The organism is Roseburia sp. (genome assembly GCF_041325975.1).
Classification (GTDB): domain Bacteria; phylum Bacillota; class Clostridia; order Lachnospirales; family Lachnospiraceae; genus Roseburia; species Roseburia rectibacter.
Window position 1 is genome coordinate 57672 of record NZ_JBGLEJ010000003.1, and the last position, 115343, is coordinate 173014.

Consider the following 115343-nt stretch of genomic DNA (forward strand, 5'->3'; position numbering starts at 1 on the left):
GTATCTGCGTGCTTACGATCATTACAAAAATAAGATCGGTTCAAAAGAATGTGAGGACGGCAAGATCTTTATCGAGCCTCAGGGATTCTGCGTTATAGCAGAGATCGGCTTAGAAGAAGGCTACTGCTTAAAAGCAATGGAATCCGTTGAAAAATACTTAGACACCAAATACGGTATTGTGCTGTTACAGCCGCCTTATCACAGATATCATGTAGAACTTGGTGAGATTTCCTCTTATCCACCAGGATATAAAGAGAACGCCGGTATCTTCTGCCACAATAATCCATGGATCTCCATCGCAGAGACCGTAGTCGGCAGAGGCAACCGCGCATGGCAGGTATATACCAGAACCTGTCCTGCATATATTGAAGACATCAGTGAGATCCACCGCACAGAACCGTATGTATACTCACAGATGATCGCCGGAAAAGATGCACCGAACTTCGGTGAGGCAAAGAACAGCTGGCTGACAGGAACCGCCGCATGGACATTCCTTGATGTTTCCCAGTTTATCCTCGGTATCCGTCCGGATTATGACGGTCTGACTGTAGATCCTTGTATCCCATCTAAGTTAGATGGATTTACTGCAAAACGTGATTTCAGGGGTGTCAGCTACCATATCACAGTAAAGAATCCGGATCATGTTGAAAAAGGTGTTGTTTCCATGATCGTGGATGGACAGCCGGTAGAAGGAAATACCATTCCATTCTCCGCTGATAAAAAAGATGTAAATGTTGAAGTAACGATGGGTTAACCTCCCATACCTGTCTTTACCTATAGAAAAGGAGCCTTTAATAAATGAAGGCTTCTTTTTTATCCTATACCGTTAAAATATTTCATTTTGTCTGTATTTACGCGGCGAAACACCTTTTATCCTACGAAAAGAATCCCCAAAATAATTACTGTCATTAAATCCACATTCGAATGCTATATCCGTGATTGATTTATCTGTTTCCAATAACAGTCTGCTGGCATTTTGTATACGTAGGTTAATGATATATTCCTTAAAACCAAAACCTGTCGCTGTTTTAAATCTTTTGGACAAAAATGACTTGCTCATATGAAATTTCTCCGCCACATCTTCCAGTAAGATATTTTCCGTATAATGCTCAAATATATAAGTTGCAACCTCCTGAATCTTCCGGTTGTCTATATCCAGCTCTTTTATCACTGTTTCCTCATACTCCCTGCATCTTATGATAAACAGTAAGAGTTCCACAAGTCCTGCCCTGATAAACGCTGGTGACAATTCATCCGGCGTTTCATTTTCAAATATCAGCTTATCCAGAAGGGAAATCACATAATCCCTGCGTTTTTCCGGTACATTTATTACTCCCGGAACCATGCAGTTCTTAAGGTGTTCGTCTCCGATCTGTTCTCTGATTGAGTCTACAGCCTCATTTCGAAAACTGATCACAATCCTTTCATGAAGTCCTTTTCCGGTATATATGGTCTTATGCAGGCAGCCACCCGGAACGATTACAAGATCCCCTTTTCCAAACTTGTATATATTATGATCGATAAAACTGGTACATTCTCCGTTTGACAGATAAAAGATCTCATGAAACGGATGTACATGTGGTTCACAGTTACTTTTACTTATCGTATTACTTTTTTTGATTTTTTTAATATCAAAATCTCTTGGCATATCCTGAAACATAAACTTCTCCATTTTTGTACTTTTTTTCTGTATTTTTCTTTATTTTTTCTATTTTTTCATGGAATATACTGTTTTATTGTCATATTATGAACTACATAAATACATTTTGTCAACATGCTTTATTATTTTATAAAGCTCCAGGGAGGTTCTATGTCAAAACCAATATCTGAAAATAAAAGAAATATGATTTTAAACGGCAGTCTGTCACAGGCAATTCTTATGCTTGCCGTTCCGGTTATGATCAACAGTTTTATACAGTCAATGTACAATCTTACCGATACCTTCTGGTTAGGCAGGATCGGAACTGAAAATCAATCTGCCATAACGCTTGTATCACCATTCCAAAATATCCTTACCAGCTTTGGAAATGGTATCACAACCGCGGGTGCTATTCTAATATCACAATATCTTGGTGCCAGAAAAGATGAGCAGGCAGCCAAAATGGCAAATCATATATGCCTCATTTCTCTTGGTTTCTCGATTATCTGTGCACTACTGTGTTTTCTGATATCTCCATCACTGGTTACCTGGCTTGGTGCTGTTGGAAATGTGTATGTGTATGGTCTTACCTATTTAAGAATTGTTGTTCTCGATCTTCCATTTTTATTTATGATTAATTTATTTACGGCAGTGAAACAGGCACAGGGCGACACTGTAAAACCTATGCTTCTAAACCTGCTTGGTATCGTGATCAATCTCATATTAGATCCACTTTTCCTCATCGTATTTCACTGGGGGATCGGAGGCGCGGCATTTGCAACACTTACCGCAAAAATTCCATGTGCCCTGATTGGTTTTATCATACTTAAAAAACCAGGGCAGTTGATAAGAATTTCTTTTAAGAATTTTGTATTTGACAAAAAAATGATAAGTTCCATTATAAAAATCGGTCTGCCAACTGCTATTGGCGGAAGTACCATGCAATTAGGAACTTTGCTCATGACAAGAAATGTAAATGTTTATGGCTATATTGCAACAAGTGCCTACGGTATTGGCAATAAGATCAATAGCCTTATTACAATGCCCGCAAGCGGTATTGGCTCTGCCGTATCCACTATCGTAGGACAGAATATTGGCGCCGGTAACAGGAAACGGGCGGATAAAGCATTTCATTATTCTCTTAGAATATGCGCCGTATTCCTTCTTATTTTGGGATTCATATTATCAAGACACCCTGTTTCCCAGGCTATGGTATCATTTTTTTCATCCGATGCCAAAGTCATTCCTCTTGCAGCCGACTATCTGTCCATTATTGCTTTCTGGTGCTGGACAAATGCTTTTTATAATGTATCACAGGGATTATTTCAGGGATGTGGACATACATTCATAACAATGCTTGTAGACGCTTCAAGGATATGGATATTCCGTCTGCTGACTCTCTTTATATGCGCAAATATATTCCATCTGGGAGTAGCATCCATCTGGTACTCCGTTGTGATCAGTAACGGAACCTCTGCCCTGATCCTGTATATACTATACTGGACCGGTATATGGAAAAAAGGATATGCAGACCTTCGCTAGAGCCTTTCATATCCTTTTCTCATTCATTTTAATCTTCTATTTCCAGTTATCAAAATTTGTTGCAAATTAATTTGCTGTCACAAGTCCGTTCTCACAATCCAATTCTACATATGCACTGGATTTTAAGACATCAAGCGCATGTTTTGCACCGATCAGGACAGGAATATCAAGGCTTAATCCTGCAATCGCCGCATGGCAGTTTTCGCCGGATGCTTCCACGATCAGTCCGGATGCCTCACGCATCTGTGTCATCATGGCATTGCTGGTATCTTTTGCAACAATGATGTCCCCGACTTTAAAGTTTTTAAGATCTTCTTCATTGTGACAAACGCAGAGATTTGCAGAAATCTTCTGTGTTCCGATTCCTTGTCCCTCCACTAAGATATGTCCTGCCACCTGCACCTTGATCAGGTTGGTCGTACCGGATACACCAAGAGGAACTCCTGCGGTTAAGACAACAACATCTCCTTTGGAAATGATTCCTGCTGCTTCTGCTGCATCGACTGCATAGTCAAACAGTTCTTCTGCTTGTGTCTTTTCCTCGATCATAAGCGGGATCACACCCCAGGATAATGCAAGCTGGCGGTAAATCTTCTCTGTCAGACAGCCTCCGATGATCGGACAGTTCGGGCGGTATTTGGAAACCATACGGGCAGTGCGTCCGGATTTTGTTACCGTGATGATCGCTGCTGCATTTAAATCACCCGCCATCGTACAGGTTGCATGGGAGATAGCATTGGTCACATCCGGGTTGCTCATAGTCTTACGCATTTTGAAACGCTGTAAGTAATTGATATCCTGCTCGGTACGGACTGCAATACGCACCATGGTCTTTAAAGCCTCGATCGGGTACATACCTGCAGCCGTCTCACCGGAAAGCATGATCGCACTGGTACCGTCATAGATCGCATTTGCAACGTCAGTTGCCTCTGCTCTGGTCGGACGCGGATGTTTCATCATAGAATCAAGCATCTGCGTTGCTGTGATAACTTTCTTACCTGCATCGTATACTTTTTTGATGATCATTTTCTGAATGACCGGCACATCCTCTAATGGTATCTCAACACCCATATCACCGCGGGCTACCATGATACCATCGGAAACGCGGATAATATCATCAATATTCTGTACACCCTGCATATTCTCAATCTTGGCAATGATATTGATATCTTCACCGCCTTTTTCTGCAAGGATCTTACGGATTGCAAGCACATCATCTGCTGTACGGACAAAAGATGCTGCAATAAAATCATAATCATGCTCTACTGCAAATACGATATCACCGTAATCTTTCTCACTGATATATGGCATGGACAGCTCTACATTCGGAACGTTCACACCTTTTCTGTTTGAGATCATACCGCCATTTAATACCTGACAGATGATATCCTTTGGCTTTTTGCCATCTTTATCTGCTTTTGCACCAGATGTCACTTTGATTTCTTTGACTTCCATTCCGATCAGACCATCATCGATCAGAATACAGTCTCCCGGCTTTACATCCTCCGGCAGATTTTTATAGGTAATGGAAACGCGTGTCGCATCTCCCATAATCTCATCGGTTGTCAGAGTAAACGTCTGTCCATCCTTAAGTTCAACTTTTCCATCTGTAAAATCTTTCAGACGGATCTCCGGTCCTTTGGTGTCAAGCAATGCTGCGACTGGACGTTTTAATTCCTTACGAAGCTTCTGTAACATCTGAAGACGTCCTAACTGCTCCTCATGGTCACCATGAGAAAAATTAAAACGGGCAACATTCATTCCCTCTTCGATCAGGCGTTTTAATACACCCTCTTTATCTGTTGCAGGTCCTAAAGTACAAACAATTTTTGTTTTTCTAAACATCTTTTTTCCTCGTAAAAAAATATATTTTCGGCAATCGATTCTTTCTTATTATTTTGTGATCATCGTACCCGGTCCACCACTCACATAGGTGCCGTCTTTGTTCAGCTTTGTAATAAGTACGGAACGGATTGCGGAATCTCCAATAAAATCGATGGCAGCCTGAATCTTAGGCAGCATATCATCTTCTCCGAACTGGCCTTCTTCCATGTACCGTTTTGCTTCTGCAACCGTCATGGTGGAAAGTGCTTTTTCATTCTCTGTGCCATAATTCAGACATACGTTATCCACACTTGTTAAAATGACTAACATGTCAGCATCTAAAAGTTCTGCTAATTTTCCTGCTGCAAGGTCTTTCTCGATCACTGCGCTGGCACCTTTTAAATTATTATCCTGTGAAAGCACCGGAATACCGCCGCCGCCACATGCAACAACAACCTGATCTGCATCGGATAATGCACGGATCGCATCGATCTCAACGATGTCCATTGGCTTCGGAGCTGCAACAATACGGCGGAAACCGCCTTCTACTGCAGTGACATGATTTCCTTTTTTCTCCTCTGCCTCAGCCTCTTCCTCTGTCATCACACGTCCGATCACCTTGCTTGGCTTATAAAAAGCCTCATCATACGGATCTACGACAACCTGCGTTAAAACTGTTGAAACCGTTTTATAAATTCCTTTATTGAGCAGTTCAGCACGGATAGCATTCTGTAAATCGTAACCGATGTATCCCTGACTCATTGCAGAACATACAGACATTGGCGTAGCGGTATACTCCGGATATAATCTGCAGAACTCATTCATTGCTGTATGGATCATACCAACCTGTGGTCCGTTACTGTGTGTAATGACTACCTGATAATCATCGCGGATAAAATCAGCAACCGCTTTTGCAGTGCGTTTTGTTGCCTCTTTCTGCTCCGGTAATGTGGTACCAAGTGCTTCATGACCAAGTGCTATTACGATTTTTTTCTTTTTCATGGCTATCCTCCGATACTGACTCTTCGTCATAGTGATTATTTTAGCATGAACCTTTTTCAGGCGCAATGTAAAAGGAGTTTGCTTCCTGTTAAGATTTTCTGCTTTTTGTAAAATTTATAGTTTCAGCATACCATATTCTTACATATTTTTAAATAAAAGAATATGCTCTTTGCGTACATTCTTTTATCCTGAACAATAGAATGCACGCTCTGCAAACATTCTATTGGCATGAATAAATGTATAACTCCGCGAACATTTTATTTTTCTTCCTGCGCTGCATTTTCATCCTGTAATGCATCTTCCTGCGGCAGCACGAATGAATCGATCAGCTCCCAGATCTCATCGCGTCCCTGCTTCGTCTCAGCGGAAAACGGAATGATCGTGGTGCCCGGCTGCACATTTAAGCCTTCGCGGATTGCTTTGACATTTTTCTGGATCTGGCTTCGTTTGATCTTATCGAGTTTGGTCGCAATGATGATCGGTGCAAATCCCTGATATACCATCCACTCATACATCATCCTGTCGTTTGCGGAGGGATCGTGGCGGATATCGATCAGGAGAAATACTGCTTTTAACTGTTTGGACGTGTGCAGGTAATTCTCAATCATTTTTCCCCATTTAGCCTTTACTTCCTCGGATGCTTTTGCGTAACCATATCCCGGTAGATCCACAAGATACATGGCATCGTTGATATTGTAAAAGTTAATGGTCTGTGTTTTTCCCGGCTGGGCAGAAGTACGTGCTAACGCTTTACGGTTCATCAGCGCATTGATCAGGGATGATTTTCCAACGTTTGACTTTCCTGCAAAAGCCACTTCCGCATACGCGGTATCCGGCACTTTGCTGGTCACACCGCAGACAATTTCCAGATTTACATTTTTTATTACCATGTTATTCTCCTCATTGTTATCTTCATTCACTTGCTATGATTTCTAAAACTTTCTTTTCATTTGCCGGCAGAAAATCTTATTTTTGTTTTTTCACAAACGCCACTTCCAGTACATCCTGCATTTTTTCCACAAATACAAGTTCTAAGCCTTTTTTGATCTCCGCAGAAATTTCCTCTACGTCCTTCTCATTTTTCTTCGGAATGCAGATCGTTTTGATCCCGGCATTTTTTGCAGCAAGGATTTTTTCTTTTAATCCACCGATCGGGAGCACTCTTCCACGCAGTGTGATCTCACCTGTCATCGCAACATCCGCACGTACCGGAGTCTGTGTGATTGCGGAAAGCATTGCCGTTGCCATCGTGATACCTGCAGACGGCCCATCTTTTGGCACCGCGCCTTCCGGAATGTGGATATGGATATCATTTTCCTGGAAAAACTTTTTCGGGATGTGATATTCTTCCCCTACTGAACGGATATAGCTTAACCCCGCCTGCGCTGACTCTTTCATGACGTCTCCAAGCTGTCCGGTAAGCTGTACCTCACCTTTGCCCGGCATTACATTGACCTCGATCTCAAGTGTATCACCGCCAACGCTCGTCCAAGCCAGTCCGCGCACGATTCCAACCTCGTCCGTCTCGTTTTTCATATCAAATGTATATTTTTCTTTTCCAAGATATTTTTCCACATTCTGACCTGTAACTTTTACGCATTTTGCTTCAGATTCATATACTTCCCTTGCAGCTTTTCTTGCAATTTCAGACAGTCTGCGCTCTAAATTACGCACTCCTGCTTCCCTTGTATAACCGGAAATGATCTTTTGCAGCGCACGGTCACTGATCTTTAACTGTTCCGGCTTTAAACCGTTTTTCTCTTTTACTTTCGGCAGCAAATGCTCTTTTGCAATATGGAACTTCTCATTTTCCGTATAACTGCTCACCTCGATCAGTTCCATACGGTCAAGCAGCGGACGCGGGATATCCTGTACAGAGTTCGCTGTTGCGATAAAAAGCACCTCAGACAGATCAATCGGAACTTCGATATAATGATCGCGGAACTTACAGTTCTGCTCTGCATCGAGCACCTCAAGCATAGCGGATGCGGTATCCCCCTTATAATCACTGCTCATCTTATCGATCTCATCAAGCAGCATCAGAGGATTTTTCACGCCCGCACTGCGCAGTCCGTTTACGATACGTCCCGGCATCGCACCAACATAAGTTTTTCTGTGTCCGCGGATCTCAGCCTCATCACGCACACCGCCCAAACTGATGCGCACATATTTTTTATCAAGTGCGCGTGCCACTGACCTTGCAATACTTGTCTTACCGGTACCAGGCGGCCCGACTAAACATACGATTGGGCTCTCTCCTTTTTTTGTCAGATTACGGACGGCAAGGAACTCTAACATACGCTCTTTTACTTTTTCAAGACCATAATGATCTTCATTTAAAATGCGCTCTGCATTTTTCAGATCCTTGTTATCATGTGATGCCTTATTCCATGGGAGTTCTAACATGGTCTCGATATAGCCGCGGCTGACCGCACTCTCCGAAGAACTTCCACTGATATTTTTAAAACGGAGGATCTCTTTTTTGATCTTCTCCTTGACCTCTTTATCTGCCTTTAATTTTTTTAACTGCTCTAAATAGGCATCCGCGTCAGACTCCGTGTTATCCTCACCAAGTTCTTCCCTTATCAGTTTCATCTGCTCACGCAGAATGTATTCCTTCTGATTCTTGTCAACACGCTTTTTTACTTTTGCCTGAAATTCATTTTTAATGGCAATGATCTCAATTTCTTTTAAAAGAAGCGCCATCAAAACTTCATAGCGCTCTGTCAGAGAAACTGCTTCTAATATTTCCTGCTTCTGTTCATAATAAAAAGGAAGATTATTGGCGATCAGATCCATAATCTTTGGCAGATTCTCTTCTTCTCTGACCTGTCTGCGCAATTCACCGCTGACACGCTGGTTGACAGACACATATTTTTCAAATGTGTCCTGCACACTGCGCACCATAGCCGTTTTTGCCTCATCTGACAACCCTTCATCGACTTCCTCACACCGCACGAGTTCAACCTCTAAAAAGTCCGTTTGAGAAACAAAAGCGGACAATTGTGCCCGCTCTGTTCCTTCGACTAAAACTCTTACGATGTTATTTTGTAATTTTATAACCTGCTTGACCTCTGCTATGATACCGATCTGATACAGATCTTCGATGCCAGGCTCTTCCTGCTCCACATCACGCTGTGCAACCAGGAAAATCTTCTGCTCATCCATCATGCTTTGCTCTACCGCATGGATCGACTTATCACGGCTCACATCAAAATGGGCGATCATCCCCGGAAGGATGACCATTCCGCGAAGCGCCACCGCAGGCATTTTCATCGTTTTATTATCCAACCTGTTTTTCCTCTATCTTTTCAAGTTCACGTTCTTCGATCGCAAGCTGCTCTTCTACCATATCTTTCGTGATCTGGCACTGTGTAATGGATTCATCCGATGGGATATGATACATCAGATCTAACGTAACAGCCTCCATGATCGCACGAAGTCCTCGTGCTCCTGTTTTACGTTCTAACGCTTTGTCTGCAATCGCCTCAAGCGCTTCTTTATCAAAGTTAAGAGCCACACCATCTAACTCAAACAGCTTCTGATACTGCTTGGTAAGTGCATTTTTCGGCTCCTGTAAAATACGGATGAGTGCATCTCTGTCAAGCATATCTAAAGATACGGTTACCGGCACACGTCCGATAAACTCAGGGATCAGTCCGAATTTTACAAAATCCTGTGGCAATGCATGTTTTAACACATCACCAATGTTATATTCTCTCCTGTCACGGATATCCGCATTAAATCCGATCGTCTTCTGATCCATTCTGGTCTCAATGATCTTTTCAAGTCCGTCAAATGCACCACCACAGATAAATAAGATATTCGTTGTATCGATCTGGATCAGTTCCTGCTGCGGATGCTTTCTTCCACCCTGCGGCGGAACAGATGCAACTGTTCCCTCTAAGATCTTTAACAGTGCCTGCTGTACACCCTCACCGGATACATCTCTGGTGATGGAAACATTTTCTGATTTTTTGGAGATCTTATCGATCTCATCGATATAGATAATTCCGCGTTGTGCACGCTCGATGTTATAGTCTGCTGCCTGAATGATCTTTAAAAGGATATTTTCAACATCCTCTCCGACATATCCGGCTTCCGTCAGTGTGGTCGCATCTGCGATCGCAAACGGAACGTTTAAGACTCTCGCTAATGTCTGGGCAAGTAATGTTTTTCCGGAACCGGTCGGTCCTAACATCAGAATGTTGCTCTTCTGAAGTTCGACACCGAGGTCATCCCCTGCCATGATTCTTTTATAATGATTATAAACAGCCACAGACAGCACTTTTTTTGCCTGATCCTGTCCAATGACATAATCATCCAAAAATGCCTTTAACTCTTCCGGCTTTAACAGATTAATCTCATCTTCCGGCTCTGCCACTTCACCTGCTGCCTCATCATTTTCTAATTCTTCATCGATAATTTCAGCACAGATATCCACACACTCGTCACAGATATATGCACCGTTTGGTCCTGCAATCAGCTTGCGAACCTGATCCTGCGTTTTCCCGCAAAAGGAACAACGGAACTTATCGTCATTTCTTCCTGCCATAATTGCTGTTTCTCCGTATTCTATCGATTTGTGATGACATCATCAATCAGACCATATGCCTTTGCTTCTTCCGCTGACATATAGTAATCACGCTCTGTATCTGCTGCGATCACATCATATGGTTTTCCGGTATTTGCAGCAAGAATCTCATTCAAACGTTTTTTCGTCTTTAAGATATTCTCTGCTGCGATCTGGATCTCTGTAGCCTGACCTTTTGCTCCGCCGGATGGCTGATGGATCATGATCTCCGCATTCGGAAGTGCAAGTCTCTTTCCTTTGGTACCTCCGGAAAGTAAGAATGCTCCCATACTTGCAGCAAGTCCGATACAGATCGTGGATACGTCACATTTGATATACTGCATTGTATCATAAATTGCAAGTCCTGCTGTTACCATTCCACCTGGGGAATTGATATATAACTGGATATCTTTTCCAGGATCTTCTGACTCTAAGAAAAGCAACTGTGCCACAGTTAAACTTGCTGTTGTCTCATTCACTTCTTCTCCGAGGAAAATGATTCTGTCTTTTAATAAACGGGAGTAAATGTCATAATTACGCTCTCCTCTGCTGGTCTGCTCAATGACGTAAGGTACTAAACTCATTTTGTTTTCCTCCAATCCTCTTTGTTTATAAAAATTTAATTATTGCTTATATGCTTAAACAGACCGGCCCGAATGAGCCAGTCTGTTGTATGTTGTCCGCTTTCGACGAAGCTTCTCTTATTCTTCTGCGTTCTCTTCAGCGTCCGCTTCTTTATCTTTCTTTGTCTTAGCCTTTGCTCTCTCTTTTACGTTTTCCATAACAAGGTCAACTGCTTTTGTTACGGAAATATCTCTCTTCATGGATTCTTTCTCAGCGTCGCCCATGTACTCTTTGAGCTTGTCTGCTTCCATGCCGTAAGCCTTTGCCATCTTCTCGATCTCAGCGTCGATCTCTTCTTCGCTTACTTCGATGTTCTCGTCTTTTGCGATCTGCTCTAATACAAGGCTGCTCTTAATACGTGTCTCAGCTTCCGGACGAACCTGCTCTTCTAATTTGTCTAATGTGAGACCGGAGAACTGCATGTACTGCTCCATGGAAAGTCCGCTCTGGGCAAGTCTCTGGGCAAATTCGTTTACCATGTTCTCGCACTGGGTTTTGATCATTGCTTCCGGAATCTCCATTGTAGATTTGTCAATGATCTTCTGGATTGCTTCATCCTCTTTTGTGCGTTTTGCTTCGTCCTCTTTCTGAACCTCTAAGTGTTTCTTTAAGTCTTCTTTGTACTCTTCTAATGTATTGAACTCAGAAACATCCTGTGCAAACTCATCGTTTAACTCCGGAAGTTCTTTTGTTTTTACTTCGTGGATCTTAACTTTGAATAATGCAGGTTTTCCTGCTAAATCTGCTGCCTGATATTTCTCCGGGAATGTAACGTTTACGTCTACTTCATCTCCGGCATTCTTTCCTACTAACTGATCTTCGAATGTATCGATGAAAGAGTGGGAACCGATCTCAAGCGGATGATTCTCGCCTTTACCGCCCTCAAATGCAACGCCATCAACGAATCCTTCGAAATCGATCACAGCGGTATCACCTTCAGCGATCGGTCTGTCTGTTACAGTAACAGTTCTGGAATTCTTCTGTCTTTCTTTCTCAAGCTCAGCTGCAAGCTCTTCATCAGATACTGTTGTATCGATTTTTGTTACCTGTACGCCTTTGTATTTACCAAGTTTTACTTCCGGTCTTACAGCAACCTCTGCTGTGAAGATGAAAGGTTTGCCAGCTTCGATCTGTACCACTTCGATAGAAGGTCTTGAAACAACATCTGCGCCGCTCTCTTCTACTGCCTGTGCGTAATTCTCCTGAATCAGAGTATTAGCAGCCTCCTCATAGAATACACCTGCTCCGTACATTTTCTCGATCATCTTTCTCGGCACTTTACCTTTACGGAAACCAGGAATGCTGATCTTTCCTTTCTCTTTCATATATGCAGCCTGGATCGCATCCTCTACCTTCTCTGCTGCAACTTCAATTGTGAGTTTTGCCATGTTCTTTTCTAAATTTTCCACCTGTACACTCATTATTACTCATTTCCTCCTTCAAACTTTATATGAATACTTGATGTACTTTTTTCCGTTCATTTCAATCTATGTTCCTGTCGAGCACCCCCGTTTTTCAAGGGTTTCGCCTGTCTTTCGGAAAAAAGGGCGTACTACGACTATCACAGTCATTTTAGGATTATAACACACTGTGTGGGAAAATTCCAGTTATTTTTGAATTTTTCCGGCAATGATGAGTTTTTTATCGACCAGTGTATCGCCTTCATACACCAATTTCAGTGAAAAATATTCCTCACACTCATCCAAAAGCCGCAGGAATATTTTGTCACCTTCCCACAGTTTCAGGTCTTTGATCTTCTTTTTCGAAACCCAGACAAGTTCTCCCTCGTCGCAGTCAGTCATCTCCCCGGTAAACTGGTCTGCCGTAAATAAGTGCATATATTCGGTACCCCACTCGTTGGAAATAAAGGTAATGACGCCACGCGGGCGGTAAGATGTCAGGGTAAGACCTGTCTCTTCCTTTACCTCCCGCAGCATACATTCCTCCGGCATTTCCCCCGCTTCAAACTTGCCGCCGACACCGATCCACTTGTCATGATTTAGGTCGTTTTCCTTTTTTACCCGGTGCAGCATCAGATAACAGTCATCTTTTTCGATATAACAAAGTGTGGTTAAAAACATCGCATCCTCCTGTAGAAATTTTCTGTTTCGTTTTTGCTGCCGTTCACACCTACTGTGTGAGCAGCAAATATTTTTTTACTCCTGCAGACCCGCAAACTGCGCCATATAAAGTTTATAATAAGCGCCCTTTTTCTCCATCAGCTCTGCCGGACTTCCCTGTTCTAAAATACCTCCCTGGTCGATCACAAAAATGCGGTCTGCGTTCTGGATCGTGGAAAGTCTGTGTGCGATCACAAAACTGGTTCTGCCGGAGAGCAATGCCTCGATTCCCTGCTGCACTAAAAGCTCCGTATGTGTATCAATGCTGGACGTTGCCTCATCTAAGATCAGGATTTTCGGCATGGAGATCATGGTTCTCGCAAACGCAATAAGCTGCCTTTGTCCGATAGAAAGTCCTGCCCCATGTTCTTTTAATTCCGTGTCATAACCTTTTTCCATTTTCATAATGAAATCATGCGCATTGACTGCCTTTGCAGCCGCAATCATTTCTTCATCTGTCGCATCTAATTTCCCATATAAAATGTTGTCACGGACTGTTCCGTGAAAGATAAAATTATCCTGCGTCATAACACCCATCTGACGCCTTAAGCTCTCAATGGAAACCTTTGTCAGATCGTAACCATCCACTAAAATTTTGCCGTCTTCAATGTCATAAAAACGGCTGATCAGATTAACGATCGTTGTTTTTCCTGCTCCGGTCGGTCCTACCAGTGCGATCGTCTCACCCGGTTTTACAGAAAAACTGACATCAGAGAGTACCTTTGTCTCCGCCGGTGTTCCCTTATCATAAGTAAAACTTACATGTGAAAATTCAACACTTCCCTCTATATCCGGCAGCTCTGTCACATCCTTTGCGTCCACAATGTCAGCGTCGGTATCTAAGATATCAAAAATACGCTCTGCCGCTGTAAGATTTGTGACAAGATTGTTATAAAAATTGCTCAAGTTCATGATCGGGTTCCAGAACATATTGATATAAGTTCCGAATGCAACCAGAAGTCCGACCGATACTTTTTCAAATCCCAGAAAACGGATGCCGACCAGATAAAGCATCATCGCACCAAATCCCCAGCAGAAATCAATGACCGGGCCAAACATGTCAGCGTAAGTTACCGCATCCACAAATGATCTCTGATGTTCGTCCGTCAGTCCTTCAAAAATCTCCTGTGTCTCATCTTCTGCCGCAAAACTCTGAACCACATTCATTCCGGCAATATCCTCATGCACATAAGCATTTAAGTTTGATGCCTTTTTCCGGAATATCTGCCAGCGTTTGTGGGATGCCGTCTGTACAAACCAGATCCCCGCGATCATAAGCGGGATCGTAGAGAGTGATGCAAGCGCAAGCCGCCAGTCTTTTACCAGCATGATCACGACAACCCCGACTACCGTCACAAATTCCGGCACCATCGTCGTGACCACATTGACCAGCACATCTTTTAAAGAATTGACATCCCCGATGATACGCGCAAGGATTTTTCCGGTCGGTCTGCTGTCAAAAAATGAAAATGACAGCGTCTGAATGTGCTCATACAGATCCTGACGGATTTTTAGTAAAATCTTGTTGGAAATCACCGCCATCGCATACATCCGGAGTTTTACCATCACAATAAAAATCAGGTTTAACACCAGCGCAAAGATTCCTAGTCTGATCAATCCATGCAGATCGGACTGCGCAATATAGTAATCGATCGCTTCCTCGATCAAAAGCGGGTTTACCAGTGAAATCGCCACCGTAACCCCCATACAGAATAACACGGCAATAATCGTGCCTTTATATGCAAGCAGATAGGAAAACAGCCGCCGCATGATCTTTTTCTTGTCGGTATTTTCCATAAATTCATCTTCGCGATATGAATTGACTGCCATTACATCGCCTCCCCTCCTAAGAACGTGCCGTACTGTGCCATGTAAGTCTCATAATAAAGGCCACGCTTTTTTAGCAGTTCCTGATGTGTTCCACGCTCCGCGATCCTGCCGTCTTTCAGATAGATGATCTCATCTGCATGACAAACCGCAGAGATACGGTGCGCAATGATCATTTTCGTTGTATCTTTTAATTCATTTAATGTTTTCTGGATCTCATGTTCCGTCTCCATATCCAGCGCAGACGTGGAATCGTCTAAGATCAGGATCGGCGCCTGTTTCGCGATCGCACGCGCAATACTGATACGCTGCTTTTGTCCGCCGGAAAGCCCGACACCGCGCTCACCGATGACGGTCGCATACTGTTCATCCATTTTTTCAATGAAATCCTTTGCCTGTGCACAGTCTGCCGCTCTGCGGATCTCATCGAACGGCATTACCTTTCGCTTCCCCATCTTGATATTTTCCTCGATCGTGTCGGAAAACAGAAATACATCCTGCAATACAACAGAAATACTGCTGCGAAGCTGTTTTAAAGAAAGTTTCCGCACATCCGTGCCATCCACTTTTACAGCGCCGTCCGACACATCATAAAAACGCTGCAGCAGATTGACGATTGAGGATTTTCCTGAACCGGTCGCACCCATGATTCCGATGGTTTTTCCTGCCGGAACCGTAAAGTTAATATCAGAAAGGATATTTTTTCCCTCAATGGAAAATGAAACATGTTCGAAAGAAATGTCCCCTTTTACCTGTTCTAACACGACAGGCTGTTCCTCATCTTTGATCATCGCCGTCTCCCCGTAAATCTTCTTGATCTTCTTATAAGAAGCAACGGCAGAGGACAAATCATTCGTCAGCCAGCCGAGCATCTCCATCGGCCAGGTGCAGTTTCTGCTGTACTCTACAAATGCAACAAGTGCTCCAAGTGTCATATTTCCATGCATCACGGAAATACCACCCAGGATCGTCATTGCAACCGGCAGTGCTTTTCCCACAAACTGGAAATACGGATAGTATTTCACTAATACTTTAGACTGACTGATATTCAAGTCATAATAGCGTTTATTGTGTGACAGGAACTTCTCAATTTCAAATTTCTCCCTGGCAAATGCCTTTACGGTACGCACACCTGCAAGATTCTCCTCTGCAACCGTGGTCAGCACCGCATTTTCCTCACTGATATCCTCGTAAATTTTATCCAGTTTCCGCTCCATGATGATCGCGATCGCACCGCAGGAAATCATCGTCACAAGCGGTATCAGCGCCAGTTTCCAGTTCAGATGAAACATACAGTAGAGCACCATGCTCACATGGATGACGACCTCGATCGTCAGCATGCCGACATATCCCATCGCATTCCAGATCTTGTCAACATCATCCTTGACTCTCGCCATCAGTTCTCCGGTGTTCGTATTGTCAAAATAATTCATCGACAATGTCTGAATGTGCCGGAACAGATCCTTACGGATCTGTGCGCCGATCTTAGAACTTAAGACGTCAAACGAAAACTCTTTGCAGTATCCAAAGATGCAGCGTCCGATCCCAACCGCAACGATTCCCACCAGAAGCCCGGTGAGCAGTTCCATTTTCCCGCCGATGATGACCTCATCCACGATCCGCTGTGTGATCTGTGGATAAACCATATCCAGTCCGGTCGCTATAATCATGGAACATATTGCGAACAAATACCCATACCAGTAATGTCCGATATATGTATGTAACTTTTTCATAAATTCTTTTTATACCTCCTACTTTTCCCCTATTACAATCCCCGGTCTCTGACATATTTTTGTACCGTGACGCACCACTCTGACAGCCGCCTGCACGCTTCACAAGCAGCCCCCTTAGCACAAAAAAATCCCGCGGTGTCATATCTCACCACGGGAAGTATGTCAAAAAACATTCTATTTACTTTTGCATGAATTTATGCCAGCGTAACAGAATTAACCGAGGTAATTGTATGATGATTATGCAGTTCATTCATTGTAACATTCGTTAATCTAATCATTACTTTTACCTCTCTTTCTTTTGGATTTTAGATTACTTTGCTAAGTATACGCTTGAGGCGGGTGGGTTGTCAAGAGGTGGTGAAGAAAAGGCTGCAGAATTGCCACAGTTTAATGCAAATATTCTATCAGATCAGGATATTTTTCTTGATTCTCTCTTATGTAATTTCTTTTAAATGCAGCAAATCTCGATTCTCTTCGCAATAATGATTTTATTTTTCGTAATGCAAATTTCTGCTGTTTTGGATCCTGCATTTCTTCCAATGAATCATACAGTTTATTCATTTCCCGGTTTAATTCCTGAAACCGGAAATCACTTTTGTACACTCTCATACCTGTATTTTTCAGATTAAATACTTCTGTGATTAATTTTGCCGTCAACGCCGCCTGCCTGTTTTCGTTGTTTACTGCATGTACATCAATCTCATTGCCCTGCAAACGAAAAATGATCGACTCTTCCGGGGCATCCTTACAACAATCAATGATTCCCTCATCATAAATACGCTGGTTTTTCACATTATTGCAATGCCCACACGACCAGAAAAGATTATTCCAGTCAAATTTTCGCTCTGGATATTTTCCGTCAAAATGTGGCAGTAAATGTTCCACCTGGGCATCCTGCAGTTCACTCAATTCACGTATATAACATTTATTATGAAAATCTTCCTTCAACTGCTTTACGACATCCGGCATCGAATAACTTCCTTTTACTTTCTGTGCCTCTACTGCCAGTGATGCTGGAGCGGGAAAACTGCGTTCTACTTTTACCATTAGATATCCTCCCTGCTCCTTAGTCCCTCTTTTAATCTTTGGTACTCAGTCGTAAGATTAAGCGCCAGATAATCCGGGACTTCATTTAAATACATTTCCAGTTCTGCAATTTCATCAAAATCTTCTTCTGTCAGTTTTTCTTTATTTGCCAGTTCTTTATAACGGTCAAACTTCTTCTGCAACAGCACTGACATCTCATTTGCATTAAAATATCCTTCTACAATTCCTGTATATGGCACATCTGACAGTCCATCTTTAACCAGAAGTTTCTTTTCCAGATCATAAATAACTGCGTTATCCACACTGTTGATAATAAACGGCGAATGTGTCGACATAATGAACTGGATATTGGGGAAAATCGATGTCAACAGATCCAGAATTTTGCGTTGCAATTCCAAATGCAGGTGTGTCTCTATTTCATCGATCAGAACAATTCCGGCTACTGAAAAATCAAATCTTCTTTCAGTCTGGCTTTCCATACGAATGATCAGGTCAACTACAATATCCAAAACTGCTGCATAGCCGCTGGAAAGCTCATTAAAATCAAACGGATCTCTGCCTTCCATATGAATCGTAAACTGAAACGTTTCCTCGTCAAATACAAGTTCTACCGAGTCATCATCAAAGATTCTTTTTAACAGATTATCAAAATTTTGAAACCACGCTGCTATCTGATCTGCTTTCTCCTTTTTTCCACCTGTGACAGCTAAAGCCTGCGTCATTTTCAGATCGAGGAGATATTTTACAAAGTCCTGGCGTGGCGTTTCTTTAATAGAATAATCCTTTTTTAGAGCTACTTTTTCTACATGCTGTGGAATCTGGGCTTTGAAAATGCGGTCTGCTTTGTAGTAGGCGGTTACGAATTTGCCCTGGGAGAACAACGGCAAAATATCATACAATGAAACATTCATATCCAATATCACTCCACCGCTTGTGGTTTCAATCCGATATTCACACCTCTTTACCCTCTCTCTTTTTAAATCAATTTCATATTTCTCTCTCCCTTGCTCTATATAAGATTGCAAGTTTTTTATTCTTATTTTCAAAGTTTCTATACTTTCCATAGGCTCTCTTGAGCTAGTAACAGAATTCAAAAATACTGCCAACGCATCCAACAGACTCGTCTTTCCACTTCCATTTTTGCCAGTAATAATCAGATGTTTCATCCGATCCTTTGATAAAGGAATTTCAATATTTTTCAAATGACGCACTTGATTTATTTTAATATCGGTAATAAAAATCTGGTCCACTTTTCCCTCATTTCTGATTCTGCCAAATCCGGTCTTTCTTAAACAGTTACATTATTTAACTTTATTATACACATTGATGGGCAATTTTCCATTTAATTTTTTGGCAATCCCATTTTACACTCACAAACTTCAAATCCCATTTTACTGAATGTATCAATGAATTGTTGTTCATAACTTTCCACTTTCCTAGCAGATACAAAAACCGTCAACTCCTTTTTCGCTCTGGAACACCCCACATAAAATAATTTATACGCCAGCAAAATATTTTTTATTTTATTAATGTTTGCATAATTTTTTACATATTTATGGGTCTTTGACCCCTTTATACCATTCTGATAATAATCTTGATAACAATATTTATAATACACATTATCACCAAATTTTGAATCTATTTCTTCTACACATTTTTTTATACTTCCATAAACATCCTTATAATCATCTGCACCCTTTAAAAAATCCTTTTCAATCCCCTGTTTCATATTTTCAATAGCATCTTTATATTCATAATAAAATTTTTGTAGTGACTGAAATTCCACAGAAACCTTTACATTCATTTTAAAGAACTCATACATTGTCACACCAAGGCTCGGACAATCTTCTGCTATAAAGAAAACTTTTTCATGCCCTTCCCCTTTTACTCCGTGTTGTGTTGAAACTTCCTGCCGCTCCAATCCTCTGCACAAATTTACAAACTCTTTTACCGGAACATTTAATAGATCCTGATATTGCTCACTAAAAAATTGCTCTGCCACATCTTTTTTTATGAGATTATTTTCTGAAAAAAATTGGATAAACTGTAATATGGTTTTATCTGACATTTCCGCATACATTTCATTTATCTCTTCCAATGTCTTTTTCAGTCGCTGCTTATCACTATGCATTTTTACATCAAGATTATTTATCAGAAAAAATTTATCTTTTCCGGTTTCCTTATTACGCAATATCTGTATCACCATGCCATATTCTTTACGTTTAAAATACTGTAATATTCGATCGACAGTAAACAAGAACCGGAATAATACGTCCGGATTCTCATCTTCATTTTTCGTCAAAACATCCGGTACTGAATATCTCCTCCCCCATCCGTATAACTTATTATCGTTTTCGTCCTTTAAGTTTTCTACCAGGCTATATAATTCCCCCGCTCCAATTTGAAGGAAACGTTCCTTATTTGTAACATACAGTTTCAGAACATCTCCCTCTATTTCTTTTTCCTCTTTTTTTACCAGTTCATTCACATCATCCGTAATCATCAACCTCGGCTTGCTGCCTAAAATATCACGCCTGTTATCCGGCGGCATCTGGGCATATTCGTCATTGCCATAAATATTATTCAGTAAATTTATGATTGCAGGCGTAGACCGGTAATTTGTTCTTAATTTCTCACTAGTGTCAAACTCTTCAAATTTCCGTTGGAAAGATCCGTCATATTTGTCATAAATCTGCTGCATCTGATCCCCAAACAAATATAACTTTGACTTGCTGTCTTTTACACAGTCATAAAAAAACTCCAACACATTTGCTGACGTATCCTGATACTCATCCAAAAATATATACTTGAAACATTCTGTCAGTTTTGTGCGGACAACCGGATATTTTTTCTCTATCTCTACCGAAAATGAAAGTAGATCATCATGCCCAACCCCTCCATCATATAAACTATTAAATTCCCTCTCATTATAATAAATTTTAGTAATATTCTTTGTTATAGTTTCATATTCCAATTCTCCATATTTTTCCCTGTAATACTTTCCGCTCTCACTTTGTTCTCCTTTTTCCTTATCTCTTTCTATCTTTTCTTTTATCTTATCCTTATATAAATCCAGATACAGCTTCACTATCTTTGAATTTGTAAAATAAGACTTCATAAATTCCGAAAGAAACGCATGAATCGTCATTATTTTTACTGAATACCCTTCTAACCTGCGCTGTAACTCTTCAACGGCTCTGTTTGTATAGGTAATACACAAGATAGATGTAATGTGTTCCTCTCTGATAAGTTTTTCTATCCGCTGATAAATTGTCGTCGTTTTTCCACTTCCGGCAGGCGCATTTACCAGGAACAAATTATCTCTTACTCTGTCAGCCACTTTAATCCCTCCTCTATATATGACGGAAGCACATCTTTTTCCTTTTTATTTAAAAGGACAGAATACATAAAATCCGTTTTATAGCTACTTGTTGCATTTACTATTTCACGCACACTCAACATCTCTTCCGCTTCTTCCAATATCTCAGCTTCTTCTATTTCCTGTTTCACATTCTTATCATTTTTCTGTGGAATTTTAAATTCCAGCTTACTATCTTCCTTCTTTTTCTCCCAGTCCCCTCTTGATCGTGTATCTTCTATGCTCAGATCATAAAGTTTAGCCAGCATCGCCTCTTCCAACGTTCTGGTACAGCCATCTTTTTCTCCCTGAAAGCTGACCATAATATAATCTCCAATTTTATTTTCTCCCAGCTTCTGCCATTCATATAAATCTTTAATTTTAAGCTTAAATCTGCTCGTAGCCTTCTTTTTCCCCTTTTGATGCAAATAATAATCCTTCAATCCGCCATTTGTTGTATAACTTCCTTTTATTTTATCAATCGTCTTTTCCTGTTTTTCATAATCTATATCTGTTAAAATAAGAGTTTTTATTTTAAGGAATTCTATCAACTCCCTGTACCGATGAGTGTATGCACCTCCCACTTGCACAAATGCAATATATTGTTGCTCTAATGCCCGATATTCGGTTCTCTGCAGCAGCCGTTTCAGATACATACGTTCTGTATCCCCTTCAAACATGATAACCTTATCCGCAAAAATTATATCTGCAAAATTTATCTGATATAAAATGTTATACTCGTTTTCAATATCCTTTTTATTTAATTTCAAATCATTTAAAAACATACACATATCACATATTCTTTTTTCAAAAATTTTTGATGTCTTGCGAACTACCCGTATTGCAGATATTCCTGCAATCCTTACCACTTCGCTTGCATGTGTCGTCACAATTCCCTGCATTTTTTTATCTTTATACATTTTAAGCAGATAACGCACAAATTCTTTTTGCATTTGTGGATGCATATGCGCTTCCGGTTCTTCTATTACAAAAAAATTTACCTTTTTCTTCTGCTCGTCATCTTCAAGTTCTTTCAGGTATTTCTGAAGCTGCAGATGCATATAAATCATGTTGGAATATCCCAACCCCTGTGTTTCTTCTCCAAAATAATACTGATACCCCTCAATTTTATATTTTGCTTTTGATACATTCTGCAACAGTTCCTTTATATCTGAATCTGTAACATCCGGTTCGATTACAATTGCTTCTTTTCTTCCCCCATTTGTCTGGCTGATATTAGTCATTACTGTATTTAATTCATATAATAAATTATCTGTAAGATTTCCCTGAATATCAACTTTAGATATCAAATCCATAATCGAATCCGGCCATTCTTCAAACACTTTTTTCCACTTTTCTTTGCCAATAAATTCAATCATCGCCGAACTGATCGTCTTTTTCTTTTTGTCTCCCTTTTCATCCGGCATATCCCGGTTTGCCCAAATATGTCTGTAATGAAACAATTTGTAAAAATCCTTTGGTTCTTCAATTTTTTGCAAATTTTCATAATTTTTGTCAGTATAAAAAAACTGTTCCCGATAGCATTGTTCTACTATATGTATGATAAACTGCTCTAGCCTGTCCTTTCCTTTTTCCGATCCATCCTTTCCCAAAACACTTTCTAAAATTTTCTTACATTTATCAAATTGTTTGTCTAATAAATTGATAAACAAATTTGGCATGAACTCATATTGATATAAAAAATAAAACCGATATGTTTTCTCGTCTAAGTCCATCAAGTACGGAGAAAACAATTCTATGGTATCCTCCTTATCATAACCTATTTCCAACTTTACTTTCATGCTTTCCCGTTCTATCTGATCAGCAAATTGAGCCGGATTCTCCACAGAACCAATTAATTTATCCTGAAGCGCCTTAATAAATTCTTCTTTTTCTTTAGCGGTTCCATAACTATCCTTTATTAAGTTTTCACAGTCTCCGACCCATTTGTGATACATTTCAACCGGCAGGTCATTTGTGGAAATTTTTACAGATGTTTCCCCAAACAGACGATTCATCAACTCTATGACCGATGTTTTACCACTATTATTGGCACCAGCTAAAAATGTGATACCATCTTCCATATAAATAGATTCATGTATAAACTGTCTGTAATTATAGATATCCAGTAATTTAAGTTTCATTTTCTTCCTCCCATTTTCCTATCATATTGCTCACCTTTTCCAGATTGTATAATATTATCATACTATTATTTTCATATGTAGTCCAGACTATTCCAATCGTTTTGTTGACTTATACATATTTCCCATAAATGCAGAACACACGACTTTCACCCGTTAGAGCGCGCCCATGGGGCGCAAACCAAAAATAAGGAGACGAAAATCGTCTCCTCACAATTAGCTTCTATTTCATTTATACTGTCTTCTTCCCAAACATCCTAAGATACTCCTGAGCCGACTGCAGCGAAATATTCAACTTTACCTGCAACCTTTTTAAAATATCCTCATCCGGCAAGCCAAGGTCACTGCAGGTATCTACAATTCCACGTGCTTCTCCCCGTGCCTCTCCCTCTTTTGCCGTCTCCTCAAACACACTCCACATACTGTTTCCTCCCTCCTGCTTCAACGCATCAAAATCAATCTTACAGTTGGCTGCTCCAGCCACTGTTTTAAGTATCGTATCGCTGACTTCATGCTCCTTTGTGTATTCGATTGCTTTTTCTTTTTTATCTCTTATCGAATTATTTTGATCCATTTTATCATGTAATCTGATCAGTGTTCTTAATGTATCTATGGCACCTTTTTCTATCTTAACAGTATTTATATACAGCCTCCTCGTTACTGTTTGTTTAAAATACTGCTAATTTTTCCACACGCATTCTCTCTGCTGTCGAAATTCAATTGTCTTACTTCTTCCCCCCGTTCTTCGTATCAGCTCATCCTGCCCTATAATTTTAACAAGATTTGCGATCTGCTGTCCCATCACATCCCGATTGAGATAAAATATTGTAGTATATACATTCTCATTCAGGATCAATTCTCTTAAAATATCTTTATCTGTTATATCAAGGGAATGTCCAAAAATATACACGTTATGCATTTTACATTTCCGCTCCCGGATTTCCGACGCCTGTAAACGGTGTATCATGCGTTCAATATCATTCCCCACATATTCATTCGCCCGGTTGATGATTCTTTCCTTTTCCTGTAAAAAATCATCATATTCTTCCTGAATTGTCTCCACCCAATCCTTATATTTACATCCGGTTCCTTTATATATTCTCTGATAAAATTTTTTAAAAGCAATAAACTCGGTTTCCTTGTTTTTTCTTTCATCTGTAAGATACTCATCAATTCCCAGGACCATATTATTGTTTTCCATCGTATTGAGGAGTTTCACCCTGCCATGAATATAATCAATATCAGCCTGCATTTGTTGTCCATTCAGATAAAGCCGCTCATATGTATTTGTGTAGTTAAAGCATAACACTTTACAATATCTTATCTGCTCCTCTCCGTCTGAACATTGAACATTTTCTTTTACAATTTCATCTATATCCGGCAAAACATAATTACATTCTATTTTTTCCACATAATCTGTCAGATAGATTTCTAATGCCCGGATCAGTTTATTCAGATCATTATATAACCGGTCTCTGATTTCTTTATAGGTAATGCTTTCACATTTTTCATGCGTCAATGCACTAACAGCTCTGATGGACGTCGTATATTTAGCATACTTTTTATACAAAAAAGTATTTGACAAATTGCCCATTGTTTCTGACAATTCACTTTTTTCTAATTTTTTACCATCCTTAGGAAACATATCCTGATCCAGCGACTGAATCACTTTGCTTATCTCACTCTCAAAATCAATCCAATTTTCCTTCTGGTACATTGGATTCTGAAGGAAATATTCTATCCATATATTATCTTTTACAAGCTGTTCCAATTCTTTACAAAGCTTTTGTTCACTAAAAATCAGATGATTGATATATTCATATACCGATTTCTCAGCATTATTTAATCCTCCCTGCTGCAGTATCTGGGGTGTATTGATAATATTCAGGAAACGTTCAACAAATCCAAGAAAATCCTGATATCTTGTAGGCAGATCATGAGCCAGATCAAATCCATTTCCAATCACAAGTATATTCATCGAATTATCCCCCAAAATATCTTAAAAGTTCCTGCTTTGTTCCGTAAAAAAATTCAGCTGTCATAGAATCTCTTTTCCTCTTCCAACCGTTGCACAGATCCTCTTTTCCAGCCTTTCTTGTAAATCTATTTCATCTTCCCAGAAAATCGTATTAATCTGTGCCACATCAAAATGTACCTCTTTCCGTTCATTTTTTCTGCAGGATAGTATTATCGGTTTTCCTTTTGCTGCTGCATAACCTGCTTCATAATAAACTCCACCACGCTGTTTACTCAAATCTGCGATCACAAATACAGCATCCTCAATTTCTTTATAGATTTCCGGCACGATTTGATGATTATGTTCTTTTTCATCAATAAAGACCGGTTCATAACCACAATTTTTCACTGCCATTTCAATTTTTCTTCTGGCCTTGTTTAACTCATCCGCAAAACACATTGCAACAAATACTTTTTGTTTTTTACTATCCAGCCATAACAGACATTCTTCAAGCTGATACTCGCTCAACCCAGAAATTACTTTCATTCCAAATTCTTTATAAAGTCTGCATGTTTCCGGAACATTTACAACAGATTCCAATACCGCGTATGCAAATTCAACCGGATCCTCAATTTTCTCAATCCGCTTGTAAACTTCGTCATAATCAGCTTCATAGTACAAACATGCATTTTCATCACAATAATTTAAAGTCCTGTTCTTTATTGCAGTATCCAGCTCCCACCCCATACAATTATATAAATGAATAAGCATATCATAACTGATACCTTTCCAGTCTTCCTGCATCTCCAGATACATATGCGATCCCAAAAACCTTTTTCACTTATAGCATTCATCATTGTTTCCTGCTCTTCTAATTCCCAGCTTTTCTGATAACCAACGTATGTATTTTCTACCCATACACGAAAAAGTTCGAAACGTTCTGTAATGTTTTCTGTTCCGTCAATATCATTTATTTTTTGCTTAAACATCCATAAATTCATTTGTGTTCATCCCCCATGCTTTTCTTTTACACTGTCTTCTTCCCAAATATCCTAAGATACTCCTGTGCCGCCTGCAGCGAAATATCCAGTTTCATCTGCAGCCTTTTTAAAATATCTTCATCCGGCAAGCCAAGGTCACTACAAGTATCTATAATTCCTTCCGCTTTTCCACGCACTTCTCCCTCTTTCGCCGTCTCCTCAAACACACTCCACATATTGTTTCCTCCCTCCTGCTTCAACACATCAAAAACAATCTTACAGTTGGCTGCTCCAGCCACCGTTTTAAGTATCGTATCGCTGACTTTATGTTCCTTCGTGTATTCAATTGCTTTTTCTTTTTTATCTCTTATCGAATTATCTTGATCCAACAGGATTTTAAACAAATTAAATAAGTCCCGTCCGCCGTTATCCAGCCTAAACAATTAAGTTCAACTGTGAAAACGGGAAAGATACTTTTCCGTCAGCAATATGCAGTTTTATCTTCTTACCCACATTATTTTCTATCAACGTGTTAATCATTTGATTTGAAACTCTCTTACGGTTGTTCAGTTCCAGGACTGTATCCTTAATATTGACCGTAATACACCTGTCTAAAGTATACACAAAAACTTTCAGCCAGATAAATGAGCTGTAATCGCCACCCACTACATAGGTTCCGTTACCTCCTGGATATCTACGGTCATACCGATATTGATCCTTTCCTTTCACTCCCTGTTTGAGATAAATCGTATTCGTTGTGTCAAATCTAATATCTACAATTCTGCCCTTCATAAAATGGCACCTCCTTTTTTTGATGATACCATTTTGCCATAATTTACCTAATTAAATAATGAGAAAACTACCGAAATTTTATAATATAATCAAATCTTTCATTCCATACGACTCATACTGAAATGCTTTTTCCCCTGATACAATTCCAATGAAAAAAATAAATACAAGTGTATTACTGTGAAAGGCAATTTTTGTTATAAACCGACTTTCCGTTCCATTGCTATAATATATAGGAAACTCAAAAATGAACTCTTTATATAAATATCCACCATCCCACATATCTATGGCGCAATCTTTGGCTCTCATTTTTATCTCATCCGTCATTCGGGTTATTGCTGTTTCATCATACGCCAACTCTCTTCCTAAATCCCATTGCTGTTTCATACCGGCGTAATCAACAAAGCTGATATTTGTTGCCCGTTCTATAGAGCCTGCTAATTCAGCCAGCATTACTTGTGCAAGACTTCTCGGTAAAATAATCCTCTCTACAGTATGTACCAAGGCATCGTCAATAAATTCCAGATCTTTCCAGTTATGTAGTTGAAAGTCTAATGTTTTACGCCTTATTTTAACAAATAATTTTTCTATTTCTCGTACGGCCTGAAGGTGATGCGACCCTATATCAGCACAATATCTGTTTTCCAGTCTGATTAACCATGCCTGTATTTCTTTTGCCTGTGCAGATTCCGGCGATTTAAGAGCTGCCGTTAATGTTCTTCTCCCTTCTTTTATTCCAAAAGCACTATTCTTTATTCTTACCTGATTTCTTTTACAATATAGTATTTCCTGAATCATAGCCACAAACCAACTGACTATCATTTCTCCTTCAGCAAGTCTAAGCGGCTTATGCTCTCCAATCCATTTACGAAAGTCATCTTTGGTTTTTTTTGCAAGTCGTAATCCAGAATAGTCTTCCTGATCCAACTCTCTGTCTGAGTCAAAAATCAGATAGCGAAATTCACTTATTTGTTCTGATTGATCATTTCTGATAAGTCCATCAAGTATATTCTCCTGATCAATATCTCTCAAAACAAAATTGTCATATTCTGTAAACCTATCTGCATAATCCCGTTCAGCTATCGGATAGAATTCAATACTATCATATGAATCCACCCTGTCCTCTTCCTCACAAACCATTTCATGTGCAATCAGCATCGTATAAAATGATATAAAAATGTCATCGACAGGATCTTTTTCCTCTGGCTCCTTTAGTTTTACTAATATTTCGTCTGTCAGAAACCTCTTTATATTATTTAGTTCAAACTCTGTTTGCTCTTTATTTTCTGGTGCAATCTTTTTTTCATCGTAAGCATATTCAAATACATGTGCGAGAGCATTGTTCCAACGCTGATTTTTCTGGTATAATAGTTTTTTTCTCTGTTCTGCAGCTTCTTTTCCTATCTTGCTTTCCAATTCTTCCATTAGCGCACTTAATGAACCACCGTACAGTGTTTCTGTATCATAAACCGATCTTATATTTGATAAGCAAGGTTTTTGTAAAATCTCTGTCAAACGGTACTTTTTCCTTCCTTGTACGTCTGCGTTCTCATACTCATATTTAAATATAAGTTTTAGAAACTGGCATTTCGAAAAATCGTCGTACTTATTTACATCAAAATGTAAATCATTTTTTAAATGATCTATAATTCCAGACCCGCTTTTATCATGGAATTTTTTCAACAACGCATTATAACTATATCCTTTACTTTCCTGATTTTCACTCTCTAATTCTTTGCAAAGCCTATAAACCGTGCACGGTACACCATCTGGTTTTTCTGTTTTATCTAAGTTAAAATATCCCATAAACACTTATCCATTTTCTATTTGTATTCTGAATATCCTGTTTCCCAGTTAAGTTTAATATAATAATCCGCATCCTCTGTTTTATACAAATTTCCGTGTTTTCCAAAGCTATTTAAAACCTTCTGACTAAAAATTCCATTAAATGCCTTATCTCTTCCCATTAAAATCTGCGCTTTACTATTTTGTGCACATGTCCAGACATCATGTGGATTATAAATAAAACCCCCATGCCTACATATATTACGGCAATGTCCATTAACACTTCCATGATGTGAAATGCAATAATAATCAGATTGTTTCATGTGTGGATAGCATGTATCTACATTATCCCATCCATCCGTTTCAATATCGCCTGGAAATAGCATTGATCTTCCTGCAAGTATTATCTGATATAAAACAGAGGAATTATTTATCTCGTTTTTCGGAGCCGGATTCTTTGCACTAAAACTACTTTTAGGATATAAAATGCAAATTTCTCTCGTGGAATTACCAGCTACAGGATCTATAAACTTTACGCCCAACGCCCGTAATTTTGCTAATGTTCTGGTATAAGTAGCCTGTGTCCACGGATAATACAAATTCATCCAGACTTCTGTATTACAATCTATATTTCCTTTTCTTATCAGATACTCTATTCCACTAATATGATCATAGTGAATATGCGTAATGAACAGTTTTGATATTTTATCTGTTCCATACTCATCTAAAATATCTGTCAGACATTTATCTAAATTAGATGCGTAATTTCTGCTGGAATACGTTGTTTCTCTTACCGAGCAATCTACAAGCCATAGAATGCTCCTGCCTTCTTTTCTAAATGCTATTATTGAACAGTTTCCATGACCCACATTCACATGATAAGAACAAATATCAGAGACATTATCATAATTATCAACATCTGGCTCATTGTTTTCATTTTCATATCTGAGAGACCGGGTAATTACATTATTTAATTCTTTATATACAGCCACCACAGGATCGTTTTCAGCTGATACTATACTCTTTTCGTTATAATACACATAAGTTCCCTGTGTTATACCGTCATCAATTTCAATATTTCTTATATTTACATCTAATGACTGAACAGCAGATTCATCGTCTATACTGTCCTTAATTAAAATTATATGATCCGGCTTTATTCTCTCTGTGTCAGATACTCTGTCCTGAAATGTAATATCCTGATCTATTCTTCTTAAATAATCGTTTTCATTTCCATAATAAAATCCATGCACAAAATAAATTTCTTCTTTCTTATCCATAATACCTCTCCTCTCCAGTTATTCAACTCCCAGCACTTTAAACGTCCGTACTCCATAGGACTCGTATACCCTGATGCTTTCATCGTCCTTAATTCGTTGTACCATATAAAGCGATTGATTTCTTTTGTAGTATAATAAGATAATACAATAGGATTGCCCATTTTGCAAGCAATCCTATTCCCATAGATCAAAGATGCCCCGACGACAGCTCTGGCAACCATACCCGGATGGATAAACCAGCTTCTATTTCATTTATACAGTCTTCTTCCCAAATATCCTAAGATACTCCTGCGCCGCCTGCAGCGAAATATTCAACTTTACCTGCAGCCTTTTTAAAATATCCTCATCTGGCAAGCCAAGGTCACTACAAGTATCTATAATTCCCTCCGCTTTTCCACGCACTTCTCCACGCGCTTCTCCCTCTTTCGCTGTCTCTTCAAACACACTCCACATACTGTTTCCTCCCTCCTGCTTCAACGCATCAAAATCAATCTTACAGCTGGCTGCTCCAGCCACCGTTTTAAGTATCGTATCGCTGACTTCATGTTCCTTTGTGTATTCGATTGCTTTTTCTTTTTTATCTCTTATGGAATTATTTTGATCCAACAGGATTTTAAACAGGTTAAATAAATCCCGGTTGTTTCCATTATGAAAATACAGATTGTTCTGTCTGGCTTCAACCAGAAGCATACGATAATCATTGACATACGGCGCCATCTCCATGGGGATATTTAAAATCCCATGCAATGATGTTGCTGCATCCCAGTTTTTTTCGCCATAATATAGTACTACCGTGATGACCGGCATCAGGCGGTCTGTCTTTTTCATTCTGGATAAAAATTCATGTTCATCCATGTCAGTTTTATGCTCTTTATATTGTCTGACCAGACTGTCATACTGTTTTTTATAGGTGGCATAATCGTATCCCATGACTCGCAGCGGCATAGCATAATGGATATGCTCCTGTGACTCCAGCCCCAGCAGCACAAACTGTACTCCATACACCGTCGACTTTTTCTGTATCTTGATATTGTCCCTTGTAGCCCTGATACTCTGTATATGCTTCCGATGTGCCAGAATTGCAGACGCTTCTGTATCTTCGTTTTCAAGCTCATATGGTTTGATGACCTGACTGCCACCAAATAATACTGCATTAAAAAGATCTGCAAATTCCTCGTTTCCATTCCAATAATTTTTCAGCACTGTGTCCGGTGTCACAGTTTTCTCCTTCCCTCCGATAATATTCTCCTCCTTTGTGTATTTGGGAGAATATTGTCTGTTCGAATTCTCCCTGCTTTTTATAGTGATTAAAAGCATTGAAAATTCTGTATGCGACCTGCAAAACGTTCTTGGATGACCGTCTGCAGCGTCGTGTTGAACTGATTTTTGAATAGCTTACGCCTGAATAGATAAATAGAATATAATGCTTTGAGGCAATTGTAGCACATTATCAGAAGTTTGTCATTTGATTTTCTTAAATTTTAAGAACTTGTTTATACGGCAGTCATTTTTAACCAAAATCAAAAAACAGGTCTGTCATTTATTGACAAACCTGCTTTGTAATCATTCATTAACTGGAACAAGATCTGCTGCCTTTACCTCAAAATGTTCCCAGCTTGCTTTGTTATTATCCGCCTTGCATAATGACACAATATACCACTTATGATCGGTCGAATCGCTTTTTTGCACATGTGCTCCTACCTCCGCACGACTTGTACAATCCTTGCAGGAGCACATTCCAAATTTTCTACCCGTCTCGTCCTCCCAGAACTCTTTCCATGTCGCAACGTCATTTGGCACTCTGCCTGACGTTCCGTTTAAATTTTTTACTTCTACATAAGAATCCATCTCTATTTTCCTCCTTTTCTTGTCTGTGACAATGCACTTGCTGCAACAGTTTTTGACTTACTGCTTGTACGTCCATCACGAAGAATTCCTGATGCAATGCTTGCAACTTTTTTTGATGTTTGTTTCTTATTCATCTTCTTTTTCCTCCTTATTTTAAGCAAAAAAATCAGATAAACACTTGTCAACTTCCTACTTAACGAGTAAAATAGAGATATTGGTTGTATTATTTATCCAATCTAAAGCAGTGGTTTGGCAGAACCATTGCTTTTTTCTTGCTCCGATTTCTTCATCGGTAATTTAATTATATATCCGCAGGCAAATATTGTCAACTTTTTTATTTTTTGTTAGTTTACCTATCTTTTTTTCGATAAATTTATTGTTTTTTTTCTTATTTTACCATATAATAGCCTAGTACAAAGGAGGAACTAATTTTGTTTACATATGTAAAATTAAAAAATTACAAATCTCTTGTCGATTTAACAGTCGACCTATGCACCAAAAATAATATTCCTAAAAATTTTATCTGCATATATGGAGCAAACGGCTCCGGAAAAACAAATTTTTCATCTGTTTTTAAAACGCTTTCCGACACATTAAAAACATTACAGATCCGGGATATTCGTGAACGCATTCTCTCCGAACGGGAGATGGGAAAAAATATTGATAATAATTATCTTCGTTTTATTTATAATGACATTTCTAATATTATTGCAGAAAATAAAACAATTAACTCCACTGAAAATATGATTCTTGAATTTGGTTTTCTTATTGATGAAAAACATGGATGCTACCAAATCGAGTTCGATAATGAACGAATCGTACATGAAAAATTAGAATACACTCTGGCAAAAAATCGAGGGTGCTACTTTGAACTATCCGATAGTGAAATCAAAATAAATAACTTTATATTCATTAACTCTAACTACAAAAAAGACTTTTTAGAAAACATAAAAAAATTTTGGGGGAAACACTCTGTTCTTTCCATATTGCTCTATGATATGGAAGATAAAGCTGATGGCTACCTGAAAGACCAGCTCCATCAAAATTTATTTAATGTACTTAGATTTTTTAATAATATTTCCTGTAGGATTATTGGACAGTCATACAGTCTTAATCAGATATCAAGTTCCTATCTTTCAAATATTAATTTTGATGAAGGACGTATCCCTCTGACTGAAGAACCCATGCTGGATCAGATCAGAAATTATATTCAGTGGTTTTTTACCAATACATACAAAGACATTACGGGAGCTTATTATAAAAAAAATATTAACGAAAATTCTATAGATTATAAATTAATTTTACAGAAAAAAATATATGGGACAACTACTGATGTTAATTTTGAATTAGAATCTTACGGCACAAAATCTTTATTGGATCTTCTGCCTTTTTTCATAGCTGCCATGCAAAAAGGAACTGTTGTAATTGATGAAATTGACAATGCGATCCATGATATATTGTTGTTTAATCTATTAAGACCTTTATGTTCCGAAATGGTCGGTCAGCTTATTATCACTACGCATAATATTGCCTTACTCGACTTAGATGTTCCAAAAGATTCTTTCTATTTTGTTGATATTTCAGATGATGGCACTAAAACATTTAATTGTGCAACAGACTTTAACCGTATTCAGGCGGAAAATAGCATCCGTTCTCTTTATTTACGAAATAAATTTCATGGACTCCCATGGGAGAAAATTGATATTAATTACTCAGATGGATTACAGATATTAAGTCAAAAACAATAGAATGCACGCTCCCCGAACATTCTATTGTCATGAATAATATAACCACACCATAGTAGGAATACTGTTTCACTATGGTGTGGTTACTTCTTATCATTCATTATCTTTTGCCACTTCTGCCATGGCATATATCAATGCACCCAGCTCTGCACTTTGGGGATCTGCCCCACGTTCGGTCTTATGCACTTTACTTTTTCTTAAATAACGCTTTCAGTCTGTTCTTCCAGTAACTCTGTGGTTCATATTTTGCATACCTTTTCACAACCGCCTCAAATCCATTCCCACGATACTCTTTCCAAAATGCATCATAAGTTGCCGGTTTCGCAGTCGGTCGTTTCATATTGGTGTGGCGGAACGGATAGCCTGTACAATCCACATAATCAAGTTCCTCTTTTGCGGCATCCCACCATTCCATACCATGCGAATTATTCACAAGCACAAGAGAGATTCCTTTTTCATCATCCCATTGATCTGGAATCGCTTTTTCATGTCCCCAGAAATCTGCAATTGTAATATCCCTCGGCCTGTTTTTGTTTGCATAAACGCACTGAAAACAAGACGGACGTAAATAATTCTGATAAAAAAGTTTTGTATACACTCTTGATGAAAATTCCTTTCCCTTCACCTGAACTGTCTCATAATGCGGTGTCCATCCAAAATTTTTTTATCCCGGAACTGTACCACCTCTGCCTTTCCATGTAACTCCTTTTCACGCATCTTCAAGAAATCTTTCCACATTTTTTGGGAAGGAACTCCATGACAAACAATATCTATGGTATACAAATTATCATATTCTTTTGGAAGATAAGAATAAAGTGCCACGACCTGACATCCGGTACCACTAAATAAAACTTTTCCTTTTCATCATATCCGGCACCAAACACACTACCGTTATGTTCCAGCACCCAATCAGAAAGTGCCACAAATGCTCCGCCTGACCGGCTCTTCATATAACCGTCTTCACTTTTATGACGCGCTCTGTATCCATAAAAAGGCTCAAATTCTTTCCGGGTTTTATACCCGCTCTGAAATGCACATTTTTTTGAGACACAAACCACAATTCACACATTTGTCCTAATCAATCACAGGATATAGGAAACCACACTCATCCGGCTCCATATGAATTGCCTTTTTCGGGCAGACATGCTCACAGGTTCTGCATCCACAGCATAATCCTTTCTGTTGTACTAATTCCATGATTCGTTCTCCTTAAATTAACACTACCCGATTATATCTACAAAATCTCTACTGCTACTAACCATTGAAAACTAATGACCTTACAATTGATTGATCTAATGCCTGTCTTTTTTAAATTGAAACGCAAATTGCTCCTATCAAAATCAAGAACACTCCACATATTTTCTTTTTTGTAATTTTCTCTTTTAAAATCATGTAAGAAAATACCATTGTCCAAATGTATGTTAAAGATGTTAATGGTAATACTACAGAATACTCAAGATACCGTAAAAGCCAAATGTTTAAAATTGCAGAAGCCAGATAAAGGAAACCTCCAATATATAAATTCACATTTTTTATCATTGCTAAAATGCCATCCGTTCCAGATGCTTTTTTTAAAAATAAAGAAGCTACTGACCCTAACACTGTCATTATCAGAAGACAAATAAAATATACGATCATTCTTCATCTCCTCCTGCAATCATAATTACTCCTAAAATAATTATCAAGACCCCTATACATTTTAAAGCAGTAATCTGTTCTTTAAGCACGATTGCAGCAAGTATAATACTCAATACATAATTCAAACTAAGCATAGGCTGTAAAACAGACAACTTTCCATATTTATAAGCTATAATCATGATCAGGGCTCCAAGACCATAAAAACAGAACCCTGCCAACATTATCGGAAATCCTTTTTCTGCCGATATTTTCCAAAGAAGCTGACCTACACATACACAGATTGAAGAAATCAGCATTAGGAGAATTCCTTTTTTATTTTTTTGAAATGATTCTATCATTAGTTTCCACCTGTTTCCTTATTTCGGATTGTACGCTCCTTTGGCATTCTTCAGCAAAATGCTCATAAGTTCAGAATTTCCTTTGAAGAAACTGATTTTCGTCGGAGTCTTTCCTTTTTTGGGATATGCCCTTGTTACCGGAATCTCGCAAGCCCGCATTCCTATCTGTGTTGCCCTTACAGAAAGATATGCCAGCAATTCATATGTTACAAAAATATCTCTTAGCGGCTGTACTCTTTCATCCAGAAGATACCTTCTGGAATAAGCTCTATACGCATTTGTAGTATCTGTAAAACGCTGATGTGCAGTCAATGAAATAATTGGCGCGTGTATTAATTTGACAGATACCATTCTGATAAAAGGCGTATTAATTGCTTTTCCACCTTTAATGAATCTTGATCCTTGTACCAAATCATATCCTTCTTTTAATTTTTCTATAAAATGTGGTACATCCTCAATACTATCCTTATTGTTTCCATCAACCGTAATAATGCCCTTGTATCCACGCTCAAGTGCCCACCAAATTCCCATACGAAGCTGTGCACCCTGCTTGCCTGCGTCCTGTTTTACAAGCAATGTATTAACATGCAACTCTTTCAGCTTACTTTCCTCTGTACAACCGTCTGTCGATCCACCATCACATATCACAATGTCTGCATAATCAGACACTTTATTTTCAGTTGCTCTGGTAAGCTCATTTATAATACGTTCTCCCTCATTAATAATCGGAATCAAAACCACATAATCTTTTTTCTTTTCTTCATACTCTGTACACTCAAATTTAGGTACACCTACTTGCTTCTCATAAACCATTTTACGTTCCTTTTTTCTCTCCGTTCTTTGTAATTGAAGTTTAAAATTTCTATTCATCTGAAACTTATTTTATCTATCAGATCTTTGCTAACTTAAACAACACGTTGTTAACTCTTGGTTCCACAAAAAAATGTGATAAACTTCCTATTATTAGGCATAAAATCCACATCATTATATATCCTTTTATTGTAAATCCATAACTTGCGTGTACAAATCGTAAAACAACTGTATGCCATAAATATACATTCATAGATATACTACCGAAAAACCTAAAAATTTTGTTATTGAATATTTTTTTTACAGGGTTTAACCATAAAATATTGCATACTAAAACAGGACATATAAAAATCATCATTATAACACTAATATTTCCTAAAAACTGTACAAAATCACAGTTAACTATCTTGCAAAAGCATGCAGTCAAAACTATAATAACGTCTCCTATAATAGCTAAAAACATTCCACCTCTATCACTAATAGTTTTATAGATTTCATATAAAATTGATCCTGTCAAAAAACTTCCAACACCTCTTAATGTTATCCCCGCATAAAGAAATGGATAATTCCACGCTTTTACAATTCCTATTATACTTAATACCAAAATTCCTATTACTATCATTCTATACTTTTGCTTATTTATTATCTCTGACTCTGACCCAAACCATAATATAATATAATATAATATATAACATAAATTCAAAACACTGAAAAACCAACTATTAATTCCTAAAGATGGAAATACCCATCCAGACAAACACCCAAAAAAATCAAACAATAAATATAATAGATTTACCTCAGAACAGTCTACATTTTTTAGTCGAATACTATTATATATTAAAATAAAAACCCATACTATAAACACAATCCAATATATAGACATCAACTTTATATAACGTTTTGAAAAATACGTTTTAAAACTGATTTTCTTTACTGAACATTTATAATTATATCCCATCATAAATCCTGAAATAATAAAAAAAACTTCAACAAAATATGCCAAATACTCCATCCAAACAATATTCGGGAAAAACGCTCTACTATGAAATCCAAACACAATACTTACACATGCTACTCCCCTCAAACCATCAATTTCATCCAATCTTGCCTTCTTTTCCATATCGCTCCTTTCTTTACCAATACTTCATTATACATCATTTTTTATCTGCAAAAATATTACCTATGTATTCCATCATATTCTCAATAACTAAAATCTTCTCTTGTTTTTTTACTTCAATGGAAATAAATCCCTTGTACCCCCCTTCAAGCAATATGTTCTTTAACTGCATATGAATATCTCTTTTTTGAATAGGTTTCAAACCAGGCTCACTGATATGCACATGGTTAATCCATTCAACATTATCTACAAGTTCTGAGACATCTTCTTCATTCTGAATCATCGTTCCAACATCAAGATTTAGCAAAAATCCTTTAGAGTCCACTTTCTTTATTAACTGTAAAGCTGTCAATGTATCATTCACATAATTTGTATTATAAATGGTTGGATTAGCTTCCATTCCTACAATCGTATTCTTGCTTGCCGCATAATCACCAATTTCCTTAAAAAATTCCACAGCTGAATCTCCATCTTTTCCTTCCGGCAAATTTCTATTTCTTGGACAACCGAATACAAGGTTCCTGCAACCTATCACAGATGCAAAATCAATTGCTTTTTTAGTATATTCAACAAGAATTTGTCGTTCCTCTTTACTTCCAAATATTTTTTCTTGCCGTCCAAACCAAATTGACTGCATGGAAGAGACACATAAGCCATATTTCTTCTTGAAATTTTCCACCCATACGCCAGCTTCTTTCAATTTGTCATATGGAGCTTCTGGAAAAATTCTAGTCGGTGCAATCTCCAAACCAGAATATCCATATTTTTTCATCAGTTCATACACATTAACATCATTCTCGTTTGACCAACCTATATTAGAAATTGATAATTTCATAATTCTAATCCCCTCTCTGTATAGTTATTATCATACACGTATTCGTTTTACCCATTCTCTACAACATAAAAATCTTACACCAGCACACAATATAAATAACATAAAACTTATTAAAACCGCCATATAACCCGCTAACAAATATCTATCTACAACACAGCCTGTGATAGAGAAAAAAACAATTTGAGATGTGCAAAAAACATTCAATACTGCTTGCGCACTGTAATATATACTCTTCTCTCTTTTTTTACAATATTTATAAATATAAAATACAAATCTTAGTGGGGATATAGTTATTAAAACTGCCCATAACGACATGGAAATACTGTAAAAGAAACTTTTCCCTAATATTTTTCCAACTAAACTTCCACCAATCTCTCGATAGTTAAGAACCCTATCATTCCAAAAACTCCAACCATTTTTTTCCCAACCCGTTACTAGCCACTGTGTATCTACATTTTCTATTAAAATATAGGGAATAAAAGATGTTTTAATTTCCTGAGATAAATTCTTTATCTCTGGTGTTCCAATATCATATAAATTTTTTAAAATATCATGTCTGACTACTCTTCCCGTCTGATATTGAATATAATCATGTTCCCACGGTCTAGAATAAAAACCAGATAATAACATATAATTATCATAATATCCTTGAAAAAAACGTTGAGGATTTTTTTTCAAACATAAAAAAACAAACTTAACTGTATTTCCAAAAGATCCATCAAAATTATAAACAAATTCATCTATATTTTCTTCATTATCATCTTTAATATAGACTTTCCTTTTTCCTTGATAATAATGAGAAATCCTTATATCTCCGTCTTTATGCTCATATCCTTCTACTTCGAAATACCTTAACCCCCCTGCAATAATCGCAAATGAATCTTGTTTTTTACTTGAATCTGTTACTTGACCAAATATCTTTACTGATCCAACCAACGCAAACAACATCGCAACTAATAATATAGCTGAATATATAAAATTTTTTATTTCTTTTCTTTTTATCACATAAAATATTTCATAAAAAAGAACTATTACTAAACTGATTGGAAAATACATTTGTTTTGTGAAATATTCAAGAATTATTAAAATACAACTTATAATGCAATATAGAAAATATTTATGTTTTTCATATTTTCTATCCGTAATTCTATAAAGTAAAAACTTAGTGGATACATAAAATTGAATTATTACCCAAAATGCAGACACAAATTCTGTTAAAACAACATGATAACAAGAATAAATAATTGGGTTTATCCCCAATACTATAAAAACACAAATATATACATATGCATCTGAAATTTCCACATTTTCATATTTTAAAATCAGTTGTAAAGTTTTAATTATATATACAAATGAAAAAATATATATCACTGAAAATATAACCAATATTCCTAAAACATTGCTAGTAATCATTGTTCCCATCCATAAAATAAATGGAAATACAAATCCCCGATCCGGGTTCCATTGTTCTAACGGTCTTATTCCTTCAAAAAAATCTAAATAATCATAATATTGAACCGAATCTGGAAGTAAAAAGATGTATGTACTAAAAAAAAATAATACAAGTGATATATAATATATTACTTTTCTATTTGCTATTCTCATCTACAAACTCCTTTATACTTATTAAAACTTCTTCTTTTGTACATATATATCCATCTTTTCCCCCAAATTCTTTATCATAAACTGTTTTATAATTATACGTTACCGGGGTTCCTCCCAGTACATTATTGAATTCATTTCCTGTCAAGTATTGATATAATTCCTCTGCTGAAACCGGTTCTGTAGCTGGATGCCATAAAGTAATTTTCAAATCTAATGCCCTTTGAATATCCTCATATAATCTGCCTAAATTATAAAACTGATATATATTTCTGCTATCGGTAAAATTTAATGCGCTAAATCCTACTTTTTCAAATCTTTCTTTTAAAATACTTTTTGCTTCATCCGAAAGAGATTTTACCTTATAGAATCCATTATCCTGCATTACATAATCATTCTGAATTTCAGGATCGATTTTCACAAGTTCGTTCATCTTTTCCGTTTTTAACATAAACGGAATTACATTAATATAATCATATATAAAATTCTTTTTAATATTCTTGCCAAATAAGCCCGGTAATCTAATAATTAATGCATCTGGATAATTTTCCCTTACCCACAATTCAAGTTTATATCTATTGTAGCCATATGGGTGAAGATCAACCGTATCAATTATCGAATTTTCATCTACATCTCTCGGATTTTTAAAAACATCGATAGTAGATATCAGAACAAGTTTTTTAGGATCAATCTTTGATATATTTTCTTCAGCCTGAACAATCAGTTCCATATCCTTTTCCGGCGCATTATTTGCAAGATACTTTTCAGCCCGAAGTCCTGCATATACAAGTAAATCCGGCTTTGTTCCATATGCTTCTTTTATATTCTTTGAATTATAAACCGCATCAAATCTCCCAGCAGCATATATATTGCTTCCTACAAATCCTGTATATCCTACCAACACTTTCATTCTTCTAATCCTCCGCTTTACTTTGTCAATTTCTCTATACTTTCAAAACTATAATGTTTTCTTTTAAATACTAAATTTACCAACAACTGTAAATATTTCACTATTATAGTAAGTACCCCAAATAATCCAAAAAAAGCTACCGACAAAAACAATATCGTCGTCGTCCATCCTGCTACCGGATTCGATGCTGCATACACAACGATCGAATATACAATCATAAAAATAGATGCTAACATCATTAAAACTGTCATTACCATAGAAAAACGATATCCTACTTCCGTAAATAAGATCAGTGTATCTACTGCCAGATCGGTTCTGTAACTTTTCTCTCTTTTGTCATGTTCTGAACAATTATCTGTTAATACCTTATATTTTACATTGTCTGTTTTTAATCCACACCCCGCATACAATACCTTTCTATACGGTATCGTTTTATTCATCGAACTGATTCTATTAATTACGCGGCGGCTTAAGACACGAAAACTTTCCGTTGTCATTTTATATTTTATATCACTGAATCTATCAAACACTTTATAAAATAATCTGGATGTAAATTTCTCTTTCCTGTCCGGTGTTGCACTGACAATATCATATCCTTCTAATGATCGGCAGTAAATCTGCATAATTACATTCCTGTCAAAATCTGGATTAGTATTATCAAACTCAAATACAAAATCACCAATAGCCATATCGACACCGGCATTCATTGCTAATTCCAAGCCATGAAAATAGCTCATATTCACAACAGATACGCTTGTCGTTGATGCAACCTCACTTACTTTTTTAATTTTACCAATACTACTATCATCTGATGCATCATTCACACAAATAATCTCTGAATGTTCAAAGTTTAACTGCATTACTTCAATAATTGTCCCTAGGAATTTTTCAATCGTCTTTTCTGCATTATGCACATAAATTACTGCTGATGCAAAATTTTTTTCTTTATTCACCATCTTTTAACACCTCATCCAAATCATAAACTGTATTTATCTTTCCGGAAAGTACTGCAACAAAGGTCGGTTTTTTAGAATATGTTCTGATTACCGTTGGTCTGCTATCATCTATTTCCGAACTCATAAGTATTGGTTTCATTGAAAACAACGATCTTTCATAAGTAAATTCATATTCATCTTTCATATATTTCCGAGCCAAATTTGCCATATATGGAAATGCAGTTTCCGGTTTTGCCGGACAGTCATTGCAATTTCCAAGATGACGTGTTGAACAAAAACCTCCACTCCTATCCTGGCACACAAAAGTCGGAACCCCGTCATAACTGGTAGTATGTGGGGTAAATGTAACAGATGTCAATGAATGGTATCCTGTCTTTCCAAAAGGCATAATAGAAAAAAATGGGCCATCCATAATAGTAAGTCCAATATCATTTAATTTCGCATTTACATTACATAAAATAATTTCACATAACTCATATTTAATACCAAATTTTTCATAATCAACCATATCAAGTATCTGATTTGTTCCTGCATATGTTGCATTCAGCACAAACCCAGTACCATACTCTTCTCCATCCTCTGTGCGAATCACATATGTATCTGAAAGCTTATCAATGCTTTTAATATTTGCGTTGTATTTTATCTGAACATTGTTAGGATATTTCGATAGCATTTCCAAAAAATATTCTTTTAAAATCATTGCATCATACGTATATTCTCTTGTTAAAAACGCACCATCACACATTCCTGCTTTAAAATATCTTTCCGGATGCAATTCCTCGCATGGAATATTTGCTGCACGACAAAATCTTTTAAACTGCTCGCCATCTGACCACGAATATTGGCTGGATGTAGCATATATCTGTTCAAACTCTTTATTAATACAAAACGCATAGTCCTTATTAAATCGCTCAAAGTACCCTGCCGATTTCATAGCAGTTGAAATCGACCTTGGGTAATGATATCCCTGATGCACTCTTGCCTGATTAATATATGTAGCTCTTCTAAAAGGTGTAGGATCACATTCAAGAACCAGTACATTCTGGTCTAACTTACAGCAAAATAATGCTGAATATAATCCATACAATCCTGCACCGATAATAATCTTATCATATTGTTTCATTTGCGTCTCTCCATTTATCCTAATATGTAAACATGATTCCAAATTTCAAGCCAAAGTTCATTTACATCTTCTCCAATATGCTATCGATTGACCAATGTAATCCTGGAAATGCTCTCTCTGTAGAAGTGATTACAATAACATCAGGATCTGCTGCCTCAATTGTTCCCTCCACATAATTTGAAATATGCATAAAATAACTTTCCTTATAATTTTTAGCAAGATATTCTTCTGTCGCTTCTAAAAAAGAATCCCCGATACATACTATTGTTTTACCATCTGGAATATCAGTCCTATAATGACTATACTTAAGATTAGGTTCATCCCGTTCCTCAATCAGCTCCGGTTGTATATTATCCTTATACCCATCCAGTCTATAATCAATATCATCATTATATACAGTTCCCATTCCAATCATATTGGCAAGGTCACCTGTTATATTATTTCCACTATACACTGTAAGCGCCCCAAGATCCTGCGTATCCATTTTCAACGCTTCTAATAAACGCATTGTTCCAACATATCCTCCAAGTTGGTTCCAATGTGTATCATATTTTTTATATACCTGATATCCAGCATCTCTTGCTTCCTTTAATTCTGTTTCAGGAAAAATAATATTAATATCTGTTTCATTATTTATATTTTGAAGAAATGTTTCTACTCTGCTTGTTTTTTCTGCTACTTTAACATAATCCGGCATATAGAGATTTCCGTAAATACTTTCTTTATTGGGTGTTACCATATAGACAAGTTCTATGCCACGTTCATCACAATACTCCTGTAAATTCTGCATAGACATGATTGTATCTTCAATTTCTTCCTCAGATACAGATAATACCCTGCAATAATCTTCAAGACAATTATCTTTTTTATAAAAAAGCCAATTATCTTTACCAAGCAATACAGACTGAGAATCCAAACTTTTAAATATATTAATATCAACTAATGTATTTAACTTTGTTAACTCATTTTTATACGGAATATGATCATTAATACAATCTTCTAATATAATGGTCTTCTCATTCCACGAAGCATCAAGAACATCCTGCATCGTAACCAATTCATGATTCTCATGATTTTCTAAATCCAAATACTTTGCTACATATAAATATACCAAATACGGAAGAACCAACACCAAAACAAAACCTACAATATAACATCTTACTATTTTTTTCATCTGCTTGCTCCTAAAACTTAAAATATATAAAAGGATTATACTGCCCACTTACCAAAAACATAATCGCAATTAGTAATATTATAAATTGTAAAATACCTTCTAACAGGCAAAAATTTTGTTCACCTTTAAACTGACTTTCAAGTTTTGGAAATATTTTTTGAAGAGGTCCAGCCAAAATAATTGCAATTACTATAATTACCAGACTTCTTGTGGATGCAATATTATACCATAACATCTCATTTGTTACTCTTCCCCCTTTAAACATAGCATACAATGTATCATATGCCTGTTTCCAGGAATCACAGCGAAACATTGCCCATCCGACAATTACAACAAACATTGTATAAATATAATTAATTATCTTAAGTGGATTCTTATCCAGTAACTTTTTTACACCCAAACGTTCAATAAACATAAAAAGCCCATGCCATAACCCCCATATAAGGAAATTTAATGTAGCGCCATGCCAAATTCCAGTTAATGCAAATACAATCCATAAGTTAAAATATGTTCGTACTTTTCCTTTTCTGTTTCCCCCTAATGGAATATAAACATATTCTTTAAACCACGTCGATAACGAAATGTGCCATCTTCTCCAAAATTCCTGAATTGATTTCGATATATATGGATAATTAAAATTCTCCATAAAATCAAAACCAAACATTTTTCCCAAACCAATTGCCATATCAGAATATCCTGAAAAATCGTAGTATATCTGCAGAGTATAAAGAAAAACACCAATCCAGACCCATAATGTACTTATCGTATCCACAGAATTTGTGAAAATCGTATCCACCACTGACGCAATCGAATTTGATATAATTACTTTTTTCCCAAGACCATATATAAAACGCTTAATTCCATATCCTATTTTTTCTGGTGTGCATTCTCTATGTGCTATCTGATTTTCTACATCATGATATTTTACAATCGGTCCTGCAACCAGCTGCGGGAAAAATGTAATATATAATGCCAATCTAAAAATATTTTTTTGTACTTTTATCTCACCACGATACAAGTCTATTATATAGGACATAATTTGAAATGTATAAAAAGAGATTCCCAATGGTAAAATAATTGTTTTCACCTGGATCAGTTCTTTACCAATTAGTCCATTAAGCGCTCCCATCATAGATGAAAAATATTTAAAATATCCCAATATCATCAAATTAAATATGATGGCAACAATTAAAACTATTTTCTTTTTTGCATATCTGTCCATCCATATACCTAGCAAATAATTCACTATTATAGAAAACAGCATTAAAAAAATATAAGCTGGCTCTCCCCATGAATAAAAAATCAAACTTGCAACTAATAGCCATATGTTTTTATATTGATCCTTTAATAAATGATATCCACAAAAGACTATTGGTAAAAAAATCCACAAAAAAACCATTGAACTAAATAACATAACTTTCTCCTGCAAAAAATATATATTTCTATTCTTTTTCTATGATTACAGGTGCATACGCCGTATACCCCCAACCAGCTCCCGGCCATTGCCAACCAAGAAATTCTCCCTTTGTTGCAACAACCTGAAATCCAACCGCTACATAAGCTGTATCATATTTTATTTGTTTCCCTGGCTCTGGCATATCAAAAAACACAATAGTGATGACATATTTTCCGGGTGCAATAGACGATGTGTCTAACTGAAGCTCCAAATGTTGTTCCCTATTATCTTTCTTACATGCAACGGCATTTTCTGACATTGTCGTTCCTGTAGCAGTATGATTTGGTGTTCTTACAATACAACGCACATAAAAATCATTTCCATTCTCATTGCACACGTAGTTTACTCGCAATTTCAGTTTTTCACCATACTCTAATATATTATCTTTTCTTTCTAGTACATCCACACTACGAATCAATATCTTCCCATTTACTTCTCTATCAACTCTTGCATAATCTGCCACATCATTATGTAACATCATTTCAAACGGACGCTCATTATCATATATTTTATACTCTTCAATATCATCGGCCTTCTCTGTTTCATTCTGAACTTCCTGTTTCACTTCCGTTTTCTGTTCTTTTTTCTCATTTTCAGACGCTTCCACTGGTCTCTGTTTCTCTGTCGGCTTTTCTTCCTGATTTACCTTTTGTTCCGGTTCCTTTGTTTTTATTTCTTCTTGTTGCTGTTTATCTGTTACTGGCTGACTCTTAGCAATTGCTTCTGTCTTTTCAGAACTTTCATGTTCTTTTTTCTTTTTTAATCTTTGATTTCTTTCTTCCAGCTCTTTCCGTTCTCTCGCAATTCTTTCCTCATCCATCACCATTGTATAATGCTGACAAACATCTTCCGTTGCGCCTTCTTCACGAATCTTTCCATTTTCAATCCACACTACTTTATCACATATCTTTTCTACCTGACCAAGTGAATGTGACACTAGTACAATTGTAACCCCTGACTCCTTTAAACCACGTATTTTTTTAAAGCACTTTGCCTGAAAGGAAGCATCTCCTACTGCAAGAATTTCATCAATCAAAAGCACATCAGCATTCACATTGATAGCAACAGCAAATGCCAGACGCATGTACATTCCTGAAGAATAGGTACGAACCGGGCTGTCAATATACTCTTCCAACTCTGAAAACGCAATGATATCATCCATGCGTTTTTCTACTTCTTTTGATTTTATACCAAAGATAGATGCATTAATAAATACATTTTCTCTTCCAGTCATATCTGGATGAAAACCTGCACCTAATTCAATAAGACTCGCTACTCTGCCCTGGATTTCAATAGATCCCTGATCTGGATATAGTATGCGGGTTAGCATTTTCAATGTAGTACTTTTACCGCATCCATTTCTACCGATCAACGCCAATGCTTCTCCTTTTTTCACTTCGAAACTAATATCATCCAAAATCAGTCTCTTTTCTACCTTCTGTTTTTTTCTAAAATTATGAAATACAACTGCATCTTTTAATTGATGTGCTTTATCATGGTATATTTTAAAAGATTTAGATATATGTTTTACTTCAATTGCATTCTCTTTTTTCATTCTTATAATTCCTCAGCAATTCCTTTAACAAATTTATTAAAAATTAATTCACCAACAATCAATAGCACCACTGCAAATACTGCTGCTCTCCCTAATGCAGCCATATCTGGCACACGATGATAATATATAATATTCTGATAAGATGTAATAATAGGTGTCATTGGGTTTTTCCCAACTACCCAATGTAACCACGTAACATTTTCAATTGATTCATAAGTATACATAATAGGTGTTAACCAGATCCAAGCCATCAAAAAAACACCCGTCATATATTCAACATCTCTAAAATATACATCTACAACCGAAAGAATCAATGCAAAGCCAAGACACAATATGTATTGAACTATCAAAACAAGAGGCAGACATATTAATGCAGTTGCATTCAACGTCACCCCCGATGCAATTGTAATTGCAAAAATAATAATAAATGTTAACAGCAAGTTAACAAATCGGCTGGTAACTGCTGAGATTGGAAGTACCTCTCTCGGAAAATATATTTTCTTTGTCATATCCGCCTGACTCACAATAGCGCCAGCTCCTTGTGCCAGTGATTCTGAGAAAAAATTCCAAGGCATCATACCAACAATCAGATAGACATGGAATTTATCAATCCCATTTTCAAAAATCCGTGAAAAAACAATATAGTACACAATAATTTGACATAAAGGATTAATAAAATTCCAAAAAAAACCTATTACAGATCCTTTATACCTTCCTCTTAGATCACGCCGTACCATACTGCCAATCATATCTCTATACTCGAATATTTCTTTTATTTTCGTAATCATAATATCTCCTACTTTTTATTGTCATGTAAATGATCCATAGTTCTTTTTACTTTCCACCAAGCGTTCTTTTTCATCCTGATCATTTCTGCTGACAACACTTCCAATTCACTTTTTATTTTATTAGTCATCACATCTTTTTCGCGCAATGCCTTTTCCAGATCCTTTATTTCCTTTTGATATTTTTCTATATACTGATCTTTCTCATTAATTGCCAAATCATATTCATGTATATCTTTCTGATACTTTTCTATATATCGATCCTTTTCATTGATTGCAATATCATATTCATGTATATCTTTTTGATACTTTTCTATATATCGGTCTTTCTCATTAAGTGCCAGATCTAAATTATGATACTGCTGTTCTAATCCAAACAACTTCTGCTGTGTCATTTGTAATTTATATTTATATTCATTTAACTGATCCGACTGTGTACATGCATTATTATGTTCTCGCTCCTTAAAATAAATCTTTCTTACAGGCACCTTAATATTGCCATACAAAAAATACAAACACGATGCCCTATGCTGCCCATCAATGATTGTATTATCACCACGCAGCATAATTAATTCTCCATCCACAGGATATCCGTATTGTTTGATCTGTTCTAAATCATAATTGATACGCTCCTGATTAGACTGTCGTTCACATCCATTTTGATGGAAATAATTTATCTGTCTTCTGGCATCATTTTCTGCCGTATCCCCATTTAACGCTTTAAGCACTCTCGAATTTGGAAGCGGCTTGTAAACAACTTTTCCTTCTTCATCATAAGTATCCACAAGAATATCCTCTAAATACATTTCCTCTGTACGGATATCTTCTAAATCGATCAAAGAAGCTGCAAGCCACATAAGATTTCCTGCATCAAAATCCTGTATATGAAACTTTTCATGCTCAACCATGCTTGCAAATATCTTTCTGACAGAATCAGCAAATTCATTAAATTCTTTTATTGTCATATCAAGACGTATATCTTTATAGTGGATATGAATTGCTTCACCAATATTGTCCTCAATTTCAAACCTATATGGAAAACCTGTTATTTCCTCTAAAGAGGCTAACTGTATTACTGCTGGATTACTCATAATTTCTCCTAATATTCAGTAAATGAAAGATATTTTGGTATTATCTCTTCATATCTTCCATTTAAAACCATTTCAATCAATGTATCAGTAAAATGAAAAAAAACAAGCTGTAACTTTTCTCTTACATCAAATTCTTTTAATAAGTTTTTTCTTTTTTCTATCTCTTTCTTATATACATTTGAGAATACATGCTTATCAAAAATAGAACGAACCACTAAATAAATGACCTCTGTTTTTTCATCCAGCTCATACCATTTCTGTTTTTCATTCCACACCCGTTGTTCCCAAATATCATTGTTTATTTTTTTATCTAGTGGAATCCAGACCTTCGGTGTAAGACTTTTGCAGCACAATTTAAAACATGCATCAATATATATATCATACTCTTCCACTGGTTTTTTCCAAAATTGATATTCCGTTAAACCGTACGCAAATGACCATCCATTTGAAATTCCACATGGCGGTATACATGATTGATATCTTAACCCTAACATTTTCTGTGCAAATAAGTCTTTATCTTCTTCCTTTACAAGAATATCTATATCTTTTCCGTTTTCCAAATGTGCCGGCAACTCATCATCCATATTTTTTATCAGAACATAACTTATCCCAAAACTGTTTATATCCTGAAAAAAACTATTTATCTGTTCTTTAGGGATATACATTGCAACCTCCTATTTATCCTCTGTCTGTTTAATTAATTTGAGCTGCTTTTGTGCCAGCAGAACGCATGCAGCCATCTGCATGAATTCGTTCTGTGGCACATTTAATCTGAACTTATCATTCTGAATATGAATATCTTTGTATCCTGTATCATTTGTACATTCATTTAACTCAACAGCAAAAGTTTCATTTCCAATCTTAAGCTCTGAAACTTTTCGGATTAATTCACCCATAGTTCATTCTCCTAAGACACAATCCTATCTTTATATTTATTTCGAACATATATTTCATTGACACCTAAACGTGTATAGAAAAAGTAATCATTTTCTTCTAACAGCGTCTTGAATTTTTCATGTTCTCTTCCGTCTACTTCCACATCAATAATTGCCGGTCCATTAGAATATAATAAATCAGACCCTGCCAAAACATCATATTCATTACCACCAATATTAATATTTAAAAAGTCCGGATAACTGCCTCCTTCGCACAGACCAGATACAATATCATCAATTGTAATTGTTGTAACCTTCTGCTCATCAATTGGGCCATATTCCGGCATCTCTTTTACAAAATCTTCTGCCCGTTTCTGAATGATCGTGCTACACCCTGGTGCTTTAGCAATATGATAGAAGATTTCATTTCCCTTTTTTCCTGCAACAACTGCATGAATATTGACATCTTCTGCACGTTCCTCAACAAAAGCGGTTAACAATTCTTTATCTGCCTCCACATTAATACCACGACATCCTTTTTGATATAACATGGCAGTGTTGCTCATAACATATGGATGATGTGCTCCAATATCCAGATACGATGGTTTATCTAATCCTAACTGACGTACCAGATTCATGATCGTCATATCATCTCCAAACTGTGCATAAGATATATTTCCATATTCACCACCAAAATCAACAGATATATTCTGAAATGGAACATATCCCTTCAACGAATCCTTCACATCCTCCTCTGTTACAATTTTAATCTCTGGTTTCTTTACCTCTTCGCCTGTTTCCGAATGAATACTCCGTCCTTCCGGATACATGTGTTTCATGAACACTTCTAAAACTTTGCTTTCTTCGACCTCTGCTGCTGGTTTCTGATCTGCATAAATAATAGTTGCATTACTTCCATCTTTATATTTGCCACTATACACCATTGGATAATCAAACGTTTTATATTTACCAAAAATCAATATTCCATATACATCCAGGCAATTTGCAAAATGTGCAAATCCACTGTCAATTCCAATAAAACAGCATGCACCTTTTATAATCGCTGCAATTTGCTGTAAGTCTCTGATATTGGTGCAATCATAGTACATCGTATTCTTATTCTTCACGACTGATTCCATTCCAATCTCTACCACAGCACATCCTGCATCCATAATATCATGCGCTAATGTATTCCATTTATTATCAATCCAATCTTTTGTAGATTCTGCAGATTTACAATGAAATACTACATATTTATCTGGAAGTTCAACCGGAACTTTTACATCTGGAGCAAAATAAAATCTTGGTGCATCCTCAATCGGTGGCAAACCTGCAGATAAACAGAAGTTTGCAAGTAATGATCCATAGTTAAAATATGTCTTTTCATTAACTGATGGATTATTTTTATTTGAATGAACACGAAAAGTTTTTGAACAAATCCTTCCATCATAGTGACAATCAACTATAATATTATTTTCTTCCTTTTTCGCTTTATCGCATATATCAATTGCATCGCTTAAGCACTCAACAGGAATGACTTCATCTATATTGGGATTATACTTTATAAGATCAACATATGGTTTTTTAACCAGCCATTTAATATTGCTCTGCTGATCCATCTCTTTTAAATATCTTGCAATCGGTTCACATGCCACAATATCTCCCATAGATTCTACACAATGAACATAAAAATTGATTGTTGTAACTCCTTTTGCTTTCTTCTCTTTCCACTGATTTTCTACGATATCATAGCGCATTCCCCTCGTTTCCTCGAGAGCCTCTTTGGTTGCCTGAAGATATGCATAACCATATTTCATGTCCGGTTCCAAATGAGAACCTTCTGCCCATTCATTCCAGTTATTGATAAATACGATATTCTCATCTCCGGAATGAATCTCTCTGCTTTCTTCAAGAATGCCTTTTAACCATAGTTTAAAGTTTGCCGGATTTGCTCCCATTAATATCTGACATCCAGTTGTCGCCCGACGCGCTGTGTTATCAAACCCAACTAACGCTGATCGAAATACTTTTTTACTTCCATATTTTTTCAAATACTTTTTCTGCTGTACAAAAGGCGTCAAGTCAAAAATATCACCTTTAAAATTTGGATTTACATAACCCTCTGGCTGATATCTTCCACATTCTGGCCAAATTGCTGCTGGTGGAAATTCTACAAGTGCGTCTGCTCCAACCTCCGCAACATCATCAATATTCTCACGATTTGTGATCATGATATACAGATCTGGAAATCCTGCTTCCCTTGCATATTTTCTTAAATTCTCAATCATCTTTATGAAACGTTTCTTAGGAAACATATCACAACGATAAATTGACAAAACCGGTTTTCCATCAATTTTAATATATCTGTCATCCTGCATATATGGCAAAATATCATCCATAAATTTTCTATCATCACCATCAAGCAATTTTTGTTCAAAAATAACTTCCTTGGTTCCACCATCCCATGCCGATGTCCAGTTTTCCGTTGCCCAATCAAAACAAAATTTCAAGTCTATCTCTTTATGTTCCAATAACATTTCACATGGCTTTTCCATGGTACGTTCTCCTGAAAACCAATACCAGTGAAAACAGAATCCATATATACCGTACATCTTTGCCAGTTCAGCCTGTCTCATCATTGCTGTAGGATTTAACAAATCATAATATCCCACATCGTATGGGATATGCGGCTGATAGTGTTCTGCAAATAAAGGAATCGCCTGTGATGAATTTGTCCATTCTGTAAATCCCTGCCCATGATATTTATTATTAATGTCAATCTGATAATACTGTGGCAAATACCATGCAATAATTTTTGTATCATTTTCATTTCTTACAAATGGTGTTTTTGTAATTTCTACAAACTCTTTTCTTCCACCATTAAACCGGCTGATATTGTTTTCCTCAATACTTTTTACATATCCCTCATATACACCTTCGTCATAAGATTGTATTTTGTCTTCCATAATCTCCGCAATCGGTGGATCCTGTGGTCCATATTTGAAAGTTGATATCACTCTCTGATATGTCACTTTTGCGCCATCATGTTTCCAGCTTATAAAAAAATTCTTTACTAACCTCTTTGCCACCCGGACTTTATTGCTCATCTAATGTTTCTCCTTTAAATTTTATTAACATTTTCCCGTTCATTCAAAAAATCTAATGTATCACGAATTGCTTCCAGATATCCATATTGATTTTTCTGGTCAGGCTCTAAATATCCACCCTCTGCCCATTCATTCCAGGAAAAAACAAACATAAAATCTTTATGATATACTTCTCTTGCCCTTTTTACCTGAATTTCAAAATATTTTCGGAATATCTCTGGATTTGCACCTCTTAAATATGTTCCATGCACACCTTTTCTCGGAGTATTATCCCAATCAACAAATGCTCCCGGTACACTTTTTTCAGACACTGGTTTATATTCCACTACACTTTTCCAGACCTCTTCGTATTCTCTCACACTTTTTTTCTTATTTTCCTGTCGTAATAGCATTTCCCTTATAACATTTAAAGGTCTTGAAAAAAAAGTCAACATACATTTGGGAATTTTATCCTGTATCCTTACACTTAAATTTTTCTGACGCTCTCCATTCCAACAAACTAACGGCTGATATTCTATATCATACGAGAAGCGTGAATCATCTTTATTCTTTACAAAATCCCACTTCATTCCCTGATATGCAAATGTGATTCCCGGCAATCCCGACATCTTTGCCAGTTTCTGCCAGTAATCTAACATTTCATTAATGCAGTCGATTAATTCTGGTCGATAGATAACCATAAATGGTTTTCCATCAATTCTTATGTATCTTTCATCTCTGAAAAAAGGCAGCAAGTACTCAAAATGATCTTTCCATTCTTTTTTATTTCCATATTTCTGTTCGATTAATATTTTTTCATTTCCAGCAATCCAGCGATTTGTCCAATGTTCATTTGCCCAGCAGATACAAAATGGAAAATCCAGACCTTTATTTTTCAAATACTGCTCAATCGGCTTTTCCAAAAGCAGCTTTCCATCAAACCAATAGTGATGCATACAAAATCCATACACGCCATACTTTTTTGCAGTTTCTATCTGCCACTTTTGAACAGATACGTCTGACAAATCGTAATATCTATCATTTAATGGAATCCTAGGCTGATTATGCCCTTCTTCTAATGGTTTTGCTTTTTTTACATTAACCCACTCTGTAAATCCAGTTCCCCACCATTCATTATTCTCTGGTATTTCATGAAATTGAGGAAGATACCATGCAATTACTTTCATTTTATTCTCCAATATTAGTATGTCTCATAGTTCTTCATCAGATAATTCTGAACGTAATCTTTTGCTCCATCTTCAAGAGAATAAAAATCATCTGCATATCCTACGCTTCTTAATTTTTCCATATTTGCCTGTGTGTAATACTGATACTTTGCCCGCAGGCTTTCCGGCATTTCAATATATTTGATATTTGGTTCTAAGCCCATTGCCTTAAATGTAGATGCAGCCAGATCATAAAAACTTCTTGCCTGTCCGGTACCAAGGTTAAATAATCCGCTTACCTCTTCATGTTCTATCATGAATTTAACAACTTTACAGATATCTTTCACATATACAAAATCTCTAAGCTGTCCACCATCTTCGTATCCTTCTTTATATGATTTAAACAGTCCCATCTCACCTGTTTCATTAATCTTATTAAAAGAATGGAAGATAACGCTGGCCATGCTGCCCTTGAAATATTCATTTGGTCCATATACATTAAAGAACTTGAAACCAACATGCTGTTTCGGCGCAATTGTCTGTTTCTCCGCCCATAAATCGAATAACTGTTTAGAATATCCATATCCATTTAATGGACGTAATCTCTTGATATCTTCCTTATCATCAAATCCTTCTTTTCCGTCACCATAAGTAGCTGCACTGCTTGCATAAATAAAACTGATCTGATTCTCCGTGCAGAATTTCCATAAGGTTTTTGTATATTCGTAATTGTTCTTATATAAAAAGTCAAAATTTCTCTCTGTAGTAGCTGAGCAGGCTCCCATATGAATAATATGTGTCACCTTTCCTGCGTACTCCGGCAGTTTTTCTAAAAATTCATCACGATTAATGTATTCTGTATATTTTTTATTACGCATGTTCATCCATTTATCGGTTTCACAAATATGGTCAACAATCGTAATATCCTCTATTCCCATATCATTTAATGTTCTGACAATACAACTTCCTATAAAACCTGCTCCACCTGTTACTATTACGCTCATAATTATTCTCCTTTCATTACTCTCATAATCTTCTCTATAATATTGGTTGTTGAACACCCATCTACCATACTGACGTATTCGACATTTCCACCATATTTAGCTGTGGCATCCATCTCCGGAATCCATTTTCCCTCATAATCACCACCTTTAATAAAGCTATCCGGCTGAATGATATCTATCATCCGACATGGTGTAGTCTCATCAAATATGCATACATAATCCACACACCCTAAACCGGCAATAACAACTGCCCTCTCCTGTTGTGGCACAATCGGTCTTAAATCCCCTTTCAGTTGCTTTACGGAACTGTCTGAATTCAAAAACAGCACAAATACATCTCCTTTAGCTGCTGCCTCTTCCAAATATGTCACATGGCCTGCATGAATGATATCAAAGCAGCCACTTGTTGCTACTACCTTTTTCCCTTCATTTTTCAGTCTGCTAACCACCTGACGCAGTTTATCAGCCCCAACAATTTTATTCTTCATTAATTCTCCCTATCAGCTCTTCCCTTGTGATCGGTGCTGTTCCAACTTTGCTGATAACTACACTAGCAGCATAATTTGCGAGCTGTACAGCCTCCTCAATACAGAGTCCACTAACCATTCCTAATGTGATCGTACTGATAACCGTATCACCAGCGCCTGTAACATCATATACCTGTACCGCTTTTGATGGGAAATCCATACGTTTCTGATCCGGCAGAAATACTGATATTCCATCTGCACCTCTGGTAACGATCAGGCACTTAGCTCCTGATTTATATAAATATATTTTTCCCGCCTCATTTAAGCTGTTATCATCTGTAATCTTCATTCCTACAGCTTCCTCTAATTCAAGATTATTTGGTTTGACAAAATCGGCATTTTTAAAGGCCTCTATTTTTCTGCTTTTTGAATCTATCGAAATCAGCACATCATGTTCATTACAGATTCGAATAATTTCTGTTACAAATGCGCTGCTTTCAAGAACCCCTTTTTTATAATCAGACAACACAACTGCATCTAGTTCATCCACATTTCCTTTTAAATATGAAATTATTTTTTCTTGTATTTCTTCTGTAATGCATCCAGTTACTTCATTATCCATTCGTAACAACTGTTGTCCTTTTGTAGCAAATCGGGTTTTAACAATTGTTGGTCTCTTTTCTTCTTCATAAATACCATCTATATGCATTTTCTGCTCTTTTAAATGCATACGAAGCCATTTTCCCGCATCATCTTCTGCCGCAGTTCCAACTACAAACACATCACAGCCTAATGTTTTAATATTATTAGCAACATTAGACGCACCACCCGCTTCTAACCGTTTCTCTTTAAAATTTAAAACCGGTACCGGTGCTTCTGGTGATATTCTTCTGACATTTCCTGTAACATACTCATCAACCATTAAATCGCCGATAACAAGTACTCTTTTCTGTGCAAACTTTTTCTCAACTGCACAAATCATATTTTCTTTGCTGCTCATATCTGCCCCCTTACTTTTGAAAAACTCCTCTTTCAATTATTTCACATAACAAATGTACTGTAAATGTATGTACTTCCTGAATACGAGGTGTATTATCAGATGGAACCACAAGTGCAATATCGCACATTTCCTTTATCTTTCCACCACTTTTTCCCAAAAACCCTATTACAAGCATGTCTTTTTTTCTTGCTTCTTTTATCGCCTGAACAATATTATCTGAATTACCGCTTGTTGAAATACCAATAAAAGCGTCTCCTTTTACCCCCATACCCTGTAATTGTCTTGCAAATACCTCATTATATCCATAATCGTTTCCAATACAAGTCATAACAGATGGATCCACACATAAAGACATAGCCGGTATTGCTTTGCGTTCCATAAGAAATCTTCCAACAATTTCCCCTGCAAAGTGCTGTGCATCAGCTGCACTTCCACCATTCCCAGCTAATAAAATTTTGTTTCCATTCTTTATAACCTCTGTTAATTTCATGCCTGCTTCATTTACTAATTCCAAATATCCTGTCTCATTAAGTTTTTCTAATATTATTTTCTTTTCTTCTATTTCATTTAATATCCATTCTACCATTTTAATTTTCTCCTTTTCCCAATATTTCCTTCGCCACTTGTTCTATTCCACCTTTAACGTAATGCACATTGGATAATAACTTATCTCCATAGTCTGCTGCATACACTAAATATCCCTGCGTAATCCCGTTTTCACACAATACTAAGTCCCGCATTTTATCCCCAATAACAATTGACTCTTCGACATCTATATCATAGTCCTTGATTGCCTGTTCAAACATTCCTTTTTTAGGTTTTCTGCAATTACACATTTTTCGGTATTTTTCAATTGGTGCATCGGGCAAATGCGGACAATGATATACAGCATCTATTCCTGCTCCTGCTTTTTCTAATTTCTCCAACATCCAGTTTTCCAACTCATAATATTGTTGTTCGGTGTAATATCCACGACCAATTCCTGATTGGTTCGTTATAATAACCAGCAAATATCCTGCCTCTTTAAACCAGCGCAGCCCATTTAACACTCCGGGTAAAAATTCAAATTCTTCTATCTTATATAAATATTTCTTATCAATATTTATAGTCCCATCACGATCCAAAAAAACAGCTTTTCCCATTTATCCAACTTCCTTTTCTATCAACCCTTTCTCAACCGCTCTCCACACATCTTCTACTGTGTTTTCTAGTACACAAGGATATATGTCTGTCACTTTAAATATACACCGATTATTGCAATTACAACATTTTCCTTTACGACACACAATAATTGGTCTTTGATAATTTTCATTCATTTCTCCATAATCAATAAATGTATTGTAAACATATCTTCCTGTAACTACGCACACTTTTCTTTTTTGTGCCACGGCAATATGATATGCACTAGTATCATTTGTCAGCACAAATGCAGCCCTTCCAATAACTTCTATAAACTCTGGTACATTCGTTTTTTGTACCATATTGCATACCGGTATTTCCGGTATTTCTCTCAAATATCCTTCTATGGTCTCTGCATCACGTTTTGTTCCACATACAACAAGCATCCAGCCTGTCTTTTTATAGATTCTTCTTGTAATTTCAGCAAAGCGCTCAATTGGCCACTGCTTTACCGGCAGACTGGCAGAAGGAAACACAACAAAATATTTTTCCGGCAGTTGCTGTTTTATCTCTATTCTGTTCAAAACAGCCGGATGTGCCACAGGTTTTTCTACTCCAAGCATTTCCCACACTCTTGCATAGAACTTTATCTTATGAAGATTTTTATCTGGAATTTCCAGTACCTGGTCATAAATCTTTTTCCTCATCCATTTCGGACACTGCACTTTCTTATCTGAATTCTCCAGTACTCCTATTTTCATATCCCCACATGCAGCATACGTCGAAAATACATTTGGTGAACATTCTTCACAGCCGATCGGATCAAGTATAATGTCAAAATACATACTGCGTATTTTTTTTATCATTCTGATTCTTCCAAGCGGATTAACCGATGCTTTTGTATATTCAACAGGGATAACTTTATCAAAATATTGTGTAAACAACTCCTCGTATCCCTTTTGACATGCTATGGTTCTTATGTATTCTCCAGACGGATATATTTTCTGCATATTTTCAATCGCACCCAAGAATAAAATGCAATCTCCAAGAGCAAAAGGAAACACCACGAGCACTCTTTTCTTTGAACTGTCTTTTTCCGGTTTTTTTATAAACTTTGCAACCACAGAATCATAAAAGAAAAACAGCATTCTTATATTCTGCAGGACTGGTATTTTCATCAGGATCTGTAATATCTTATAAAAGATCCTACTTTGTCCATTTTCATTTTTACTCATTAGCTGTCTATTTCTCCCACAGTATTTTTATTGCTATCCTCCTGCATATCAAAATTAAGCCTTTTTTCCTCTACTACCAATGGTCTGTGAATAACTCTTGTATTAATATTCAATATATATTCACCCATAAATCCAATAAAAAATAACTGTAATGATCCAAGAAGGAATATACCTATCACCATCGGTGCATTTCCCGCCTGAAATGTTTCCCAATGTAAAAGTTTATATACCAGATAAAAGATAGCAATCCCAAAGCTGACAAGCGATGCTCCAAATCCCAGAAAAGTAGCCAGTCTCAGTCCCACCTTCGTATATGATGTAAAGCTCAGCATCGCAGCATCATATAAGCTGTAAAAGTTGTTATGGGTCTTTCCTGCACGACGTCTTGGCTGCTCATATTCTACTTCAATACGGTTGAATCCATGTCCATACTCTGCCACAATACCGCGTATAAAAGGAATTGGATCGTCAAGCTGGCGCAGCAAAGCAATAAAAGATTTATCATACAGACCAAATCCTGTAAAATGCTCAATCATCTCTGTCGTAGACATATTTCTGATAATCTTATAATACATTGTACGAAGCAGGTATATAAAACGGTTCTCCTTACTGCTTGTCTTAATTCCACTGACGATCTTATGCCCTTTCTCCCATTCATGCACAAAAATCGGTATTAATTCTACCGGATCCTGAAAATCACAGCACATGCAGATGACGCAATCACCGGATGCCTGACACATCGCGTAAAATGGAGAATTGAACTGGCCAAAATTCGTTACGTTAAAAATAGCCTTAACCTTTTTTTTCTTTGCACAGATCTCTTCTAACTTATCTCTCGTTCCATCTGTAGAACAATTATCTATAAACAGAATCTCATAGTCATATTCAGATAATGCCTCTTCAAGAACATTCTCAACAGCAAAACTGATCAGTTCCACATTCTCAACCTCGTTAAAGCATGGAATGACTATACTTATTTTCTTCATATCTTCCGTTCCAATCTATATTTCTATTAAAAAATTTCAAAAAATCCGTTATATTCTGCTATTATACTCTTTGTTGATAGTAACGTCAACGTTTCAGCCTTCCACTCTTATCCCCGCAATGACTTCACGGATACCATCCGCAAAGGAAACTTCCGGCATAAATCCTGTATCTTCTGTCAATTCACGTATATCAGCTCCAAGATACATAACCTGCCCATCTATATACGGTATTTCTCCAAAGCATGGTCTTCCCGCATTCGGATTTATCTCCAAAACTGCACAATATATTTCCTGTATGTATTCTTTCAGCGTCTTTATGCTGCCGCTCCCCAACACATATACTTTACCATCAGTCCCTTTTTTCCAGAGTCTCCATAACGCCTCTGCAGCATCTTTGCTATATAAATAATCCCATTTCTGTTCTCCGGCTGTAAATTTCATCTTTTTTCCTTCGAGCATCGTTCGGATTGCGCTGCTTATCATAGTATTGGGTCCATCATATGGACCATAAACACTAAGGATTCTTACCCATATGTGTTTTATTCCAAGTTGATGGCAAAGTTCCCGGCTCATCTCCCCTGCACACAGTTTTGCCATTCCATATCCATTTTCCGGAAAAACCGGCGTCTGCGAAGTCAGATTGTTTTCTGTTCTTCCATATTCAGCCTGAGAGCCGGCACCAATAAAAAACTTACAGCCAAAACGCTGCGCCAGCCGCACAGCGTCTATCGTATATTCAATATTCCTGCATTGAAGCTCCATATCATTTCTTGCAGCCCCCGTGGTTCCCATCCACCCAAAATGAAACATGGCATCGTATTTTTCATTTTCTGCCGGCTGCAGTTTATGAAATTCAGATAAATCTGCCTCTTTTACTGTCACAAAAAGATTCTCAGGAATATCAGCTATTCTCTTAGAACCCTTGTGACAGAGAGCCAGCACTTCTGTTTTTTCAGCTATACATTTCTGAATCAATGCCATTCCCACCGCTCCAGTGGGACCTGTTATGATCACTCTCTTTTTCATATGCTATTTTCCATTCTGCCCGGATAATTTAACGAAATCCTTTATCTGGTTTCGTGTACATTCCTCCAGATTTCCATTTTGACGATAACATGCATACCATTCAACAGTCTTGTCGACTGCCTGTTCCACATTCCAGCAGGATTTCCATTCAAATGTACGTTTCAGCCTTGAACAGTCAAGTTTCAAATAATTTGCTTCGTGCGGGCCACCCATTTGCACACTGTTCCACACCAGTTCTTTTCCTGTATGTTTCTTCCAGTCCCTGCAAAACAGATCAGCAAGCTGTCCGGTCGTCAGACAGTCACTCTCATCCGGACCCACATTATAATTTCCGGCAAATTTTTTATCTTCCCACTGCTTTTTCAGTATCATCAGATATACGCTTACCGGCTCTAACACATGTTGATACGGACGGATCGAATTTGGATTTCTGACCTCGATTTTTTTTCCTTCTACAGCAGCCCTCATACAATCCGGCACAATACGGTCTGCTGCAAAATCACCACCGCCTATCACATTTCCCGCTCTCACGGTTGAAATTGCCAGTTTTCTGCCTGTTCCATCAAAAAAGGACTTTTGGTAACAGGCTGTAACAAGTTCAGAACAGGACTTCGAATTGGAATATGGATCGTACCCATTTAATCTTTCATTCTCACGATATCCCCACTCCCATTCATGGTTCTCGTATACTTTATCTGTAGTAACATTTACAAATGATTGTACGCAATCGTTTTTCCGGATACATTCCATGATATTAACGGTTCCCATGACATTTACTTCATATGTGTATACCGGTCTTGCATAACTTTCCCTCACAATTGGCTGTGCAGCCATGTGTACCATAAATTCAGGCTGTACCTCGCGGATCGTATGATTCAGCAGATCCAGATTCCTGATATCTCCATAAACAGTGTGCATTTCATTTTTTAATCCACACAATTCAAACATTGATGGTTCCGTCGGTGCCTCCAACGAATATCCGGTTACATCCGCCCCCGCTTCTAAAAGCAGGCTGCTCATCCAGCTTCCCTTAAATCCGGTATTTCCTGTAATTAAAATTTTCTTTCCTTTAAAAAAATTCCAGTCCATACTCACTATACTCTCTCCTCGTAAAACAATGGGATAAACATCTGCTGTTTTAATTCTTCCTCCGAAAGAAATGGTGCTAAATCTTCAAGTGGTGCTGATACCATACTTCCGTCTTCTAAACGTTTGCTGGCACATTTTGGTTCAAATTTCTGCTGTGTGTCCACAAAAACCTCGCAGATTGCCGGTCCCTGCATCTGTAATGTTTTCTCAATTTCTTCCAATTTATAGTTGTCGTTTATCTTTTGATAAGGATATCCATATGCCCAAGCCAGTTTTTCCATGGAAGGGAAACTGAGATCTCCGCTATCCTCTCCAATACCGACTAACGACTCGCCAAAGAAGTTTTTCTGTGTCTGTCTGATAGAATGATATCCACCATTATTGATAACAAATATTTTGATCGGTAATCTGTGGTGTATGATCGTCTGTAATTCCTGCAGATTCATCTGAATGCTGCCTTCTCCGGTAATACAGATCATATCCTGTTCTCCGGAAGCAATGCAGGCACCGATTGCTGCCGGCAGATCATATCCCATCGATGCCACTGCAGAATTTATAATAAATCTCTGACCTCTTTTTATTTCATATGCATGGCTTCCAACCACACAGGCTGATCCGTTTCCTACGACAGTAATTTTATTTTCTGGTAGCAAACTGCTCAGTTTACCTATAAAAGCATACACGTTCACAGCTCCGTTTTGTGCTATATGTTTCTCCTGTACCACAGGATAACTTTTCTTCCAGTTCTGACAGCATCTGATCCATTCCTGCTGATCTTTTTTCTCTTCTTCCGTCACTTTTTCTTCCAGATTACGTTCTAATGCCTCTAATAAATCTTTTGCATCAGCCCACACAGGCATGTCCACATGCAGATCCGGCTTTTTTAACTCTTCCTGATCCACGTCCTCAATGATCGTATATGCTGCCCTTGCCCAGCTCTGATACTGATAGCCAACCTGCCTTATACTAAGACGGCTTCCTATCGACAAAAGCAGATCACTATTTTGTACTGCCCAGTTTCCTGCACGATCACCCATGATTCCTGCACGTCCCGTATAAAGTGGATGTGTATCATAAATTAAATCTATACTGTTCCAGCCAGTCACTACCGGTATACCCAGTTTTTCAACGACTCTTAAAAATACCTCTGCTGCCCCGGCAATGCGAATACCATTCCCGGCATTTAAGACCGGACGCTTTGCTTTTCGTATTTTTGCAATAATCTCTTTTGCCAGCTCATCCGTCACCTTTGGCACAGTATCTTTTTCCTCTTCCTTTGGATCAAAGCCACACAGCCGCTCTGTTTCTATATAAGCGCCCTGAATATTTAACGGAATATCAAGCCATACCGGTCCCGGTCTTCCTGTCTTTGCGAGATAGAGTGCCTTTTCCAGACAATACCGAATATCTGCCGGATCTGTTACCATCCATGCGTACTTTGTAATATGTGAGACCATTTTTACAATATCAAACTCCTGATCTCCATATGACCGTATATTTAACCCTGTACTTCTCACTGTTGTATCATACCTGACCTGCCCTGACAAAATAAGCATCGGTATAGAGTCTAACCAACCGCCTAACACGCCGGTGATTGCATTCGTACCTCCCGGTCCGGTAGTCACACACACGGCAGCCATCTGATTATTGATCCTGGCATAGCTTTCTGCTGCAATCGCACATGCCTGCTCATGATGATTATAGATGCATGTCAGTCCTTCTTTATGTCCAAGACCATCATTTAAATGCATCGCCCCTCCGCCTGTTACAGAGAAAACATGATGGATTCCGTTTTCAACCAACACATCTGCAATATAATCTGCTACTCTTATCTTCATAACTTATTCCTCTACAGCCTCAATCATCGTTTTTGCCATATAATCGATCATTTCATCTGTCATTCCCGGATATACTCCAACCCAGAATGAGTTCTCCATAATCGTATCTGTCACAGTAAGATCGCCTACCACACGATATCCGCTCTGATTTCTTCTCATCCCATCAAAGCATGGATGCTTTGTCAGGTTACCTGCAAAAAGCATTCTTGTCTGAACACCTTTTTCTTCGATATAAGGTACGACCTTATTTCGATCCACACCCTCTTTGCATGTAACAATAAAACCAAACCAGCTCGGCACCGCATGTTCTGTTGCCTGTGGAAGGATCAGCTTATCCGATACCACCTGAAGTTTTTCATACAGACGATTAAAATTATAGATTCTGCGTTTCACAAAAGAAGGAAATTTTTCCAGCTGCGCACATCCCACTGCTGCCTGCATATCAGTTGCTTTCAGGTTATAACCAAAATGTGAATAAACATATTTATGATCGTACCCCAATGGTAATTCTCCATACTGACGGTCAAATCTGTGTCCACAAAGATTGTCTTTTCCTGACGGGCATACGCAGTCTCTTCCCCAGTCCCTGAACGAACGGATTATTTTATGAAGCAGCGGATTATCTGTATATACAGCTCCACCTTCTCCCATCGTCATATGGTGTGGCGGGTAAAAACTTGATGTTCCGATATCTCCTACTGTCCCAGTCATTTTTACTTCTCCATCAATCTCATAGGTACTTCCCAATGCATCACAGTTATCTTCAACAAGCCACAGATCATATTTTTTACAAAAATCTTTTACGGCTTTTAAATTAAATGGATTTCCAAGTGTATGTGCGATCATGACTGCCTTTGTTTTTTCCGATACTGCTTTCTCAAGCATCGTGACATCAATATTATACTCCGGTATCGTGACATCTACAAATACCGGTACTGCTCCATACTGTATTATAGGGGTTACGGTAGTAGGAAATCCTGCTGCGACCGTAATGACTTCATCCCCTCTTTTGATCTGACGCTCCTTAAGAAGTGGAGAGGTTAATGCCATAAATGCCAGAAGATTCGCAGATGATCCGGAATTTACCAGTAAACAGTATTTCACATTCAGATATCTTGCAAATTCTGTTTCAAACTGCTCTGCATAACGTCCTGCTGTCAACCAGAATTCCAGTGCGCTGTCAACCAGATTTACCATCTCATGTGAATCATACACACGGGACGCATACGGTATTCTGTCGCCTTCCTTATAATCAGGCTTTTTATGATACAAATCACAATATTCTTTCACACTCTTAAGAATCGCATCTCTTGCCTGCTGTTCATTCATATTTTCAAACATAATTCTTCTCCGCCTTCTATATCTATCATCGTTTTTCTGATTTTATTTCCATACTTTCCATGGTGCATTGCCAGATGCCCACATCTCGTTTAACTTGTCCATTTCACGTTTTGTATCCATGCACTGCCAGAAACCATCATATTTATAAGCAGTAATCTGGCGTTCCGCTGCGAGTCTCTCCAGAGGATCTTTTTCAAAAACAGTCTCATCCCCTTCAATATAGTCAAAAATTTCCGGTTCTAATACCATATATCCGACATTGATCCGGTTACTGTCCGCTTTTCGTTTTTCCCTGAAAGAAATAACACTGTCATCTTCTGCAATGTCAAGCACTCCAAAACGCTGCTCCAATGATACTGCAGTAATCGTTGCTATTTTTCCATGCGCTTTATGAAATTCAAGGAGCTCATTCATATTGATATCAGAAACCCCATCTCCATAGGTCATCATAAATGATTCATCTCCAATATAACGCTGCACTCTTTTGATTCGTCCACCTGTCATGGTATCTAATCCAGTATCAACCAGAGTTACTTTCCACGGTTCTGCAACATTATTGTGAACTGTCATGCGGTTATCCGCTGAAAAATCAAATGTAACATCACTGTTATGTAAATAATAATCTGCAAACCATTCTTTAATCACATGCTGCTTGTATCCGCAGCAGATTATAAACTCATTAAATCCATAAAAAGAATATTCTTTCATGATATGCCATAAAATAGGCTTTTCCCCAATCTCAATCATTGGCTTTGGTTTTAAATGGCTCTCTTCACTGATTCTTGTACCATATCCACCAGCCAGAATTACTACTTTCATATATTTCCTCCGCTTTACGACACAATTTTATCATTTAGTACCATAAACTGCATACGTATCCATTTCCCAATTCATTATTTTATAAGTACGATATTTTTCAATTTTGTAATTTTCCAGAAACCATTGTGTCGTTTTTTCTTCATCCGTCTTCTCTGGAATTTTAATATAATATACTCTATTGTATCGTGACAGATCCATCGTATTTTCACTGTTAAATGTTTTTACTCTTACTTTGACATCCCCATCCTGCTTAAAATTATTCAGATTTGCACCATCAAAGTAAATCTTGCCTGCATATTCTGAATACCAGAGTAATCCCCAGACCGCATATTTTGCACGTTTTCCATTAGAATATGGATAAGTAACATCCTCCATAATAAATAATGTCTTTTCTCCCGGTCTGACATCCTGTACAAATTGCAAAAGCAACTGATTCAGATAAGTATATTGAAAATTATATACACATGCATCTGAATATGGTAATTCTTTTTTACAATATGAAGTTGTCAGCAAAGATCCATTTCCTGTATCAACTGTTGCGTATGCATATTGGGAAACCAGATCAAGTCCGACAAAATTCTGGCAAAACGACAGCATTGCCGTAATTATCATCGCATTTCTTGCCACCATCTTTCTGTATGCCAGCAATAATATCGCTGCATACATTCCTATTAACAGAACAATCGGCTGATAATATCTCGGATGCGTATATGTCAGGTAAATGCAATGAACAATCACAAACATTAAAACCGCCATACTTAATGATATCACATATTTATTTTTCCATATCCTGCCCACCCTTTTTATATCTATCCATAAAAAAATGACTATAATACACCAATAAACCCACTGGAAATTCAAAAGAAATAAATTTTTTAACCTTAATGCGATATAATCTATCCCAAGGAATCCAATTGAATTAAGTTTTTCCATCGGTCCATATGTAGCCTCTACCTTAGGATATAATATTGAAAATATCATACCTGCAATAATGATCCCAAGGATTGTATATTGTAGTAATTTAGCAGTATTTTCATTCCACTTTCTATATACCAGAAATAAAATCAACAATCCAAATATGAAAAAAACAATCCCTGTTCCTAAAACCTTTACATCCAAAATTCTTTTCCTGTCTAACCACATTGAATTTTGCTTTGTAAAGAGAATAACCCCCCATAAAATAACAGGCAAAAAAGAGATTCCTTTTTCCAATATAATTTTATATTTTGGTTCTGTTCTTTGTTCCGTCATTTCCAGAAAAAGATAGCAAAAACTAAAAGCCCCCAAAAGCACTACTGCCGTTTCTTTGGTCATGACCATAATAAATGCCGTTACAAACTGCATAAACTTGTAATTTTTTTTATGAGCCAGCAAAAAATATATAAAAAAATTGGTCATAATATAGTCGGTAGAAATCGCACCATTCACTCCATAATAAAGGGGCATAACCACAACCATACATGTCGCAAGAACCAGATAATAACTTTTTCTTCTCGGATATGTCTCCCTCAGGATAACATAAACAGAAATACCTGTTAACATTCCCAGAATTAAATTTATCCATATTAAACAATTAACATTTCCCCGAAAAATAAAATAGCCATACTCATATACTGCTGCAAATCCCATAGAAATGTGACCATAATTGATAACTTGCAGACTACTTAACGTAAAGTCAAACTGTTGTGCCATTGCGAGCACCTGCTGTGCATAATCCAGAGAATCCCATCGATACATCTCTTTCGACTGAATATAAATCATGCCGGCAAAGACACAAGCAATTACCACAAGCGGCAGATATATCTTTCCTCTGCTCCACCGGATTTTCTTTTTTATTTTACCATTTGTCCAAATTGACAGTCCTATCCAGCAACCCTGTAATATCAGAAGAAATGCTTCTATCACGATCAATTTATAGCGCTCTTTATTCGTCACATCGGAAATTAAAGCAAAAATATAAAAACTAATACCATAAATATATACGATTGTCAGCTGCCACGTTTCTTTTATGGTCTTTTTTTTATATGTTTTGCTGACAAGTGCGATTATAACGGATATACATAAAGCAGCTACCGCTCCTTTAAAAACATAATCTCCTGCCGTTCTATTTCCAGCGGAATATATGACAATTGAAATTAATAACAATCCATATGATATACTCTTTCTAAGAGTGTCTATTACCATCTTGTAAATCCTTTTCCCTGAATCAATATACGAACCCCCTATAAAACATTACCTATTTCGACAGGTTCGTAACATACTTTCCCATATAGATACATTCTACATATAGTATTGACGGATCTATCTCTGCCGGCAGGATACATTCATATATCCGTTCCTGCCTCTCAACATGATTCAAACACCGATATACTTTTTCGCCCTTTTCTTTGTATACAAATGGATACTCTTTCTCACCATCTGTCAGATAGAATATTATTTGATTTTCCTGCAATGGATGATAACTAACCCCTATGATTTTGTGATTATCTGATTCATCTGCGTGCATGATAAAAGTTTCTGCATTTTTTATATCAAAAAAAAGCATATTTTTATAATAAAATTTTCCATTTCTGCATACGACTTTACCAGCAATATCCTCACCATCTTTTAATGAAAATGCATACCGTCTGGTTGCCGCATTCATATTTGCACGATTAATGACTGCGTCATCTATCTTTTCTAAGGCTTCCTGTAGCCATAATTCGTATCTTCTGATTTCTTCTTCAGACAAGATGTTTTCAACCTTATCCTTCATAGATTCTGCTAACTGCGTCATATATATAAGATCCAATTGTTCCCTGCGTGCTTTAGAAGCATCTGCCTTTAGCCTCTGTATTTCCATTCCAAAATCCGGCAGCTGTTTAAAGTACCACTCTTTTTGCTTTTCCTTATATATTTTTTTTCCTGTAAGCCGCTCCTTTTCAAGAACGATCATATACTCTGCTTTCGTCGTAATTAACGCAAGCTGATGCATAACCTCTATTTTTTCATTTGCCAGAACGATTTTTTCAACTTCCTTATCATAATGTCTGGAAAAGATGTATTTTCCAAGTTCACCTTGGAATTTCCACATCTGATTTAATACAAATTCAACACTATTTTCTGTCTCATTTTCCGCTGTTTCTTCTTTATATTTCTCAAGTGCAAAATCTATTGGATCTATGGACTCCTGTTCCATCCGTACAACTGTTTCAAATGCCAAAGGAGACCATTCCTGTCCTTCCTGCAGACAGCTTATCCACGTCCCCTGTACCTGTGAAAAATCCAATCTGCCTAAAAGTAAAACATTTTCGCTAAAAGAAGCGGCAAACTCTGTGCAAAACTGCAGATACTCTTTTTCTACTCTGCTGTCTGCCAAAAGAATCACCTGTATCTCACTATTAAAATCCAGAGTCTGTCCTTTTAAAGAGTTCAAAGTCTGCTTTAATTTCTTTTTATTTTTTACCAGCTCCACTATCACAGAAAATTTATATGCCATTCTTCTTCCTCTACTTTCCAATTTCCCTTATTGCCTGATACACACGTTCACAATTATTCTGATCAAGCGCAAAATAAAATGACTCAATTCGATTTAAATATTCTTTTTCTAACATGCACCCGCTTCTGACAGCCTCTATAATCACATTAACAGTGCTCTCATAGTCACAGCATACCGGTCCAAATCCCATCTGTTCATAATCCCAGTATCCCCTATCATATATTTGTTCTGCAAAAAATTCTTCCTTGTCTGGCTGTGCATAAATAACCGGCTTTTTCAAATATGCAAAATCATATGCTACACTGGAATAATCCGTAATCAACAGAGCATTTTCCCTGAACTCTTTTTGATAATCTACTATATCTGCTGACACCTCTATCACTTCATTTCCGCAAAAATCCGAAGCATTTGCAATATTATTGGTATGTACACAGAATTTACCTTTATATCCATTTTCCTTTAAGGCTTTTTTTATGCGTTCATCATTGATAAGCCTGTTATAGAATTTGCAATATTCTGAATTCTGAAATGCCGGATTATACGGTCTCATTCCGGTAACCGGATCCATCTGGATTGCAAGTCCAGCCCGCCAGGTTGGCATAAACACGATCTTTTTTTCACATGGAATATCCTGCACCAAAGTATCATATCTAGGAAGTCCTGTCAGCTTTATAACATCTTTTCCATACATATATGGATAATCTAGAATAGACTGATATTCCGGCTTTGCAGAAGTAATAAACAGATTAATATTCTTATTCGATTTATTCAGCCATGTAGAAAGATCATCTTTGATAATCCCATGCTGCAAAAAAACATAGTCGTAATGAAACAGGTTTCCTAAATACCGTTTCATACCGTAAAACGGATTTACGATATTATCCTCCCCCTGTGAAGATATAATCTTATCCGCAAGCAATGTATATAATTTACATTTTTTTGAGCCATATGGGATCACCTTTCCTATTTTTCTGATCCGTGTATAATCCTTTGATTTATCAGATATGACAAAATAAAAGTCAACATCTGACGGACGTTTTTTCGCCAGATACCGAAAAAATGCTTCTCCATTATCTCCTGCTACATTGATGCGATCCGAAATCATCCAGATTTTCTTTCGGTGAAATTTTCGTGTCATGAAATATTTTTTGCGATACCATAAGATTTCTTTTTTTGTTTCATCATCAATTTCTAAATTATTTAATTCTTCGCAAAAGTATTTTTCCTGTTTTCTTACCAACGCTTTATTGCATTCTTGTATATGAATCCTATACAAATCTTTTGTTAACAAATAATTTTCCTGCACAAAATAGTCTGATTCCATCTCTTTGTTATAAAACTTAGAGAATTTTCCGCAGACAATTTGGGGAGTAAAGCAGAATTCTCCCTGAAATACAGCTCTGACCTCTATCCATTTGATTCTGCTTATATCAATCTGCATATCATAATAATAGATATCTGTAACCTTTCTATTCCAGATTTTTCCTTCTTCTGTCTCTAATTTTATCAATTTAACAGGGTATTTTTGACCTTTGTCGTCCATAAAATAAAACTCTAATTCTTCTGTATACTTAAAATCAATTTTTCCACTTAAACAAAGCATATGATCTGATATCTTAATAACGTCAACTCTGAACAACGCATTTTTTTGCAGATTGAATATCTGCACATTATGAAAAAATAATTTTGAATTACTACATACAACCTGCTTTGATATATCCTCATTATATTTTAATGACAATAAGAACAATTTCTTTTTCAGATTAATATCGCGCTGTTTTAAAACAATATCGTCCTCACAGTATTCAAGGAGATTTTGCAATTCACTGATATATTTTTCCTGTTCTTTTTCATCCAGAACCATATGTATTCTGTCATTAAGACGCCATTGCAGATCATAACATACCGCATACTGTACAAATGGAATCACACTTCCCCATTTTTCAATCGAAATATCCATCAATTTTTTATAAAATCTCTGCGGTGTGATCTGATACCAATCCAATGCTTTTTCTTTTCCCTGAATCGCAGAACTATTATTTGCTCTCTTGCGGTAATAATGTGTAGGTTCTGACACAACACCATATTTGTGCTTATCTAATATCTGTTCCATTACATAAACTGCATCTTCCCCATACTTCAGTTCCGGATCAAACATTGTCAGACGCATTGTATCACTTTTCACAAAAGAAGCTGTAATATGAAACTGTGTATATTGGTAATCATCCAATATATTGATCACACGTGACACTGCATATTTATCACCTCTTGAAAGCCGGTGCATCCCTGTCTTTGCCTCAAAAAATTCCTGTTTACAACATACAAGGTTGATCCCTTCCTCATGTTTCTCAAAAAAATCATATACTTTGGAGAATGCATCAGGACTCCACTTGTCATCCGAATCCAGAAAATTCACATACTTTCCTTTTACATAGTCCATGCCGGTATTTCTTGCAACACTGACTCCGGCATTTTTCTGATACACATACTGAATGTTTTGTGGATAACGCTTTGCATATTCTTCACAGATCTGGCGCGACCCATCCGGACTTCCATCATCCACTAACACAATCTGAACATTTTCTTCAAAACCGATATCCTGTTTTATTACTGATTCGATTGTCTCAGCTACATATAATTCCACATTATAAATCGGTATTACTACTGATATTTTAAACTGTTTGTCCGACATTCGCTTTCTCCCATTTTCTTTTGTCTGAGGATTATATTTTTATACTTATACAACAATAAAGCACTTGGGACAAATCGCCTTAAGTGCTTTATCGTTCCTTATGATATCATATCATAAGATACCTTATTATTCCATATTACATTTCGTTTTGATGACATCAATGCCCTTATTTTTTCTTTTTTACAGACGTAGATGCTCTATTGACATAAATCTGGTATTTTGAATTTCCGGAAATCTTGTTTTTCTTAACAGTTCCTGTCGTTGCCTTATTCTGAATCACAAGACCATGCTTTTTATTTTTATTAATTGTTGTTCTTGATAATTCTTTTAACTTTGCTTTACTTGTAACAATAACACCATTCTGCTTATTTTTATTGACCTTACAATTCTTTACGGTAATATTTGTTTTAGAATCTGTTGCACGTATACCATCCTGTTTATTTGACTCAACCGTACAGCCTGTTAATACTGCACTGGACTTTTTTGCTACGTACACACCATATGTACCATTTCCCGATGATGTTGTATTCTTAATAGAATTAATCTTAGCACCACTTCTTACTGCAATACCAGCCTTCTTATTTTCCTTAAAGCTGTTTGACTTCACGCTTTTTACCGTTGCAGCTTCCGCAACCAGTCCATAAGTTCTATTCTTATACACATTATTGGATGCATTCAGTGTCAATGTGCTCTTTGAATATACACCAATTCCTGCACCACCATTAGAATATACTTTTGTTTTTTTAATTGAAGCAGCAGCACTGTCCGACAAATGGATTCCATCTTCTTTGTTCTCATAGAAATTGCAGCTAGACATACTCTTGACTGTGGATTTCACAGCGACAGATATTCCTGCTTTTTTATTTTTTGCACAAGTCACATTATCCATACTAACAATTGTACAATGATCATTTAATAAGATACCATGATTTTTATTATTGTTCAGCTTATTCTTTGTTCCCGAACTGCTCTTTGAAATTGTAATATTTGCATACGGACGACAACCTAATCCATGATCCCCATTATCATTCAATGTAACACCATAAAGATATGACGTAACAACCTTGTCTTTTGTTCCCGTTAAAGCGATACCACAACCATGGTTGTTTTTGCACACCACATTCGTAGCCGTCAATGTAGCACCATTGTATGCTCCTATTCCAGCACATGTGGTATCATCATCCTCTTTCACGTCAGGTCTCGTTCCATTTTTACTATATTCTCCGCCTGTTACCGTAACTTTTGTGCCAATGTCGCTCATTGACATACCGCTCCAATAATTCTGCTGACAGATCACATTGTTAAATACAGCCTCTGTCTTATCATTGCAGTAAATGCCATATCCACCAGCACTTGTATTGAATGTTGATCCAGATACATTAATTCCTTTTGATGTAGTAATAAGCAGACCATGACTGGAATTACTGCTTGCTGTCACATTGGTTACTGTTGCAGTATCAACGCCATTCAGATTTATTCCATAATCCCGGCTGTCAGTTCCATTATTGTTAACAGTCGCATCACTGATTGTAATTTTCTTTGAGGAAGTCACTGCAATACCACTTTTAGCATTTTTGCTGATCACAGCATTCTTTACACTTACCTCCTCGCTTCCCGCAATACGAATTCCACAATTTTTATTAGCACTAATCGTTGTATTTTCTGTTACTGCAACATTCTTGCTGGCATTGATATTAACACCATAGTCACCATTTCCGTTTATTGCAGCATTATCTATTGTTAGTTCTTTCTTCAGACTCTCAACACCAATACCTGATTTTTTGTTATTATTGATGTCTGTTTTAGAAATTTTTATCACACTACAAGATGCCAGACGAATTCCAACATCACCATTTTCTGTTACTGTTCCACCATTAATGGTTATGTTTGCCATTGTATCCAGATTAATACCATAGGAACTGTTGCTGCTTATGGTAACATTATCAAGTGTTACACCTGTTGCGTCTTTCATACGAATACCACAATCTTTACCACCAGTAACAGTAAGATCTTTTAAATTGATATTTTTATTTTTTCCATAAAATCTGAATATTGGTGCTTTGCTGCTTCCCTGCCAAGTTCCCCCTATGACAGTGATACCATTTGCAGACTGTCCATTTGCCGTAAACAAAATTGCATCATCAGCAGCTGCAATTGCCTGAATTACAGCACCTGTAGCAGTGATCGTAATTCCCGAAATACCAGACATATTTATCTTTTTACATGTATATGTTCCTGCTGGAATAACAATGTTTTTGTAAGATTTCAGCGCCGTACTTAGCTCATCTGTAATATCCTCTCCAGACTGTACACTCAAAGTATAAGCAGCCCCGCTCACTTTTAAGTTTTCTATCTTCCCAGTTTCTTCTGTTTGCGCCACAGCTTCTGTTGTGATTGTTTCCTCTTCTACTTCCACTCCTGTTGATTCGTACACAACTTCTTTTGTTTCTGTGTTTTCTTTTGTTTCTGTGTTTTCTTCTGTTTCTGCAGCTTCTTCTGTTTCTGTGTTTTCTTCTGTTTCTGCAGCTTCTTCTGTTTCTGTGTTTTCTTTTGTTTCTGTGTTTTCTTCTGTTTCTGCAGCTTCTTCTGTTTCCACCTCTGTTGATTCAAATGCGATATCTGCAGAATTTCCAACAGTTTCCTCTGCTATGTACTCTGTTGCCGTGGTTTCTTCCGCATATACTGTGGATACTCCACCGTCTAATGACGTTACCAGCATTGCACACATAAGCAGCGACATCAATCTTTTGTTTCTTGCTTTCATACACTGCCTCCTTAAATTTGTTAAATAATATTTAATTCTTTTAATTTCATAGCAATTCTTTCTATATTTTTGCCATCGTGGTACTCATTAATTGTACAATATCTTTTCTCAAATTCTTTGTTTCTGACCGACTCTAACTTGATTTTTCCACCTGTAATTGCTTTTTCGATCACTTTTTCTAATTCATCCAGAGTAAATACACGATGTCCTATGTATTCATCATCTGCCGGTATCAATTCGCCTGCTTCTGCCTGATAACGCATCAGATCCGGCTGGAAGAATATAACACCGCCCCCCTGATAAAAACTATTATAACATACTGACGAGTAATCTGTAATCAAAAGTTTTGCATACTGTAGCACTTCCGATATTGATCCTTCCCACATATTATGTTTCAATGGTGTATTTTCGCACAAACTTGCCATCTTCGGATGTGGAACAATAATAATATTCTCTGCAGCCATATATTGCTCTAACATATGGTAGATTGACATTACATTCTGATAATACTCAGAATTTGAAAATTCCTGTATGTGTTCTTCGTAGCTTTTCCACGTCAGCATAATCACAACTTTGTCCGGCGATGAATCATTGATATGCATATATTGAATTTTACTGAATATCGGCAAACCTGTATTTAAAAATCTTTCCTCTGGAAGTTTAAGCATATCTGTGCAGGCATCCAATTCTTTCTGACTACCTACAACCATATATGCCGGTTCTCCTTCTTTATTCAATACAAAAGTAGAGCTTGAACCCTGACATTTTAAATATGTGATACCATGCTGTAGGAAAATAAATGGATGTTCGCAGGTCGATAGTCGAAAATATTTATTATTAGATCTAAGTATATTTAAATGAGCCGGAGCTTCTGTCGAAATATAGTTATTTACATTATATAACAACCAATAATATTTCAATGAATATTTTGGAACTACACCTTTTGCATTCTTAATTTTCACATAATCTGATGACTCAGGACTAATCACATAATAACATCTGCTTTTTCTCTCTTTCTGTGCCATTTGGAATAAATCGAAAGTACCTTCTTCTGCCTTTTCTGCAAACTTTTCATAAAACAGATCAATATTTTTACGTCTTAATTTGCTGCATATTTTACCCAAATGATAAAACAGCCACGAAACAGGTCTGCTCTCAATAAACTTAAACCATATCCTATACTCAATGGCTTCCATTGGTCTCTTTACAATCGCAAAATTACCACGATCCGTTCTTCGCAAATGTATCGCAAAATCCTTGAAAAAGGTTGATTTATACGGTGCATAATACATTCGCTTTGATGGTATATTCTTTTCTTTTTTTCCAATTCGAAAATCTACATCAATTCCATTTATTGTTACCATCATCAGTAACATGTTGTTTAATTGTGTTTCATCTGTCAATAAGTCTGCCAGTGGATACCTTATATGTTGATAATTCCAGTCTGCCAATACTTTCTTCTTTCCAATTTTTTCTGGATAAACTTTGATGTCTGACTCTACATTGTTCTTCTCATCTATATAAAATCTCGTACTTTCAATTTGTATCTGATTACATGGATTCTGCAAATATGACAATATCTTCAGATTCAGATATCCATTTTTCAGATTAATAGAAAGCACTTTATAAGTATACTTAACAATTAATTTATAAAAATTTGCAGCCTGCATATATCCATAATATACTTTTTTCTTATCTGTATACACAAATAATACTTTATGCTCTATTAATAACTCTTCTTCTGTTTCAGAGGCTCTCTCCTCATTTTCAGCATTGACATCTGTCGTCATTTCCTGTTGCAAAAGGCTTGCACCATCCAAAGATATCTCCATCCCATCTAACGGCTCTATCTCCATCTCCTGAAATAAGATAATTTTATCTGCATCTTTCTGACTGCGAAGTTTTACATAAGAACTATACTTTTTGCCATATTGCAACGTACGAATATCTATGACCTGTCTGTCATTTTCTGTCATACGCGCTCGATCACAACAGATAATTAATTCATTATCATTTAATTCTGCATGAATCTGACTCATTCCGTTTCTCCCCCTACTTTTCAAAGCTGGATTTTTCCGGCAGGAGCTGCTCAAATGCCTCAATCGCCTGTGCTTTTTGTTTTTCAAAATCTGATGTATAGATTGTGTCATTCAGACAGATCAGCTTATATTTTCCTGTACGGATTGCCTCTAGTGCACTTGGAAATGTCCGATCTTTAATATGAAAACACTTTCCAATTTTCATACTCCTCGGAATAAAATTTCCACTTGCCAGCTGCCAGAATTTCATTAGCCACTGATTACAGTTTGATTTCGTCCGAAACTTGTCCATACATGTAGCGCGTAATGTTTCTTCCTCTAATCCCCACACTTCCTCAAATGTAGATTTCAGGAAGTTGCTTGGCAAATGATTGTAATAAAAGCCAGGGAACCATTTCCAAATAAATGCCAGTGCGGTTGTCCTGACAATACTTTTCCATCCGTTTACCGGACTAAACCATTTACAGAAATTTTTACGCATACATTCCTTTTTATCAAAGTGTATATTGATCAGTTCCACATCATTTCCATTAAAGAAACCTGCACTTTTCTTTCCAAAATAAATACAGTTTAACGCAAATACATCCCTCGGTATTCCATTTTTAAAGAACTCTGCCGGCTTTACATAATTTGTTACAAACATATCATCATTAAAATAAACAAACTGATCTGCCAGTCCCTCTATCCTATGTAAATTTAATTCAATGGTATTCGCATTAAACGTCGGTAAAAACTCTTCCGGTATATAATCCTTGTGATTCACAATATGCAGTTTCGGGTTAGTCGTATCCAGCCACTCCGGCAAATGTCCCCACGTCACAAAATGTATTTTATTTACCCATGGGGCAAATTTTTCCACACCACGGAACCAGTACTGAAGATTGTCCCAGCTTCTGAATCTTACATCGGTATTATCTCCTTTATCATTACTTTTATCATACATTCTTTTTTCCTTCTGCCATTCCGGATCATTACCGTCTACCCAGATAATGACAAAATCTATTTTTTCTTTATCCATCATTTTTCTTCCTTATAATCTAATTTTCTTTATTCACTCATAAACTCATCATAAGCTGTCAGTACTTCTTTCGGATCTCCATCCATTTTTAGTTTTCCATCATGAAGCCAGATCACACGTGTACAAAGTTTCTGCAGCGTATCAATACTGTGTGAAACGATCAGCACTGTCCGGTTTTCACCGGAGATCAGCGACTTCATCTTTTTAAAACTTTTCTTTTTAAACTTCGCATCCCCAACGCTCAACACTTCATCGATCAGTATGATCTCCGTTTCCAGTATGGCTGTGATTGCAAACGCAAGCTTGGAATACATTCCACTGGAATAAGTCTTGACCGGTCTGTCTATAAATTCCCCAAGTTCTGAAAATTCAATAATATCATTCATGCGCTCTCTGATGTAATCTTCCTCAAATCCCAGTACCATTCCGGACAGCAGGATATTTTCCCTTCCAGTCAGCTTTTTCTGAAATCCAACGCCAATAGACAGCAGGGATATGGAGTGTCCATGCAGATCAATAGTCCCTTCATCCGCAGAAAAAATGCCTCCGATTGCCCTAAGCATCGTAGATTTACCGCTTCCATTCTTTCCTATGATCCCGACAATTTCTCCTGGTTTCACATTGAAAGATACACCATGCAATGCCTCAAACACCTCTGTATTGCTTTTTTTCATGTGAAACAGACTTTTTTTAATTGAAATTTTATTTAAACACCGGTATCTTATTTTTAAATTTTTTACTTCAATTGCATATTCTTCCATCAAATCACCTTTACATAACTGTTTTCATACTTATAAACTGTCTTTATTCCTATTACTGACAATACGATTCCTAAAACAAACCACAACCCAAGACTGTAATAATGCGGCAGTTTCCCATATAATACAGTTCTCCGCAGATCTTCCATAAGCAGTGCGATCGGATTAACCTTGAGCAGAATGGACTGATACGGCTCCGGAATTCTGTTAGAAATAGAATAAAATACACCGGACAGATAAAATACTAATCTTAATCCTACATTTACAACATTCGCCAGATCTTCAACGAATACACCTAAATGCATCAGTATCATGCTCATCCCAAATGTTACGACAAATAATACCAGCATAATTGGGAAAAAGTAAAACATTTTCGCAGACAATGGTACACGGTAAAAGATCATCATTCCAATGACCAATGCAAATGAGATTGCCATTTTTATTGCATTGGTTCCCATTTTGGAAATAACAAATACAAACTTCGGAATATATACCTTCGTCACGATCTGGCTGTTTGAGGTAACCAGCTTTACGCTCTGTTTCAGCGTTTTGTTAAAGAAATCCCAGGTGGTCACACCCACAAAAATAAATGCCATAAAGTAATCTTCTTTCGCTTTAAAAACAATCGAAGATACGAATGCATATACCAGCATAAACAACAATGGATCTAATATCCACCACAGCCATCCCAGATGGGAATTGGCAACCTCTGCTTTCAGCTCAGCTTTTGCAGAGTATATCATATACTTTCTGTATTTCATTAAGTCCCTTTTAAATCTTTCCATCGTTTCTCCTTTAACTCCAGCTTACAGCTTGCAAATCGCTTCATAATTTCTTTTGCAATTATCCCTGTCCCTGTAGCAAAAGAATTCATCCACACGCTGCTTATACACGGCAGGCATCCTGGTACCATCCCCAACAATAGCTTTTATTTCAGCAATAATATCCTGTTCCTTTTTACATACTTTTCCAAATCCGTCATTTTCATAACTGAAATACCCCTCGGAATACTGCCCTTTCCGGAACATCTCATAATCAAACTGATAATAGATCAGTGGTTTTCTCAAATATGCGAAATCCATTGCGATGCTCGAATAATCTGTAACCAAAAGATTTGATTCCTTGAGCAGCTCCTGTACATCATACTCCGGCCATTTTGCGATCACGATATGAGGTGAAAGTGCTCGGAAACTCTGGATGAATTTCTGCATTCCCCGATGTGGATAGAACACAAGCCTGATGTTTTCTTTATCCAGAAAGTCTGCTAGCCTTTCATCACACAGAAACTCATTCCAGCATCTGAAATATTTGGTGTCCGTAAACCTAGAAATATCCTCTTGATCATAAGACTCTGTCGTTGGAATACTGATCCAGTTTCTCCAGGTCGGCATTACTAAGATCTGACGCTTTCCCTGACTTGTATCAAACAGATTGTCAAATCTGCAAAAACCCAGCTTTTGCACCCATCCATCCGGATAACCAAATTTTTCTTTTACATACTGATATTCGCGCTCCACAGCGCATACAAACATACGCATTTTTGTATTTTTGTAATGAAGAAATTCCACATCATCCTTTGTAATTCCATGCTGTAAAAATATACGTTTATTTTTTAGTATACCATATACCTCAAGCAAATAGCAAACTGCCGCATTCGGCTTTCCTTCTTTTTGTGAACTGATATTCTTTGATGCTGTCAGATAATATAGCCAGTGCATAAAACTTCCATACTGGACTACCGGTCCTAAATCCTTTACCCGCGCATAATCCGGTGATTTTTTATTGATGGCATACATAACATCCTGTTCTTTATGATGTTCTCTGATATATTTATAAAGCCAGTATCCATTATCTCTTGCTTCATTTTCATTGTCACAGATCAGCCACAGGTCTTTCCTCTTTCTTTTGTAAACCGCTGAAACCGGCAATGCCAGTGCAAACACGAAAATATTGCCAATGTCTTTTGCCTTTACACGCTGCAGTTTCTGCCAAAAACTCTGTCCCATCACACTCTCCTATAATCTCCTCACAACTGCTGCCCAGGTATTCACACACACATAATATGCTGCTTTGAAGAACGAAAACTTCTCCACATTACGGTACAGTTTCCATTTTCCCCATACTGCATCTAATTTATTTCCCGAATAAGCACCCTTGTGACGGCAGTATATGGTAAGAATTTCATCAAGACCATAAGCCGTAATACCCGTTTTCATGATCTGCATCCACGTGGCTGCATCTTCCAGCCTGACATTCTCCGGCATATAGATCAGTTCTGTATCGATCTGGCTGCGGTCTAACACTGCAGTACTCGGTGCGATCGTTGAGCTTTTTAAAATCTCTTTGTAACCGACTTTTGCCGGTGCATGCGCAACCGTTCCGCTGCGGACGGCATTTGCATCCGCAAATTCATAGCTGGTAAAGCTGAACGGGTAATTTCCTTTTTTCATAAATGCAATCTGCTTTTTGAGTTTCTGTGGCAGCCAGAAATCATCTGCATCCAGAAAAGCGATATATTGCCCCGTTGCGTGATGCAGCGCAAGGTTTCTTGCGCCTGCCGGTCCTGAATTTTTTTCACAGTAAAAACAATGGATTCTCTCGTCCGTATAACTGCTCATGATATCTCTGCTCTGATCTGTTGAGCAGTCGTCTGCCAGCAGTAATTCCCAGTTTTCATAAGTCTGTGCCAGAATACTGTCAACTGTCCTGTTCAAAAAGTTTTCTGCATTGTAAACAGGAACAATAATACTGACTTTTCCCTCAATATACATCTGTCTCACACCTGCTTCTTATCGTTGTCTGCACTTTCATTTCGCAGTGCATTACTTTGATACTCATCTACACCTTCTGTCTTGTCCTTTTTAAAGAGGATTTTTACTGTCAGAAGGATCAGCTTTAAATCAAGCCAAAGTGAATAGTTCTCGATATACTTAATATCCAGACGTACCTTATCATAAGGTGTTGTACTGTATTTTCCATACACCTGGGCATATCCTGTCAGTCCGGCTTTAACTTTGGTACGGAGTGCAAATTCCGGAACAACCTCAACGTATTTATCTACCACTGTTTTCCATTCAGGTCTTGGACCAACCAGAGACATCTCGCCTTTTAAAATATTAAACAACTGGGGAAGCTCGTCCACATGAGCGGCACGGATCACTTTTCCGACCGGTGTCACTCTTGCATCACCTTTTTTGGTGATCTTATTGTCTGCATCATGAACAGACATACTGCGGAATTTTAATACCATAAATACTTCATTGTCCCTGGTGTATCTCGGCTGTTTAAAAAACACCGGGCCACCATCATATAATTTAATACATACTGCTATGATCAGCATAAGTGGGGACGAAATAATAATTCCAATCAGAGAAAACACAATATCTTCAATCCTTTTAAAGAATCTCTGATCGATCGTAAGTCCCTCATTGCGAAGCAGCAGTAACGGTGAATCAAACAGATGAATATCATCTGCCGCACTAAGAAGAATATCTGAGATTTTAGGTGTCACATAAGTACGGATGGATTCCTGATAACAGTACTTCATGATCTGGTTTCTCGCCTCAGCAGGCAGATCACACAAGACCACGGCCTCGTATTCCTTTGCCATCGTATATAATTTCACATATCCGATCTTATAGCTTACGGACATACAGATATTATACTTATCTTTTCTTGAATTAATCTTCGCGATCAGATCATCCGGCGGATAATTGCCATAGATGACTAACATTCTTCTTGGAGGATAAAGCTTCTGATATAAATTCCTTACCAGCATCGTCCAGATGATACTGAATATGATCTCGATCACTGACATACACACCAGTGGATACACCGATACATAGCTTCGCACTGCCAGAACGACAATAAAATATTCCACAACTGCACTCATGATGATCGCTAATGCATGTGAACTGAATATATCGGAAGCCTCAAGGTAACCAATATGAAATCCGCCCAGACTCTGCGTAAAGAAAAATGCCAGCAAAACATACAGTCCGATAACTCCCCAGTGACCACGTTCTCCAAATTTATTGGTCATCAATGGATTATAGTAAACGAACCAGACGTATGAAAAACACATCATCTCAAAAAGAATCATGATTAAGTTCGCGCAATAATTCAATAAATGTTTATAGCCTTTTCTTTTTTTCATAGCTTCTCTTTTCAATCTTTGTTTACGTCAGCAGAACTGATTTTAAAGCATCAGACCTGTTATATATATACCGGCGTATTATACCAAAATCAGCCGTTCTTTGCAAGTTTTCCCGCCATAGAATGACTGATTCAATGACAGACATTCTATAACAGCTCAAAAGGCTGCAAAAAATGTTTGTACCATTTTTCACAGCCTCTTATGTTTTTACTGCACTTTATTCAGTTTATAAACTATCCATGATCCGAAGCAGCTTCGTACCATAATCCGCATCTGCTGCCCAGCCTTTTCCATATGGATTCTGCGGAATCGCAAGCCACTCCACGTATCTGGCTGTTCCACGCGATACATACTGGAAACGCTTATCCACACATGCATTGTTTAATCCATCTGTACTTGCGTATGCTTTTAAGTGCTGTACCTGCGCACGGAGTCCGGTTCTTACATCTGCAAAAGTCTCACCTGCTGCACCGCCACCGACTGCACCGAGTCCTCCAAAGTTACACTGACTCGGCTGCACATCACCGCCGAATTTTAATCCTCCGGTCTCTAACATAACCTGTGCAAATAATACATCTGCTCTTACACCCTCGGCTTCTGCCTCTTCTTTTAAGATCTTAAAGAATGCCTCCGCAGAATCTGCTCCCTTATCACGGTAAGTATCTGCTGGGAAGGTATAACGTTTATTATAGTAAGATACCATCTGGTCGACTGTCACACTGCTTGTACCCATGATCTCATGCGCTGCAGCTTTTGCTTTTACCGCTGACCATGGTCCGTACATACGGATTCCGTTGCTTAAATCTTTGTATGCCCTTACTTTATAGTAATATGTCGTTCCCTGTACCAGATTACTGTGTGTAAAGGATGTTGCACCAGAAGTCTGTAATGTGGTATAAGTTCCTTTTTCGCTGACCGCACCGGCAAGTTCATAGCCACTTGCATTTGCAACACTGCTCCATGAGATATTTAATACATTATTATCTCCGAGTGTGATAGAAGAAATACTTCCCTGTTTTAAGACTGCAACCTCTGTTACCTTACTATAACTTCCTCTGCCTGCACTGCCTTTGATCTTATAAGTTGCTGCAATTTTATAGTAATACGTATTGCCGCTCTTTACGCCCTTATCCGTGTAAGTCAGTGTAGATCCGGATGAAATTGAAGCGATCTTTTCAAATCCACTGTTTGACTTGTCGCTCCGGTAAATATCATACCCCTGTGCTTTTGAAACTTTCTTCCAGCCAAGTGTGACCTGATTTTTGCTGTCACTTGTGATCTGGGAGAATACCACCTGTTTGATCGTCCATGCCTTCTGTGCTTTTGAGAAAGATGCCACACCGTTTTTAGCACTGTTGCTCTTATATGCACGAACCTGATAATAGTAAGTTTTTCCGGCTTCTAATGTTTTATCCTCATATTTTTTCGTATTTTTACCTTTGACCTGTCCGACCTTTTTATAACCACTGTCTTTCGACATACTCCGGTAAATCTGATAACCGGATGCCCCATCCACAGCTTTCCATTCCAGTCTTACGGAAGTACTTCCGGTTGCCTTGACTGCTGTAATGGATGTAGTTTTTAATGTCTTTGCTGACACAACTGCGGAATCACCGCTGTATCCTTTTTTACCATTTACCTTGTTGATCGTCTCTACCTTATAATAGTAGGTCTTTGCAGTTTTTACATTTTTATCCTGATAGGTCGTATTATTTTTTCCTTTTAAAGTGGCAACCACTTTATAAGTACCATTCTTTGACGTACTGCGTTTGATCCGGTAGCCGTAGGCACCGCTCACTGCTCCCCAGTTTACTTCAATCTGATTACTTCCATTTGAAACAGCATACTTGATCTTCGCTTTTTTCGCTGTTCTTCCTTCCATGGACGCTGAATCACCGCTATAACAGATATTGTCTCCTGTCTTTACCATAGTCTCAACCGTGTAATAATAGGTCTTTCCTGCTTTTACACTGGTGTCTTTGTAGCTGGTCGTGTTTCCGGATTTAATCGTCTTAACAACTTTGTAAGTACCATCTTCATCGGTACTTCGTTTGATGCGATAACCATAAGCTCCTGTGATCTTATTCCACTTGATCGTCAGTGTTTTTTCATTTGTGGAAACGATTGATGTGATCTTTGTGCGCTTTGCAGTTTTTCCTGCCACCGCGTCTGATGCACCGCCGTATCCTTTTGTACCGCTGTTGACATTATATGCTTCGACCTTATAGTAATAGGTCTTTCCTGCTTTTACAGTATCATCTGTGTAGGATGTTTTTCCTGTTACTGTATCAATCTTCTTATAACCGCTGTTCTTGCTTGTGCTACGGGAAATGGTATATCCCTTTGCACCACTTACCTTTTTCCAGGAAATTTTTAACATATCCTCATTAGAAGATGTAATTCCTGTAATTTTTGCTTTTGCAAGTGTCTTTGCTGATTTCGTGGAGGAATATGCACCGACACCCTGTTTACCATTATTTGTGTTATATGCCTGTATTTTATAAGTATATGTTTTGTTATTGGATTTCACAGTATCTGTGTATGTCAGAGTCTTTCCTGAAGTCACTTTACCGATCTGATTATACTTTCCATCCTCACTGTCTTTGCGATAAATGAGATATCCTTCTGCCTGCGAAACTTTTTTCCAGGTTAAAGTGACCTTCTTTCCACTCTTTGCCTTGATTTTCGTAAAGTTTGTCTTTGCTAATGCCACACCAGAGATGGATTTGGAGTATTCTCCCGTAGTTCCGTCATTAAATACCGGACGAACCAAATAGTAATATCTTGTTCCCAATTCTACGGTATCATCGATAAAAGATGTCGCATCAGATACTTCATCGATCTTTTCATAATCATAGGCATCTTTAGTATCACGCCAGATCTCATAATAATCAACATTATCAAGTCCGCTCCATTTGATTTTCAGACTTCCATCCGCTCTTGACTGCGTATAGGTACAGGTAACTGTCTGAGCACCTTTTGTCAGACCGAAATATTCTGCGATCGCAGTAGCATCTGCAACCCCGAGTGCCTTTAATTTTTCATCTGAACTTAAATATGTATAATAATCATTTGCATTGTCCAAAAAGGCATGCTCGATGATCAGTCCAGGAATGCCATTATTTTTACAACGGCGGATCAGTCCGTAATAGTCTGCCGCAGATCCATCCGGATATTTGTCATAAGAAGCATTCCGAATCTTTGTGCCACGATAATTTAATCCAAGTGCTGCCAATTTGTCACATATTTTCTTTGCAAGTGCCTGTCCGTTGCTTCCCACCTGCGCATTATAGTTGCTGTTCGGATAATAAACTTCCACACCTCTCGCTGTTCCGTTTGCAGTATTTAAATGGAAACTTACTAACACATTTGCTCCCACATTCTTTGCAAGGTTTGCACGGGCATCCAGACATGCAATATAATCTCCGCCGCCTGCCGGACAGCTTGCACTCTCTCTTGTCATATAAACAGTAATACCATTATAGGTAGATAATTCTTCTTTACAGTATGTGGCGATCTTAAGTGTCAGATCCGCTTCCTGTACTCCAAAACCGGGTGCTCCTGCATGGGTGCCATCATGTCCCGGATCGAGTACGACTTTCACATTACTGTTCGCACCTTTTAAGTTATCTGCAACACTGGAGACAGCATCTGAGATTCCCTGCTCCAGCACATTTTCCACAGTGTTTTCGGAAATAACTTCTCCATCTGCGCTCATAGTAACAACATCAGCATCCACATCCGCATAGGCATCTTCATCATAAAGTACCTGATCCGGGTTCGTCTCTGCCTGTTCATTGACACCAAATCTTACATCCATGCCAAGGTCTGATAGCAGGATTTCCTGTTTTGTTTTCTCCTGTGTAAACTGCACGGAAGTGATCTGATACTCTCCTGCCTGTCCATTTTCTGAAAAATCCATGGTAAACCGGATCATATCCTCTTCTATTCCTGCAGCTTTTGTCTGATATGCTTTTCCGGTGGTCAGATTCTTATAATTTAAGACGATATCCGAAAGCTGCTCATAGCCTGTTCCAAGACTTAAGACCACATTCTGCGTTCCCGGTGTCTCAACGTACGGTGACTCTACCATCATGTAGTTAAGTTCTGCTGCCTGGACAGTCTCTGTCTCCGCAGTCTCCGTTTCGGTCGGCTCTTCTGTCTCTGTTTCAGTTGTTTCCGTTTCGGTTGACTCCTCTGTCTCCGTTTCAGCTGTTTCCGTCTCGGTGCTCTCTGTTTCCGTAGTTTCTGTCTCTGCCGGCTCTTCTGTCTCAATCGTCTCTGTTTCGATTGTTACCGTCTCGGTCGTTTCTTCTGTCTCTGCTGTTTCTTCCGTTTCAGCTGCTTCTTCTGTCTCTGCCATCTCCGTTCCGGTCAGCTCTTCTGCTGCATTCCCAGCGTTTTCTGTCTGGGCTGATTTCTCTGCCGGTGATGTTTTCTGCGTGCTTTCTGTCTGAACTGCACTGTCTTCTGCTGCACGTACATCTGCAGGCAGTGCTGTCATACTCACGCAGACTGCCATGATTACTGCTAAAATCCTTTTTTTCATTTTCCTGTTATCCTCTTGTATATTTCCTGGTATTTGTGCATTTCACATCCACTGCTCATTCTATCATAAAACCCAACCTTTGAATATATCTTACCAGAATTTTCATAAAATCTTAAAAATACCCCGGCAGGATGTATGATGATCATCCCACCGGGGTATCTCTTTTTACTTTTATTTCGCTTTGGTCTTTACGGAAACAACGGAAGAATAACTTCCATATACTTTCTTTCTATCCACTTTACGATATACACGGATCTTATAATAGTAAGTCGTTGATTTTTTCAGTTTTCCATCTTTATAAGATGTCGTACCGCCTTTGGATATAGTTTTTACTTTCTGGTATTTTCCATCTTTTCTGTTGCTGCGGTAAATCTCATAGCCATTTGCGCCTTTTACCTTTGACCAGGTCAGCTTTACGTTCTTTGCATTGGATGCTTTCGCTTTTAGTGTTGTCTTTGCCGGTACAGCTTTTGCAGATTTTACATTGGAAAATCCACTGGTCTGATTTCCATTCTGCGTCTTAACAACTACTTTGATCTTGTAATAGTATGTTTTTCCGGTTTTTACACTGCTATCCGTCCAGGAACTGGTTCCCACACTGTCGATGGTTTTTATATTCTGGTAATCTCCATCTTTTTTCGTGCTGCGGTAAATCTGATAGGAAGCTGCAGCCGGCACAACTTTCCATGAAACTTTCAGTTTATTGTATGCTGTCGATTTTACGGAAGTTACGCTTGTCTTTTTATTTCCAATCTTATTTACACAGAGGGTATATTCTTTATCTACAGCATTTTTTGCAAATGCCTGCACTTTCAGATAATAGGTTCCTCTGCTTAATTTGACTGCAGATGATTCTGTATAAGTACTTCCTGCATAAGAATAGATATGGTCATAATCCTGATAACCTCTCTTAGCATTTGCATTATAAAGTGTTACATACCAGCTTCTTCCCGCATCATTGATCTTTTCATGTGCCAGACTGAAATTGATATACTGTGCTTTTGTAAGTGTAAAACGATAATAGTCTTCGTCTGATGAATAGCCTGTGATCACACCCTTTACCGCTTTGCCTACCTGTATATTATCTGCGGATGCCCAGTCACCGTTATTCTCTGTCTCCCAGCCGGAAGCTGCTTTCTGTGTCAGGCAGATCGTGTAGTCTCCGGTATAAAGGGTCGAAGCCTGACTGACGCATACGTAATATTCCCCCGCATCCAGTCCTAATTTACAGGATGTATAAGAAGTCTCTGTCCCGGTATTCGTAAATTTATAAATTTCACTGTTATCCTTATTGTAAAGAACAACATTATAACAGCTTGCTGTACTCTGACTGTTTTTATGTCCAAACTTAATCTGCAGATAGCCTGCTTTTGACATTTTGATCTTATAGTAATCTTTGTCCGAGGAACTGCTTGTGCTTCCGTAATAAGTTTTTCCGTTCTTTACGGTATTTGCAGTGGCAGCAGAATCATTCGACTCCACTTCCCGGTCACTTGCTGTCTTTGCTTTGATACATACATCATAGTTTACAGGATAACTCGTTCCGCTCAATAATGTTCCCGTCGTATTTCCGGTTCCTGCGATCTTAATGTAATACTCACCTTTCGGCAGTCCAAGGTTCGGCGTGGAAATGCTTGTGTCCCCGCCACGGATCTTCGTAGTGTAGACTTCTGTATACTGGTCTTTATCCACTTTGCGGATCACGCTGAGCACAAACATGTTTGTTGTTTCCTGTCCGCTCACAACCGGATGCGTCAGTTTCACATTGATATAACCATTTGCAGAAAGTGATGTTTTAAAATAATCCACATCGCTGTAAGTACGGATATCTCCGCTGTATGTCGTGCCGGAAACAGCCGTATTTGCTGTATCGTAAGTATCATTGCTCTCGTGCTCCCAGGTACTGCACGCCTTAAAGGTAGTTTTGATCACATAGTTTCCGCCGTAATATGCATTCTGACCTGCCACCTTAATATAATATTTACCTGCTGACAGTCCCAGTTTAATGGAATCCGTGGCTTCATCTTCCGCTTTACTGGTCATTTCGTAGATCGAATTGCCGGAAGTATCACAGACTGTAACTGCATAAATAGCCTTATTCTGCCATCCTGTAACTTTCGAATGCTGCAGATTGATCACGATATATCCGTCTTTTGTTGTCTGAAAACCATAATAATCAGAATCACTGACACCATACAGACTTCCGTAAACTGCCTTGCCTGATGTCATTGTGTCTGCTGTATTTATATCATCATTGCTCTCGCTCTCCCAGTTGTCTGCATTCGTCCAGGATACCTTCAGCTTGTACGTCTCTCCATTTGCTCCCTGAACTGTCAGTGAACCTGACGCATCCATATATTGGATTCCTGATACTTTCAGATAATAGGTTCCGGCGTCAAGTCCAAAATTAACCGACTCGGATTTCTCCTCATCTTTCTTACTTGTCATTGTATACAACGTATTTCCGGCAGCATCGCAGACTGCTACACTGTAAATATCTGTTGAAAGCCTGCCGCTCACTTTATCGTGCTGTAACTGAAATGAAAGATATCCTTTCGTGGTGGATGTGATCTTATAATAATCGGTATCCGATGCAGAGGAAATGCTTCCTGTTATCGTCTGACCTAATCTGTCATAATTATCTGCTGTGGCAATCGTATTATTTTGTTCTGTCTCACAATAGGTATCTTCATACTGTACGCTGAAGCTGTAAGCTGCAGACCCGACTGTAAGTACTCCGGTTCCGGTAATCTGTACATAATAGGTACCGGCATCAAGTCCTATTTTCGCCGTCTGGTTCTGTGTATCCTGCATTCCGCTTGTTACAGTGACTAACCCACCAACCTGATCGGCAATAAAATCAATCCTCCAAGCCGTACTGTTGCTTGCGCTCGATAAATTCGCATGTGCAAATTTCAGTTGTACCATACCGGCTTTGCTCATCGTAAATTTATACCAATGTGTAACAGATGTTCTGGATGTCGTTGCATTATAAGTTGTATTCAGTCCAATCGATGTTGCTGCCGCATAGGTACTTCCCGGAGTCACATTTCCATCTTTCTTTAGAATATCCTCACTTTCTTCTTTCTCCGTGTCTGCCGCTTCGTTATCCCCGATAAGTGCCTCTGTACTTTCTGTATCGTCAGTCATCTCTGAATCTTCTGTTGCCTGCGTACTCTCTGTATTTTCAGTCGTCTCAGGAATTTCTGTACTCTCCGTATCCGCCGGCATCTCAGAATTTTCTTCTGTTCCGGTATTTTCCGTTGTCTCAGAAATCTGATCTTCGCCACTATCTCCTGCTTCGTTCCCCTCTGCGTTTTCAGAGTCTCCCATCGCCTCCGTGCTCTCTGTCACCTCAGGATTCTGTGTTAGTTCTGTAATCTCTGTTTCATTTTGTTCACCGGCTGCATATACCACCTGCTCTGCCGGAACTGCTGTCACGCAAAGGCTCAATACCATAAGCCAAGCAGCGATCCTTTTTCCTGCCTGATGTCTTTTTTTCATATTATTCTCCATTCCTGCGCTGCTTTCAAGCGCATCTCAAGTTTGTGCGTAAGCACAAATCTTGAGTGTGAAAAATATATTTTTCACACTATTCTGCATTCTTGCGCAAATCAAGTTTATTTCTTCTCATTCTTTCATCTGGTACTGCCAGTTTTGTGCCTATTTTAGCACATTTTTCTCTGAATATACAAGGGTTGTGACATGTTTTCTTCTATATTGGTTATACCAGTCGCATTTTTAATCTTTCAAATACACGACATAACTGTCTGTCTTTCCAAAACATGTATACCCTGCTTCCTCCATTTTAGGTTTATCATCATCTGAAATCCGTAGTACAATACAGTTGCTGCCATAGCGCTCAGCAACATCAATCTGATGATCTACCGCCCGTGGAACCGCCACAATGGTTGCACAGGCCTCATAAAATTCTTTTTCTTCTTCGTCTTCAGAGACATCTTTTCCATCTATCATCTGTCTGATCAGATCTTCCCCATACAAAAGCTGCACCGACTCATTTAATTCACGGATCTGTGCACATACTTCCCTTGGCGCAATCATATTCGTAATTGCAGGATTTTCACTACGCAGCAGGGTATCAAGTTCCACAATATCTTCTGAAACCTTATATGTATTCTGTAACAGTTGTATTTTTACCTCGCCAAAACGAAAATACATGCTGACAACTATAAGGCACACACACCCAGCTATACATAATACCTTTGTGAAAAAGTTTTTAACTGCTGAAATCAGCTCTGTTACGAGAACTGCTATTACAACAGCCGGCATGAGCAGCATAAATATTTTCGCATAATCTTCCTGCATCCAGAAACTGCTTATATTATTGTAACCAAACGGATTTCCAAGAAGCAGAAAAAACAAAATTTCATATTTTACCAGCCGTCCGATACGCCAGTCAAGTCGTTCTTTCTCTGCTACAAGAAAAAGAACTGCAAAACCTGTCAGTGCCAGACTTATTCCATCTGTACCAAAATTTCGAAACTGCTCTCTGAGTGCTTCAAATGCTGCTTCCATTTTTCCACCTCATAATACCTGTCATAACTATAACTGCCACCCATGCAAATGTTATCATAAAAAATCCTTTTTCATACATCAGTTGTCCTGCCAGCGCCGATGCCACATAACAGATCAGTACCGGCACAGATGCATAATTTTTCAGACTGCGCAGCTCTTTTTCCTTTCCGAAAATCTGTAATATCGACCACGGCAGCAGAGCCAGGAAAAACAACGGTTCTCCATTCCATTCATTTTGAAAAACACTGAAATAAAATGCCTTGTCTGCTGCCAGCGGAATTGCATACAATACCCATATCATCGCAAGAAACAGATATCTTTTCCCCGCTTTTTCCCCAGGGAATAAAAATCTTGCCCAGAGAACATAGACAGCATAATATATCGGAAACATAAAAAACGGTAGGATCATCCGGATGAATTTAGCCGGATTCAGGTTACATATTTTCAAACAGACTGCATAATATGCATCTAACGGAGATCCTGCCATCTGTGCTAACAATTCTTTTTCTACCGGCAGCATCGGTGCTTTTCCTGTCATCGGATTGATCTGATACAGCGTATCAAAAGTATACATAGTCAGCACGGATTCTACCGTATTATCTTTCTGGCTGACCGTCACTGCTCCCACACTAAATACAGTAAGTATGATCACAACCAGTATACCTGGTATCAGTTTTTTCACTTCCCTGATGATATCTGACAAGCGTATTTCTTTTCTTTTCCAAAAAATAAATGCCAGCGCCAAAATGATCACAAGTATCATAACTTTGCACCATATTTCTGTCAGTACGGACAAAGATAACTTTTGCATAATCACAATCCGTGCGATCAGATAAAACAGTCCAAATAATATTATGATTCCCTTCAGATAACACTGCAGAAAATCTATATTTTGGGCACCACTTTGTTTTTCCACCACAAATCCCACCGCTGTGGGGAAAATATACCAGATGCCTGTAAGTACAAGCAATTTAAAAACAATAAGCAATTTTCTGAGCCTCCTAATCGTTATTACAGCGATATAATTCGTACCCGTCTACCTTATCAACATAGACCAGATCAAGCAGATCCATATAATAATCCGAATAATACTCTGTATTCCGGACAAAATATTGTACTTTATTCTTTTTTAACAGCTTATTTGCTGTCTCAGGATCGATTTCCACTCCTCTGGTAAACATGGATAATGCCCTTTTATTGTTTTTATACTGTTCTTCCGGATCTATACCGGAAGCTGACTGAAACTGGTACAGATCCATTACTTTATTTGACACTGCAAGCACAACTGACGGATCATACTGACGCAGCCAGTAATACAGATCCGCATCACAAAGCACAACCGGATTTTTGGTATCTTTATTTCTCCCGATCATGTCTGACACCTCAATGACTGACTGATCTATCTTATAAACATTATCATCAAGTTCGATTGCCGTTGCCCTGCCGCTGCACAGATACAAAAAACACAGCAGAAACAGAAACAGAATATTTCTCTCAGCACCTTTCTTCTGCCTTACGATCAGCTTTGCTCCCATAAATGCACACAGAAACATTACCGGAAGAATCCAGTAAAATCTGCTGTAGCGGTCTCTCCATCCCAGTTTTTTCAACACCCATTCCATAATAAACGGATTAAAAATGGTAACCAGTGAAATAAAAAACGGCCATACAAATATCTGTTTTAATACCTCGTCCTTTTTTTGGATAATATAAAATAAACATCCCAGATATGGCACAATATAGAGAACATTCCACCAGAACCCCAGAAAAGTTGTATGAAAATAACTTAGATTAAACCATTCTTCGAGCATTTCATCCCTCTTTCATTACAAAATCCGAATCATTGCCATTACTATCCCCGGTATCATGCACACAAATGCCCGGAACAGATACCGCCATTTTTTCTGTACAAATATGATGGACAGTAATCCCGCTCCTACCATTACCGTGATAATAAAAATACCGCTGATAGACATTGATACACCTGCAAATGCGATCAGACAGAGTATCAGCCAGTTTCTTTTGCTTTCTATTTTTTTTGCTAAAAGTACCATCGCCAAAAGTACCATTGGGAGATACAGATTAGCCAGCATTGACTTTGATTCTGCCGTTCTCTGCCACAGATAAAATGCTGATGTTTCCTCAAACTCATAGCATAAAATACTCATAAATCCATAAATTCCAACTGTCCAGTCTGCAATGTCTCTTCTGCCGTCAGAAAGACGTCTTGCGATTTCATACACGATCAGACTGGCGGTCAGAATCTCTACACATGCCAGTACCCGGCTGCTCGCCACAAGCGGATGCATTCCAAATATCCTTGCTAAAAATGCGATCAGCATCGGATAACAATCATGCACATAGTTTTCCTGCCCGATATATTCGCCTGTTCTTGCATTATACTGGTAAATAGTATCTGTATACAAAGCATTTGCTGCATGTCCGTTATAATAAGATGTATCATAACCATTGATCCGGCTTCCATTGTTCATTCCATAAAAGATCTGCAGCAAAATCAGTACAAACAGGATTATCGTCACCTGATCCGGTTTCTTAAAAATTATTTTTTTATTTTTTCTGTTCTGCCTCAAAAGGTATGTAATACATCCTGTCAGTATTATGACAAAAACTGCCGTTTCTGCATATACCAGTACATGAAATGCCATACCCGATAGCTCAATTGGAATCTCTATTAATGCAAAAACCGTAAGAAATATTACAAATCCGGACAGATATTCAAATGCTGTCGTTTCTTCCGTTCCAAATATACAGCAAAAACTGCTGCCCAATATAAAAAACACAGCGCTAAGCACAAATAAAGCAATTATAATGCCTGTAATTGAATTCATATCTGCACCTCTCCATTACTCTGGCTATAAGTATATCATGCCATTCTGTCACAAACAAGACTCACCCCTGTCTGCGTTTTGCATAAACACGCACCTTTTTCCAAAGTTCTTCCACGATTTCATTGCGTAATATGATCAACACTGCAAAGTATACCACTCCTGCAGCTGCAATGACAAAAAGAATCATCCATACACGGTTCGTAATCAACTGTTCCAATCCGAAAGTCACTGCTAACATTGCTAAAAGTGCGATTGTCAGTGTAAGTATATAATGTCTGCTGAATTTTAATATATAATACTTTTTCGCATGCACCAGCAAAATTACCGTAACGACTGCTTCCGATAACACAGATGCAATAGCCGCCCCATCCTGTTTTAATACGGGGATCAATGCAAAATTCGCACATACATTTACCACAGCCCCTGTAACCGTAGCACGCAGGATCATTTTTTCCATTCCAGTCGCAGTTAAGATGATATGTCCCAGAAAATATGCGATTGAAAAAATCAATATCAGAACACTCAAAATTCTCAGTGTTGGGATTGCAGGATCAAATGCCCTGCCAAATAAAAGAGGCACTACATATTCAGCCGTTGCTAAAAGTCCTGCTGCACAGGGCAGTGCTAAAAGTAGCAAAATCTGTGTTCCTCTGTTGATCAGCGCATTCCCCGTCTTATAATCTTTCTGTTTATAACACATGCTGATCCTTGGATAAAAAACTGCTACAAGTGCAATCACTACCGTATACGTCATTCTGACAATCTTTACAGCATTCGAATAATATCCTACATTTGTTTCCCCATAATAGTATTCCAGCATCACCGAATCAAGCATTGTATAGATATCAGTTGCAATCGATGATGCAAGAAGTATCATGACCGGACGCATATGTTTTCCTATATGTAGTCCTGTATCTGCCACTTTTCCCTGTCTGCTGTGGCAGATTCCCTCCAGAGAAATATATTTTCTTAAATTCCATGCATTCCAGAGGTTATTTCCAGCCGTTGCAATACATAAGATCAGCGCATAGATCAGATAATCGCTCTCGTCCTTTACAAAAAGAAGCATCAGTCCAAACGATGCAATCTTTACAATAAAACTGCGCACGGAAATATAGACATATTCTTCCATTCCCTGATAAAACCAGTCAATGTTAAAAATATTGAGGATAAGCATCAGTCCCATAACATTGAATAACGGCTTGCGGTCAGCAAAATGCGGAAAATAATTGACAAATAAATAATATGCGATCGTGCAAAGAACAGTTGCAGCAAAATTGATAAGAAACAATTCCAAAAAAGTCCTGCTCCTCTGCTCCTTGTCGACATTGCTCTGCGCAATCGCCTTGACACCATAACTTGGCAGGCCTAAAGAAGCAATCAGCACAAAATATGCCGCGATCGTATTTGCATACGATACACGTCCCACGCCTGCCGGCAGCAGAACATGCGATACATACGAAGTCGTTATCAGTGGAAAAAGGGCCGTAAAGCCCTTATATGCCATGTTGAATATTGAATTTTTTGCAAGAGATTTTTTTCCCATTTTCAGTACCTGTTCAATCGTATCAATATCTCACGTTTCCAGTAAAACAATAACCTGTGCATAAGGTCAGTCCGGCTGCTTCCACACACAGTGCGAAGCCATTTCAAAGACATTGTTCCCTCTTTTTTATCAGCTTTGGCATAACACTTTGCCACCCGGTAAAATCCCTTATTATATTCCCTGCCAATCGTTCCTGTAGATGTGTGGATCAATGGGATATCACATACATAGACTTTGTTTCCTTTTGCACGGGTATACATACAGCGCTCCACGCCATATAAATGCCAGTTATCACAAATTATCTCATCAAACGGATGCTGCAAAAAGAACTCCGTATGACCGCCAAAAAAACACTCATCCACTGTCTCACAGCCAGTCATGCCGCTGTACTCCCTTTCTCCTGCCACTACCTGTTCCCTGCCATGACGGACTTTTGATAACACACAGGTATGTTCTCTTGCCTGTCTGTCATTATCCTCCACAGCACCTGCCACTCCAAGAATATCTTCCTTCTGCGTCATCAAAAGATAATTTACAAACTTCTCCAGCATATCTGCATCCGGCAGTTCTATATCCTGATGAGAATATATCACATATTCTGTTTTCACCTGTGCGGTTGCCGCATTCAATGCTTTTGCACAGGAGCTGTACTGCTTCCCGCAGTTATCGATTCCTATCAGCGTATAGTTGTAATGCTGTCTTGCCAGATCCTCCGTCAGCTTTCTGTACTGTTTTGGATCATTATAACAGCATACCACCGTCACATCTGCTCTGTCCATATTCCCTGTCACTCTTTCATCAACTTTAAAAATGTCCGATAGGATTTCGTGATATTCCCGAAATAAAAAATCTTCGCATCACAAAAATCCTGCATCACAAAATTAGTGGACACTGCCTCCTTGTGCATGCAGCCGACCTCCGGTGCATACAATAGCGTCATGCCTTTTTTCTTTGCAAGATAATAGAGGATCTCCTCCTCTGCATAGAGAAACGTTCCGTCGTAAAACCCATCCATTTTCTGAAAGAAATCTTTCGAAAAGACCAGACAGCAGCCATGTAAGAGAACATCCTTCATCCGCTCGTCCACGCGGCTGTCTGCCGATACGGACTTTCCGTCCTCCTCGCGGGTGGTAAGATTTTTACTGCCATCCTTCACATCCCGCCCCGTTTCATCCGACACGACACCATAATGGCCTGCAATGGCTTTCTTTAAATGAAACAGTTTGATCAGCTGGAACATCTTACATTTCGCCCAGGAAACCAGGATCTGTTTCCGCATATAATTTAACGTGTACTGCCTGTTTCTCGCCACCGGATTAAAATGTCTGGTGCGGCTTGCATCCACAATATCCCCGCCTAAAATATCAAAGCGCTCTTCCTTATAGATTTCCCGCAGCTTCTCACAGTAATCTTCCTGTTCAAAAATAATATCGCTGTTTGCCGCCACGATAAAATCCGGCTCAAAATGCTTTTTTGCATACCCGATGCCAAGATTGTTACCGCGCGCGAACCCAAGATTTTTTTCACTTGCGATCACGTGCACTCTTTTCTCCCCGGCAAATTCTTCCCGAAGCGACTCCTCACTGCCATTGCCGGAACCGTTGTCCACTAAAACAATGCGGATATCCTGCCCCTGCTGCGTCTTTAGAATGGACTCCGCACATGCGGCCGCCTCACGCCAGGTCTTATAATTTAAAATCACAAAACAGATCGTTCCCATATAAATCCTCATTCAAATATTGCGATGGTCATGCCGGCTTTCTACGCGCCGGAGTATCTCGTCTTTGTTCCAAGTATAATACGGATATACGGTGTAATGGAACGCACAATGGCCGTTCCAAGTCCGAAGTTTTTATGCAGAAAATGAAACCAGTCACGGAATGGGAGTCCCTTGCGGCTCTCCTTTAGACGGATCCGTTCCATGCGCGGCAGTGTCTCATCCTGCCAGGTTTTCTGCAGTGTATTATCATTGCACTCGCCGACAAACTTTGGATAAATATGAATTTTATATCCAAGTTTACTGATCTGTAACCCGTAATCAAAATCACCAATACTGTGCTGGTAAAACGGATCGATCCCGACTTTTTCAAAGATCTCACGCGGAATGATAGCACAGTTTGCATTGAAGGTATCACAATTTACCTCCGGCGCATCCGGTCCTAATTTTTTGTATTTGATCCCTTTGGTATATTTGATGCCACCATAACTTAAACCACCGTTTTCTCCACAGATGGCTCCGACAGTGACCTCATCTTTTTTCAGATGCGGTGCCATCTCGTCAAAAATGCCCGGAAAAAACTTTGTGTCATCATTCATCAGCATATAGTAATCATAATCCATATGTGTATTTTTGATGTATTCGATCGCCTTGTGCATGCCGCCATTCCAGAAATTGCTTCCGTCTCCCTCGATCAGGTTGATCTGATATGCGCCGTCATCGCGCATCTGCTTTAACATCTCACGCGTTCCGTCAGAACTGTTATCGTCTAAGATCACATAGTCAAATGTGACGTCTTTATTTTCTGAGAGTGTTGCCATGCCCCGCTTTGTCAGTTCTTTTCTGTTAAAACAGGTAAAAATTGCAAGTATCTTCATATTTATTTCATCCTCATTTCCAGACAGCCTGTTTTGTCTGCCATTCAAATGTTCTATGCCTGTCCGATATAATTTTTCCGGAATACTATGTGGTAGATCCGTTTGATCAGATTCGGCTGTGACTCATGGATCAGTGCTCTTTTCATTGCCTTATGAATTTGGGGCTTTTCACAGATCTCCTGTGGAAATTCCACAATTCTGTGATCCGTGGTCAGTCTGTGGTCGAATACCGGTCCTTTTTCATTGCCGCAGTGGATTCCTGTTCCATCCCAGCCCTCGTTGCTGACTAATGACTTTGTCGGGGATAAGATCAGTCCCTGCTTTCTGAAATTCGTCCAGTACCAGCGGATCGCCCAGGAATTGGTTTTTGTATCAGTTTTCTGCATTTTCATGATCTTGTAAAAATCATAGGTGTTGTCATAATTAAATGCTTTCCGCAGTTTTTTATCGGAAACCATATCCGTCCAGTCATCACAGTCTGCATCAAAATATTTCCAGCGGTCACTCCAGGTTCCCCATGACCAGCTTGTACCTGATAATGTATTAAAATAGGATTCACACGGATAGGAGAATGTATCTCCGAAATGGGAAAATCCGGTAATTCCTGTCACTTTCTTTTCCTGTTCATAACGGTCTAATCCATCGTTCATAAACAAAAGGAAATAGCGGTTTGTGACAAGATCATCCTCTAACACGATTACTTTTCCATATTTATTTACGATTGCAGTCACACCTTCGATTACGTTTTTTGCAAGCCCATAGTTCTGCTCCCTTGCAGTCAGTTCCACGTGACGGAATCCCTGCACAGTCTTTACATAATCACGGATTTCCTGCACTTTTCCTTTATCTGCATCTTTTTTTGCAGCATCAGAAAATACGTACAGATCGGTTTCTTCTGCCAGTTCATTCGCTGCAAGTGCCTGAATGGTACGTTTTGTATGCTCCGGCCGGTTGTAGGTAAATAATATGACCGGTGCTAAACATCTTGTTTCTTCCATTCTATTTTCCTTTCTATGCCTGCTGTTTTACCCAGCTTACATAATCACGGATTCCTTCGGTAAGATCCATTTTTTTCTCATATCCGATCTTTTTCAAAAGAGAGATATCTGCACGCCAGTTCTGCGGATCACCGACCTTCGTCTCACCGTTGAACCGCACGATATCCGTTTTTTCTCCAAGCTGTGCGGCATAAATCTCAGCCAGTTCCCGGATAGACACTTCCTCACCGTTTGCAACGTTAAAGATCTCCTCCGACCCCTGATATCCTAAGATCAGCTCTAAGGCACGCAAAATATCTGAAATATGGATAAAATCACGTGTCTCATTTCCGGTTCCGAACAGATCGATCCGTCCGGTATTTAAATATTTCTGATAGATGTCCCATAAAAGCTGTTTGCGCAGACCGCTTCCATATGCAGAAAAGATACGCACACAGCGGATATGGTAACCATGTACCCTGTTATAATAGCTGCAGAGTTCCTCGCCCATCTGCTTGTGCACGCCATATGGGGAGATCGGTGCCAATGCATCTTTTTCCGTGATCGGAAGCTGCTTTGGATTTCCATAGACACCTGCACTTGATAAGAAAATGATTTTCGGTCTTTTTTCAAATGACTGCAATGCTAAAAGCAGCTGATATAAGCTGTGCAGATTTCCATCTAAGTCCGCCATCGGATTTACAATCGATGCTCCGACATTTGCACTGCCGGCACAGTGTAAGATCACATCCGGCTGTACTCCGGTAAATATATTGGCGAGTTCCTGCGAGTCCTTTGACATATTACACTGATAGTAGTGGATCTCTGCTCTATCCTCGCAGTAACGGTCGGCTAGATCAATGCCGGTAATCTCGTAATCTTTGCTGAAATATTCCATGGCGCATCTTCCGATAAAACCATTTACGCCGGTGATGATCATTTTTTTCATGGACAAACCTCCTATAAAAACACTCTCTCAAGTGCCCTCGAATACTCTCTCGCCTCGTGGTACATATTTGCGATTCCCTGTTCCATGTCGCCGGCATATTCGGCTTCATGCTCCGGCAGGGATGCGCGCGCTGCAGTGCGCGCGATCGTTTCGGCAAGCTGTTTCGGATCATGTGGATCAAAAAGAACACATTTTTTGTTCTGCTGTTCCTGATGTACCGGGATGTTTGACAAAAGTACAACTTTATCAAGTACTTTTGCATCCTCTAAGACCGTCCCCCATCCCTCACAGAGTGATGGCTGTACGATAAACTGTGCATTCTTCATGATCGCAAGCTGCTCGGTACGCTCCACAAATCCTAACAATTTTATATTAGCACAAACTGCATCTGATTCCATGATCTTTCTCAATTTATCGATATATTCCGGGTTACGGTAATCTTTCAGATTGCCGGTAAATACAAAATCATAATCACAGAGTCTGCCCTCTTTTAACAGACATTCAATTGCTTCTACCATAACGATATGATTTTTATGCTGCCAGAACTGGTTCGGAATATAAATATATTTTCGCTTCAGATCAAACTTTTCACGGACACTCTGCTCTAATTCCGGTGTAATGGCACGCACTTCCGGTTCAATGTAAGATACAAAATGTACCACCTCAACCGAGCATCGGTGTCCCGGATAGAAACGCTCTAAATCCCTTGCCGCATCGAAACTGCTTAAAACCATCGGATTATCGCTTCCTGTCATGGCAAGATCATTTTTTTCTTTGTGTGCTAACTCCTCTGCACCGAAAAACTCCGGCAGGGTTCTGTGCTGAAAGTCAGGTATCCAGAAGATACCTTTCTTTTTAAAGAGTTTTCCGATCTTGTTGAGCTCTAAAGCATAGCAGTATTTCACTCCGCCAAACCAGATCAGACGCATCTCATAGAGTGCCAGTTTTATTTTATTATTTCCATCAAAAATACGGACATCGACAATTGAGTTACCTTTAAAGCAGTCAAAGATATCTGCGTGTTCCGGATCGATCAAAAGCACCAGTGAAAAGCGCTCCATGATATTTTCATTCTGCAGGCAGCTGAATATAATGTTCTTAATATAATAAAGTCCACCGATCCATCCTCTGTTTCCAAGTCCGTTAAATAAAATCTTTTTTTTCATTATGAAACTCCAATCCTGTGTGTGGAAAATATAATTTTTTACACGATAATCCTAAGTTCTGAGCAGCTCATTTTTTCTACATCAACACATACGAAAGTGCCTCGATACAGCCCTTTGATACCTGTTCAAAAGAAAATTCATGCGCCTTTTCGTAACTCCTTTTTCCCATGGCAGATGCCGTATCTCCTGCAGAAACCTTTTTTATTGTCTCCGCAAATTCATCCGTATTTTCCGGATCAATGATATATCCGTTTCTGCCATCTTCGACAAGATCGAAAGCTCCATCTGCATACTTCGATGAAATGATCGGAAGTGACGCACACATTGCCTCTAAAAGTACAAGTCCAAAACAATCTTCCCTTGTCGGAAGTACAAAGGCATCCGCCGTGCGGTATAATTTCTGCAGCGGTTCACCCTCCTGATATCCCAAAAATTCCACACGGTCGGAAATTCCAAGTTCTGCGCACTGCTTTTTCAGCAGATCTTTTTCCTGTCCCTCTCCGACGATCCAGAGTCTCACATTCTGCGGTGTTTTTGCGATTGCCGGCAGTAACAGGTCAAGTCCCTTACGCTGGATCAGGCTTCCGACATATAAAAGCTGAACCTGCATATCCTGTACTGCACAAGCAGCATCTGTGCTTCTGTCCGGCACGCTTTTTTGTGGTGTATCCGGTCTTTTATACAGATATTTATCAATATCCACAGTCAGATATGAGATAAAACATTTCTTTTCATCGGCACCGTAAGCGATCTGTGCTTTTTTCGATGCTGTGCTGCTCGCGATAAAAGCTGCAGCCCTCTTTATGATATAGCTTCTCGACAGCCGCTGTACTTTTCCGATATTTTTTTCGGAATTTAAGGTACCATCCGTCCAGCTGATAAACGGTATCTTTTTCTTCCGGCACCAATGTACTGCACGAAGGATCGTCGGGTTGTACTCCATGGCAAAAACCACATCCGGCGCAATCTCTTTCAAAGTTTTTTCCACCCCTGTCGGAATAAACACATAACGGTCATCAAATCTTTTTCTGATAATGATCGTCTTTGACTTTAAGAAATGATAATGTTCGATCTCCTCCATCTCTACATTCCACTTCCGGTTTTCCATGCCTGCGCCGGAAAAAATAATATGAAATTCATATTCCGGGAAGTTTTTCTGCATATAAGAAAAGAAATCCACCCGGTATGGCGATGGTATATTTGTGATAAATACTGCCTTTTTTTTCATTGTTCTTTTTCCTCTGAAATGCTGTGGTAGATACTGATAAGTTTCTGATAGTTATCCTCCGGTCTTAAGCGGTGCTGGTAAAACTCTCTCGCATTTTCCTTTAAGGTATTCAGATCCATCTGTTCAAATTCACAGACTTTTTTTGCAAGATCCTCGACGGAATTGTACTCAAATTTTACGCCTGTCACACCCTCATTCACCATACCGTCCATATTTCCGACACGACCTGCAATTACCGGAACACCAAAGGAATATGCCTCCGCGATCGTCATTGCAAACGCTTCATAACACTGGGAGGTCATGATGACTGCCTTTGCATTATAAAATTTCTCCGTCATTTCTTCTTTCTGCAGATAACCTAAAAACCGGACATTTTTCATATTATGGGTGCTGACATATGACTGCATCTCATCCATCATTGGTCCTGTTCCTGCAACATAAAGCATTTTATCCGGCAGTTTTTCAAATGCCTTTACCGCAACATCAATTCCCTTTAATGCTTCGACTCTTCCTGCAAAAAGATAATATTCCTCTTTGGGCTGCTTTCTGACCGGAACGAGTCCATCCGCAAAAGTAAAGTTTGGTTTGATATAAACACGCTTCGGATCAACAATTTTTTTTCCAGGATCCAGGGAACTTAACAGTTTGTTTTTATTAAACTCGGTCAGACAGATAAAGTTCACACGATAATAAGTTCCAAGGAAACGATGAATCCAAAGAATTGCTGAGCTTACCATTGTCTGTATCTTACTTCCACGGTAGCATTTATGCCTGATCGCACATTTTAAACCACCGTCCACACACTCCTCGCAGATCACATCATTGCGGAAAAAAGATCCTGCCGGACAGAGCATGCGGAAGTTATGAAGCGTCTGTACCACCGGCACCTTACACCCAAATGCTGCATAAAATACAGATGGGCTTACCATCATCAGCGTATTGTGTACATGCACGATATCAATTTTATTTTCGCGAATGATCTTTTTTACTTCCCGGCAGGTCTTAAATGAATAAATCGCAGTAAATGGAATCAGAAGTTTTTTTAACTTTCCTCCTTCATTCAGCTCTTTGTTGCTGCGGTAATAAGTAAAAACCTCATGCCCGTGATCTTCTAAAAGTTTCTTTTCATTGCGTACCACAACATCTTCCCCACCCGGGATCTGATAAAAATTATGAATTTGAAGAATACGATATTTTTCCATGTTTTTCCTCTTTTTTACCTTCTTTGATCTGATTTAACAGATTCGGATATAAAAGAATCCCCACCAATAAGATAAACGGATTCATAAATCCATTCAGTACAAACTGCTCCATGATCGCATACAATGAAAATACAGAAAGCATGACAAGTTCTTTATAACAGCCTGCCTGATAAAGTTTTACCATTGCCAGAACGATCACCGCAAAAAACACCAGTGCAAAGATCCATCCACAATACAGTAAAATATGCATGTAAGAGTTATCGATCAATCCATGATAGCTTGCATAAAAAAGTTCCTGATTCCTTGGAAGCAGTGCAAGTCCCTGATCCTGATAATATTCTCCCATGATATGTACCCTTCCTGATACATACCGGTCAATCATCTTCATCACGGAATTTTCATTGTCAAAAAATACCATCATAACAAAACTAAACAATGCTCCAACTGGAACTGACAGCACAAAAATAAATTTTGCATATTTATTTTTTATCAGTTTATCATATGCAATCAAGACCCATGCAAATATGAAAACAAGAATACCGGTACGGCAGAATGTCAGCTCATAAAAAAGAAACGCCGCCGCAAAGGTACAAATAAACCACCATCCATTTAGTTTTTCATAGTAAGAATAAACCAGCAGGATAAGCAGAAGGAAAATCGTAAGGTATGCGGTATTCGGCTCATTAAATCCAAAGCTGTATACCGGCACCTCGACATATTGTGCATTCGGGGTTGTCTTATAACCAATATCGTAAACCCCGTATACCGATCCTATCACCATAACAGCCGCTACGAATAACCGTATCCATACCGAAATTCCAATCAATTTCCCAAATTGCACATCTTTCATTCCTATGATGGTCAGGAACAAAAACAACAGTGTTGCCTTTTTTGTCATGACCCAGATGAACATTCCGGCACCCAATAAAAGTGCAATGATCACAACTTCTCTCAAAGTATATCTTGTCGTAATAAATTTGATACCAAGAAGGATAATTCCCGATAACATGAAAAATTTATAGATCTGGTCACTGCTGTCATAGCCAAATGCCTTTACTAACACATTGGTTGCAAAATAGCCATAATACGCAATGATCCCTATACTTTTCCAATCGTTTTCCTGTATCCATTTCCTGATCTGATCCATCTATTCTTCTCCACGTATATAAATGATATAATCTCCGGTTTCCATATAATAGTGATACCCATACGGTGTCATATTATCCGGCAGTTCCTTCTCCTCGCGGTTAAAGCACAAAAATACGAGCCCGTTTCGTTTTGCAATCTCCGTCACTACTTCCATATCCGGTTTTTCCTGGCACATCTGCTGATGCATAGCATCCTCATCCTCGCCAATGCCGGAGATAAATCCACCGACATTTCTGCCGTAAAACAGTCCAATATCACAGCGATACTGTCTGATATAACAGAATAACTCATCTGGCACAACAGCTTTTACTTTCCAGCTGTAACCTGAATTTCCTATAATATCAGCAACATCTATCGCCGCCTGCGGAAGTTTATATTCATTTTCTGCCTCTGTAAAGGTCGTTTCGCTGTAAATCCTTTGTCCACTGACCATGATCGTAACAAGTGCCGCCACAAAGACTGCCACACGCACTGCCTGTTTTTTCCATCTGCAGATCAGCCATACTATCACATATGCTACAGAAAATGAAATTGGAAGCATCCAGAATAATCTCCAGTATACACCGGCAAAAAAACGACTGCCGACGTAACGGTAAAACAATGGATTAAATATAAATAACAGTACTAAAACAGACGGCCACACAAGAAAACGCACTGCCTGTTTTTCCTCTTTGTACTTTTTTCCAAGGAAAAATATCGCCACAACCGCAGCACAAAACAGTACCCAGTGTAAAAGACCGGTACGTCCGCCAATAAAATTTTTAAAATTGTCCAGTATTGAATAAAAATCTGCTGCCATATTTCTTTCCTTTTAAATTCCCGCTGTATAATAAATCATATAAACAGCACATGGCAGTGCTGCTATCCATATACAAAGCACGCGTTTAAAATTTCTGTAATATATTCCATCTAAAAGTCCATATAATCCCATCATGACAGGTGCCATAATAATTCCCATACCTGATAAAAGGGACGATGCAAAACCCACAACATACAATGGTGCCACCCATCTCATACTCTGCTTTCCACTCTGAAAGATCGAATAAAACAAATACATCAATAACGGCAGAATAAATCCTGCCACGATTGCTTTCCCCTGCCAGATACGCAGTAAAAACATCGCTGAGAGTGTATGTGTTGATGTAAAATCCCAAATATGAAATATGGATAAAACAATCAGAAACAATGCCGTTTTCTCCGGATTGCCACGAAACAGAATATTTCCGATCATCCCATACAGCACATAACAGATAATGATCATAAAAAACGGGAAATAGGTATGTGAAAATATTGCAGGGGCAATTCCTGATATCCTGCAGTACATAGACACATACATTGTCCACGGAGAAGTTACATCTTTCCTTACTTCCCCTACATCCCAGTACATATATTCATCCGTGATCGGATCATCCACAAGCATCGTATCATGTACTACCGCAGAGACTTCTTCGGAAACAAATCTTGCATCATCATCATCAATATGCTGGTAATGATACGATATCCATGCCTGCGTAAAGATCAGAACGGCTGCAAGTACTGCAAATATGACTGTCTGTCCGTCTATTTTCTTTTTAATTTTTTCCCTGTCTTTCTCCGCTGCCAGATTTCCCTGTCTTTTTAACAACAGGATAAACTCAACAACAGAAAGTATTGCGAGAAGTATTTTCCACAGATTTATTGCCTGTGTCAGTGTTTTCCCAGTCAGTATCATTGGTACAAGTAATATCTGTCCCAATGCAAACATGCTGACCAATCCAAGTACCCATGCACTGCAAAAACGTATACAGGCTCCTTTTATATCCAGATACACAACCCACAACAATCCAAACCACACAGGAAGCAGTACAAATAATACAAGCATATAAATAAAATCTTTATAAATCATACACTAACACTCCATCCAGATGGATATGATTAATTTCGGTTGTATTTTTTATCATGTAAAGAGTTTCCATTCTTGTATTTCTGCGGCCGCAAACCACAAGATTTTTGTCACAGAGTGCTGCTGCCTTATATCCTTCTGACACTTTTTCTGCATCTCTTCCATTAATGATAATATACTCATACTGTTTTGAAAAACGTTCTAACAGCTCTTTGAATTTTTCATTACCTACAAGATCAAATCCCTTTTCCTGCTTGGTATTTCGTTTTACCGTATCCAGATATTCATTCATCTGCTGCAGTTTTAATTCCGTTGTATCTCCCATAATATAGGCACTTAAAGATGCTTCTTCGCTTTCGGCTGCATTCAGATCGATCAGCAGTGTTTTTTTCTTTTCATTTGCATAACACATTGCAAGACATGACGCAGTCGTATCGGCAAATCTTCCGACAGTCAGACAATTAATTTTCTGACATCCCTGCCCTTTCGAATTGCTTAAAAACAATGCTGCTTTTTTGTAGGTTTCCTCTTCTTCATTCTTTTTCGTGATCACATCAACGATCTGTGTTTCCAGACATTCCTGTATTTCCTGTGCATCCTTTGGTTTCTTATAAATCATGATCCAGAGTGTGTAACATACAACTTCCAGTAAAATTCCAAGCAGGATTCCTGCCGTGACCGCCTTTAACACTGCCTGCCGGAACTCTGAATTTGAAATAGTATAAGAAGCAACTTTTTCTACCCTGCGCACGGATGCCGGCTCATCAAGTACCGAAAAACACTTTGTTCCATATCCCTTTTGTGTCACAGTATCCAATGCCTGGATCAGTCCGTTCATAAATGTAATTGCCTGTTCCTCATCATCTACAGCATAATCCCAGCTCGTTCTTGGATATACAACAAAAAAAGTAACAACGTCCGATGCCTCTGTCTGCTCACCGTCAAACATATCTGTAAACGCCTGTTGTGTCAGCTCGATTCCTGTCAGTTTGCAGAATTCCTGATATACACTTCTGCTCTTTGCGATCTTCATAATATTAGTGCCACGTTCCACCAGACCTTCAGAATTATATTCTGTTAAAAGCACCGATGCTTCCACCTGCATTTTTTCATCATAAGTTTCCGCCTCAATATAAGGCATCAGGGTTTTCGCCTTATATCCCCCTACAATAACTGCAAAAAGAACTGCCATAATAGCTGCAAGCCACCATTTTCTTAAGTTATACTTCAGAACATCCATCAAACTGTATTCTTTTCTGCTCTCATATCTCTGACTCATATCAGGTCTCCTTTCTATTCTCCGCCTTTTTCAAATACCACTTTTATTGTCTTTAAGATAATCTTGATATCCAGACCAATACTCCAGTTATCTATATACTGCACATCCAGTTTCACAACTTCCTCAAAATCACTGATCTCATTTCGTCCACTGACCTGCCACAACCCGGTAATACCCGGTTTGGCACTTAAACGGCGTTTCTGATGAGATTCATACTGTTTGAACTCATCTACCGTCGGTGGTCTTGTTCCGACTAAACTCATATCGCCTTTTAAAACGTTGAAGAACTGTGGAAGTTCATCAATACTGGTCTTGCGGATGAATTTTCCGACTTTCGTGATACGCGGATCATCTTTCATTTTAAACATCAGACCATTCATCTCATTCTGGCTTTCCAGTTCCTTTTTCCGCTCCTCCGCGTCCTTATACATCGAGCGGAACTTATAGATCTTAAAAAACCTGCCGTTCTTACCGACACGTTTCTGCGCAAAAAACAGTGGTCCCGGAGACTCGATCAGAAGCGGCGGTGCTAAAAATACTGTCACAACCGCAGTGATCGCAAGTCCAATGATCGAACCTATGATATCCATCACACGCTTGATAAAAAGCATTTTCCAGTCATAGGACTGGTTGGAAAATGTAACAACCGGAATATTTCCCATCATATTAAAACTCTTATGATAATCGTCGAACTTGTTTAAGATCTCAATGGTCACATGTACCATTGCCCCCATATCTTCAAAACGGTTAACAACTTCCGCGAGAGAATCTCCAGACTCATAAGGCACACTGATGAAAACCTCATCAACGATCTGTTCTTTTACATACTGGAACATGTTATCATAATTCGCAACGACCTGAACACCGTGATACCATTTTCCGATCTGGTTGTCATCAATGATCGCAATACTTGCAAGACGATGTATCCAGTCACCGGAATGGTCAGCATCCGCGATGACCTTTTCCACGCGGTCTGCCGTTGTGACCAAAAAGACCTGATTATTTGCTTTTTTATTCCGGTAAACACGCAGCAGATAATATTTAATTACAATATGCACGCCAAAATACAGGCACATATTTACCAGTGCGATACAAAAATATACGCCTCGTGACGCCTCCGCATTATTATGCTGCAAAAAGATGGTCAGTGCTGTCACAAAGATTAGTACAACACTGGCTTTGATTGCTGCCCACAATTCCTGAAATACACTGCGGTCAATGAAGCGATTTTCAATATCCGAAAAAAGCATTACCAGCATGTAAATAACCATTACAATGCCAAAGCTCTCCATCAGCTCTATTTTCATGTTCGCAACGGAAACATTTCGATAGCCTACCAGCCACAGGTACCCGCCCCCGAAATAACTCACGGCAAAGCATACCAAATCTGCCAGCAGTAAAATGATACTCTGAATTTTTTCTCTTGTCTGGTACATGTCAAGTCCTTTCCTTTCCCCCGGTTTCACAGTCAGATGGCACGGCTGCCCACTGTCATTCGTTCCGGTAACAGTATTCTGCACTTCGCTTTCCCAACGAAAAGACCAGTTTCCATCTTTCTTCGCGTGGAGCAACAAACACACAGTCAAATCCCCAGTTAACATCACATGCCCTGCGCAGTTTTAACGCATCGGCAACGTCTGTTCTCGCATATCTGGTCAGTTCCGCTGTAACCGCAGTGCCATCCTGCATCACGGCTTTTATATCAACCGGAAGTATTTTTCCGCTCCATGTCTTTGCAAGTGCCCATCCACTACAGACCACACTGCCGTCCTGATACTCCTGTCTGTCAATATGGTATAAGATTTTTCTTACCCCGGCAGGCTCATTCTGTATTTTTTCTTCTGTCTTTGCGCACTTTGTATCCTGGTCAGTCAGTTGTTCGAACGGAATGATCTTCGTTCCCATTACACGCTGCATATTACGCACCGGAACATTTCCCTTTCCCAGATATGCCTGGAAATTTTCTTCCATCCTGCCAAACTGCTCTTTTAATGTCTGATCAATCCCATAAGACGCTAACAGTTCATCAAGGGATGTTCCCCTGCCCCCCATTATCTGGTAGTATGCAAAATAAAGAGCACGGTATAAAACAAATAACTTTGGTACCGGGAAGAAAAAAGTCCATTCATAATCAATGACTGTCCACTTAGCCTGCCCGATTTTATTTTCGCTGCCCTTCGGTATTAAAATATTGGTAAATATCATATCAATATCGCATGTATCCACCGCTTCTGGTTCTTCTGTAAAATCTACCTCACCAAATACCTTTTTGAAATCTTCGGTCAGTAAAAACCTCTTTTTTCCACCGTATTCCATAATACGCTTTGCATAATCATCAAGAATATTCTTCACCAGCTCTGTCTGGTTTGCTTCAAGTGCCCGCTCCATTACATCCTGTAACGTGGTTCCCGAATCAAAAGCAGATACAGATACATCATTTTTTGTATGACAGGCGCAAAATGCAATTTTGTCTCTGCCATCCTCATAGCATGACGTCAGCCTTTCGTATGCCATTTCTATATGACAGATATGTTCTTTTCCCTCCGGATAAAGTGCATATTTTTTTACATTTTTTTCCCCATCTGTATTCTTGCAGATATCCGTACGGATGGCAAACTGCCTTGCTCTCTCATTTGAATATTTCGAGTAGATAACACGTTTTTCTTCTGTCTTATTTCCTGCCTCAATCAGAAATGAATTCGTAAGTTCCCCAAACAGCCCTTCTGCCAGCACCGTATCAAAAACTTTTTTTTCATCAAAAAGCTGTACTCTGTCCCTGTCAAAATTTCTCCGATTATCTGAAAGTTCTCCCTTTCCCGGAAGATATTCATCTGAGTAGATACAGGCAGGAAACTTGTGATCCGGATATGGGTAATATACATAAATTTCAGGAAATCCAGCTTCTTTTAAGATCTGTTCATACTCTTTTCTGGTGTAAACCCTGGGTTTTACATCCCCCTCATCCGCTGTGAATATTCTGGGATTTTCATCGTAATTTTCCAGTCCGGTAAAATATCCACCGCGGTATTCCTCCTGACACCCTGCAAAATATTTTAGTCCCAGACGGTTGGCATCCGCCACATAAAGTTTTCCGCTGTCAGCCAGATGTTCTCTCATACAGGAAAGCTCTTTCTGATACCTTGAAAATTCTCCGGCGATCAATATCATATCATACGTCTGATTCCGATAAAGTACGTTTTTCTCTGTTCCTGTATCAGCATCTGAAATAACCGATACCGTAAGATTATCTGCATCTTTGTAACGTGCCCGCAGGATTTCTGCTTCCTCCATGCTCTCCACCGCTGCTGTCACATGCAATGCCATAGAAAGTAATTTTCCTGTCAATGCACCACAGCCTGCGTTTCGCTCTAAAACGCGCATCTGTTTTGTAACCGGCAGAAATGCGATCAGATTTTGCCTGATATCCGACAAATGAAACAAATACGGATAAGATGCCTCATCCATGATGATCTGTGGATATGCTTTTTCATTATTCTGTTGTACGATTTCCAAAAGCCTCTCCGGCACCATTACCTGTCCCATAGTTCTCCTGCTTGCGCGCTCTCTGCCTATTTGTCATCACATTTTTCGATCGTAACTTCCGAGTTCATATCATAAAAACCTACTGTATTTTTGTCGGACACCACCGTCACACCAACCACATCATACAATCTGTGGTAAGCACGAAATTCGCCTCCGACATAACCGGTACAGCTGATGGATAACAGATATTCACCCCCCTGCATATCCATGTTCTGACGAAATGTTGCCACATAGGTTTCTCCCGTCTTTGCCATTCCGATCCCCACATTTTCAAACATCGTGTTTGTTCCGGTAACAGCAGTCCCCTGCACTGTTTTAAATGTATAGGTAAATATCGGGTCCTGTATATCAGAAAGGAATTTTACCTTTGATTTAATAGTAAAAGACGTCCCTTTCTGGATACAGTTCGTATAATTTCCATATTCATCGATCAGTGCAAAGTCAATGATCTCTGCCTCTCCGGTTCCATATTCATTGACATCCGGATTGAGCTGGTAATTAGATTTCCAGAGTTTCTTTCCATCTGTTGCGTCATTCTCTAAAATCTTACCGCCAGTGATCTTGTCCGAGTTTTTGAGAAGAACCTTTTTGTAAAGGTTGATCATATCCTTTGCATTTCCCTCTGCTAACTTGTCTCCCTTATTGAGCAGGATCACACGGTCACAGTATTTTGCCACACTGCTGATATCGTGGCTTACAAACAGGATCGTCTTTCCCTGTGCCTTGAAATCTTCAAATTTTTTATAACATTTTGCCTGAAAAAATACATCTCCGACTGACAGTGCCTCATCCACAATAAGGATCTCCGGATCAATATTGATCGCCACTGCAAATGCAAGCCGGACAAACATACCACTTGAATAGGTCTTACACGGCTGATTCACAAATTCGCCAATGTCTGCAAACTTTAAGATATCATCTAACCTTGCATCCATCTCTTCGCGTGAAAAACCCATCATCATACCGTTTAGATAGACATTCTCAATTCCGGTATATTCCATATTAAATCCGGCTCCAAGCTCTAACAGTGCTGAGATTCTTCCATCGATCTCCACCTCACCGCTCGTCGGACTCAGAACACCTGTAATTATTTTTAAAATGGTAGATTTTCCGGAACCATTCGTTCCGATGATGCCGATCGTCTCACCTTTTTTTACTTCAAACGACACATGCTTTAATGCATGATGTTCTTTGAAACGGTTCTTTCTGACCAGTCCAAGTGCATCCTTTAACCGGTCAGAAGGTTTATCATAAAGTTTGTAGACCTTGCAGACATCCTCTACCCTGATTGCTAAATTATCCATACTATCCTCATTCTTGCGCTGCTTTCTAATAAAAACAACATTTTCATTCTTACGATGCTTTTACAGCACGTCTGCAAAATGTACACGCAGACGCTTAAACATGGTCGTTCCTGCCCAGAGAATAAACAGCGTGATTCCCCAGAACCACAATGTCAGTCCCGGATATTCCCAGAATGCCGTTTTATTGATCAGTGCATCCCTGTATCCCGAAACAATATAATACATCGGATTTAGCTTAAGCAGGAGCACAGCCCATTTAGGAATGCCCTGCATGCTCTCAAAATTCCACATGATCGGTGTTACCCACATTCCGATCTGTAAAAGAATGGAAACAACCTCTTTCATATCACGGAAAAATACCGTCACGGCGCTTGTCGCATAAATCAGTCCTGCTGTAAGGATCACCATGCAAAACGAATAATAAACAATCTGAAGCACATAAAGATCGGGATAAAATCCCATAACTGCAAAAACAACCAGCATAAACACAACAAAAAATGCATGTGTAAATAGTGCAGAGATCAATTTTACTACCGGAAGTGCATCAATCTGGAATACAACTTTTTTTACGAGATAACTGTATTCATCCAGGACGCCGGTTCCTCCATTTAAAGCCTCCTGAAAATAAAACCAGGGCACAAGGCCACCCATCAGCCAGAGTACAAACGGCACCTCAATCCCTGTTCTTAAATCATTTACTTTCTGATGCAGTCCAAACTCAAAGACAAACCAGTATAAAAGCACTGTGATCACCGGCTGTATGAAAGCCCATACCACACCGAAATAAGAGCCTGCAAACTTCTTTTTAAAATCATTTTTTGCAAGATTAACGATCAGTTTCCGGCTGGCAATCAGACGTTTGGGCAGACAGACATTTTTTTTGTTTTCTGTCATATGAAAGCTCCTATCTTACAATTCCACGTTCCCTGCAGTATGCATCAAATCCACCATGCACTTTGTCCTTATCAGACAGGATCAGATCTGCCTGTGTCATTCCTTCCGGCATTGGCCATTCGACACCGACTGCAGGATCATTCCAGAGAATACCGCCCTCATCATTTGGATGATAGAAATCTGTAACCTTATAGCAGAACTCTGCATAATCAGACAGCACGATGAATCCATGTGCAAAATTCTTTGGTACAAAGAACTGTTTTTTATTTTCTGCAGACAAGACGATACCAAACCATTTTCCGAATGTTTCAGAGCCTTCTCTTAAATCCACTGCAACGTCAAACACTTCTCCATTTACCACTCGAACCAGTTTATCCTGCGGATGGTTGATCTGGAAATGTAAGCCCCTGAGCACACCTTTTTTTGAGGCAGACTGGTTATCCTGTACGAACTGGCAGTCAATTCCTGCCTCCTTAAAATCGTTGTAATTGTATGTCTCCATAAAATATCCCCTGGCATCCCCGAATACTGCCGG

Annotated in this window: 95 protein-coding genes and 1 pseudogene (2 of these 96 cut by a window edge); 3 read left to right on the forward strand and 93 right to left on the reverse strand. The window is 38.3% G+C overall.

The window, feature by feature from the left end; translation table 11 throughout:
- A protein-coding gene (locus ACDD58_RS00655) for a GH36-type glycosyl hydrolase domain-containing protein (RefSeq protein ID WP_370775011.1) crosses the window boundary here: on the forward strand, nt 1-754 show its end. 1691 nt of this gene lie to the left of the window's left edge; only the last 754 of its 2445 coding nucleotides appear in the window; the start codon falls outside the window, past its left edge; the stop codon is at nt 752-754.
- 72 nt (nt 755-826) lie between these two features.
- On the opposite strand, the gene ACDD58_RS00660 is transcribed toward ACDD58_RS00655, so the two are convergent.
- Nucleotides 827-1660: a helix-turn-helix domain-containing protein gene (locus tag ACDD58_RS00660; RefSeq protein ID WP_370775013.1), complete on the reverse strand. Its 834-nt coding sequence runs from the start codon at nt 1658-1660 to the stop codon at nt 827-829.
- Nucleotides 1661-1810: 150 nt separating this feature from the next.
- Between ACDD58_RS00660 and ACDD58_RS00665 the strand changes: the two genes are divergently transcribed.
- Entirely contained in the window at nt 1811-3181 is a 1371-nt protein-coding gene (locus ACDD58_RS00665) for an MATE family efflux transporter (protein ID WP_370775015.1), read from the forward strand.
- 66 nt (nt 3182-3247) lie between these two features.
- Here the strand turns inward: ACDD58_RS00665 and pyk are convergent, their stop codons facing one another.
- From pyk to ACDD58_RS00785, 24 genes are all read right to left on the reverse strand, one after another.
- The gene (gene pyk / locus ACDD58_RS00670; protein WP_186900573.1) at nt 3248-5026 is read right to left on the reverse strand and encodes a pyruvate kinase; all 1779 of its coding nucleotides are present in this window, start codon (nt 5024-5026) and stop codon (nt 3248-3250) included.
- 48 nt (nt 5027-5074) lie between these two features.
- Complete coding sequence (gene arcC, locus ACDD58_RS00675; RefSeq protein ID WP_117922457.1) at nt 5075-6007, reverse strand: carbamate kinase; 933 nt, start codon at nt 6005-6007, stop codon at nt 5075-5077.
- 257 nt (nt 6008-6264) lie between these two features.
- Nucleotides 6265-6897 (reverse strand): ribosome biogenesis GTP-binding protein YihA/YsxC, encoded by a 633-nt coding sequence (gene yihA / locus ACDD58_RS00680; protein WP_118209677.1) that lies wholly within the window; start codon nt 6895-6897, stop codon nt 6265-6267.
- A 76-nt stretch (nt 6898-6973) separates the two neighbouring features.
- Nucleotides 6974-9298, reverse strand: coding sequence for an endopeptidase La (lon, locus tag ACDD58_RS00685; protein ID WP_370775018.1), 2325 nt, complete (start codon nt 9296-9298; stop codon nt 6974-6976).
- Nucleotides 9291-10562, reverse strand: a complete 1272-nt coding sequence (gene clpX / locus ACDD58_RS00690; RefSeq protein ID WP_117922459.1) for an ATP-dependent Clp protease ATP-binding subunit ClpX — start codon at nt 10560-10562, stop codon at nt 9291-9293. The genes lon and clpX overlap by 8 nt, the downstream gene beginning before the upstream one ends.
- A gap of 20 nt (nt 10563-10582) precedes the next feature.
- Nucleotides 10583-11179, reverse strand: coding sequence for an ATP-dependent Clp endopeptidase proteolytic subunit ClpP (gene clpP / locus ACDD58_RS00695; protein WP_260048015.1), 597 nt, complete (start codon nt 11177-11179; stop codon nt 10583-10585).
- 102 nt (nt 11180-11281) lie between these two features.
- Nucleotides 11282-12625, reverse strand: a complete 1344-nt coding sequence (gene tig / locus ACDD58_RS00700; protein ID WP_118209678.1) for a trigger factor — start codon at nt 12623-12625, stop codon at nt 11282-11284.
- Nucleotides 12626-12811: 186 nt separating this feature from the next.
- Nucleotides 12812-13285 (reverse strand): 8-oxo-dGTP diphosphatase, encoded by a 474-nt coding sequence (locus ACDD58_RS00705; RefSeq protein WP_186900575.1) that lies wholly within the window; start codon nt 13283-13285, stop codon nt 12812-12814.
- Nucleotides 13286-13360: 75 nt separating this feature from the next.
- Nucleotides 13361-15154: an ABC transporter ATP-binding protein gene (locus ACDD58_RS00710; protein WP_370775022.1), complete on the reverse strand. Its 1794-nt coding sequence runs from the start codon at nt 15152-15154 to the stop codon at nt 13361-13363.
- Nucleotides 15154-16884 carry an ABC transporter ATP-binding protein gene (locus tag ACDD58_RS00715; RefSeq protein ID WP_370775024.1) on the reverse strand — a complete coding sequence of 577 codons (1731 nt, stop codon included), beginning with the start codon at nt 16882-16884 and terminating at the stop codon, nt 15154-15156. The genes ACDD58_RS00710 and ACDD58_RS00715 overlap by 1 nt, the downstream gene beginning before the upstream one ends.
- A gap of 387 nt (nt 16885-17271) precedes the next feature.
- On the reverse strand, nt 17272-17931 hold the full coding sequence (locus tag ACDD58_RS00720; protein WP_370775026.1) for a hypothetical protein: 660 nt from the start codon (nt 17929-17931) through the stop codon (nt 17272-17274).
- Entirely contained in the window at nt 17931-19181 is a 1251-nt protein-coding gene (locus ACDD58_RS00725) for an AAA family ATPase (protein WP_370775027.1), read from the reverse strand. The genes ACDD58_RS00720 and ACDD58_RS00725 overlap by 1 nt, the downstream gene beginning before the upstream one ends.
- Nucleotides 19182-19273: 92 nt before the next feature.
- Nucleotides 19274-21271, reverse strand: coding sequence for a UvrD-helicase domain-containing protein (locus ACDD58_RS00730; protein WP_370775029.1), 1998 nt, complete (start codon nt 21269-21271; stop codon nt 19274-19276).
- The gene (locus tag ACDD58_RS00735) at nt 21256-23433 is read right to left on the reverse strand and encodes an AAA family ATPase (protein ID WP_370775031.1); all 2178 of its coding nucleotides are present in this window, start codon (nt 23431-23433) and stop codon (nt 21256-21258) included. The genes ACDD58_RS00730 and ACDD58_RS00735 overlap by 16 nt, the downstream gene beginning before the upstream one ends.
- A gap of 229 nt (nt 23434-23662) precedes the next feature.
- Entirely contained in the window at nt 23663-24004 is a 342-nt protein-coding gene (locus tag ACDD58_RS00740; RefSeq protein ID WP_370775034.1) for a hypothetical protein, read from the reverse strand.
- Nucleotides 24005-24109: 105 nt separating this feature from the next.
- A complete protein-coding gene (locus ACDD58_RS00745; protein ID WP_370775037.1) occupies nt 24110-25408 on the reverse strand; it encodes an AbiH family protein in 1299 nt (432 codons plus the stop codon).
- 60 nt (nt 25409-25468) lie between these two features.
- On the reverse strand, nt 25469-26203 hold the full coding sequence (locus tag ACDD58_RS00750; protein ID WP_370775039.1) for a hypothetical protein: 735 nt from the start codon (nt 26201-26203) through the stop codon (nt 25469-25471).
- A gap of 211 nt (nt 26204-26414) precedes the next feature.
- Nucleotides 26415-26771 (reverse strand): hypothetical protein, encoded by a 357-nt coding sequence (locus tag ACDD58_RS00755; RefSeq protein WP_370775042.1) that lies wholly within the window; start codon nt 26769-26771, stop codon nt 26415-26417.
- 31 nt (nt 26772-26802) lie between these two features.
- Complete coding sequence (locus tag ACDD58_RS00760) at nt 26803-27159, reverse strand: hypothetical protein (RefSeq protein ID WP_370775044.1); 357 nt, start codon at nt 27157-27159, stop codon at nt 26803-26805.
- 78 nt (nt 27160-27237) lie between these two features.
- A complete protein-coding gene (locus ACDD58_RS00765; RefSeq protein WP_370775046.1) occupies nt 27238-28962 on the reverse strand; it encodes a hypothetical protein in 1725 nt (574 codons plus the stop codon).
- Between the two features lie 17 nt (nt 28963-28979).
- Nucleotides 28980-30221: a ComEC/Rec2 family competence protein gene (locus tag ACDD58_RS00770; protein WP_370775048.1), complete on the reverse strand. Its 1242-nt coding sequence runs from the start codon at nt 30219-30221 to the stop codon at nt 28980-28982.
- Between the two features lie 252 nt (nt 30222-30473).
- Nucleotides 30474-31439 (reverse strand): transposase, encoded by a 966-nt coding sequence (locus ACDD58_RS00775; protein ID WP_370775051.1) that lies wholly within the window; start codon nt 31437-31439, stop codon nt 30474-30476.
- Nucleotides 31440-31784: 345 nt separating this feature from the next.
- Entirely contained in the window at nt 31785-32069 is a 285-nt protein-coding gene (locus ACDD58_RS00780; RefSeq protein ID WP_370775052.1) for a hypothetical protein, read from the reverse strand.
- Nucleotides 32070-32071: 2 nt separating this feature from the next.
- Nucleotides 32072-32203, reverse strand: a complete 132-nt coding sequence (locus ACDD58_RS00785) for a hypothetical protein (RefSeq protein ID WP_270846614.1) — start codon at nt 32201-32203, stop codon at nt 32072-32074.
- A gap of 297 nt (nt 32204-32500) precedes the next feature.
- Here ACDD58_RS00785 and ACDD58_RS00790 point away from each other — a divergent pair, with 297 nt between their 5' ends.
- Entirely contained in the window at nt 32501-33817 is a 1317-nt protein-coding gene (locus ACDD58_RS00790) for an ATP/GTP-binding protein (protein ID WP_370775055.1), read from the forward strand.
- Between the two features lie 184 nt (nt 33818-34001).
- On the opposite strand, the gene ACDD58_RS00795 is transcribed toward ACDD58_RS00790, so the two are convergent.
- The 68 genes and pseudogenes from ACDD58_RS00795 to rfbC form a co-directional block, all read right to left on the reverse strand.
- Nucleotides 34002-34439: a Coenzyme F420 hydrogenase/dehydrogenase, beta subunit C-terminal domain gene (locus ACDD58_RS00795; RefSeq protein WP_370775057.1), complete on the reverse strand. Its 438-nt coding sequence runs from the start codon at nt 34437-34439 to the stop codon at nt 34002-34004.
- A pseudogene (locus ACDD58_RS00800) lies at nt 34436-34657 on the reverse strand (Coenzyme F420 hydrogenase/dehydrogenase, beta subunit C-terminal domain); the annotation flags it as partial. The pseudogene ACDD58_RS00800 and the gene ACDD58_RS00795, both read right to left, overlap by 4 nt.
- A 231-nt stretch (nt 34658-34888) precedes the next feature.
- Complete coding sequence (locus ACDD58_RS00805; RefSeq protein ID WP_370775060.1) at nt 34889-35011, reverse strand: 4Fe-4S binding protein; 123 nt, start codon at nt 35009-35011, stop codon at nt 34889-34891.
- Between the two features lie 111 nt (nt 35012-35122).
- A complete protein-coding gene (locus tag ACDD58_RS00810; RefSeq protein ID WP_370775062.1) occupies nt 35123-35452 on the reverse strand; it encodes an EamA family transporter in 330 nt (109 codons plus the stop codon).
- On the reverse strand, nt 35449-35790 hold the full coding sequence (locus ACDD58_RS00815; protein WP_370775064.1) for an EamA family transporter: 342 nt from the start codon (nt 35788-35790) through the stop codon (nt 35449-35451). Before ACDD58_RS00815 ends, ACDD58_RS00810 begins: the two co-directional genes overlap by 4 nt.
- 18 nt (nt 35791-35808) lie before the next feature.
- Nucleotides 35809-36603, reverse strand: a complete 795-nt coding sequence (locus tag ACDD58_RS00820; protein ID WP_370775066.1) for a glycosyltransferase family 2 protein — start codon at nt 36601-36603, stop codon at nt 35809-35811.
- A 76-nt stretch (nt 36604-36679) separates the two neighbouring features.
- Nucleotides 36680-37720, reverse strand: a complete 1041-nt coding sequence (locus ACDD58_RS00825) for an acyltransferase family protein (RefSeq protein WP_370775069.1) — start codon at nt 37718-37720, stop codon at nt 36680-36682.
- Nucleotides 37721-37754: 34 nt separating this feature from the next.
- Nucleotides 37755-38552, reverse strand: coding sequence for a sugar phosphate isomerase/epimerase family protein (locus ACDD58_RS00830; protein ID WP_370775072.1), 798 nt, complete (start codon nt 38550-38552; stop codon nt 37755-37757).
- A 30-nt stretch (nt 38553-38582) separates the two neighbouring features.
- Complete coding sequence (locus ACDD58_RS00835; protein ID WP_370775075.1) at nt 38583-40157, reverse strand: hypothetical protein; 1575 nt, start codon at nt 40155-40157, stop codon at nt 38583-38585.
- Nucleotides 40141-41064, reverse strand: a complete 924-nt coding sequence (locus tag ACDD58_RS00840; protein ID WP_370775077.1) for an NAD(P)-dependent oxidoreductase — start codon at nt 41062-41064, stop codon at nt 40141-40143. The genes ACDD58_RS00835 and ACDD58_RS00840 overlap by 17 nt, the downstream gene beginning before the upstream one ends.
- A 17-nt stretch (nt 41065-41081) precedes the next feature.
- Complete coding sequence (locus ACDD58_RS00845) at nt 41082-42020, reverse strand: glycosyltransferase (protein WP_370775078.1); 939 nt, start codon at nt 42018-42020, stop codon at nt 41082-41084.
- Nucleotides 42010-43143 (reverse strand): FAD-dependent oxidoreductase, encoded by a 1134-nt coding sequence (locus ACDD58_RS00850; protein WP_370775081.1) that lies wholly within the window; start codon nt 43141-43143, stop codon nt 42010-42012. Before ACDD58_RS00850 ends, ACDD58_RS00845 begins: the two co-directional genes overlap by 11 nt.
- A 61-nt stretch (nt 43144-43204) precedes the next feature.
- Nucleotides 43205-44317 (reverse strand): hypothetical protein, encoded by a 1113-nt coding sequence (locus tag ACDD58_RS00855; protein WP_370775083.1) that lies wholly within the window; start codon nt 44315-44317, stop codon nt 43205-43207.
- A gap of 10 nt (nt 44318-44327) precedes the next feature.
- Nucleotides 44328-45731, reverse strand: a complete 1404-nt coding sequence (locus tag ACDD58_RS00860; RefSeq protein ID WP_055196083.1) for an MBOAT family protein — start codon at nt 45729-45731, stop codon at nt 44328-44330.
- A gap of 28 nt (nt 45732-45759) precedes the next feature.
- Nucleotides 45760-47328 (reverse strand): ATP-binding cassette domain-containing protein, encoded by a 1569-nt coding sequence (locus tag ACDD58_RS00865; RefSeq protein WP_070103152.1) that lies wholly within the window; start codon nt 47326-47328, stop codon nt 45760-45762.
- A gap of 2 nt (nt 47329-47330) precedes the next feature.
- The gene (locus ACDD58_RS00870; protein ID WP_055196084.1) at nt 47331-48116 is read right to left on the reverse strand and encodes an ABC transporter permease; all 786 of its coding nucleotides are present in this window, start codon (nt 48114-48116) and stop codon (nt 47331-47333) included.
- A gap of 8 nt (nt 48117-48124) precedes the next feature.
- Nucleotides 48125-49204: a hypothetical protein gene (locus tag ACDD58_RS00875; protein WP_370775086.1), complete on the reverse strand. Its 1080-nt coding sequence runs from the start codon at nt 49202-49204 to the stop codon at nt 48125-48127.
- Between the two features lie 8 nt (nt 49205-49212).
- Complete coding sequence (locus tag ACDD58_RS00880) at nt 49213-49869, reverse strand: hypothetical protein (RefSeq protein WP_370775088.1); 657 nt, start codon at nt 49867-49869, stop codon at nt 49213-49215.
- Nucleotides 49870-49878: 9 nt separating this feature from the next.
- A complete protein-coding gene (locus ACDD58_RS00885; RefSeq protein ID WP_370775090.1) occupies nt 49879-50100 on the reverse strand; it encodes a hypothetical protein in 222 nt (73 codons plus the stop codon).
- An 11-nt stretch (nt 50101-50111) separates the two neighbouring features.
- The gene (locus tag ACDD58_RS00890) at nt 50112-53186 is read right to left on the reverse strand and encodes a glycoside hydrolase family 99-like domain-containing protein (RefSeq protein WP_370775093.1); all 3075 of its coding nucleotides are present in this window, start codon (nt 53184-53186) and stop codon (nt 50112-50114) included.
- 14 nt (nt 53187-53200) lie between these two features.
- Entirely contained in the window at nt 53201-54352 is a 1152-nt protein-coding gene (locus tag ACDD58_RS00895) for a glycoside hydrolase family 99-like domain-containing protein (protein WP_370775096.1), read from the reverse strand.
- Nucleotides 54353-54366: 14 nt separating this feature from the next.
- Nucleotides 54367-55335, reverse strand: coding sequence for an ADP-glyceromanno-heptose 6-epimerase (rfaD, locus tag ACDD58_RS00900; RefSeq protein WP_370775098.1), 969 nt, complete (start codon nt 55333-55335; stop codon nt 54367-54369).
- Between the two features lie 2 nt (nt 55336-55337).
- Entirely contained in the window at nt 55338-55823 is a 486-nt protein-coding gene (rfaE2, locus tag ACDD58_RS00905; RefSeq protein ID WP_370775100.1) for a D-glycero-beta-D-manno-heptose 1-phosphate adenylyltransferase, read from the reverse strand.
- Nucleotides 55813-56802, reverse strand: a complete 990-nt coding sequence (locus tag ACDD58_RS00910) for a bifunctional heptose 7-phosphate kinase/heptose 1-phosphate adenyltransferase (protein ID WP_370775102.1) — start codon at nt 56800-56802, stop codon at nt 55813-55815. The genes rfaE2 and ACDD58_RS00910 overlap by 11 nt, the downstream gene beginning before the upstream one ends.
- Nucleotides 56803-56812: 10 nt before the next feature.
- The gene (locus ACDD58_RS00915; protein ID WP_370775104.1) at nt 56813-57388 is read right to left on the reverse strand and encodes an SIS domain-containing protein; all 576 of its coding nucleotides are present in this window, start codon (nt 57386-57388) and stop codon (nt 56813-56815) included.
- 1 nt (nt 57389) lies between these two features.
- Complete coding sequence (locus ACDD58_RS00920) at nt 57390-57944, reverse strand: D-glycero-alpha-D-manno-heptose-1,7-bisphosphate 7-phosphatase (protein ID WP_370775106.1); 555 nt, start codon at nt 57942-57944, stop codon at nt 57390-57392.
- The gene (locus ACDD58_RS00925) at nt 57945-59156 is read right to left on the reverse strand and encodes a glycosyltransferase family 9 protein (protein WP_370775109.1); all 1212 of its coding nucleotides are present in this window, start codon (nt 59154-59156) and stop codon (nt 57945-57947) included.
- Nucleotides 59156-60142, reverse strand: coding sequence for a glycosyltransferase family 2 protein (locus ACDD58_RS00930; protein ID WP_370775111.1), 987 nt, complete (start codon nt 60140-60142; stop codon nt 59156-59158). The genes ACDD58_RS00925 and ACDD58_RS00930 overlap by 1 nt, the downstream gene beginning before the upstream one ends.
- A 93-nt stretch (nt 60143-60235) precedes the next feature.
- The gene (locus ACDD58_RS00935) at nt 60236-61168 is read right to left on the reverse strand and encodes an NAD-dependent epimerase/dehydratase family protein (RefSeq protein ID WP_370775113.1); all 933 of its coding nucleotides are present in this window, start codon (nt 61166-61168) and stop codon (nt 60236-60238) included.
- Between the two features lie 3 nt (nt 61169-61171).
- Nucleotides 61172-62257, reverse strand: a complete 1086-nt coding sequence (rfbG, locus tag ACDD58_RS00940) for a CDP-glucose 4,6-dehydratase (RefSeq protein WP_370775115.1) — start codon at nt 62255-62257, stop codon at nt 61172-61174.
- Between the two features lie 5 nt (nt 62258-62262).
- Entirely contained in the window at nt 62263-64095 is a 1833-nt protein-coding gene (locus ACDD58_RS00945; protein WP_370775117.1) for a thiamine pyrophosphate-binding protein, read from the reverse strand.
- Nucleotides 64096-64098: 3 nt separating this feature from the next.
- Complete coding sequence (gene rfbH / locus ACDD58_RS00950; protein WP_370775119.1) at nt 64099-65436, reverse strand: lipopolysaccharide biosynthesis protein RfbH; 1338 nt, start codon at nt 65434-65436, stop codon at nt 64099-64101.
- Between the two features lie 42 nt (nt 65437-65478).
- Complete coding sequence (gene rfbF / locus ACDD58_RS00955; RefSeq protein WP_370775121.1) at nt 65479-66255, reverse strand: glucose-1-phosphate cytidylyltransferase; 777 nt, start codon at nt 66253-66255, stop codon at nt 65479-65481.
- Nucleotides 66256-66285: 30 nt separating this feature from the next.
- Nucleotides 66286-68400 (reverse strand): ArnT family glycosyltransferase, encoded by a 2115-nt coding sequence (locus ACDD58_RS00960; RefSeq protein ID WP_370775123.1) that lies wholly within the window; start codon nt 68398-68400, stop codon nt 66286-66288.
- Nucleotides 68401-68491: 91 nt separating this feature from the next.
- Nucleotides 68492-69733, reverse strand: coding sequence for a hypothetical protein (locus ACDD58_RS00965; RefSeq protein WP_370775126.1), 1242 nt, complete (start codon nt 69731-69733; stop codon nt 68492-68494).
- A 10-nt stretch (nt 69734-69743) separates the two neighbouring features.
- Nucleotides 69744-72425, reverse strand: coding sequence for a CDP-glycerol glycerophosphotransferase family protein (locus tag ACDD58_RS00970; RefSeq protein ID WP_370775128.1), 2682 nt, complete (start codon nt 72423-72425; stop codon nt 69744-69746).
- Between the two features lie 166 nt (nt 72426-72591).
- A complete protein-coding gene (locus ACDD58_RS00975) occupies nt 72592-75189 on the reverse strand; it encodes a right-handed parallel beta-helix repeat-containing protein (RefSeq protein WP_370775131.1) in 2598 nt (865 codons plus the stop codon).
- Nucleotides 75190-75209: 20 nt separating this feature from the next.
- Nucleotides 75210-77228 carry a CDP-glycerol glycerophosphotransferase family protein gene (locus ACDD58_RS00980; protein WP_370775133.1) on the reverse strand — a complete coding sequence of 673 codons (2019 nt, stop codon included), beginning with the start codon at nt 77226-77228 and terminating at the stop codon, nt 75210-75212.
- Between the two features lie 13 nt (nt 77229-77241).
- Entirely contained in the window at nt 77242-78246 is a 1005-nt protein-coding gene (locus ACDD58_RS00985; RefSeq protein WP_055194205.1) for a Stealth CR1 domain-containing protein, read from the reverse strand.
- A 29-nt stretch (nt 78247-78275) separates the two neighbouring features.
- Nucleotides 78276-79007, reverse strand: a complete 732-nt coding sequence (locus tag ACDD58_RS00990) for an ABC transporter ATP-binding protein (RefSeq protein ID WP_055194202.1) — start codon at nt 79005-79007, stop codon at nt 78276-78278.
- Nucleotides 79007-79789: an ABC transporter permease gene (locus ACDD58_RS00995; RefSeq protein ID WP_055194200.1), complete on the reverse strand. Its 783-nt coding sequence runs from the start codon at nt 79787-79789 to the stop codon at nt 79007-79009. Before ACDD58_RS00995 ends, ACDD58_RS00990 begins: the two co-directional genes overlap by 1 nt.
- Before the next feature lie 21 nt (nt 79790-79810).
- Nucleotides 79811-81010, reverse strand: coding sequence for a CDP-glycerol glycerophosphotransferase family protein (locus ACDD58_RS01000; protein ID WP_370775140.1), 1200 nt, complete (start codon nt 81008-81010; stop codon nt 79811-79813).
- A 9-nt stretch (nt 81011-81019) separates the two neighbouring features.
- Nucleotides 81020-81775 carry a glycosyltransferase family 2 protein gene (locus tag ACDD58_RS01005; protein ID WP_370775748.1) on the reverse strand — a complete coding sequence of 252 codons (756 nt, stop codon included), beginning with the start codon at nt 81773-81775 and terminating at the stop codon, nt 81020-81022.
- Nucleotides 81776-81780: 5 nt separating this feature from the next.
- Nucleotides 81781-83160, reverse strand: a complete 1380-nt coding sequence (locus tag ACDD58_RS01010) for an exopolysaccharide biosynthesis polyprenyl glycosylphosphotransferase (RefSeq protein WP_370775141.1) — start codon at nt 83158-83160, stop codon at nt 81781-81783.
- A 226-nt stretch (nt 83161-83386) separates the two neighbouring features.
- A complete protein-coding gene (locus ACDD58_RS01015) occupies nt 83387-87709 on the reverse strand; it encodes an N-acetylmuramoyl-L-alanine amidase (protein WP_370775142.1) in 4323 nt (1440 codons plus the stop codon).
- Between the two features lie 171 nt (nt 87710-87880).
- Nucleotides 87881-91213, reverse strand: coding sequence for a hypothetical protein (locus tag ACDD58_RS01020; RefSeq protein WP_117920428.1), 3333 nt, complete (start codon nt 91211-91213; stop codon nt 87881-87883).
- A gap of 237 nt (nt 91214-91450) precedes the next feature.
- Nucleotides 91451-92245: a hypothetical protein gene (locus ACDD58_RS01025; RefSeq protein WP_117920426.1), complete on the reverse strand. Its 795-nt coding sequence runs from the start codon at nt 92243-92245 to the stop codon at nt 91451-91453.
- Nucleotides 92229-93233 (reverse strand): DUF6077 domain-containing protein, encoded by a 1005-nt coding sequence (locus tag ACDD58_RS01030; RefSeq protein WP_118209344.1) that lies wholly within the window; start codon nt 93231-93233, stop codon nt 92229-92231. The genes ACDD58_RS01025 and ACDD58_RS01030 overlap by 17 nt, the downstream gene beginning before the upstream one ends.
- Nucleotides 93234-93246: 13 nt before the next feature.
- Nucleotides 93247-94056, reverse strand: coding sequence for a hypothetical protein (locus tag ACDD58_RS01035; RefSeq protein WP_117920422.1), 810 nt, complete (start codon nt 94054-94056; stop codon nt 93247-93249).
- Nucleotides 94057-94071: 15 nt separating this feature from the next.
- Nucleotides 94072-95094, reverse strand: coding sequence for a DUF6077 domain-containing protein (locus tag ACDD58_RS01040; RefSeq protein ID WP_118209346.1), 1023 nt, complete (start codon nt 95092-95094; stop codon nt 94072-94074).
- 61 nt (nt 95095-95155) lie between these two features.
- Complete coding sequence (locus tag ACDD58_RS01045) at nt 95156-96640, reverse strand: flippase (protein ID WP_370775147.1); 1485 nt, start codon at nt 96638-96640, stop codon at nt 95156-95158.
- A 2-nt stretch (nt 96641-96642) separates the two neighbouring features.
- A complete protein-coding gene (locus tag ACDD58_RS01050; protein WP_117920416.1) occupies nt 96643-97419 on the reverse strand; it encodes a glycosyltransferase in 777 nt (258 codons plus the stop codon).
- Between the two features lie 8 nt (nt 97420-97427).
- Entirely contained in the window at nt 97428-98360 is a 933-nt protein-coding gene (locus ACDD58_RS01055) for a glycosyltransferase family 2 protein (protein WP_370775151.1), read from the reverse strand.
- Between the two features lie 41 nt (nt 98361-98401).
- Nucleotides 98402-99235 carry a glycosyltransferase family 2 protein gene (locus ACDD58_RS01060; protein ID WP_370775154.1) on the reverse strand — a complete coding sequence of 278 codons (834 nt, stop codon included), beginning with the start codon at nt 99233-99235 and terminating at the stop codon, nt 98402-98404.
- 53 nt (nt 99236-99288) lie between these two features.
- Nucleotides 99289-100233, reverse strand: a complete 945-nt coding sequence (locus ACDD58_RS01065) for a glycosyltransferase (RefSeq protein WP_118209351.1) — start codon at nt 100231-100233, stop codon at nt 99289-99291.
- 13 nt (nt 100234-100246) lie between these two features.
- Nucleotides 100247-101161, reverse strand: a complete 915-nt coding sequence (locus tag ACDD58_RS01070; protein ID WP_370775158.1) for an NAD-dependent epimerase/dehydratase family protein — start codon at nt 101159-101161, stop codon at nt 100247-100249.
- An 11-nt stretch (nt 101162-101172) separates the two neighbouring features.
- Nucleotides 101173-102327: a glycosyltransferase gene (locus ACDD58_RS01075; RefSeq protein ID WP_370775161.1), complete on the reverse strand. Its 1155-nt coding sequence runs from the start codon at nt 102325-102327 to the stop codon at nt 101173-101175.
- A gap of 76 nt (nt 102328-102403) precedes the next feature.
- On the reverse strand, nt 102404-103555 hold the full coding sequence (locus ACDD58_RS01080; protein WP_370775165.1) for a glycosyltransferase family 4 protein: 1152 nt from the start codon (nt 103553-103555) through the stop codon (nt 102404-102406).
- A complete protein-coding gene (locus ACDD58_RS01085; protein WP_117920403.1) occupies nt 103552-104757 on the reverse strand; it encodes a glycosyltransferase family 4 protein in 1206 nt (401 codons plus the stop codon). Before ACDD58_RS01085 ends, ACDD58_RS01080 begins: the two co-directional genes overlap by 4 nt.
- A complete protein-coding gene (locus ACDD58_RS01090) occupies nt 104726-105904 on the reverse strand; it encodes a hypothetical protein (RefSeq protein ID WP_370775167.1) in 1179 nt (392 codons plus the stop codon). Before ACDD58_RS01090 ends, ACDD58_RS01085 begins: the two co-directional genes overlap by 32 nt.
- On the reverse strand, nt 105905-106705 hold the full coding sequence (locus ACDD58_RS01095; protein WP_370775169.1) for a hypothetical protein: 801 nt from the start codon (nt 106703-106705) through the stop codon (nt 105905-105907). It abuts the gene before it with no gap.
- Nucleotides 106706-106717: 12 nt separating this feature from the next.
- The gene (locus ACDD58_RS01100; RefSeq protein ID WP_117920397.1) at nt 106718-107791 is read right to left on the reverse strand and encodes a DUF6077 domain-containing protein; all 1074 of its coding nucleotides are present in this window, start codon (nt 107789-107791) and stop codon (nt 106718-106720) included.
- The gene (locus ACDD58_RS01105) at nt 107781-109067 is read right to left on the reverse strand and encodes a hypothetical protein (protein ID WP_117920395.1); all 1287 of its coding nucleotides are present in this window, start codon (nt 109065-109067) and stop codon (nt 107781-107783) included. Before ACDD58_RS01105 ends, ACDD58_RS01100 begins: the two co-directional genes overlap by 11 nt.
- Before the next feature lie 14 nt (nt 109068-109081).
- The gene (locus tag ACDD58_RS01110) at nt 109082-110503 is read right to left on the reverse strand and encodes a sugar transferase (RefSeq protein WP_243102872.1); all 1422 of its coding nucleotides are present in this window, start codon (nt 110501-110503) and stop codon (nt 109082-109084) included.
- 55 nt (nt 110504-110558) lie between these two features.
- Entirely contained in the window at nt 110559-112610 is a 2052-nt protein-coding gene (locus ACDD58_RS01115) for a hypothetical protein (protein ID WP_370775171.1), read from the reverse strand.
- 26 nt (nt 112611-112636) lie between these two features.
- Nucleotides 112637-113914, reverse strand: a complete 1278-nt coding sequence (locus ACDD58_RS01120; protein ID WP_370775173.1) for an ABC transporter ATP-binding protein — start codon at nt 113912-113914, stop codon at nt 112637-112639.
- Between the two features lie 60 nt (nt 113915-113974).
- The gene (locus tag ACDD58_RS01125) at nt 113975-114808 is read right to left on the reverse strand and encodes an ABC transporter permease (RefSeq protein ID WP_022112665.1); all 834 of its coding nucleotides are present in this window, start codon (nt 114806-114808) and stop codon (nt 113975-113977) included.
- A 10-nt stretch (nt 114809-114818) separates the two neighbouring features.
- Nucleotides 114819-115343, reverse strand: partial view of a dTDP-4-dehydrorhamnose 3,5-epimerase gene (gene rfbC, locus ACDD58_RS01130; RefSeq protein ID WP_022112666.1) — the 3' portion only. The gene runs 60 nt beyond the window's last position; only the last 525 of its 585 coding nucleotides appear in the window; its start codon lies beyond the right edge, outside the window; its stop codon occupies nt 114819-114821.

Coding starts and splice junctions, on each gene's coding strand:
- ACDD58_RS00660 (WP_370775013.1), bottom strand. CDS start 1,660: ATGTTTCAGGATATGCCAAGAGATTTTGATATTAAAAAAATCAAAAAA.
- ACDD58_RS00665 (WP_370775015.1), top strand. CDS start 1,811: ATGTCAAAACCAATATCTGAAAATAAAAGAAATATGATTTTAAACGGC.
- pyk (WP_186900573.1), bottom strand. CDS start 5,026: ATGTTTAGAAAAACAAAAATTGTTTGTACTTTAGGACCTGCAACAGAT.
- arcC (WP_117922457.1), bottom strand. CDS start 6,007: ATGAAAAAGAAAAAAATCGTAATAGCACTTGGTCATGAAGCACTTGGT.
- yihA (WP_118209677.1), bottom strand. CDS start 6,897: ATGGTAATAAAAAATGTAAATCTGGAAATTGTCTGCGGTGTGACCAGC.
- clpX (WP_117922459.1), bottom strand. CDS start 10,562: ATGGCAGGAAGAAATGACGATAAGTTCCGTTGTTCCTTTTGCGGGAAA.
- tig (WP_118209678.1), bottom strand. CDS start 12,625: ATGAGTGTACAGGTGGAAAATTTAGAAAAGAACATGGCAAAACTCACA.
- ACDD58_RS00705 (WP_186900575.1), bottom strand. CDS start 13,285: ATGTTTTTAACCACACTTTGTTATATCGAAAAAGATGACTGTTATCTG.
- ACDD58_RS00710 (WP_370775022.1), bottom strand. CDS start 15,154: ATGGCAGTCAATTCATATCGCGAAGATGAATTTATGGAAAATACCGAC.
- ACDD58_RS00715 (WP_370775024.1), bottom strand. CDS start 16,884: ATGAAAAAGTTACATACATATATCGGACATTACTGGTATGGGTATTTG.
- ACDD58_RS00720 (WP_370775026.1), bottom strand. CDS start 17,931: ATGGTAAAAGTAGAACGCAGTTTTCCCGCTCCAGCATCACTGGCAGTA.
- ACDD58_RS00735 (WP_370775031.1), bottom strand. CDS start 23,433: ATGAAACTTAAATTACTGGATATCTATAATTACAGACAGTTTATACAT.
- ACDD58_RS00740 (WP_370775034.1), bottom strand. CDS start 24,004: ATGGATCAAAATAATTCGATAAGAGATAAAAAAGAAAAAGCAATCGAA.
- ACDD58_RS00745 (WP_370775037.1), bottom strand. CDS start 25,408: ATGAATATACTTGTGATTGGAAATGGATTTGATCTGGCTCATGATCTG.
- ACDD58_RS00750 (WP_370775039.1), bottom strand. CDS start 26,203: ATGTATCTGGAGATGCAGGAAGACTGGAAAGGTATCAGTTATGATATG.
- ACDD58_RS00760 (WP_370775044.1), bottom strand. CDS start 27,159: ATGAAGGGCAGAATTGTAGATATTAGATTTGACACAACGAATACGATT.
- ACDD58_RS00765 (WP_370775046.1), bottom strand. CDS start 28,962: ATGGGATATTTTAACTTAGATAAAACAGAAAAACCAGATGGTGTACCG.
- ACDD58_RS00770 (WP_370775048.1), bottom strand. CDS start 30,221: ATGGATAAGAAAGAAGAAATTTATTTTGTGCATGGATTTTATTATGGA.
- ACDD58_RS00780 (WP_370775052.1), bottom strand. CDS start 32,069: ATGGATTCTTATGTAGAAGTAAAAAATTTAAACGGAACGTCAGGCAGA.
- ACDD58_RS00785 (WP_270846614.1), bottom strand. CDS start 32,203: ATGAATAAGAAACAAACATCAAAAAAAGTTGCAAGCATTGCATCAGGA.
- ACDD58_RS00805 (WP_370775060.1), bottom strand. CDS start 35,011: ATGGAATTAGTACAACAGAAAGGATTATGCTGTGGATGCAGAACCTGT.
- ACDD58_RS00810 (WP_370775062.1), bottom strand. CDS start 35,452: ATGATCGTATATTTTATTTGTCTTCTGATAATGACAGTGTTAGGGTCA.
- ACDD58_RS00815 (WP_370775064.1), bottom strand. CDS start 35,790: ATGATAGAATCATTTCAAAAAAATAAAAAAGGAATTCTCCTAATGCTG.
- ACDD58_RS00820 (WP_370775066.1), bottom strand. CDS start 36,603: ATGGTTTATGAGAAGCAAGTAGGTGTACCTAAATTTGAGTGTACAGAG.
- ACDD58_RS00825 (WP_370775069.1), bottom strand. CDS start 37,720: ATGGAAAAGAAGGCAAGATTGGATGAAATTGATGGTTTGAGGGGAGTA.
- ACDD58_RS00830 (WP_370775072.1), bottom strand. CDS start 38,552: ATGAAATTATCAATTTCTAATATAGGTTGGTCAAACGAGAATGATGTT.
- ACDD58_RS00835 (WP_370775075.1), bottom strand. CDS start 40,157: ATGAGAATAGCAAATAGAAAAGTAATATATTATATATCACTTGTATTA.
- ACDD58_RS00840 (WP_370775077.1), bottom strand. CDS start 41,064: ATGAAAGTGTTGGTAGGATATACAGGATTTGTAGGAAGCAATATATAT.
- ACDD58_RS00845 (WP_370775078.1), bottom strand. CDS start 42,020: ATGGTGAATAAAGAAAAAAATTTTGCATCAGCAGTAATTTATGTGCAT.
- ACDD58_RS00850 (WP_370775081.1), bottom strand. CDS start 43,143: ATGAAACAATATGATAAGATTATTATCGGTGCAGGATTGTATGGATTA.
- ACDD58_RS00855 (WP_370775083.1), bottom strand. CDS start 44,317: ATGAAAAAAATAGTAAGATGTTATATTGTAGGTTTTGTTTTGGTGTTG.
- ACDD58_RS00860 (WP_055196083.1), bottom strand. CDS start 45,731: ATGTTATTTAGTTCAATGGTTTTTTTGTGGATTTTTTTACCAATAGTC.
- ACDD58_RS00865 (WP_070103152.1), bottom strand. CDS start 47,328: ATGAAAAAAGAGAATGCAATTGAAGTAAAACATATATCTAAATCTTTT.
- ACDD58_RS00870 (WP_055196084.1), bottom strand. CDS start 48,116: ATGATTACGAAAATAAAAGAAATATTCGAGTATAGAGATATGATTGGC.
- ACDD58_RS00875 (WP_370775086.1), bottom strand. CDS start 49,204: ATGAGTAATCCAGCAGTAATACAGTTAGCCTCTTTAGAGGAAATAACA.
- ACDD58_RS00880 (WP_370775088.1), bottom strand. CDS start 49,869: ATGTATATCCCTAAAGAACAGATAAATAGTTTTTTTCAGGATATAAAC.
- ACDD58_RS00885 (WP_370775090.1), bottom strand. CDS start 50,100: ATGGGTGAATTAATCCGAAAAGTTTCAGAGCTTAAGATTGGAAATGAA.
- ACDD58_RS00890 (WP_370775093.1), bottom strand. CDS start 53,186: ATGAGCAATAAAGTCCGGGTGGCAAAGAGGTTAGTAAAGAATTTTTTT.
- ACDD58_RS00895 (WP_370775096.1), bottom strand. CDS start 54,352: ATGAAAGTAATTGCATGGTATCTTCCTCAATTTCATGAAATACCAGAG.
- rfaD (WP_370775098.1), bottom strand. CDS start 55,335: ATGAGCGTAATAGTAACAGGTGGAGCAGGTTTTATAGGAAGTTGTATT.
- rfaE2 (WP_370775100.1), bottom strand. CDS start 55,823: ATGAAGAATAAAATTGTTGGGGCTGATAAACTGCGTCAGGTGGTTAGC.
- ACDD58_RS00910 (WP_370775102.1), bottom strand. CDS start 56,802: ATGAGCAGCAAAGAAAATATGATTTGTGCAGTTGAGAAAAAGTTTGCA.
- ACDD58_RS00915 (WP_370775104.1), bottom strand. CDS start 57,388: ATGGTAGAATGGATATTAAATGAAATAGAAGAAAAGAAAATAATATTA.
- ACDD58_RS00920 (WP_370775106.1), bottom strand. CDS start 57,944: ATGGGAAAAGCTGTTTTTTTGGATCGTGATGGGACTATAAATATTGAT.
- ACDD58_RS00925 (WP_370775109.1), bottom strand. CDS start 59,156: ATGAGTAAAAATGAAAATGGACAAAGTAGGATCTTTTATAAGATATTA.
- ACDD58_RS00930 (WP_370775111.1), bottom strand. CDS start 60,142: ATGAAGAAAATAAGTATAGTCATTCCATGCTTTAACGAGGTTGAGAAT.
- ACDD58_RS00935 (WP_370775113.1), bottom strand. CDS start 61,168: ATGAAAAAGAGAGTGATCATAACAGGTCCCACTGGAGCGGTGGGAATG.
- rfbG (WP_370775115.1), bottom strand. CDS start 62,257: ATGGACTGGAATTTTTTTAAAGGAAAGAAAATTTTAATTACAGGAAAT.
- ACDD58_RS00945 (WP_370775117.1), bottom strand. CDS start 64,095: ATGAAGATAAGAGTAGCAGATTATATTGCAGATGTGTTGGTTGAAAAC.
- rfbH (WP_370775119.1), bottom strand. CDS start 65,436: ATGTTTGAAAATATGAATGAACAGCAGGCAAGAGATGCGATTCTTAAG.
- rfbF (WP_370775121.1), bottom strand. CDS start 66,255: ATGAAAGTAGTAATTCTGGCTGGTGGATATGGTACAAGAATCAGTGAA.
- ACDD58_RS00965 (WP_370775126.1), bottom strand. CDS start 69,733: ATGGCATATAAATTTTCTGTGATAGTGGAGCTGGTAAAAAATAAAAAG.
- ACDD58_RS00970 (WP_370775128.1), bottom strand. CDS start 72,425: ATGTCGGACAAACAGTTTAAAATATCAGTAGTAATACCGATTTATAAT.
- ACDD58_RS00975 (WP_370775131.1), bottom strand. CDS start 75,189: ATGAAAGCAAGAAACAAAAGATTGATGTCGCTGCTTATGTGTGCAATG.
- ACDD58_RS00980 (WP_370775133.1), bottom strand. CDS start 77,228: ATGAGTCAGATTCATGCAGAATTAAATGATAATGAATTAATTATCTGT.
- ACDD58_RS00985 (WP_055194205.1), bottom strand. CDS start 78,246: ATGGATAAAGAAAAAATAGATTTTGTCATTATCTGGGTAGACGGTAAT.
- ACDD58_RS00990 (WP_055194202.1), bottom strand. CDS start 79,007: ATGGAAGAATATGCAATTGAAGTAAAAAATTTAAAAATAAGATACCGG.
- ACDD58_RS00995 (WP_055194200.1), bottom strand. CDS start 79,789: ATGGAAAGATTTAAAAGGGACTTAATGAAATACAGAAAGTATATGATA.
- ACDD58_RS01000 (WP_370775140.1), bottom strand. CDS start 81,010: ATGGGACAGAGTTTTTGGCAGAAACTGCAGCGTGTAAAGGCAAAAGAC.
- ACDD58_RS01005 (WP_370775748.1), bottom strand. CDS start 81,775: ATGTATATTGAGGGAAAAGTCAGTATTATTGTTCCTGTTTACAATGCA.
- ACDD58_RS01010 (WP_370775141.1), bottom strand. CDS start 83,160: ATGAAAAAAAGAAAAGGCTATAAACATTTATTGAATTATTGCGCGAAC.
- ACDD58_RS01015 (WP_370775142.1), bottom strand. CDS start 87,709: ATGAAAAAAAGGATTTTAGCAGTAATCATGGCAGTCTGCGTGAGTATG.
- ACDD58_RS01020 (WP_117920428.1), bottom strand. CDS start 91,213: ATGAAAAAAAGACATCAGGCAGGAAAAAGGATCGCTGCTTGGCTTATG.
- ACDD58_RS01025 (WP_117920426.1), bottom strand. CDS start 92,245: ATGGAAGCAGCATTTGAAGCACTCAGAGAGCAGTTTCGAAATTTTGGT.
- ACDD58_RS01035 (WP_117920422.1), bottom strand. CDS start 94,056: ATGCTCGAAGAATGGTTTAATCTAAGTTATTTTCATACAACTTTTCTG.
- ACDD58_RS01040 (WP_118209346.1), bottom strand. CDS start 95,094: ATGAATTCAATTACAGGCATTATAATTGCTTTATTTGTGCTTAGCGCT.
- ACDD58_RS01045 (WP_370775147.1), bottom strand. CDS start 96,640: ATGGGAAAAAAATCTCTTGCAAAAAATTCAATATTCAACATGGCATAT.
- ACDD58_RS01050 (WP_117920416.1), bottom strand. CDS start 97,419: ATGGACAGAGCAGATGTGACGGTGGTATGCTGTTATAATGATCCAAAA.
- ACDD58_RS01055 (WP_370775151.1), bottom strand. CDS start 98,360: ATGGGAACGATCTGTTTTGTGATTTTAAATTATAAGACCTGGCGTGAG.
- ACDD58_RS01060 (WP_370775154.1), bottom strand. CDS start 99,235: ATGAAGATACTTGCAATTTTTACCTGTTTTAACAGAAAAGAACTGACA.
- ACDD58_RS01065 (WP_118209351.1), bottom strand. CDS start 100,233: ATGGAAGAAACAAGATGTTTAGCACCGGTCATATTATTTACCTACAAC.
- ACDD58_RS01070 (WP_370775158.1), bottom strand. CDS start 101,161: ATGAAAAAAATGATCATCACCGGCGTAAATGGTTTTATCGGAAGATGC.
- ACDD58_RS01075 (WP_370775161.1), bottom strand. CDS start 102,327: ATGAAAAAAAAGATTTTATTTAACGGACTTGGAAACAGAGGATGGATC.
- ACDD58_RS01080 (WP_370775165.1), bottom strand. CDS start 103,555: ATGAAAAAAAAGGCAGTATTTATCACAAATATACCATCGCCATACCGG.
- ACDD58_RS01085 (WP_117920403.1), bottom strand. CDS start 104,757: ATGGAAAAATATCGTATTCTTCAAATTCATAATTTTTATCAGATCCCG.
- ACDD58_RS01090 (WP_370775167.1), bottom strand. CDS start 105,904: ATGGATCAGATCAGGAAATGGATACAGGAAAACGATTGGAAAAGTATA.
- ACDD58_RS01095 (WP_370775169.1), bottom strand. CDS start 106,705: ATGGCAGCAGATTTTTATTCAATACTGGACAATTTTAAAAATTTTATT.
- ACDD58_RS01100 (WP_117920397.1), bottom strand. CDS start 107,791: ATGATTTATAAAGATTTTATTTATATGCTTGTATTATTTGTACTGCTT.
- ACDD58_RS01105 (WP_117920395.1), bottom strand. CDS start 109,067: ATGAGTCAGAGATATGAGAGCAGAAAAGAATACAGTTTGATGGATGTT.
- ACDD58_RS01110 (WP_243102872.1), bottom strand. CDS start 110,503: ATGTACCAGACAAGAGAAAAAATTCAGAGTATCATTTTACTGCTGGCA.
- ACDD58_RS01115 (WP_370775171.1), bottom strand. CDS start 112,610: ATGGGACAGGTAATGGTGCCGGAGAGGCTTTTGGAAATCGTACAACAG.
- ACDD58_RS01120 (WP_370775173.1), bottom strand. CDS start 113,914: ATGGATAATTTAGCAATCAGGGTAGAGGATGTCTGCAAGGTCTACAAA.
- ACDD58_RS01125 (WP_022112665.1), bottom strand. CDS start 114,808: ATGACAGAAAACAAAAAAAATGTCTGTCTGCCCAAACGTCTGATTGCC.